Raw genomic sequence first — 111,634 nt, 5'->3', positions numbered from 1 at the left:
GTTGCGACTTTTCCATTGTCGGTCTCGGCCGTGAGGCGGCGGCGCCAGGCCGCGGCCTCCTCGGCCGTCAGCAGGCCCTGCTCGCTCTTGCGCTCGATGATCCAGCCCAGATGCTTGCGCGCGATGCGGTTGCCATGCTCATGGCCGTAAAGCGACAGGATCGCCTGATGATGGCGCGCCATGAGCTCGGCCTCGCTTGCGAGATCGGGTTCGGGAATGCCGGTCGCGGGATCGAGCTGATGCGCCAGCACGCCCGGCCACCAGGGCCTGCCATAGCTGCCGCGCCCGACCATCACACCGTCGGCGCCGGATTTTTCGAGGATAGTGCGGACATCGGCGATCGTCGCCACGTCGCCATTGGCGACGAGCGGAATGGATTTGAGGCTCTTCTTCACCTCCGAGATCGCCGTCCAGTTCGCCTTGCCCTTGTAGAACTGGCAGCGGGTGCGCCCATGCACGGTGATCATCTTGACGCCGGCGGCCTCGGCGCGCCGCGCCAGCTCCGGCGCGTTCATCATGTGCTCGTCCCAGCCGAGCCGCATCTTGAGCGTCACCGGCACGCGCGAGGCCTGAACCGTGGCCTCGATCAAGGTCAGCGCATGGTCGAGATCGCGCATCAGCGCCGAGCCCGAATAACCGCCCGTCACCTGGCGCGCCGGGCAGCCCATATTGATATCGATGATGTCGGCGCCGAGATCCTGGGCGATGCGGGCGCCCTCGGACATCCAATGCGGCTCACGCCCGGCGAGTTGGACGGCAAACAGCGATCCGCTCGACGGGCGGTCGGTGCGCCTCACCATATCGGGGCGCGCTTCTGCAAGTTCGCGGCTCGCCACCATCTCGGTCACCACGAGGCCCGCTTGCCCGAGATCGGCGATCTCGCGGAACGGCCGGTCGCTGACTCCCGACATGGGCGCCAGGAGGACACGGTTGCGCAATTTAATGTCGCCAACAGAGATGCTCATATTTTAGGCACGATCTTTCGATGTATGATTTTTATGCAGTTTAGAGGACCTAGCTTCCCCGTCAAGACAGCTTGCCCAGACCAATTGCCGCTAGCGCGCATCCCGGCGAAGGGGAATCCACTTCGCCGATGAGGATTCGCGCCAAATCAATGTCTTGAGCAAATTCGCTTCGCCAAAGTCTTCAACTTTGGCGGAATTTGCTCTAGAGGGCGTCTTCATGAAGATTGGTGCAGTGGTCGTAGCGGCCGGATCGGGCAGCCGGGCCGGCGGCGAGAAACCAAAACAATATCAAAAAATTGGCGGCAGGCCGGTGCTCTGGTGGACACTCAAGGCCTTGCTCGATCACCCGCGCATCGCCACCATCCAGACGGTGATCGGGCCGGGCCAGTCGGATCTGTTCCGAGAGGCGGCCGGCGATCTGGCCGTCGAATCCCCGGTCGTCGGCGGCGCCACCCGCCAGGATTCGTGCCGCCTGGGTCTCGAGGCCTTGGCCGGCCACGGCCTCACCCATGTGCTCATCCATGACGCCGCGCGGCCCTTCCTGTCGCCCGACCTGATCGACCGGGTGATCACCGGCCTCCTGGTGCATGACAGCGCCATTCCCGGCATCGCCGTCGCCGACACACTGAAGAAGGCCTCCAACGGCACGATCGAGCGCACCATCGACCGCAGCGGCCTGTGGGCGGTGCAGACCCCGCAAGGCTTCGCCTATGCCGCCATCTGCGCGGCACATGAGAAGGCCTTCAAGGACGGCCAGACACAGCTTACCGATGACGCCGCCGTCGCCGAATTCGCCGGGCTGACCGTCGCGGTGGTACCGGGCGAGCCTGAGAATCGCAAGATGACGACGCAAGGCGATCTCGCCGATGCCGACCGCGCCTTGAACCGCAGCCTCACCGATATCCGCACCGGCATGGGTGTCGACATCCATCCTTTCGCGCCGGGCGATCATGTCATGCTGTGCGGCGTGCGCATCGCGCACACGCACAAGCTCGCTGGCCATTCCGACGCCGATGCGGCGCTGCATGCGCTGACCGACGCCATTCTCGGCGCCATCGGTGAAGGCGACATCGGCACGTTTTTTCCGCCGAGCGATCCGCAATGGAAGGACGCCCCCTCCTCGATCTTCCTCGCCAAGGCGGTCGATCTGGTGCGCCAGCGCGGCGGCAGGGTCGGCAATGCCGATATCGCCATCCTGGCCGAGGTGCCGCGCATCTCGCCACATCTCGCCGCCATGAAGGCTTCGCTTTCGGTCCTGCTCGGCATCGGCGAGGACCGCATCGCCATCAAGGCGACCACGACCGAACAATTGGGTTTCGTCGGCCGGCGCGAAGGCATCACCGCCTTCGCCAATGTGATCGTGAGGCTGCCCGGATGAGCCTCTTCGCGCCCGCTCTCCTCTCGCGCACCGAAAAACTGCTCGCCGCTTTGCGCAGCCGGAAACTGAAGCTCGTCACCGCGGAAAGCTGCACCGGCGGCCTGATCGCCGGCCTCCTCACCGAGATCGCCGGCTCCTCCGACGTCGTCGAGCGCGGCTTTGTCGTTTACTCGAACGAAGCCAAGATGAGCCTGCTCGGCGTACCCGCCAATGTCATCGAGCTCCACGGTGCCGTCAGCGAGGCCTCAGCCCGCGCCATGGCGGAAGGCGCGATTCGGAACTCGCTCGCCGATATCGCGGTCTCGGTCACCGGTATCGCCGGCCCCGGCGGCGGCTCGGCCGAAAAGCCGGTCGGTCTCGTACATTTCGGCTGCGCCTTCCGCCATGGCGAGACCGCGCATCGCCGTTTCGTCTTCGCGAAAGCGGACCGCAGCGAGGTGCGCCTGCGCTCGGTCGTAGCCGCTCTCGATCTGATTGAAGCCCAGTTCGACAGCGCCGCCACACGATTGGCGTGACATGCGTTACCGAAGAAGTAAAAGTCATGACCCTCAAAACGAGTTCACGACACCGACTTCGCTTGCCTTTGGCAATGTTATTGATCAGCCTGCTGACGGCCTGCGGTTTCCCCGCCTCTGAGCCGACCACATATAGCCTGACGCGCGAATTGACGGATGACGCCGCCGGATATCGATTGCGTCTCTGGAATTATTCCGAAAGCATGCTGGATCCTCCGGGTTACTTTCTCGAGGTCGTTGAGAGCGGTCGGCCAACTCAGCCAAACGCCGGTCGGACTATTGTGTGGCTTGACGGTACAGATGAGCTGCCCACCCTCACCTGGGAGAAGGGCTGCTATAAGCTCGCCGTCACATGGGTAGGACATGCGACGCGCTTCGAGCAGAGGAATTGGCTCTTGTTCCTATTCTACGGGAGTGGTGTGGAATTGAAGAACGGCGACAGCTGGACCGAGATGATTGCACAAAAGCCGGTCTGCTTCAGGTTCGACAAGTTGACGAAGGACGCTACCGTCCTGTGAGCGCTCGCCACTAGCCTAATGCGGGCGCCTGGCCTCTCAGGCAGCGCCCCACGGATCAATTACCGTAGCGCCGGTATCGGAAAATTCCGTGACGTTTCGTGTGACGACGATCAGATCGTGGACGATCGCTGTCGCCGCGATCAGGCCATCAACATCGCCGCGCGGTCGTATCGCTGCGATCCGCCCCCATTCGACAGCGATCTCGCCGGTAATTGGCAGGATCCGATCGCCATGGTCATGGCGTATCTTCTGCAGCCATTCGGCGAGGTGACCCGCCGCGCGGGGGTCCGCCTTTTGCTTTAACGCGATGCCGCGCATGATCTCGCCGAGCGTGAGGACGCTGAGATGCACCTTGAGCGGATCAACAGACCGCAACCATGACACGACCTGCGACGTGCCGCGGCGGGCTTCCGAAACGACATTGGTGTCGAGCAGGTACATCAGAACGAAACGTCCCGGCTGGGGAGCTTCGCGCGGTCTGTGACGGCTTCGACGAGTTCATCATCCCAATTAGGGCCGGCAAGCAGATCGTCGACCAAGGTCGGCCGATTGGACCGCATCTCTTCATAGTCGCGCGCAGAAATCACGACGACAGCCGGCTCGCCGCGCAACGTCACGACTTGCGGTCCCTCCTGCTGCGCTTTCTGCACCACCTTCGAGAACTGGTTTTTGGCGTCCTGCAACTGCCAAGCCATCAGCCAATTCCTTTTATAGCTAGACTGTCTAGCTATTTAGTCGATGTAATCGAAAATGTCAATTGGATCGACAGCCCGAATAAAGGAATTGATACGTTGCACAGTTCGGAAACATCATGCTTCCGCGACGGTATGCGGAGCAAAATCATGGCTTACGCGATCAAGGTCGAAATCCACGATCCGCAGGAGAAGACCTTCGTCTTCCCCCGGCAAAAGACGATGTATGGCGGCAAAGAGATCGCCGAGGGCGACACGGTATTTCTGTTCGCGAGCGAGAATGAAGGCGGTCAGGGCCTGATTGCGCGGGGCGTCGTCACCTCTGCCAAAGCCGTATCCCGCAAGCCCGGAATGGAACGGCAGACGCCGCGGGTGAGTATCGCGGTCAGACGTACCGCGCTCGCCAGACGGCCTTTGGGCCGGCGTGAGCTCAAAACTTTCAGTGATTGGAAGGACGGGCGGCCCGAGACCGAGCTCAACTTCAAATTCTATCGCCAGGCCACCAACAAGATCGTCGGGCTTTCGGACGAAACCACGGCGTTTCTGAAAGGCTACTTCTAGTTGAGGAATTCCGCTGTTATGGCCGTTTTTCGGAAATTCCCTGCTGATCCCTGCAGATCCGCTGTTATTCCCCTGTAAATTCCGCTGCAGAAATTCCGCTGCTCCCCTGTTCTGGGATCAGGCCGCCCCATGCAGCTCACGGGCGCGCGCCTCGAAGGCGTTGTTGATCTTGCGCACCATGTAATCGAACATGCCCGACATGAAGAACTGCAGCGAGCGGCTCTTGGCCTTGTAGTCGACCTGGAACTCCACCGTCGATCCGCCCGCCTTGCGGTCGCTGAAGCGCCATTCGGCGACGACATGCTCGAAGAGCCCGCCCTCGGAGCGCGACGAGACCTTGAGGGCGCCGCGGTCGGCGACGACGTCGCTGATGAAGGTCTCGTCGATATGGAGCTTCTTGTAGCGCACCCGCAATTCGCCCTTGAAGCGCTCGATGCCGTCCGCGACCTTGGTCCGGTCGTAGGTGCGCGAGCTCTCCACCAGCGGCAGGAAGTCCTTGTAGCTGTCGACATCGGCGGCGACGGCGAACAGTTCCGCGGCCTTGTAAGGCATCTCGCGGGTGACGTTGAACTTGGGCATTTCTAAGCCGGCTTGTGCTTCGCCGCCCGTGCCGCCCGGAGCCTTGCGAAATCATCGCCGGCGTGATGCGAGGAACGCGTCAGCGGAGACGATGACACCATCAGGAAGCCCTTCGAATAGGCGATGGTCTCATAGGACTTGAATTCGTCCGGCGTGACGAAGCGGTCGATCGCGGCATGCTTGCGCGACGGCTGCAGATACTGGCCGATGGTGATGAAATCGATATCGGCCGAGCGCATGTCGTCCATGACCTGTAGCACCTGCTCGCGCGTTTCGCCCAAGCCCACCATGATGCCCGACTTAGTGAACATCTGCGGGTCGAGCTCCTTCACGCGCTGCAGCAGCCGCAGCGAGTGGAAATAGCGAGCACCCGGACGGATGCGCAGATAGAGCGCCGGCACCGTCTCGAGATTGTGGTTGAACACGTCGGGGCGTGCCTCGACGACCTTTTCGAGAGCGCCGTTCTTGCGCAGGAAGTCGGGGGTGAGAACTTCGATCGTCGTGTTGGGCGACAGCCCTCTCACCGAACGGATCACTTGTGCGAAATGCTCGGCGCCGCCATCGACGAGGTCGTCGCGGTCGACCGAGGTGATGACCGCATGCGACAGCTCCATGCGGGCGATGGCGTCGGCCACCTTGGCCGGCTCTTCGCCGTCAAGCGCGTCCGGCAGGCCGGTCTTCACGTTGCAGAAGGCGCAGGCCCTCGTGCAGGTGTCGCCCATGATCATGAAGGTGGCGTGCTTCTTCGACCAGCACTCACCGATATTGGGGCAGCCCGCCTCCTCACACACGGTGACGAGGCGGTTTTCCCTGACGATCGCCTTGGTCTCGTTATAGACCGGCGAGCCCGGGGCCCTCACCCTGATCCAGTCCGGCTTGCGCAGGATGGGGGTATCGGGCCGATGCGCCTTCTCAGGGTGGCGCGGCCGGGCTTTCAGCGTATCGAGAACAGTAACCAATTTGCGTCAGGCGCTCCGTCCACGGAACATCTTCACCACCACGAGCAGGATCACGGCGCCGACGACGGCGACCAGGAGATTGCCCCAGAACCAGCCGCTGAAGATCTCGCCAAGCCTGAGGCCCAGCGCGTTGGCGAGAAAGCCGCCGATATAGGCGCCGATGATGCCGACCACGATGTTCATGATCAGGCCCATGTCGCTCTTGGTGAGCTTCTCGGCGATCCAGCCGGCAATGCCGCCGATCAGCAAGGTGCCGATCCAGCCCACGCCGCCACCCAGATCCAAGAGAGTATTCGGTTCCATAGTCGATTGCCTCCTGTTGTGAATCCTCAGCCGGCGATGAAGCGTGCCAGCAAAACGACAATAATGGCGCCGATCGTGGCCGTCACGATATCGCGCGCGATCTCATTGCCGATGCCCAGATTGATGCCGGCCTTGCTCAAGATGAAGCTGCCGACGAAGGACCCGATGACACCGCTGATGAGGTAGCGGATGAGCCCCGACCCGCCGACAATGAAACTGGCCAGCCACCCGGCGACCAGACCGATCACCAAGGCAATGACGATGTTTCGTGTGTCCATGATTAAATCCCCAATACAACCTGGGCTTTCCCATCATATGGCCCAGGGCCAGTCTAGCATCAAGACCATTTGCGGCAAGCCGCGCCCTAGTCTATGGACCCCATCAACATGACAATTGCCGCACGACATATCCCCAAAGTGGGCCTGGTCAGCCTAGGCTGCCCCAAGGCCCTGGTCGATTCCGAGCGTATCCTGACCCAGCTTAGGGCCGAGGGCTACGTCATATCGCCCGGCTACGACGCCGCCGACGTTGTGATCGTTAATACCTGTGGATTCCTCGATTCCGCCAAGGCCGAATCGCTGGCCGCCATCGGCGAGGCGGTGAGCGAGAACGGCCGCGTCATCGTCACCGGCTGCATGGGGGTCGAGGCCGACAGGATCCGCGCCGCCCATCCGGCCGTGCTGGCGGTCACCGGGCCGCACCAGTACGAGGCTGTCGTGTCCGCCGTGCATGACGCCGTGCCCCCGGCGCATGACGCCAAATTCGACCTCATCCCGCCCCAGGGCCTGAGGCTCACGCCACGTCACTATGCCTATGTGAAGATTTCGGAGGGCTGCAACAACCGGTGCTCCTTCTGCATCATCCCGTCGCTGCGCGGCGACCTGGCCAGCCGCCCGGCCGCCTCAGTCCTCTATGAGACCGAGCGCCTGGTCAAAGCCGGGGTCAAGGAGCTGCTGGTCATCTCGCAGGACACCAGCGCTTATGGGCTCGACCTCAAATACGCCGAGAGCAAATATCGCGGCCGCGAGGTGCGGGCGAAGTTCGCCGACCTCGTCAAGGAGCTCGGCCAGTTCGACGCCTGGGTCAGGCTCCATTACGTCTATCCCTATCCGCATGTCGACGAGATCATCCCGTTGATGGCGGAGGGCAAGATCCTTCCCTATCTCGACATCCCCTTCCAGCATGCCGCCCCCAAGGTGCTGAAGGCGATGCGCCGCCCGGCGAACCAGGAGAAGGTGCTCGACCGCCTCGAGTCCTGGCGCAAGATCGCGCCGGATATCGCCATCCGCTCGAGCTTCATCGTCGGCTTCCCCGGCGAGACGGAAGAGGACTTCACCTACCTGCTCGACTGGATGAAAGAAGCCCGCCTCGAGCGCGTCGGCTGCTTCAAATACGAATCAGTTGCCGGCGCCAAGGCCAATGACCTCGCCGCGCCCGTCCCTGAGGAAGTGAAGGAAGAGCGCTGGCACCGCCTCATGCAGGCGCAGCAGGAGATCAGCGCCGACATCTTCGCCAAGAAAGTCGGCCGCGAGATCGACGTCCTCATCGACGAGATCGACGAGGAAAACGAGGAAGCGGTCGGGCGTTCGCCCTGGGATGCGCCGGAGATCGACGGCAATGTGTTCCTGCCCGGCGAGACGGGCCTCAAGCCCGGCGACATGGTCCGTACGCGGATCGTCGAGGCCGAGGAATATGACCTGATCGGCGAGAAGATCGACTGAGAATGCGCGGCGCGCTCCGCTTCGGCACCCGCCTTCTCGCCGCCCTGTTACTCCTCATCGTCCTTTATCTCATCGCCGCGCTCGGCTTCGCGCTCTTGCCAGTGTCCGGCCGGCCGCAGCAGGCAGGCGACGAACCCGTCGTTTATGTCTGCACGTCGCTCGCCCATGCCGACATCGTGCTGCCGAGCCGCGATCCGCTCATCGACTGGAGCGCCCTCTTCCCGGCCGTCGCCCGTCCCGACCTTCCGGCCGAGGCCTATCTCGCTTTCGGCTGGGGCGATCTGCGCTTCTTCCGCGAGACGCCGGACTGGGCCGATGTGCGGCCCGCCATCGCGTTCAGTGCGCTCGCCGGGCTCAACGACACGGCGCTCAGGGAGATCGCCGTCAATCCGCCGGCCGATGATCCCGAATGCGTGACGCTCAACGTCGACCGCGCCGGCCGGCAGGCCTTGATCGACCATATCCGCGCCACTGTGCGCGATACAACACCGGCAGCGCAGGACCGTCTCGAAGCCTATTACATTGCCAAAGGCCGCTACAGCCCGCTCCGGACCTGCAATCAATGGGTGGCGGACGGCCTCGCCGCGGCGGGCCAGCCTTATGCCCGCTTCGCGCCGTTCAGCTTCAGCATCACCTGGCCGCTAGGGACGCTTCGATCGCCTCCCGGAAAATCCTGACGCCTTCCGCGATCTCACCTTCGGAAATGGTGAGCGGCGGGGCGATGCGGAAGACGCTACCCATGGTCGGCATCTTGACGATGTTGGTGCTCAGGCCACGGCGCATCGCTTCCTCGCCGATCCGGCTGCCAAGCTCGAAGGCCGGTTTCTTGTCCTTCCGGTCGCTGACGATCTCCAATCCCATCAGCAGGCCGCGGCCACGCACATCGCCGATGCAGTCGTAACGCTGCTGAAGCGCCAGGAACTCCTGACGCAGGAGTTCGCCGGAGCGGTGCGCTTTATCGACCAGTTTCTCCTCCTCGACGACATCGAGCACCGCCACTCCGACCGCCGCCGTCAACGGATCGGACACATGCGTCGTGTAGAAGAGATAACCCAGCTCATGCGCCTTTTCCTCGATTGTCGCCGTGGTCATCATCGCCGCCAGCGGCAGGCCGGCGCCCAGCGTCTTGGACAGAGTGAGGATGTCGGGTGTCACGCCGTCGCGCTGGAAGGCGAACATGGTGCCGGTGCGGCCGACGCCGGTCTGCGCCTCATCGAGGATGAGCAGCATGCCGCGCTCCTCGCATTTGCGCTTGAGGGCGGCGAGATAGCCGGGCGGCAGATCGAGCACGCCGCCGACCGACAGGATCGGCTCGGCGATGAAGGCGGCGAGATTGCCGGTCGACTGGGCATCGATGAGCGTGAAGGCGTCATCCAGCTCCGTCTGCCAGTCGAGCGTGCCGTCGGCATGGGCGAAACGTGGGCGATAGGCATTGGGCGGCGGAATTGCCATGGATCCGACCGCGGCCGGCCCGTAGCCCTTGCGGCCGGCGCTGAAGGTCGCCGACACCGCGGCGCCGGTCATGCCATGCCAGCTCTTCGAGAAGGCGACGACCTCGTGCTTGCCGGTGACGAGCTTGGCGAGCCGGATCGCCGCCTCGTTCACTTCGGCGCCGGTCGACAGCAGGATGACCTTGTCGAGGCCGGGCGCCAGCTTCGCCAGCCTTTCCGCCAGAGCGACGACCGGGCGGGACAGCATGCCGCTGAACAGATGATCGAGCTCGGCGATCTGCGCCTGGACGGTGGCGACGATCTTCGGATGCGAGTGGCCGAGGATGGAGCTCATCTGGCCGGAGGTGAAGTCGAGGATGGCACGGCCGTCGGCGTCATAGACGTAGCTGCCCTTGGCGCGCTCGATGATCAGCGGCTCGAAGCTGCCGCCATAACGCAGAAGATGCTTGCGCGCCGAGGTCCAGAAAGCCGGATCATCGTTCTTCGACATCAAAGGCTCCTTGCCATGGGAATGAGAAGATAGCCGGCCGCTGCCGCCGCGAAGCCCAGCGCCGCGCCGAAGGCGGTGAGCGTTCCGATCCGCGCGCCGCCGACATAAGCGGCATAACCGGTCTTGGCGAGCGTGTTCACACCGACGGCGGTGAGGATCGCCAGCGCCGGGCCTGTCGTCGCATCGGACTGCGCAGTCTTGGCCATCGACAGCGTGATCGCATCGACGTCGGCTAGACCTGAAATCGCGGCGAGGCCGATGAGCCCCGCTTCGCCGAAGAAATGCCGCGCCGCCACGGCCAGCAGCATGATGACGGTCAGGATCAGGCCGAAGCGCAGCACTTCCATCAGGTCGAAGGGGTTCTTGAGCTTGAGGTCGGCCTTGCCATCCTTCTTGCCCTCCGGCGACGAGCGGATGAGCAGGAAGGCGAAGACCGCCATTGCCGCCGCTCCGGTGACCAGAGCCGGCGCCAGCGACCAGGCCAGGACCCGGTTGAGAACGGCGACGACGACGAGGACGCGCAGCAGCATGACCGCGCCGGAGAGGACGACGCTGCCGCCCAGGAGGCGAACGCGATGCGGATTGTCGCGCGCCAGCCGGGCGAGGGTCAGCGTCACGGCGGTCGAGGCGACGAGGCCGCCGGCGCCCGCCGCCATCACCGTGCCGCGCTCAGGCCCGGCAATGCGGATCGCCGCGTAGCCGGCGAAGGACACCGCGGCGATCAGAATGGTCATGAGCCAGAGCTCATACGGGTTGACCGCCCCATAGGGATCGATCGCCTCATGCGGCAGAAGCGGCAGCGCGATGAAGGTCATCGCCGCGAGCAGCAGGCCGGCGCGGAGTTCCGGCCAGGTGATGCGGGCGAGCCAGCCATGCAACTGGTCCTTGGTGGCGAGCAGCACGGCGGTCGCCACACCGGCGCCGGCCGCGACCTGGGCATCGCCCAGCACGGCATAGGCGCCCAGCATGAAGGCCAGCATCGCGGCGATGAGGCTGGTGGCGCTGAAATCCTTCTCGGCCACACCCTCGCGCCAGAAGAAGGCGGCGAGGGCCGAGCTCACGGTGACGAAGCCCGCCGCCAGAAGGAGAAAATCATCGCCGCGGGTCAAGGCGCCGAAGATGCCGCCCAGGAGAGCGATGAGCGCGAAGGTTCGGAGACCCGCGGTGCGCTGGCCCTCCTCCTCGTCACGGTCCTTCCAGCCGCGCTCAAGGCCGATCAGGAGACCGATGGCGAGGGCAAGGCTCAGCTTCAGCAGCAGGTCATCGCCGCTCATATCTTACAAGGGGATGTTGTCATGCTTCTTCCACGGGTTCTGCAGCTCCTTGTGGCGCAGCATGTTGAGTGCGCGGGCGACGCGCTTGCGGGTCGAATGCGGCATGATCACCTCGTCGAGGAAACCACGCTCGGCCGAAACAAAGGGATTGGCGAACCGCGTCTCATATTCCTTGACCCGCGCCTTGATCTTCTCCGGCTCGCCAAGCTCTTGACGATAGATGATCTCGGCCGCGCCCTTGGAGCCCATCACCGCGATCTCGGCGGTCGGCCAGGCATAGTTCACGTCACCGCGGATATGCTTCGAGGCCATGACGACATAAGCGCCGCCATAGGCCTTGCGGGTGATGATGGTGATCTTCGGCACCGTCGCCTCGGCATAGGCGAAAAGCAGCTTGGCGCCGTGCTTGATGAGGCCGCCATATTCCTGGGCGGTGCCCGGCAGGAAGCCCGGCACATCGACGAAGGTGACGATCGGGATGTTGAAGCAGTCGCAGAAGCGCACGAAACGCGCCGCCTTGCGCCCGGCATCGGAATCGAGCGTGCCCGCCAGCACCAAGGGCTGGTTGGCGACGACGCCGACGGTGCGGCCTTCCATACGCGCGAAGCCGGTGATGATGTTGCGCGCGAAGGATTCCTGGATCTCGAAAAAATCGCCTTCGTCGACGACCTTGAGGATCAGCTCCTTCATGTCATAGGGCTGGTTCGGGTTGCGCGGGATGAGCGTGTCGAGCGACATGTCGATGCGCTCGCCGTCATCGAAGCTCGGCAGCTCCGGGAGCGGCGCGGTGTTGGAAGACGGCAGGAAGTCGATGAAGCGGCGCATCTGGAGCAGCGCCTCGACATCATTGTCAAAGGCCTTGTCGGCGATCGAGGAGCGCGTGGTGTGGACCGAGGCGCCGCCCAGCTCTTCCGCCGTCACCGTTTCGTTGGTGACCGTCTTCACCACGTCGGGGCCGGTCACGAACATGTAGCTCGTGTCGCGCACCATGAAGATGAAGTCGGTCATCGCCGGTGAATAGACGTCGCCGCCGGCGCAAGGCCCCATGATCACCGAAATCTGCGGGATGACGCCGGAAGACAGCACATTGCGCTGGAACACTTCACCATAGCCGCCGAGCGCCGCGACGCCCTCCTGGATGCGGGCGCCGCCGGCATCGAAGAGGCCGATGATCGGGGCGCGGTTCTGCACCGCCATGTCCTGGATCTTGGTGATCTTGCGGGCATGGGCTTCCGACAGCGAGCCGCCGAAAACGGTAAAATCCTTGGCGAAGACATAGACGACGCGGCCATTGACGGTGCCCCAGCCGGTGACGACGCCGTCGCCCGGGATCTTCGACTTCTCCATGCCGAAATCGGTGCAGCGGTGCTCGACGAACATGTCGAACTCCTCGAAGGAGCCGGGATCGAGAAGCAGATCGATGCGCTCGCGCGCGGTCAGCTTGCCGCGGCCATGCTGCGCCTCGATACGCTTCGTGCCGCCGCCCAGCCGGGCATTCGAGCGGCGCTCTTCCAGCTTCTCAAGAATATGCTGCATCAGGTCCCCTACCCTCTATGATTTCTTCGGTTCGTTCAGTGTGAAAGCTCGCAGAAGCGCAGGCAAGTGTCGAACTCGCGCTTGCGGTAGTCCCGGCGATGACGCGCTTCCTCGTCCCAGCCCCATTGCTCGATCTGGTAGTCCTCATCGACATGGGCGGCGAGCCAGGCCTCGGCGGGTAGAATCCCCTTCTCGCAGGCCATGGCCGAGAGGAGCGCCGACCCGGTGAGCGTCGTCAGATTGTGGAGCGCGGTGAGCGCCCAGGGGCTTTTGGTCGCGAGGAAGTCACGCAAGGCCGCCAGCGAGGCTTCAGGCTGGGCGACGTGGAGGATGCCCTCGGTCGCCTGGAATTCGCCTTGAAAGGTTTCACGCGCCCAGTCGAGCACCGGCTGCCAGATGCGCGCCTGGCGCTCCACCAGATCCGGCGGAGTGGCGGCGCGGTAGCAGACGAGATCGGAGCCACCGAAATCGACGATCTCGCCGATGATGCGGTCTCTGTCGGTCGCCACCCGGTCGAGCGCGGTATTGGCGAGCTTGGTGAAGGGCATCGTGTGGGGTTGGATCTTTTCGGCTTGCGCTTCCCATTCAGCGGCGAGCGCTTCGGCCAGAGCCTTGGTGGGAAGATCGAGCGGGCGCTTCAGCGGTGTGCGCAAGGTTCGCTCATCAAGGGCGATGGCGAAGGGCGCCGCCGTTCCGGTGACCGCGACCTGCTTATAAAAACGGCGGGCCGGGCCTGTCGTCATGCCGCTCTGTCCTGCCAAAATGAGCCAAGAGTTTCTTCCAGCTCATTGAAATCATTGACCATCGCATGCGGCTTGGCGCGCTCCAGCACGGCTTTGGGCTGGAAACCCCAGCTCACCGCGGCAACCTTGACGCCGGCGGCATGGGCCATCTCGATGTCGAAGAGCGCGTCGCCGATCATCACCGTATCCTGAGGCGCTGCACCCGTCTCGGCCATGGCCTGCAGGATCATGCCGGGATGCGGCTTGGACGGCGCGTCGTCAGAGGTCTGAATGGTGCTGAAGACACCTTCGAGCCCGAACTGGTCGATGATGTGGCGGACACCGCGCTGCGACTTGCCGGTGGCGATGCCGATCAACACGTCGTCGCGTGCCTTGAGCCGGCGCAACAAATCGAGGGCGCCGTCGAAGGGCACTTCCGGGAAAGATCCGTCGGTCCGATAGGTCCAGAAGGCCTGCTTGTAGGACTGCGCCAGGCTCTCATGATGTTCCGCGCCGTCGTCAGGCCGGAGCACGGCCATGGCCTTGACCAGCGACAATCCGACGACCCCGAGCAACGCGCTGCGGGGCGGCAACGGCACCCCGGTCACCGTGAAGGCCTTGGTGAACGAGGCCAGGATCATGGCTTGGCTGTCCATCAGCGTGCCGTCGACGTCGAACAATGCGAGCTTCATTTCCGGTTCTTCTCCTGTGGGCCTTCGTCATAGCGCTGCGGGTCGAAGCCGAACAGAGCCCAGGTCTCCAGCATGTGGGGCGGCAGAGGTGCCGTAACGTCCACCGTGCCGCCGCGCGGATGCGGGAAGACGATCCGGCGGGCATGCAGATGCAGGCGGTTGGGAATGGCCGCCGGCAGGTCCTTGTCGCCCTCATATTTGTCGTCGCCGAGGATCGGGTGACCGATATGGGCCATGTGCGCGCGCAGCTGATGCTGGCGGCCGGTCGAGGGCTTGAGCGACATCCAGGCGATGACGGGCGCCGCCTTGTCGATGACGCTGTAATGGGTGACGGCGCGCTGCGCCTCCTCCTCGTCTTCCGCAGCGGCGCGCACCCGGTCGCCATCGGGTCCAGCCGCCTTGATGAGCGCGATGTCGATCTTGCCCTGGGGCGGCTTGGGAACGCCTTTGACGCCTGCCCAATAGATCTTGCGCACGGTACGCGTCGCGAAGAGCTTGCCGAGCGAAGCAGCGACGGCGCGCCGCTTGGCGATGACCAGGACACCCGAAGTCTCGCGGTCGAGGCGATGGATGAGACGCGGGCGCTCGCCCAGCTCGGCGCCGAGCCCGATCAACAGACCGTCGACATGGCGGTGGGTCTTGGTGCCGCCCTGGACCGCGAGGCCGGCCGGCTTGTTGAGGACATAGATATCCTTGTCCTCATGAATGATCATGCTCTGGAAGAGCTTCTTCTCTTCCTTGGAAAGAGGCTTTGCCTCCGCTTCGGGCGCATCGGCGGGACGCGACTCGAAAGCGAGCGGCGGCACGCGGACTTCCTGGCCCTCCGCGAGCCGGGCATTGGGCTTCACCCGCTTGCCGGCGACACGTAGCTGGCCGGTACGGGCGAGCTTGTTCAGATAGGCGAAGGTCACTTGCGGAAAATGGATGCGGAACCAGCGGTCGAGCCGCATGCCGTCCTCATCCTTCACCACGCGGCGATGTACGACCTCGCTCATGCGAAGGCCTTGGCCAGGGCCAGGCCGGCAAAGATCGCGACGAGCGACAGGACGACCGAACCCAACGCATAGGCGCCGGCGAGCAGATAGGCCTTGCGCTCGACCAATAGCGCGAAATCGAGCGAGAAGGCCGAGAAGGTCGTGTAGCCGCCGAGTATGCCGGTGGTCAGAAAGGCGCGCATCTCGTTGGATACGTTCCAGCGCAGCGCCATCAGCGAGACCAGGAGCCCCATCACGAAGGAGCCCGATATGTTGATCAGCATCGTGTGCCACGGGAAACCGTCACCGGCGATCCGGCCGATGAACATGTTCATGAAGTGCCGCAATGTGGCGCCCATGGCGCCTCCCACCGCGATCCACAGCGTCAGCGCCATGGCTCAATCCAACGGCAGCAGGAAGTAAGTCTTGCGCACCGTCTCGATCACATTCCAGGTGCCGCGTGTATGGGCCGGGAAATAAACCGCATCGCCGGCCGCGATCTCGAGCACGGTGCCGTCCTCGTGATGGAACTCGCAGCGGCCTTTCACGAAGTGAGCGAATTCGGCGTTCTTGACGGCGCGTTTCCATTTGCCGGGCGTGCATTCCCACACACCGGCATCGGGGCCTTCGCGCCAGTCCTTGGAGCGGATCATCGCGACCGGCTCGCCCTGCGGCTCATTGGCCTTGAACGGCTCGCCCAATTCCGCCGAAGCGACGCGGTCCGAGCCTTTGATGAGAGTGAGCTTGTTCATAGCCAGCCTTTACGTTTGAAATAGATGTAGGGAAGGATCGCCGACAGCACCATCAGCCCGAGGGCGAAGGGATAACCCAGGATCCATTTGAGCTCCGGCATGACATCGAAGTTCATGCCGTAGATGCTGGCGACCAGAGTGGGCGGCAGGAACACCACGGCAGCGACCGAGAATATCTTGATGATGCCGTTCTGCTCGATAGAGATCATGCCCAGCACCGCATCGAGCAGGAAGGCGATCTTGCCCGAGAGGAAGCTCGCATGATCGGTCAGCGAAATGATGTCGCGCTGCAGGATCTTGATGCGGCCGCGATGGTCCTTCATCTCGCGCGTCTGCTTGTTGGGCTCGATGGCCGCCGTCATGAAGGCGGCGAGCCGGCCGATCGACACGAGGCTTTCGCGCATCTTCGAATTGAAGTCGCCTTCCTCGCCGATCTTCTCCAGAAGCTCCTGCAGATTGGGCGCCTTCTTGCGGACGCGGCGGTTGCGCGAATGGCGGTCGGAATCGAAGATCCGGCGCGACGTCTCATCGACGATGGTGCCGACGCGCTCGAGATGATCGGCGGCGCGGTCGACCACCGCTTCGAGCAGGCTGATCAGAACGCCCCAGCCCGATGTCGAGGTCGTCTGCGGCTTCATCGCGCGGCGCACATAGACCGGAAAGGCCTGCGGGTGATGGTAGCGGATGGTGACGAGCAGGTCGTCCTTGATGATGAAGGTGACGGGCGAGGATTCCGGGCGGTCGTTCTCGCCGCGGCGGATGAGATTGGCGGTCATGAAGAAGGCGCCGTCCTCGGCATAGAGCCGGCTCGACGCCTCGATCTCGGCCAGTTCCTCGCGGGTCGGGATGTCGATGCCGAGCCCCTCCTCCACGGCGGCTTCCTCCGTGTGGGTCGGCTCGACCAGATCGATCCAGACTGTGCCCGGCGGAATGACCGGCTTGTCCGACTGAGGAAACTCGGTCAGGCAGCCATTGGCAGTACCATAAGCAACCAGCATAATCGGTCCCCTGCCATGTTCAGGTGCTCCAGTCCAGAACGACCTTGCCGCAGGAACCCTGCTTCATCAAGGCGAAGCCTTGGGCGAAATCGGTCGCCTTCATGCGATGGGTGATGACCTTGCGGATATCGAGGCCCGATTGCAGCATGGCGATCATCTTGTACCAGGTCTCGAACATCTCGCGGCCATAGATGCCCTTGATGGTAAGCGACTTGAAGATGACCGAATTCCAGTCGACCGGCGTCTTGCCCGACGGAATGCCGAGCATGGCGATCTTGCCGCCCACGATCATATGCTCGACCATCTGGTCGAAGGCCTTGGGGGCGCCCGACATTTCGAGCCCGATATCGAAACCCTCGCGCATGCCGATGCGCTCCATGACGGCGCGCAGGTCCTCGCGCGAGACATTGACGGTCACGACGTCGGCCACGTCCTGGCAGAGATCGAGACGGTAGTCATTGATGTCGGTGACCACCACATGGCGGGCGCCGACGTGACGGCAGACCGCCGCCGCCATGATGCCGATGGGGCCCGCGCCGGTGATCAGCACGTCCTCGCCGACGAGGTCGAAGGACAGCGCCGTATGGACGGCATTGCCGAGGGGGTCGAGGATCGAGGCGATCTCGTCGTCGACCTCGGGCGGCAGATGGATGGCGTTGAAGGCGGGGATCTTGAGATATTCGGCGAAAGCGCCCGGCACATTGACGCCGACGCCCTTGGTCTCGGGGTCGAGGTGGAAATGGCCGGCCCTTGCCATGCGGCTTTTCATGCCGATGAGATGGCCCTCGCCCGATACCCGGTCGCCGACCTTGACGGTGCGGACATGGCTGCCGATCGCCTCGACGACACCGGCGAACTCATGGCCGACCACCATGGGGACCGGAATGGTCTTCTGGGCCCATTCGTCCCATTTCCAGATATGCAGGTCGGTGCCGCAGATGCCGGTCTTGCGGACCTTGATCAGAATGTCGTCCGAGCCGATCTCCGGGACCGGCTCGTCCCGCATGACCAGGCCTTCCGCTTTCTCCGCCTTAACCAAAGCTCGCATCAGATCACCCCGAGTTCCTGGCCCACTTCCGTAAATGCCGCGGCGGCCTTGTCAATATCCTGCGGCGTGTGGGCGGCCGACATCTGGGTGCGGATGCGGGCCGACCCTTGCGGCACCACCGGATAGAAGAAGCCGGTGACATAGATGCCGCGCTCATAGAGCTTCGCCGCCATGTCCTGGGCGAGCTTGGCCTCACCCAGCATCACCGGGATGATCGGGTGCTCGCCCGGCAGCAGGTTGAAGCCGGATTTGCTCATGGCGATGCGGAAACGCCGCGCATTGTCGAAGAGCCCGTTGCGCAGCTCGTCGCCACGCCTGGCCATGGCGATCGCCTGGATGGCGGCGCCGACGATGGGCGGCGGCAGGGAATTGGAAAAGAGATAGGGCCTGGAGCGCTGGCGCAGCAGATCGACGATCGGCTTGGCCGCCGCGACGAAGCCGCCGGCCGAGCCGCCCAGTGCCTTGCCGAGCGTGCCGGTGATGATGTCGACGCTGACGCCGGCGCGCGCCGGCGTGCCGCGCCCCTGCGGGCCGATGAAACCGGTGGCGTGGCAGTCGTCCACCATGATCATGGCGTCATGGGCGTCGGCGAGCTTCCTGATCTGGCCGAGCTTGGCGAGGTAACCGTCCATCGAGAAGACGCCGTCGGTGACGATGATCACCCGGCGCGCGCCTTCCGCACGGGCCGCCTTCAGCTGGGCGTCGAGGTCGTTCATGTCGCCATTGCGGTAGCGGAAGCGCTTGGCCTTGGAGAGGCGGACGCCGTCGATGATGGACGCATGGTTCAGGCTGTCGGAGACGATCGCGTCCTCCGCCCCGAACAAGGGCTCGAACACACCACCATTGGCGTCGAAACACGCGGCATAAAGTATGCAGTCTTCCTGCTGCACATAATCGGCGATCTTGGCTTCGAGCTCGCGATGAAGATCGGTGGTGCCACAGATGAAGCGTACCGAGGCCATGCCGAGACCATGGGTCTCCATGGCGGCCTTGGCCGCCTCGATCAGTGCCGGATGATCGGCAAGGCCCAGATAGTTGTTGGCGCAGAAATTGAGCACCTCATGGCGCACACCGTCGCGTATGACCTTGATATGCCCGTCCTGGGGCGAGACGATCGGCCGCTCGGTCTTCCACAGAGATTGCGCCTTGATGGCTTCAAGTTCGGCGGCGATATCGGCAAGTACGGACATCAGGCACTCCTCAGCAACACAAGCCCCCGGCAGGGATTAATCAGGCTAGCACCCCCGTCCCTTAGGAACAGGTGAACACTTTTGCAAATATGTCAGTGCAGCTATGCTGACTTTGGCAAGGTGGCGCAATCGAAATGACCCGGCATTACAGCTCATTCCCCGACAGTCTCCGGTACAAATGCGCGAGCTGCGAAGAGATCCATTCGGGCCTGCCTGATATTACCTTTGCATCGCCGGCCTATTGGAAAGACGGTCTCGACCCGGAAACCTCGCGTCTCACATCCGATCTTTGCAAAATCGAAGACGAGGATTTCTTCCTGCGCTGCCTTTTGGAGATTCCCATCCGCGAAACCAATGTTTCTCTCGGCTGGGGCGTATGGAGCAGCGTAAGCCGTGCGAATTTCGACCTCTATGTCGCGGAGTATGACTCGGACAATCCATCGGGGCCGTTTTTCGGCTGGTTCTCCAACAGCCTGCCCGGCTATGCCGAAACGCTCAGTCTCAAATGCTCGCTCCAGCCGCAGAATTCGGGCTTGCGCCCGATCCTTGAACTGGAACCTGCTGACCATCAGCTCGCAATCGACCAGCGCGACGGCATCACGGTCGAAAGAGCTCTCGAATTCATCGAGCTTTGCGGACTCCGTGTACTGAGCGTCTAGACTCTACATGTGAATGACGCGGCCATAAGCGTCGAGCACGCTTTCATGCATCATCTCGGAAAGCGTGGGATGCGGGAAGACCGAGTGAATCAGCTCTTCTTCCGTCGTCTCGAGGCTCATGGCGATGACGAAGCCCTGGATCAGCTCGGTCACCTCGGCGCCGACCATATGGGCGCCCAAAAGCTGGCCGGTCTTGGCATCGAAGATCGTCTTGATGAGGCCCTGGTCCTCGCCGAGCGCGATGGCCTTGCCATTGGCAAGGAACGGGAAGCGGCCGATCTTGACCTCGTGGCCGGCGGCTTTCGCCTTCGCTTCGGTGAGGCCGACGGAAGCGACCTGCGGGTGGCAATAGGTGCAGCCCGGAATCTTGTTCTTGTCCATCGGATGGGCATCGAGGCCCTTGATCTTCTCGACGCAGATGACGCCCTCATGCTCGGCCTTGTGGGCCAGCATCGGCGGGCCGGCGACGTCGCCGATCGCATAGAGGCCGGGCACATTGGTGCGGCCATAGCCATCGATGACGATGCAGCCTTTCTCGGTCTTCACGCCCAAGGCCTCGAGGCCGAGATTTTCGATATTGCCGACGACGCCAACGGCGGAGATCACCCGGTCGACGGTGAGGTCGCTCTTGGCCCCACCCTGCTCGATCGTCGCGGTCACGGCATTGTCCGACTTCTTCAGCGCCGTCACCTTGGCGCCGGTCTTGATCTTGAGGCCGCGCTTCTCGAGCTGCTTCTGGGCGATCTTGGCGATTTCGGCATCTTCGACCGGCATGATCTGGTCGACGATCTCGACCACCGTCACATCGACGCCCATCGCCTGATAGAAGGAGGCGAATTCGATGCCGATGGCGCCAGAGCCTACGACCAGGAGCGACTTCGGCATTTCCGGCGGTACCATCGCCTCGAAATAGGTCCACACCAGCTTACCGTCAGGCTCGAGGCCCGGCAGCACGCGCGGCCGGGCGCCGGTCGCGATGATAACATGCTTGGCCTTGTAGGTGCCGGCCCCGATCGTGCCGCGCGGCGGCGTATGCTGCGGCTGCATCGGCGCCTTGGTGGTGTTGGCGACGATCACCTCGCCGGCCTTGCCGAGCTTCGCTTCGCCCCAGATCACTTGCACCTTGTTCTTCTTGAGAAGACCGCCGACACCCATATTGAGACGGCCCGACACGGCACGCGAGCGTTGCACCACCGCCTTGGCGTCGAAGCCGACATTGTCGGCGGAGAGGCCGTAATCCTTGGCATGCTGCATGTAGTGATAGATCTCGGCCGAGCGCAGCAGCGCCTTGGTCGGGATGCAGCCCCAGTTGAGGCAGATGCCGCCCAGATGCTCGCGCTCGACGATCGCCGTCTTGAAGCCGAGCTGCGCCGCGCGGATGGCGGTCACATAGCCGCCGGGGCCTGAGCCGATGATGATGATGTCGAATTCCGTATCGGCCATGGGGCCCTCCTCACAAACTCAGAATGCCTTTCACCACCGGCACGAGGCCCGTGCCAATGGCGCGCGTATTGGCGGCGTCGAGATGGACGCCGTCGGTTGGATCAGCCTTGGCGACGCTCGCGGCGTCGAAGAAATGACAGTCGGTCTCGCCGGCGAGCTTCGCATATTGGACACCGAGCAACTTCGATTCGGCGATGGCGTGCTCGAAATAGCCGGCAAAGTCCTCATTCTCGGTCTTGCCGAGATGCGGCGGCGCCATCAGCAGGATATGCGGCACGACGCAGCCGGGCTTGTAGGCATAGCTACGGACGATCTCGACGAGCCGCGCCATGCCGAGACGCGCCTCGAGCGCGCGCTGGCGGCCTTCCCATTTGAGGTCGTTGGTGCCGAGCATGATGATCACGAGATCGAGCGGCTGATGGGTCGAGAGCGCGATCGGCAGCGCCACCGCGCCGCTGCGGTTCTCGAAGACATAAGGATCGTCATGCACCGTCATGCGGCCGTTCTGGCCTTCCTCGATAACGCGCGCCTTGCCGCCAAGCCCCGCCGCCAGGACATTCGGCCAACGATCCTCGAAGTCATGCCGCGTCCAGACGCCGGCCTTGAAGCCCCAGGTGAGCGAGTCGCCGAAAGCGAGGATGTGCTTCATGTAGCCTCGTCACATTTTTTCATGCCGGCTCGAACAGATACAACCGCATCAAACGCCGTCTGCTCTCTTATGGTTCGCTCCCCAGGAGATTTCTTCTCCGCGACTTTGAACTCCGACGACTGCTCATTCTCCTTCAGCCACTTCGAGAATGCGTTGCAGACTTCTTCCTTGAGCTCCTTTTCCGAGGGGCGATCCCACGAGAACAGCTCGGCCGAACCGAAAGCTGCAGCCGTCAACACTGATACTGACCCGATGACGACAGCCCGCCTCATCTCACGCCATCATCAGCGCCGGTTCTTCGATGAGCACCTTGAAGGCCTGGAGCAACTGGGCACCGAGCGCGCCGTCGACGGCGCGGTGATCGACCGAGAGGGTGCACATCATCTGGGTGCGGATCTCGATCTTGTCGCCGACCACGGCCGGCTTCTTCTCGCCGGCGCCGACCGCGAGGATCGTCGCATGCGGTGGGTTGATCACGGCGGAGAAATTCTCGATGCCATACATGCCGAGATTGGAAACGGCGGTGGTGCCGCCCTGATATTCCTGTGGTGCGAGGCGGCGCTTCCTGGCGCGTGCCGCGAGATCCTTCATCTCGAGCGAGATCGCCGACAGAGTCTTGGTCTCGGCTTTGCGGATGATCGGCGTGAACAACCCGCCCTCGATCGCCACCGCGACGCCGACATCGGAATGCTTGTGCTTCAGCATGCCGCCTTCGGTCCAGGTCGCATTGGCGTCGGGCACACGCTGCAGCGCCAGCGCCAGCGCTTTGATGACGAAGTCGTTGACCGACAGTTTCCAGGCCGGGTTCTTCTCCTTGTCACGCGGCGCGTGGGCGTTGAGGCGCTCGCGCACGCCGAGGAGATTCTCCAGATCGCAGGAAATGGTCAGATAGAAATGCGGAATGGTCTGCTTGGCCTGCATGAGGCGCGAGGCGATGACTTTGCGCATGCCGTCATGCGGCACGACCTCGAAGGAGCCCGGCTCAAAGAGCTTGACGATCGCCTCGTCGGCCATCGGCGCGGCCAGTTGAGTGGGCGCGCCTGCAGCGGCGGCCGCGGTCGGCGCCTTGGTGCCCGGCTTGGCGTTCTCGACGTCCTTGAGCACGACACGGCCATGCGGCCCCGAGCCTTGCAGTGCGGCGAGGTCGATGCCTTTGTCCTTGGCGATGCGGCGCGCCAGGGGCGAGGCAAAAACGCGTCCGCCGGCTTGGCCGTTGGCCTTGGCGGCTGGTGCCGGAGCTTGCGGCTTCGCGGCCGGAGCAGCGGCGGCGGCGTCAGCTTTCGCCGGCGGCGCGGCGGCCGGTGCCGCGGCAGCGGGCTTCGGCGCGGCGGGCGCCGGTGCGGCACCTGCCTTGATGTCGGAGGCTTGCTCGCCCTCGCCCAGAAGTACGGCGATAGGCGTGTTCACTGCAACTTCGTCGGTGCCTTCAGCGATCAGGATCTTGCCGACGATGCCTTCATCGACGGCTTCGACTTCCATCGTCGCCTTGTCGGTCTCGATCTCGGCGAGGATGTCGCCGGACTTCACCGTATCACCTTCCTTCTTGAGCCACTTGGCGAGCTTGCCTTTTTCCATCGTCGGCGACAGAGCGGGCATCAGGATATTGGTGGGCATCAGCGCGCTCCCTTACACATAGAGGACAGACTTCGCGGCCTGGACGACATCGTCCACGCTGGGCAGCGCCAGCTTCTCGAGATTGGCGGCATAGGGCATCGGCACGTCCTTGCCGTTCACGCGCGCCACCGGCGCGTCGAGATAGTCGAAGGCATGCGTCATCAATTGCGCGGCGATCTCGGTACCGACCGAGCATTGCGGCCATGCCTCTTCGACGGTGACGCAGCGGTTGGTCTTCTTCACGCTTTCGACGACGGTCGCGATGTCCATCGGCCGGATGGTCCTGAGATCGATGACCTCGGCTTCGATGCCCTCGGCGGCGAGCTTGTCGGCGGCGGCCAACGCATAGGTCATGCCGATGCCGAAGGAGACGATCGTCACATGTTTGCCGGGGCGCGCGACTTTCGCCTTGCCGATCGGCACGATCCAGTCATCGACCTTCGGCACGTCGAAACTCTTGCCGTAGAGGATCTCGTTTTCGAGGAAGATCACCGGATTGGGATCACGGATGGCGGATTTCATCAGGCCGAGCGCGTCGGCCGCCGAATAAGGCATCACCACCTTGAGACCCGGCACGCTCGAATACCAGGCGGCATAGTCCTGGCTGTGCTGGGCGCCGACGCGGGCGGCGGCGCCATTGGGACCGCGGAACACGATCGAGCAGCCCATCTGGCCGCCCGCCATATAAAGCGTCTTGGCGGCCGAGTTGATGATCTGGTCCATCGCCTGCATGGCGAAGTTGAAGGTCATGAATTCGACGATCGGCTTCAGGCCGGCGAAGCCCGCGCCGACCGCAATGCCGGTGAAGCCGTGCTCGGTGATCGGCGTGTCGATGACGCGCTCGGGGCCGAATTCGTCGAGCATGCCCTGGCTGATCTTATAGGCGCCCTGATACTGGCCGACCTCTTCGCCCATGAGGAAGACGCTCTTGTCGCGGCGCATCTCTTCCGACATTGCGAGCCGCAGCGCCTCGCGCACCGTCATGTGAACCATCTCGGTGCCTTCCGGCACTTCCGTGTCCTTGAGGGTCGAGGTCGCAATCGCAGGAGCGGCCGGCGCCTCGGTCTTGGCTTCCGCCTGCGGTGCAGCGGCAGGTTTTTCCGCGGCCGGCTTCGGCGCCGCGGCGGGCGCAGCTTCGCCGTCCGCCAGGATGATGGCGATCGGCGTGTTGACCTTCACATTCTCGGTGCCCTCGGGCACCAGGATCTCGGTGAGCTTGCCCTCATCGACGGCTTCGACTTCCATCGTCGCCTTGTCGGTCTCGATCTCGGCGATGACATCGCCGGATTTGACGTTGTCGCCTACTTGCTTGAGCCATTTGGCGAGCTTGCCTTCCTCCATGGTGGGAGAAAGCGCGGGCATGAGGATATTCGGCATGGATCAGGTCTCCGAAAAGGCGCAGATCAGGCTGGCTTGAGGAAGAGGATTGAAAGCACCACGATGAAGATGGCGCCGATGGCGGCGAAAAACACCAGAAAGGCACGTTTGTAGCGGACGATATGCGGTGTGACGGCGGGGCCCAAGCGTGTCTCCAGCGCCGCAAAGCGCCAGCGGCCGAGGTCGAAATAGGCCGTGAGCTTGTCGCCCCTGGGTGCCAACTGCACCACCGACAACGCACTCAAGGCGGCCATCGCCCAGGCGATGAATGCGACGAGCGCGCCCACGAACATCACCACATGGATGAGCCCGCCCATCTCAGGCATTCACATAGATATCGGTCCACAATTCGGAAGGATCGGGTTCGGGATCGGACTGCGCGAACTCGGCGGCCTCCATCACGATGGCGCGGATCTCGGCGTCGATCTTCTTGAGTTCGTCTTCGTTCGCGGCCCCGGTCTCGATCAGGCGTTTCTTCACCTGCTCGATCGGATCAGATTCCTCGCGCATCTTCTGCACTTCTTCCTTGGCGCGATACTTGGCCGGATCCGACATCGAATGCCCGCGATAACGGTAGGTCATCATTTCGAGGATATAGGGCCCCTCACCGGCGCGACAGTGAGCCACGGCCTTCTCGCCGGCGGCCCGCACCGCGCGGACATCCATGCCGTCGACCTGCTCACCCGGAATGCCATAGACGGAACCGCGGTTGAACAGCTCTTCCGACTTGGCGGCGGAACGGGTCACCGCCGTGCCCATGGCATAGCGGTTGTTCTCGATGATGAAGATGACCGGCAGCTTCCACAGCGCCGCCATATTGAAGGTTTCGTAGACCTGGCCCTGATTGGACGCGCCCTCACCGAAATAGGTGAGCGCGACATGATCGTTGCCGCGATATTTGTTGGCGAAGGCAAGTCCGGCGCCGAGCGGCACCTGAGCGCCGACGATGCCGTGGCCGCCGAAGAACTGCTTCTCGCGGCTGAACATGTGCATCGAGCCGCCCTTGCCCTTGGAATAGCCGCCGCGGCGGCCGGTGAGCTCGGCCATGACACCCTTGGGGTCCATGCCGGTCGCCAGCATATGGCCATGGTCGCGATAGGAGGTAATGACCTGATCGCCCGGCTTCAGCGCCATCTGCATGCCGACGACGACGGCCTCCTGGCCGATATAGAGGTGGCAGAAGCCGCCAATGAAGCCCATGCCATAAAGCTGGCCCGCCTTCTCTTCGAAGCGGCGGATCAGCAGCATGTCATGATAGGCCTGGAGCTCTTCTTCCCGGTCGAAGAAGTCGCTGGTCTCACCCGACTTCCCTTCCCCTCTTTGATTCTTCTGGGATTTTTTCGCGATATAGGCCGATTTGACCGCCATAGCGCTGCCTCTCCATCGTTTTCTTGACGGGGACTATAGCACTAAATCCTTGGTTCGATGGGGAAAATTCTTAATTAACTGGAATTCGGTTTATCGGCCGGAATTTTCAGGAGATTCAGTTCGGAAACCTGACAATGAGTTCTCCGGGCTTGCCGAAATCGAGGGTCGAGCGGGCCAGTTCCTCGAGCATGTCGGGATCGATCGACTGCGGGCGCATCAGCGCGACCCGGCGCTCCAGCGCCTGGCGCTGCTCCCGAATCTCGGCGACCTTGGCGTCGAGCCCTTCGGCCTTCGCGGCAAGAGCATCACGGTGATCGAAGCTGCGCGGACCATAATAGCCATGCCAGCTGAAATAGCCGAGCAAGCCCATGCAGACGATCATGACGATGAGGTCGAATTTGCGCTTCACCATGACGCCGAAAGTGACGGCTCACGGTTAACATTGCGTTGCTTGTAAAGCGCTGCCGCCGTAAATATGTAATGGACGGAGTTGCATAATGCTGTCGAGCAGTCGATTCATGGTCGCGGTTCACGCGCTGAGCGTTATCGCCCGAAGGGCGGATGGCGGCCCTGTGTGCTCGACCATCGTCGCCGCAAGCGTCAACACCAATCCGGTGGTGATCCGCCGGCTGATGCGCGATCTCGAACGTGCCTCCCTCGTCGCTTCCGTCACCGGTCGCGCCGGCGGCTTCAAGCTCGGCCGCCATGCCGGGCGCATCACCCTCGCCGACATCTACAAGGCGGTGGAGGATGAAAGCATCTTCCGCATGCACAAGACCGACCCCAAGCACAAATGCCCGATCGGGGCGGCGATCATCAAATTGGTCGCCGAGCCTTTGCGCGGCGCCGAACAGGCGCTCGAACGGGCGCTTGCCGGCACCACGCTCGACGACATAGCGAGCCAGATCAACTGACCGGAATATAAATGATGATGCGAAGCTCAGGGAACGCTTCGGACATCAAGGTCGAATGCCGAAAGGCCAGGGTTCCGCGCCGTTCTGTTCGGTAGAGATAGACGCCCTCCCCCAGATCCGTCACCTCATGCTCGGCCCAGATCCGCGCAAAATCCGGACTCGATGCGATCATGTCCGCGACAAGCGACGAGAATTCTTCCGCGCCATTCGCCTGGCCGTAGTTCAGACGGAACGACGCCACCAGCCCGCGGGCATCCTGCTCCCAGTTCGGCATCGTCCGGCGATAATGCGGGCGGGCGAACATGCGCCGGATGATGTTTCGCTCCTTCTCCGGCACACGCGCGAAATCGCCAAACATCCGCGTATTGGCATCATTCCAGGCGAGCACGTCGAAGCGGCTGTTCCGAATATAGGCCGGGCTCGAGATCGCCGCGAGGACGGATTTAAGCCTCTCCAGGGCGTCTACGGGCGTGGCGTTCAGGGCCCTGGGCGGCTGCCGGTTCTGCGCCAGCATGAACAGATGAGCGCGCTCGGAATCGCTCAGACGCAGGGCCCGCGCCAGATTCTGAAGAAAAGGTGTCGAGACCTGAATCCGGCGCCCTTGCTCGAACCATGTGTACCAGGTCAATCCGACGCCCGCGAGAACCGCGACCTCCTCGCGTCGTAAGCCGCGGATACGCCTTCCGCCGCCACTCGGCAAGCCGACATCCGCCGGGGCAAGGCGCGCCCGTCGTGACTTCAGGAACTCGGACAATTCCTGGCGCGAACCCTCATCACTCATCGGCCATGGGCCTCAACCTGTTACTGCAAGTACCCGCACTATTTCTCCACTTCCGGCCAACGACCATCGCGATCAGACAGTGCCTCACTCGAACCGGCCGGGCATGCAGAAATGTTCATTATCATAGTCCTGTGGGTGGCGTTTTTCGTCATCAATTTCAACATCGTCATGATGATCCCGCTGCTGCCTTTCATCGAACGGGACCTCGGTCTTACGGCTTCCGAGGCCGGGTGGGTGCTCGCCGCCTTTCCCGTCGTCGCGCTCGTGAGCAATCTGGCCCTCGGTCCGCTCATCGACCGCTATGGCCGCAAGCGTTTCATTGTGCTGGGAGCGGCCGCCTGCGGCGCTGTCCTGCTTCTGACCGCCGCGACTCACAGCGCGGTCACGATCGCGCTCGGACGCGCGGCAACCGGGATCTTCATGCCCATGATCGGCGCCTCGGTATTTGCCGCCATCCCCGATTATGTCGCGGCGCAGGATCGCGCCCGCATCGCCGGCTATGTCACCTCAGCCGCGCCTATCGCTTTCCTGTGCTCGATATCGATGGGCGTCCTGCTGGGCGGGCTCGCCACATGGCAGCTCTCGCTTGTCGCGCTTGCGGGCGTCTGCCTCGGCCTGGCGATAGCGGCATCAGCCTTGCCGCCTACGGACGCTTCGGCCGTGTCGCATGATCCGATCTCGCTTGGCACCTATCGCCAACGCCTGCTGTCGCTCTCGTTCAACGCCGGCAGCCGTCTCCTGCTCCTGTCCTACTTCTGCTGGTCGATCGGGATGTATGTCTTCCTCGGACTTTATCCGAGCTGGCTGGTGCAGCATGGGCTCGCCGACAAGGGCGCCGGAACAATCGGCGTCATCCTCCTGCTCGGCGAAATCGGCGGCCTCTTCGGCGCGCTGTTCTCCGGAAAGCTGGCCGGCCGTTTCCGGCATCCGCTTACTGCCTGCGCGGCGGCGTCGATCGGCATCACCATCATCACGCTCGTCATTCCGTTCGGAACCGAGCGTCCGATCTTTCAAACAATTGCCTATGGTGGATTCGCCTTCGGGCGCGACCTGATGCTGGCCCTGATCCTCGGCAGTGCGATGCTTCTGGTTCCCGCCGGACAGCGTGGCAGCCTGAACGCCACCCTCAACGCCGTCTATCAGACAGGCGCCACAATGGGCGGCCTGGCAAGTGCCTGGCTCTATGCTTTCCGCGACGACTTCAGCGCCAATGCGGCCACCGCCTCGATCATCTTCGCGGCCTCGGCCCTCATGCTGTGGAATATCACGAGAATAAAGGACTAGGTGTCACGTTCGGCCTACGAGCGCACCTGACCACATCAGGTGATGGATCAGGCGCCGTTCTTGTGCTCGTGCAGGAAGCGGGCAATCTGCTGCTTGAGCTGGAACTGCCGGGCCGGATCACTCATCGATGACGCATCCACGAAGATGTTCCGCTGGATGTCCGTCGGCAGATCGTTCCACTGCATGATCACCGCCGCGCCGAGACATTTCAGGATCCGCTCCTCGTCCCTGGCCAGAGCCGTGTCCGGTACCGACGGCGAGGAGACGGCGCCGCCCTCATTGTCCCAGCGGCCGAGGGCCTTGGTCAGATCATAGAAGTTCTTTCCAGCCATGTGGTCCTCCCATCATTGCCGTTGGGTGATGCCGCGGCACACCGCCGCCAGCTTGTTGCCGTCAGGATCGCGGACATAGGCGGCATAGAAATCGGGACTGTATTTGAGCCTGAGTCCGGGCGGGCCATCGCAGCTGCCGCCATGCGCCAGAGCCGCGGCATGGAAATCATCGACCGCCTGCCACGATCGCGCACGCAGGGCCACCATGCTGCCATTGCCGACGGTCGCCGGCTGCTGGTCGAATGGCAGACCGATCCAAAGAGCGAGTTCCTCAAGACCGCCCTTTTCATAAGTTCCCCAGCCAGCCGAGCTGCGATCCCATTCGGGATCGTTGGTGACACAGCGCTGCATGCCGAGCGGCGCCAGCGCGGCATTGTAGAATCTTATGGCTCTGGCGAGATCGTTGGTGCCGAAATAGACATAACTCAGCATGGGCGTCCTCCGCTGCCAGGAGGACCAGCCTATCATGAGCCGTTCGTACTGCGCAGGGCTTTCAGACGCTCGAACCAGCCGGCGTCGTGGAGAATTCCACGCGTTACCGCTGATTTCGCTTGCCGATCGACCACCGCGCCCCCATGTTGGTGAATAAGTTGGCACTCTCCTCCTTCAACTGCCAGCGCAAAAACTTCTCACAAAACATGTTGCGTACAAGCGCACCGTAACCGCGAAAGCTTCGCTTTCCCGGAAGCCTACTCATTTCAAGGAACCGCTCATGAAATTCCGTCCTCTCCACGACCGCGTCGTCATCCGCCGGATCAAAGAAGATACCAAATCCAAAGGCGGCATCATCATCCCCGAAAATGCCCGGGAGAAGCCGATGCAGGGCGAAGTGATCGCCGTGGGTCCCGGCCGGAGAGACGAAGCGGGCAAGCTCATTCCGATCGACGTGAAACCCGGCGAGACCATCCTGTTCGGCAAATGGTCGGGAACCGAGGTCAAGATCGATGGCGAAGAGCTCGTGATCATGCAGGAAAGCGACATCATGGGCGTCGTCGTCACGCCAGCCGTCGCCAAAGCCGCCTGATCCACAAATTCATTCCAAGAGGAAGATCCCCATGACAGCCAAAGACGTCAGATTCTCCGCCGATGCCCGCGAGCGCATGCTGCGCGGTGTCGACATACTCGCCAATGCGGTCAAGATCACCCTCGGCCCGAAGGGCCGCAATGTGGTGATCGACAAGGCCTATGGTGCGCCCCGCACCACCAAGGACGGCGTTACCGTCGCCAAGGAGATCGAGCTCGAAGACAAGTTCGAGAATATGGGCGCCCAGATGCTGCGCGAAGTCGCCTCCAAGACGAGCGACATGGCCGGCGATGGCACCACGACGGCAACCGTCCTCGCCCAGGCTATCGTTCGCGAAGGCGCCAAGGCGGTCGCCGCCGGCATGAATCCGATGGATCTCAAGCGTGGCGTTGAAATGGCCGTCACGGCCGCCGTCAACGATCTCAAGAAACGATCGAAAAAGATAAAATCCTCCGACGAGATCGCGCAAGTCGGCACCATCTCCGCCAATGGCGAGACCGAGATCGGTCAGATGATCGCCAAGGCGATGGAGAAGGTCGGCAATGACGGGGTCATTACCGTCGAAGAAGCCAAAGGCATGGACACCGAGCTCGATATTGTCGAGGGCATGCAGTTCGATCGCGGCTACCTGTCGCCCTACTTCATCACCAATGTCGACAAGATGTCGGTCGAATTCGAAGACCCCCATATCCTCCTGCACGAAAAGAAGCTTTCCAGCCTGCAGACCCTCCTGCCGATCCTGGAAGCCGTGGTGCAGTCCAGCCGCCCACTCCTCATCATTTCCGAAGACGTCGAAGGCGAGGCTCTGGCCACGCTCGTGGTCAACAAGCTGCGCGGCGGGCTGAAAGTTGCGGCCGTCAAGGCTCCGGGCTTCGGCGATCGCCGCAAGGCGATGCTGGAAGACATCGCGACCATCACCGGCGGCCAGGTGATCTCGGAAGATCTCGGTATCAAGCTCGAGAATGTGACGCTCGATATGCTCGGCCGGGCCAAGCGCGTTCGCATCGATAAGGAAAACACGACCATCATCGACGGCAGCGGCGACAAGGCCGGCATTCAGTCGCGCATCGGCCAGATCAAGGCGCAGATCGAGGACACCACCTCCGATTATGACCGTGAGAAGCTGCAAGAGCGCCTCGCCAAGCTGGCTGGTGGTGTTGCCGTCATCAAGGTCGGCGGCTCGACCGAAATCGAGGTGAAGGAACGCAAGGACCGCGTCGATGACGCGCTCAATGCGACCCGTGCCGCGGTCGAAGAAGGCATCGTGCCGGGTGGTGGTGTCGCCCTGCTGCGCGCCAGAAAAGTCGTCGAAGCGCTGACCTCCACCAATGCCGACATTACCGCCGGCATCAAGATCGTGGCCAAGGCCCTCGAGGCGCCGATCCGCCAGATCGCCGAGAATTCAGGCGTCGAAGGCTCGATCGTTGCCGGAAAGGTGCTGGAGAAATCCGGCAACTTCGGCTTTGATGCGCAGAACGAGGTCTATGTGGACATGGTAGCGGCCGGCATCATCGACCCGACCAAGGTCGTACGCGTCGCCCTCCAGGATGCCGCGTCCGTCGCGGCCCTGCTGATCACCACTGAAGCCATGATCGCCGAACGTCCGAAAAATGGTGCGCCCGCGGCACCTGGCGGTGGCGGCATGGGAGGAATGGGCGGCATGGGCGGAATGGACTACTAAGAACTCAAATGAGGTGACAGTGCTGAGCAAGATTGGCACTGTCACCATTTTCCGCCAGGAGCCTCCGGAAGTGACTATTGACGAAGCGATCTTGACCGAAGTGGTGACTGCGGCACGCCAACGCGGCAGTATTTCGCTGGAAGACCTTCGAAAAGAACTTCCGCTCGATAGCATGACCATCGAAGACATCTCAGTCGTTCTAGCCCGCCTGGACGAGGCCGGCTTCGATCTCGATATCGATCCGGCCCTTCTCTCGTCTATGCATCATGCGTCCTCACCGCATGAGACGACCACCTCGAAACCGGAACAGACGACATTGCCGGAGACCGAAACTGCCCCCCAAAAGCAGCTGCGGGACTATCCGACTACGACGGGCGGCTCGATCAATAGAGCGCCCGCCGCGGGACGCTCGAAAGCGGGCCCCTCTCCATCCATACTGCCTTGGATACTTGCCTTCGCAATCATCCTGCTCGCGGTGTTCGCCGCCTTCGCAACCTGATCACCGGTCCACCGCAGCGACACTGTGAGTCCGTTTGCTGCCGTTCCAGCCATTCATACCCTTACGCCGAAGAACATTGCCTTCGGCAGACTCTGAACCTGTCCGGACCTCAATGATTTCGAGCGGAACCTTGCCGAGATTTGAGAGCTGATACATCGTTGCCCGCGGAACGTGAAACGATCCGCCCTCGCGCACCGTCCGCTCGATACCCGCGACATTCGTATTGGCGGCGCCCTTCAGGACGATGCAATGCGCGGCCTGATGCATTTGCCGGCGCGGCGCGATGGCTCCTGCGGGATCGATCACGATCCGCTTCACCCCTTCCTCAAGGCGTTCGACATATCCCCAAGGCTGGAGATCGCGGCGATGCAAGCTCGCTTCCCTTGCGCCCTCCGCCTGAAGGCCTTCGACAACACCCTTGATCTCCTGAATCCTCTCGCGCGGGCAAACCAGCACGGCGTCAACGGTCGCAACAACCACGAGATCCGTGCCGCCGATGACCGTCGTGAGAATTCCTTCAGAATGAACAAGGCAATTATGGCTTTCCACCGCCATGCCCCGACCCAGCGCGGCATTGCCGTTCTCGTCATGTGGCAGAATTTCCCAGATCGCGTCCCAGCTACCGATGTCGGACCAGCGAAAGCGTCCAGAAACGACAGCGACATTGCGGGATTTTTGCATCACGGCGTAATCGATCGAAATTTTCGGAGACGCCGCGAAGGCCGTTTCATCGAGGTGCATGATGCCTCGATCCGACCGCGCATCCGCTATCGAGTAGCGCGCAGCGGCAAGCACGTCGGGTGCGTATGTGTCGAACTCCCCGATCATCACATCGGAGCGGAATAGGAAATTGCCGGAATTCCACAGATAGCCATCTCTGAGATAGGCCACAGCGTCCTCACGCTTCGGCTTTTCGAAGAACGCCTCGACCAGTCGGACATCGTCATTTACGCCGGCAAGCGCGCCCGGCCGTATATAACCGAAACTCGTCTTCGGCGCCGTCGGCGGCAGGCCAAAGACGACAATCTTTCCATCGCCCGTCGCTTCAAGACCGGAGCGCACCGCATCGAGAAAGAGCGCATCATCGAGAATCACATGATCTGCGGCGAGCACGAGCACGGGTGACCCCGACCGCAGATGCTCGACCAGCAACGCCGCAACGGCAACCGCTGGAGCTGAGTCGCGCCGGCAAGGTTCAAGGATGAGCGAGACAGGTCGATTCACGATGCCGGCTTGCCGGCTGGCGAAGGATTCGAAAGCTTTGCTGGTGATGACTATGGGATCCGCGAACAACTCCGGATCGGATACCCTTTGAAGCGTCTGCTGAAAAGTCGAGAGCGAGCCGATCAGCGGCTGAAACTGCTTCGGGAGTGACTCGCGCGAGACTGGCCAAAGCCGCGAGCCGCCGCCGCCTGCGAGAAGTACGGGAACTATCTTTGCACTTACCATTGGGTTCTCCTAACGTCTTTGTGGTCCGGCGAGACAACAACGCGCCGGACCGGATCGCCAGACCCCAGGATGGCGGCGCCTAAAGCGTCTGATTATAGGCGCCGACGTCAGGGTTCTTGCGCAACACGGCATCAACCGCATGAAACATCGCATGCAGGCGAGCTTCGGAAGTCGGGCTTTCGATTACGACGACCAGTTCCGGCTTGTTGGAAGAGGCCCGTACCAGCCCCCATGTGCCGTCGTCCGTTACCACGCGGATTCCATTCACGGTCGAGAGACTCTTGATATGCGCGCCGGCAATCAGCTCATCCGTCCGCAGCATCGACTTGAAGTGGGTAACGACCCGATCGACAACGCCATATTTCAATTCGTCGGCACAAAGCGCCGACATGGTCGGAGACCCCCATGTCTTGGGCAGCTCGCGATAGAGATCGGCCATGGACTTACCGGGATTGCGATCGAGCATGTCGAGAACGGCGATCGCCGTCACCATGCCGTCGTCATATCCCCTGCCGATCGGCGCGTTGAAAAAGAAGTGTCCTGACTTCTCGAAACCCGCCAATGCGGAGAGATCCTTGACGCGACGCTTGATATAGGAGTGACCGGTCTTGAAATAGTCGGTCTTGGCCCCCTGGGCGATCAATACCGGATCCGTGGCAAAGAGACCGGTCGATTTGACGTCGACCACAAATTGCGCGCCCGGATGGAGCTTGGACAGATCGCGAGCCAGCATGACGCCGATCTTGTCGGCGAAAATCTCCTGACCTTCGTCGTCGACGATCCCACAGCGGTCACCGTCACCGTCGAAACCCAAGCCAATGTCGGCGCCACTCGCCTTCACCTTGGCCGCCATGGCATGAAGCATTTTCATGTCTTCCGGGTTCGGGTTGTAATGGGGGAATGTGTAATCGAGCTCGGTGTCGAGCGGAATGACGTCAATGCCCAGCGCCTGCAGAATATGCGGAGCGAAGGCACCCGCCGTGCCGTTGCCACAGGCCACGACGGCCTTGATCCGGCGTGTGAATGGACGGCGCCCGGTAAGGTCGCCGACATAGGTGCCAGCGAAGTTCTCGACGAAACGATAGCCGCCGCCTTTGCGCGACTTGTAACTGCCTGACAGGACGATGTCGCGCAGCCGTGCCATCTCATCTGGACCGAAAGTGACGGGGCGCTCCGCGCCCATCTTCACACCGGTCCAGCCATTGTCGTTGTGAGAGGCCGTCACCATGGCGACCACCGGAATATCGAGCGCGAATTGCGCGAAATAGGCCATGGGCGACATGACCAGGCCAATATCGTGCACGGTGCAGCCCGCGGCCATCAAGCCTTGCGTAAGTGCGATCTTGATCGCCATGGAATAAGCGCGGAAATCGTGACCGGTCACGACATGCGGCTTCACACCAAACTCATGGATCAGCGTGCCCAGCCCCATGCCCAGCGCCTGAACGCCCATCAGATTGAGCTCAGGCGGAACGTCCGACCCCGGATGGCCAAACCACCAGCGCGCGTCATATTCCCGGAAGCCCGTCGGCTTGACGAGCGGCAGCATCTCGAATGCCAAGGTGTTGGGCGTGAGATCGGCGGATGGCTTGGGCAGCATCGTCGTCATCCGCTCAATGTCTCCAGGAGTGCCGCGATCTTGATCGTCGCGAAGTTGGAGAAGGTATCCGACACCGCATAGGGCAGGATGATCTGGTCGCCGTGGCGAAGCGCGCCGCAGCTATAGACGACATTGGGCACGTAGCCTTCACGTTCTGCCGGCTCAGGGCGAAGAAGCGGTTCGGAGGTTCTGGCCAGAACCTTGGCGGGATCCTTCTTGTCCAGAAGCGCCGCGCCGATCGAATATTTCCTGATCGGGCCGACGCCATGGGTCAAGACGAGCCAACCTTCATCGAGCTCGATCGGTGATCCGCAATTGCCCAATTGAACGAATTCCCACGGGAATCTGGGCTTGAGGATGACCTGGCCCGTTTCCCACGCATAGAGATCGTCGGAATAGAGCAAATAGAGATTTTCATTGTCCTGCCGGCCAATCATTGCGTAATGGCCGTCAATCTTGCGCGGGAACAGGGCCATTCCCTTGTTGCGCGCCGCCAGTCCGCCGAGTGGCGTCAGGCGGAACGTCCTGAAGTCAGTGGTCTCGATCAGTTCGGACCTTATGCTTCTACCGCTATAGGCCGTGTAGGTCGCATAGAAGACCTTCCCTTCGCCCGTATCGAATTCTACGAAACGCGCATCTTCGATGCCATTTGACTGCGACAGGGTGATGGGAAATATCACGCGTTCGCTCAATTGACCGTCGAGCATGAACTCTACCTCGACCTCCTCGCCGTCGAGTCTGGGCGAGCGGCTTTGTACCTTGGGGATGGAGGCCAGCCGCGCCGTCGGATCGATGGTGACATCGCCCCGCGCCGAAATGGATCCCGAACGAAAGGTCAAAGATGAAATATGACCTTCGCCGACCGCGCGCAGACTCAAAATGAAGCGACAGCCACCTTCCGGCGCGCCTGACTGGTCAGGGTTGCGGACAATGCTGGGATTGAACAGAGCCGCCGCCTCAAACGAATATTCGTGGAGAAAATAGGCGCCGACAAGCTGGCGCTGTACTTTGCTGAAGACGCTATGGGGAGCCAAGGCATCCTCCATTTCGGATGCACGCTCCTCGAATGTCTCCAGCAGGTTCCTGTGCCGGCCATTGAAGTTCTCAAGCACGTCTGTCAGCTGCGCCGCCGCCGCTTCGGGATCAAGCCCGATAACCCGGTCGACGATATGGTTCGCGCGTGTCTTGTCTGTGGGGTTCAGGTCGCGTGGTTCGATCGCCGGCTTGAACGGGCGCACGACGACCCGCGCAGGATCCGGGCGCAGATACAGCGCCTGTCGGTTCAAAAACATAGACGTGATAAATGCTCCTTGCTGTCATTCGCGTGGCGACGGTAGTCGCTCAGGCGCTAAGCACCAGCCGCAATGATGCCTGTTCGGCGTGATCCGGTCCGGCATCGGTACGCATGAATCTTCGGATTTCAGTCAGTCCCATAAGATAGGCGAGAACCGACTCCGCTCCCTTGTTCTCACTGGGGCGGTCGGGATGAAGTCCATCTGAACAACTGCCCGTTGCCAGATCGACCAGAGGGCAGGCAAGATCGTTATCGCCCAGGAACCAGCTGAAGGCGCGCATCGCGCCGACCTCCCACTCACCGGTGCTGCTCGCCCGCCATGCCGTAAGGCAGGCTGAGATCGTTGCCGCCGCCTCAACCGGCTGCTGATCGAACCGCTTCGGCGCCTGCCAGGCAACTCCGAAGCTTTCCGTGCCAACTGGCCGGAAATGTCCGGTTGGAGCAGTCTGCTGCGTCATCAGCCAGCGCAACGATCGAAGGCCGGCATCGACATAAGCGGGGGTCTTCGTCGCCAGTCCGGTCAGAAGCAGAGCCTCGGACAGACGTGCATTATCGTAGGCAAGCAGGTTCTCGAACCATGTCCAATCCGGCGTCTCGACCGCGGCCAATAATGACATCAGCCTGTCAGCCAGGGATTGCCGATATTCGGCAATAGCGGGGTCCGGCGAGTTGGATTCGCAATAGGCATCCAGTCCGAGAAGCGTGAACGCCCAGGCCCGCGGTGACTTGAACGTCTCGACCGCCGGCAGCGCCGTACGGAAGAGTGCCGCAGCCCATTGCCGGCGTGACGCCGACGTATCGCTCCGCGCGCATTCACCGAGCGCCCACAGCGTCCGCCCGTGGCTGTCCTCCGAGCCAATATCCTCCAGCCAACGCCGATCATAGCTCATGAAATTCCGGAACCGGCCATTGTCCGGGTTCCACGCATGCTGAATGAAGGCAGCAAAACGCGCGGTTGTCCTCTCCGACAAGTGACGTTCGCCAAGGCTTCCGACCCGAGCTGCGAAAATCAAGGCACGGGCATTGTCATCGACACAATAGCCATGTGATCGGTCAGGCACGGAGTGAACAGCATGCTGCAGCAAGCCGGTACTGTCGCACATGGACAGAAAGTGCTTGAGCGATATCTCGGGCACGGGATATCCCGCGCGCCAAAGAGCCTCCTGCTCGATAGGCGTCGATCTCGCGGGCGGCCCAATCGTGCGCGCCTCATCGAGCACGATGCGATAACGCTTTGCGGTCTGCGCCCAGGTCATCAGCCGGCTGGTCGCATAGGCACGCTTGCGCATGGCATGCCGGCGAACGTCGTTGGAAAGCAATCCCGCCACCGCCGTACCGATGGCTTTGGCATCGGCGAAAGGAACGAGGATGCCCCGTCCCTCCGCCAACAGTTCCTGGGCGTGCCAGTAAGGCGTCGATACGACGGCCTTTCCCGAGCCGTAGCTGTAAGCCAGCGTGCCGGACGTCATTTGAGCTTCGTTGAGATAGGGGGTGACATAGACGTCGCACATCGAGATGTATTCGAGCAGCGTCGCCTGATCGACAAACTGATCGATAAACACGACATGATCGTCGACGCCGAGGTCCCGCGCCCGAGTTGTGAGACCTTCCCGATAGGTTTCGCCCTGCTCGCGCACCAGGTTCGGATGTGTGGCGCCCAGAACCACATAGACGGCGTCGGGGCAAGATTCGACTATCGCCGGCATGGCATCGATCATCACCTCGATGCCTTTGTTGGGCGAAAGCAGGCCGAATGTCAGTATGACAGGCTTGCCGCTAAAACCCAGCTTGGCCTTGGCGAAATGCGGATCGAGAAAGGCGACATCGGGAATTCCGTGCGGGATCACCTCGATCCGTTCCGGCGGCATGCCATAGACACTGCGGAGGAGCTCGCGCCCCTTCTCAGCCATGACAACCACTTTTGCGGATGAATCAATGATACCACGCATCACATCGCGCTGCGCGAGCGTGGGTTCGGGCAGCACCGTATGGAGCGTGGTGACGACAGGCATGCGAAGGCGGGAGAGGAGTTCAATGATATGACAGCCGGCTTCACCGCCGAATATTCCGAATTCGTGCTGGAGTGAAACGGCATCAAACCGGGCCTGGTTGAGGAACTCCGCCGCCCGTATATAGTCATCGACCGATTGGTCCTGGATCTGAAATCGAACGACCGGAGGATAGTCATAGGCGCGGCCGTGATCCGTCATGGCAACGACATAAGCCTCGAGATCGGGCTTCGACATCAGAAGCGCACGATGCAGATCATGGGTAAAGGTTGCGATCCCGCACCGGCGAGGCAGATAGTTTCCGATGACTGCTATTCTGGTATGGGACGCGGGTTGTGTTTCCATCAAACATCTTTCGAACGAAATATGATTTCAGATCAGGAGCGAGCTCGTGTCGTTCCAACAGAGTCACACGCCTCGTCATTCGTTATTTGCCGACGAGCGTGCTCCTGAGGCCGCCGATAGCCTTCTGGATGCGTCCCCAAAACCTGTCGACCTTTCCTGTCGATTTCAGCTTGGCATCGCCACTCGCCTTGCCGCTCAGCTCCTTGACGGTGCCCTTGGCGATTTTCGCCGATCCGGCAATCTGATCTTTGTTCATTTTGGCTTCTCCGAAAATGCCGCAAAGAAACTCGACACCGGAGCGATGCCCAAGTGTTTCCGCCGCTCAACGCGCCGTTGATAAAGTCTACCGCCAGAGATGAGAGCGGTTCTGCCCAATATTGCTCACAAAGATACGAGCCATGGAGACTCGTGTCCTCGAACGCCCCACCGCGAGGCAGGGCTTTTCCGAATATTGTTGCAAAAACGCAATAACTAACTAAATGGGTATTACCGGGTCGATTTACAATCAAAATCCCGGCGCACCAGCTATTTCTGCCGTTTTGTATACTGGATCAAACCCGTCTTTGTCGGCGGGGTGGAGAATTGCGAAGATGCCGGTATCGGATCCGGCTTTTGCTTCTTGGGTTTCTTGGCTTCGCGATTACGTCTCATCTGACCTTTGGCCATCGCTCAGTCCTCTCAATATTGATAACAACGAAGACCCGGCCTCGTAGCAAATTCTACTCCTACGTCCCTTTGGCGATAGCGCCATGCCGGCGGAGAGGCAACGCACTTAAGAAGAATAGGTTCATTCTCCAAGAGCAACAGCTTCTTGACCAGATCTGCGAGTAATAAATGGAAGTCGGAAAATTTGATATTGCTTACCAAAACAGCCTCCAATGCCACGAGGCGGGAGCTGCTATCTCTCTGTCATCGACTTGCCGGATTATCGACGCCGATGATGGATAATCTATGCGCGCATATCCGGAATTTGCCTAATCATTTGTTTTCTTGAAGACTTGTCGTTGCCGCGTCAGTCTGGGTTGCTGGTCCGCAAGGCCCGTAACCGGTCGAACCAGCCGGCAAGTCCGCGCGGCCAGGCAATGACGAAGAGCGTGATCAGAAGCCCCAGGCCGATATTCCGGTAGTCGGAAAACTCCTTCATGCCCTCATCCGCGAGCATCAGGAGAGCCGCGCCGAGCAGCGGCCCCCAGATCGAGCCCATGCCGCCGACGACGATCATGGCGATGAGGAAGAGCAGCAGCGAGAAGGAGAAGACCGTCGGCCCGATCACCCGGAAATGCACGGCATAGAAACCGCCGGCTATGCCCGTGAAGAAGGCCGAGACGGCGAAGATCCATAGCTGGTATTTGAACCGGCTGATGCCGCGCGACAGCGCATAGCCCGGGCTGTCGCGCAGCGCCTTGAAGGCGAGACCCAGAGGACCGCGGATTACGGCGACCGAAAAGACGAAGGCAAGTGCCAGCAATCCCAGCGCCACATAATAATGCGCGATGTACCATTTCGATGGGAAGAGCGAGCGAAAACCCAGATCGCCGAACTGGCCGATACCGCGCACGCCGCCGAAAAGCGGCATGCAGCCCGAGACATTGGTGAAGCAGCCCGTGTCATTGACGATCAGCACATACATCACCTGCGCGATGGCGAGCGTCAGCAGCGCCACATAGGGACCGCGCAATCTAAGACAGGCGAGCCCGATGATCATACCGGCGACGACGGCGATCAGGCCGCCCAGAGGAATAGCGACGAGCATCGGCACCTTCAGATAGAAGCCGAGCATCGCGGTGGCGTAACCACCAATGGCGAACAGCGCCATCTGGGCCAGCGAGAAGATGCCGCCGACGCCCAGTACGAGATTCCATTGAACGACGACGATCGCCCAGACGAAGAAGACCGTCGCCTGGGTCACCACATAACGCCCGCCGAAAACGAAGGGCACGATGAGTGCCACGGCGATACAAATGAGGCCGATGAGGATATCGCGACGGATCGGCGTCATAGGCGCACCACTTGCTGGCGCCCGAACAGGCCATAAGGCCGCCAGATCAATACCAGGATGACGAGAAGAAGCAGGGTGGCGAAGCTCCAGCGCACGCCCAGGACATATTGCGTCGCCGCTTCGAGGAGCCCCAGCACGATCGCCGCCAGCACCGCGCCATAGACATTGCCGAGGCCGGCGACGATGCAGATGATGAAGGCCTTGAGCATCGGATCGCCGCCCATCACCGGCGTCAGCGTGGCGATCGAGCTGATCATGACGCCCGATATGGCCGCGAGGCCGCCCGAGAGCGCCAGGACCTGCGCATAGATCTGGCCGACGCGCACCCCCATCAGCTGGGCGGCGTCACGGCTCATCGAGGTGGCGCGGATGGCACGCCCTGCCCTGGTCTTCTGGAGCAGAAGGGCGACAGCCGTCATGGCCACCAGCGCGGTCAGGAGGATCATGATGTTCTGCAGCGGGATGTGGACGTTGCCGATCACCACCGAGCCCGAGACCGCGAGCGGTTGCGGAATCGGATAAGGCCCGAAGCTCTTCAGCATCAGGCTCTCGATGACGGCGCCGATACCGATGGTGGCGATGAAGATATTGGTCTCGAAATTCTCGGCCCGGAGCAGCGGCAAGGTGGCGAAGACATAGATCGCGAGCCCGGCCAAAGCGCAGACGAGTGCGGCCGCCGCCAGCCCGAGGACCGGATGGAAACCCAGATGGGTGATCGCCGCGTAGCACATATAGCCGCCCAGCGTCAGCAACGCGCCATGCGCCATATTGAGCATGTTGAGCGAGCCATAAACGAGCGACAGGCCGACGGTCGCCACCGCATACATGGCGCCGAGCGTCAGGCCGGAAGCAATGATCTGGATCACCACATCCATGTCAGGCTCCGAGATAGGCTTCGACGATTTCGGGGCGCGCCATCAGTTCGGCGCCCTTGCCCGTCCAGGCGAAGCGGCCATTGTCGAGAAGATGGATGCTGTCGGCCTGGTCCATGATGCGCTCGGCATTCTCCTCGACGAGGAGGATGCTCAGGCCGGCATGACGCAGGTCGAAGATCACCTCATAGATCTGGTCGATGACGATCGGCGCAAGCCCGAGCGACGGCTCGTCCAGCATCAGGAGCTCGCCGCCCGCCATCAGGCCGCGGCCGATGCCGCACATGCGCCGCTCGCCGCCCGACAATGTGCCGGCGACCTGGTTGCGGCGGTCCTTGAGCTTGGGCAGCAGCGTGAAGACACGTTCCAGCCGCTCGGCGACGGATCCGGCTTCGCGCGTCAGATAGGCGCCCATCATCAGGTTTTCATAGATAGTCATGCCAGGGAACAGCAGATCGCCTTGTGGCACATGGATGACGCCCTCGGCCACGACCTGGTCGGGACGCAACGTGTCGAGACGCTTGCCCTTCAGGCTGATCTCGCCCTCACTCACCCGCACGATGCCGGAGATGGTCTTGAGCAAGGTCGATTTGCCATGGCCGTTGGGACCGATCACCGCGGTCAGCTCGCCTTTGCCGGCAACGAAATCAGCGCCTTGCAGCACGAGGCGGCCGGCATAACCGGATTTGACCCCTTTCAGCTGGAGGATCGGCTCAGCCATGGGACACGGCTCCAGCCGCTTGCATGAAGCTCTTCAGGCGCTCCGATGCGCCCTTGCCCAGATAGACCTCGACCACGGCGCGGTCATTGACGAGATTGCCCGGCGCCCCTTCGAACAGCTTCTCGCCATGGTGCATGATCATCACCCGGTCGGACAATTGCACCAGGAAACGCATGACATGCTCGATGAGGATGATGGTGACGCCGGCCGCCTTGATTGTGCGCACCGCCTGCATCACCCGGTCGATCTCCTTGGCGGTGAGGCCGCCGACCGGCTCGTCCATCAGGAGCAGCTTCGGCCGCGTCGCCATGGCGGAAGCCATCATCAGAAGCTTGCGCTCGAGCACCGGCAGTTTGCCGGTGATCCTGTCGGCGCTCGCTTCGAGCCCGACCAGCGCCAAGGCTTCATCCGCCAGCTTCTTCGTCGCCGCGCCGATGCGGAAAGTCGGCATTGCGCGGTTCTCGCGGCCAAAATAGGCGCCGACCTGCACATTCTCGCGCGCCGTCAGGCTGTCGAAGCCGGCATTGAGCTGAAAGGTGCGGGCAATGCCGGCATGGCAGATGGCTTCCGGCGCCAGACGCGTGATGTCCTCGCCGGCAAGCCGGATCTCGCCCGCCGTCGCCGGATTGAGGCCGGAGATCACCTCGAAGAGCGTGGTCTTTCCGGCCCCGTTCGGTCCGCCGATGCCGAGGATTTCACCGGCCCCGACATCGAAGGAAAGATTGTTGACCGCCGTCAGCGCGCCGAAGGACTTGCCGACATTGCGGCAGGACAGGAGCGGCACTGCGGCGGCCATTATCTTAGTCAGGCCTTGATCCAGGGCGGCAGCGTGAATTTGGCCGTGCCATAAGGCGCCGGCGCGATCAGCGCCGGTCCCTTGGTAAAATCCTGGATCTGCAGGAACTGGTGCGGCATGCCGAGCGAGGAGTCGTTGACCTGGGTCGGATAGGAATAGGCTGCGTTCTCCAACGGCACGAAACGCGTGGTGCCGACGACGCCGCGCCAGATGAGCGAGCTCATGCGCGCCGCGACTTTCTTGTTCTGGTCGGCGTTACCGGGTTCGCCGCTGCCGCCGGCGAGTCCCGCCGCGGTCGCCCAGACATAGGCGCCGTCATAAGGCTGGGCGCCGGAATTATGCCCGGCATTCTCGCCGAACTTTGCCTTGTAGCGCTTCTCGAAGGCGGTACCGATCTCGTCCTGAAGCGCCCCGACCAGCGTCGCATAGAGGATGCCGTTGGCGTTCTCCTTGGCGATGTCGCGGAAGGCCGGCAGCGAGGGGCCATATTGCATATAGACGAGGCTCGGCGTCGGATTGGGCCCGAACTGCAGGCAGAACTGCGCCAAGTCGGCGGGCAGGAAGTGGGTGATGCAGATCACCGCCGGCGGGTCCTGGCGGATCTTGGCGAGCGTCGGGCCCCATTCCGAAGCGGGCACGCTCACCGTCTCGAAGAGATTGATCTCCCAGCCGAACTGGGCGGCCTGCTCCTTCACCGCATTGGCGATGTTGGAAGCGTAGACGCCGGCCGAGAGGATGACCGCCATCTTGTTGTTGTGGCGCTTCCATTCGCCATTGGTTTCGAGGTTCTGCAGGAACTTGAGGAAGCCGGTGCCGTAGAAGGTCTCCGGCGGATCACCCATGAAGGAGCCCCAGTAACGATTGGGATCCGACTTCACCAGATTGGTGTGGCCGATGGTGGTGTCGTAGTGGACATAGATGATGCCGGCATCGGCGGCGACTTCCTGGATCGCCGCGCCCGAGCCGATATTGTAGCCGTTGAGAATGGCATGGACGCCATAACGGTCGACGAGGCGCTGCGCGGCCTGGACATTGGTGGCGTCGCCCATCTGCGCCGTGTCCTCGAAGGAAGGCTCGAGCGGGCGGCCGAGAATGCCGCCCAGCGCGTTGATCTCCTCGCAAGCAAGCGTCAGGCCGTTCTTGAATTCGATGCCGTCCGGCGCGGCGAAATCGGTGGTCGGGCCGCACTGCCCGACCGGGATCGCCTCGCCTTCGGCGCGCGCTTCCTTGTTCATGGCGAAGAGCATGGCCGGCAGGCCGGTCAGGGTGGCGGCGGTCGCCGCACTGCCCTTGATCAGGAAATTGCGCCGGGAACCGGCGATGACATTCGGCTTGGAGAGTTTGTCGCGTTTCATGGTGTTTCCCCTTTTGGCTTCTATCTTAGCTTATTCTCTGGACAAGGCGGGAGGCTTCTTCGATCACAGCCAGCTGATGAGGCTGGGCATCCATGCCGCCCCATTGCGCCATCAGCGGCCCCCACGGATCTTCGATTTCGGTCTTGTGGCCCGAAAGCTCCTCGATGACCGCGAGGCCGCAATAAGGTGCATACATCTCGGAATAACCGCCCTCATGCGTCATCACGATGCGGCCGCCGCAAAGTTCCTTCGCCGCCGCCATCAGCATACGCGTCAAGTCGCGATAACCCGAAGCGGTCATCATCATACGGCCAAGAGGATCGACGCCGCCCGCATCGAAGCCCGACGGCACCACGATCAGATCCGGCTTGAAGCGCTTGAGCGCCGGCAGCACCACGCGCTCGAACGCGGCGACATAGGCGCCCGGCCCCGAGCCCGGCGGCAGCGGCACGTTGACGTTGAAGCCCTCGCCCTTGCCCTCGCCATTCTCGGCGATGCCGCCCGAAGCGGCGGGAAAGAGATTGTCCTGATGCAGCGAAATGGTGAGCACGCTCGGATCGTCATAAAAGATCGCCTGCGTGCCGTTACCGTGATGGACGTCCCAGTCGACGGTGGCGATGCGGCCGAGGCCCAGCACCTTCTGGGCATGGCGCACCGCGACCGCCGCATTGGCGAACAGGCAGAAGCCCATGCCGACATCCTTGGTCGCGTGATGGCCGGGCGGGCGGATCAGCGCATAGGCATTGGCAACCTTGCCCGCGACGACCGCGTCGACGGCCGCGATGGCGCCACCTGCGGCGAGGAGCGCTATTTCGTAGCTGCCGGAGCCCAACGGCGTCAGCTGGCTCGCATCGCCATAGCCGCGCGCACTGATCTCGCGAATATGGTCGACATGCGCCGGCGTGTGGACACGGACGACCTCTTCGACAGTCGCTGGTCGCGGCTTGATGATCGTCAGCCGGTCGAGGAGACCGCTGACGTCGAGGAGGTTGCGCAATCGGCGCTTGGTCTCGGGGTTTTCGGCATGGGTGCCCGGCTGGACATGGAGGCCCGGCGGAAAAACCTGGTTCCAATTCCAGGTATTGTGCCAGAGATAAAGTTCATGAAAGACGAAACCCGTCGCCATCGCGACTCCCCACCCGATGAGATGAGAGGATGATGACGCTCCTTACCCATGGGAGTCCCGACACTTTCGGGTAACGGGTGGTGCTTTTTACCCCACCCTTTCGGGTGGTTCGACGAGACCGATCTCCTTCAGCTTGAGGACGGCCTCGGTGCGGTTGGACACGCCGAGCTTGCCGAAGATGTTCTTCAGATGCCATTTGACCGTGTCGGGCGCCATGGCGAGCGATTGCGCCAATTGCCGGTTGCTGTAAGCGCGCATGAGGAAAGATGCGACTTCCATTTCCTTGCCGCTCAGGGGCTTCTTGGACGGAAGCCCCACCACCGGCGCCTGCGCACGCCCAGCCCCGGCGCGGTTGAGCGCCGCCCCGATGCGTTCGACGAAATCCGCCGTCTCCGAGGGACGCGACCAGGCGGGAATGCGCCCGCGCGCGAAATCGAGCGCCGCCTTGAGCGGCGGCCCCTCGTCGACGAGCGAGCGCACGGCGCGCTGCGGCTGCGCCAGCGCGATCAGGTCGACGGTGGCGGCGAGCGCCTGCAAGGTCTCGCCTGCCGCATGCGCCGCGATCGCCACCAAGGCGCGCACCTGGATGAGGCCGCGCAGCCGCCCGTCGCGACGCTGACGCTCGGCAATACGTTCGAGCACCGCAATGGCGCGCTTGGGCTGGCCCTCGGCGATGAGCACGCGGGCGACACCGATATGGGCATATTCATCGAGGGGATGGATCGTCTTCGCCTTCTCGCTGTCGGCGAGACTGATGCCGCGCAACTGCAAGGCCATGCGCGCGGCGGCGACGTCGCCCCGTGACAGGAGCAGACGCACGCGGTCATTGAGGGCGCTGGCGGTGAGCCGCCGGTAGCGCTTCTCGATGCCGAGCTGCTCGGCGCGCTCCAGATGGCGGATCGCCTCGTCATGGCGGCCATGGGCCTGGGCGAGCCGCGCCAGATGCAGCTTGCAGGCCATCTCATGCACGACGAGACCGCATTCCTCGATCACCCGGCGGTGCTGATGCAGCAGGCGCTCGGCGCTGTTGAGGTCGTCCCACTCATAGAGGAGCTCGACCTTGATGATCGCCGACATGGCCTCCGAATAGGAATTGGCGCCGAGCCCCTGACGTGCCTGCTGCATGGCGCGGGCGAGCAGATCATGCGCCTGGCGCAGGTTTCCGGCCGACAATTCGACAAGGCCCAAGATCAGATCGGCATAGATGATGCCGAAGATCGAATGAGCGATGGTGTGATAGTCGCGCCCCTTGAGCGCGGCAAGGCGCGCCGCGTCGAGCTCGCCCAGCGAGAAATGCGCGAATGCGCTGATATTGCTCAAAGTGCCATGGGCGAAAGGCTCGCCTTCGGGATAATCGGCCAGCCAGCGGTCGGCGAGCTTTGTCGCCATGCGCGGCCAGTCGGCGCCGCTGACGACGCCTGCGGTGAGCGTCCGCAATTCGGCCTGAAGCGCGCGGACGGTCTTCTCATCGAGAGCGCCGTCGCGGCGGAGCCTGGCGACCAACTGCTTCGCCTGCTTGAGGACGCGCACGCCGTCCCGCGAGCGGCCGGTCTGGAAATGCGCCCAGACCCGCGTCAGCAGGAGGCGCGGCCGGGCCGCGACGAGCTCGGGCGGCAGGCGGTTCAGCCATTCCATCACCAGCGGCAGATGGCCCAGCATGATGATGGGCGTCGCGCATTTCTCGACCAGATCGGCGGCCATGTCCTTGTCGCCGGCGGCGAGCGCGTGGCCCACCGCATCCGACACATAGCCATTGGCGGACAGCCAGGCCGAGGCCTTGCGGTGCAGATCGGCGCGGCGGGCTTCGGGCCAGGCTTCGAGCTTGCCGCGCAGAAAGTCGCTGAAGAGATGATGATAACGAAACCAATGGCCGGTCGAGTCGAGCGCGATGAGGAAGAGATTGGAACGCTCGATCAGCGCCAGCGTCGTCTCGGCATCGAGATCCGGCGACACCGCCTGAACAAGGCCCAGATTGAAGCGCTCGAGGATCGCGGTGCGCAGCAGGAAGTCCTGCACCTGAGCGGGCTGGCGTGCCAGCACCTCATGGGCGAGGAAGCCCGCGACATCGCGCTGGCTGCCGGAGAAATCGGCGATGAAGCTTTCCCGGGACGGCTCATGCGCCAAAGTGAGCGAGACGAGCTGGAGACCGGCCGGCCAGCCTTCGGTCTTGTGATGCAGCGCCACGATGCCGGCGGTCGACAGATCGAGCCCGCAGATCTGACGCAGATAGTGATCGGTCTCATCGAGCGAGAAACGCAATTCATTGTCGCCGAGATTGACCACCTGCCCTTTCATCCGCATGGCGGCGAGCTCGGCCGGCAATTCGCCGCGCGTGGCGAGCACGATATGGAGAGCCGGCGGCGCATAGGTGACGAGCGCATTGAGGAAGACGGCGATCTCGGAGGAGACGATCAGATGCGCATCGTCGAGCACCAGATAGACGGGCTCGCTCATCCGCGACAGGTCGTTGACGAGCCCGGCGAGGATGGATTCGACCGGCGTGACCGGGCTCGACTCGATGAGAGACAGAGCATGGGCGGCGATCGCCGCATCGGTGCGGTTCAATGTGCCGGTGATGTATTTGAGGAAGCGGGCGAGGTCATTGTCCTGCGCATCGAGCGACAGCCAGGCGACGCGGCCGCCGCCCTCTCCGGCCTTGGCCGCCCATTGTGCGAGCAGCGTCGATTTGCCGAAACCCGCCGGCGACGAGACGATGGCGAGCTTGCCCTCCGTCGCCTGTTCCAGCATGGCGATAAGCCGCGGCCGCTCGACCGTGGCCCCGCGCAAATGCGGGGGATGCATCTTGGTTTCGATGAACATCCGAGGCTCAGTCTCCAGCGTGGCAAGTCGATCCTTCCTAGGCCGTTCAAGACGGGAAACGCAAGTCAGCCTTGACCGGGCACCGCGCATCGGTCATTCTCCGTCCATGGCCGCTTGCCGCACCATCGCGCTCAAATCGAAAAAATCTCCCATTCGGGGGACGATGATCACTTGCGTGTAATCTAGACAGCCGCCAGTAGATCGAAGTTAACCCCGCCGGTTTGGACGGGGTTTTTTGTTGCCCGTCTCCGGCATATGAGGAGACGAAACATGACAATCGAGGGACTGTGGATCCCGCTGATTACTCCCTTCCGCGACGGCGATCTCGATGAGGCGTCGATCCAGCGACTGGTCCATCATTATGCCGCCCAGCCGGTCGACGGCCTCATTCTAGGCGCCACCACCGGCGAGGGCCTGAGCCTCAGCGACGAAGAGATCGACCGTCTGGTCCTGGCGGCGCGCGCGGCGCTCGCCGAGGCGAAGCGCCAGATGCCGGTCTATCTCGGCCTCTCGGGTGGTGCCGCGAACAAGGTCATCAAGGCGCTGCATCGGACGCAGATGCTGCCCGTCGACGGCTATCTGATCGCCTGCCCCTATTATGTCCGGCCATCGCAAGCCGGCCTCTACCAGCATTTCGCGGCGCTCGCCGAAAACACCGCGCGGCCGATCGTCATCTACAACATTCCCTACCGGACCGGCGTCAATCTCGGCAATGAGACGATGCTGCGCCTGGCCCAGATTGCGAATATCGTCGGAGTCAAGGATTGCTGCGCCGATGCCGGCCAGTCCTTCGATCTCCTGCGCCTGAAGCCACAGGAGTTCTCCGTGCTGACCGGAGAAGACGCCCTCTTCTACACCGCGCTCACGCAAGGCGCGGAAGGCGGCATTCTGGCTTCCGCCCATGTCGAGACGGAAGCCTTCGCGCATGTCCGCAAGCTCATCCGCCATGGCGATCAGAGGGGCGCGCTCGCCGCCTGGCAGGCGCTCGTCGACACGCCGCGCCTGTTGTTCCAGGAACCCAATCCGGCGCCGATCAAGCATTGGCTGTGGCGCACCGGGCTCATTGACAGTCCCGAGCTCCGGTTGCCGATGCTGCCCGTATCGGACGCGCTGGCGCAGCGCATCGACCAGCATATCGAAAGGCTAAAGCCCCGCGTCGCCGCTTAACTCTCCGGCAAAGTGGCCGCCATGCGTTTGGCGGCCTCTTGCAGCAAGGGCAAATGGACGATCGCCTTTTCGAGACTGAAACGCGCGCTTGGCGCGTGGCAGGCGATGGCGGCGAGCGTCGTCCCTTGCGTATCGACGACCGGCACCGCGATGGCGACGAGACCCAGCAGGAATTCTTCGCGGTCGAGGCTGTAGCCCTGGGCGCGGATCGCGGCGAATTCCTGCTCGAGCGCCGCGCGGCTCGTCAACGTCGTGGGCGTATAGGCCGAAAGATCGAGCGCATCGAGCAGCTTGTCGCGCCGCTCAGGCGGCAGCGCCGACAGGAACAGCTTGCCGCTCGCGGTGCAGTGAAGCGGCACGCGTGAGCCGGGCTCGAGATGGAGGCGAAGCGGCCAGCGCGCCTCGACACGGTCGAGATAAAGGACTTCATGCCCGGCGAGAGCCGTGAAGTTGCAGGTCTCGCCGATCTCATTGACGAGCTTTTCCAGAATGGCGCGCCGGTCGAAGGTGGCGCCGGACCGCATGACGTCGAGCCCCAGACGCAGCAAGCGGCGGCCGACCGTGTAGCGCCGCCCGCCCGGCTCGCGCGTGAGATAGCCCTCGCCTTCGAGCTTCTGGCAGAGCCGGTGCACCGTGGGTTTGGGAAGGTCCAGAAGTGCCGCCATCTCCGGCAGCGCCAGAGCCCGGCCCGAACGGGCGATCGTCTCCAGCAATTCAAGAGCGCGGGACGTCGCCGAGCCCCCCTCACGTTCCTCGACCTGTGTCACTGGTGTCTCCAGACTGGGCATTGGGATTTTATATCATTTCACTGAATGAGATGAAATGTCTCGAATTAAGGTTGACTCGTTGTGTAAAACCACTCCAACATAACACTAAGGAACCGGGGGGATCAGTCGCATGCAAGCTGCGACGGAAGTCGACTTCGTGGTGGTGGGCGCGGGCTCGGCGGGGAGCGCCATCGCCGCGCGTCTCTCCGAGACGGGCCGCCACAGCGTCGCGCTTCTGGAAGCGGGCCCCTCCGACCGCAGCTTCTGGATCCATCTGCCCATCGGTTACGGCAAGACCATGTGGGATCCGAGGGTCAATTGGCGCTTCTACACCGAGCCCGATCCCCATATGGACAACCGCCGCCTCTATTGGCCGCGCGGCCGCGTGCTCGGCGGCTCCTCCTCGATCAACGGGCTCATCGCCATTCGCGGCCAGGCCGAGGATTATGATGGCTGGCGGGCGCTCGGCAATCCGGGCTGGGGCTCTAACGACCTGCTCCCCTATTTCATCAAGCTCGAGACCAATCATGGCCTGGAGAACGACCAGCAATTGCATGGGACGTCCGGTCCCCTTCATGTCACCAGCATCACCGGCCGGCATGAGTTGATCGAGGCGGTGATCGGCGCCGCCAATGCGCTGGGTGTTCCGTATACGGAGGATTTCAACGGCCGGAGCCAGGAAGGTGTGGGCTATTACCAGCTCACCACAAACCGGGGCTGGCGGGTGAGCGCCGCCAAGGCCTATCTCAAGCCGGCCAAGCGGCGCGCGAATCTCACCATCCTCACCGAGGCGCAAGCCACCCGCCTTCTCTTCACCGACCGGCGTGCCGGCGGGGTCGAATACCGCCATGACGGCATCAGCAAAACCATCCGCGCACGCCGTGGCGTCGTCCTTTCCGCCGGCGCGGTGCAGTCGCCACAGCTTCTCATGCTGTCGGGGATCGGTCGAGCCGACCATCTGCGCACGCACGGGATCGACGTCCGTGCCGACAGCCCGGGCGTCGGCGGCAATCTGCAGGATCACCTGCAGCTCCGCCTCATCTATCGCGCCAACCGGCCGATCACCACCAATGATCAGCTGCGCTCGCTGGCGGGCCGCGTCCGCATGGCGCTCGACTGGCTGCTCTTCACGCAAGGCCCGCTCGCCATCGGCATCAACCAGGCGGGACTCTTCACCCGCGTGCTGCCGGAGTCCCGCACGCCCGACATCCAGTTTCACATCGCGACACTTTCGGCCGACATGGCGGGCGGCAAGGTGCACGACTTTCCGGGCTTCACGCTGTCGGTCTGCCAGCTGCGCCCGGAGAGCACCGGCACGATCACGCTTGCCTCAAGCGATCCCCTCGCCGCGCCGTTGATCCAGGCCAATTATCTTTCCAGCCACACCGATCGGCGCTGCGCCGTGGCGGCTATCACCTTCGCCCGCCGGCTCGCCCGGACCCAGCCGCTCGCCGGCTATGTCGCGCAAGAGGAGTTGCCCGGCCCCGCGGCCGAAAGCGACGACGATCTCCTCGGTTTCGCCAGAGCGCATGGCGCGACGATCTTCCACCCCGTCGGCACTTGCAAGATGGGCCCCGACAGCGACCCGCAAGCTGTCGTCGATGCGCGCCTCAGAGTGCGCGGCGTCGAGCGGCTGTGGGTCGCCGACTGCTCGATCATGCCGAAGCTCGTCTCCGGCAATACCAATCTGCCAGCGATCATGATCGGCGAGAAAGCCGCCGACCTGATCCAGGAGGATGCATAACAACCATCAAAATGGGAGGATAAAATGACAAATGCCTATAGCCGGAGCGACGTGAGACGCGTCGTGACGGCCAGCCTGATCGGCGCAACAATCGAATGGTACGATTTCTTTCTCTACGGAGCGGTCGCGGGAATCGTCTTCAACAAGCTCTTCTTCCCCACCACCGACCCTTTCGTCTCCATCCTTCTCGCCTACACCACCTTCGCCATCGGCTTTGTGGCGAGGCCCCTGGGCGGTCTCATCTTCGGTCATTTCGGCGACCGCATCGGCCGCAAGAGCGTGCTCGTCGCCACCTTGATGATCATGGGCGTCGCCACCGTGCTCATCGGCTGCCTGCCCACTTATGAGCAGATCGGCATATGGGCGCCGATTTTCCTCGTCATTCTACGCCTGGCGCAAGGTCTCGGTCTCGGCGGCGAATGGGGCGGCGCTGTGCTCATGGCCTATGAATATGCGCCGAAGGAAAAACGTGGCCTCTATGCTTCGATCCCGCAGATCGGCCTCGCTATCGGCCTTTGTCTCTCGGCCGGCATCGTGGCGCTGCTCTCGCGCCTGCCGGATGAGGACTTCCTCAGCTGGGGCTGGCGCACGGCCTTCATCGGCTCGATCGTGCTCGTGCTGGTCGGCCTCTATATCCGCCTGCGCATCGTCGAGACGCCGGAATTCCAACGCGTCAAGGACCGCAAGGCGGAAGCCAAGGTGCCGGCTGTCGAGATGCTGCAGCAATATCCGGGCAACATCCTCCTCGGCATGGGCGCGCGTTATATCGACGGCGTGTTCTTCAATGTCTTCGCGGTCTTCTCGATCGCCTATCTGACTCAGATGGCGCCCGTAAAAATGCCGCGCGAGACGGCGCTGTGGGCGGTGTCGGCCTCGGCACTCCTGATGGTGGCGACGATCCCCTTGTTCGGCTGGCTCTCCGACCGCATCGGCCGACCGAAGACCTATGCGATCGGCTCGTTCCTGCTGGCACTCTCGGCCTATCCGGCCTTCGTGCTGCTCGGCACCGGCGATGTGGTGATGATCTTCCTGGCGCTGCTCGTGCCCTTCGGCATCATCTATGCGATGTGCTACGGGCCGGAGGCCGGCCTCTTCGCCGATCTGTTCGATCCGCGCGTGCGCTATAGCGGCATATCCTTCGTCTATCAGTTCTCGGGAATATTCGCGTCTGGACTGACGCCGATCATCGCCACCTATCTGATCAGGGCCAATGACAACCAGCCCTGGTACCTGGTGGGCTATGTCGTCTTCGCGGCCCTCGTCAGCATGGTGAGCGCGCTCGCGATCCAGCGTCGCGCCCAGGCCACGGAGGCACGGATAGCCGCTACTGCAAGATCCTGAACTCGCCTACGGCGACCTTCTGAGCTCCTTCCGGCCCGGCGATGCGCAGCCACATATATTTGCCGCGCGTCTGGGCCGGGAGCGAGAAGGTCTGGCGGCCGGCCGAGGTCTGGAGCGGATAGCTCATGACCGGTCGGCCCGAGGCCTCGAGCTGGCCTTCAGGCAACACCATCACATCGAGGATGGTGGCCTTGGCCGTGCCTTCGGCGAGAATTGGAGGTGCATATTCGAGGGCCGTCACCTGGCGCTCACCGCCGAGGTCGAGCAGCACATTGACCTCCTGGTCGGGCGCCTGGATCACGAGCTCGGTCTCGGGCTTGCCGTCGAAAAGATCGTGAAACCGGTAGCGCGCTTCGCTGCCGTCCTTCAGCGCCGCGGTAGCGGTGTTGCGGCTCAGGTCCAGGGCGGCCGTCTGGATGGCCGGCTGCGGCAGCGTTGCCGCGGTGATGTCGCTCTTGCCGCCGGAATTGACGGCATCGATCACGCCGCCCGTCTTGGCGACGTCGAGGCCGGACGCCATGCCGGCTTCGCCCTGCTGTTTCGCCGGGTCGAGCGCCACCGTGACATTGATGGGTGCCGGGCCCGACGTCGGGCCGAAGGCCTGGATGCCGGCAAAGACCACCCCGGCCAGCGCCGCGAAGGCGCTGATGCCGAGATTAAGGTTCGAAAGCCTGGAGGTCTTCGCCGTCCCTCCGCCCTTCCTATCGAAGGATTGAGCGTCCCGCATAGTGTGCCTGTGCCCCTAATTCTTCCTCGATCCGCAGCAGCTGGTTGTATTTCGCCAGCCGGTCGGAGCGCGCCAGCGAACCGGTTTTGATCTGGCCGCAATTTGTGGCGACAGCAAGATCGGCAATCGTCGCATCCTCGGTCTCGCCGGACCGGTGCGACATCACTGCCGTATAGGCTGCCTTATGGGCCATTTCGACGGCTTCCAGCGTCTCGGTCAAAGAGCCGATCTGGTTGACCTTGACCAGGATCGAATTGGCGACGCCCTGAGTGATTCCCTGCTTGAGGCGCTTGGTGTTGGTGACGAACAGGTCGTCGCCCACGAGCTGGCAGGACTTGCCGATGAGATCGGTGAGGGCCTTCCAGCCGTCCCAGTCGTCCTCGGCCATGCCGTCCTCGATCGAGATGATCGGATAGTCCTTGGCGAGCTTGGCCAGATATTTCACCTGCTCGTCGATCGGGCGCACCTTGCCCTCGCCCTCGTAATCATATTTGCCGTTCTTGAAAAACTCGGTCGCGGCGCAATCGAGCGCCAGATAGACGTCCTTGCCCGGCTTGTAGCCCGCCTGCTCGACCGCCTTCATGACGAAATCGAGGCCGGCCTCGGCGGACGGCAGATTGGGGGCGAAGCCACCTTCGTCGCCGACATTGGTATTGTGGCCGGCCTTCTTGAGGGCGCCCTTCAGCGTGTGGAAGATCTCCGCTCCCATGCGCAAGGCTTCGCGGAAGCTATCGGCGCCGACCGGCATGACCATGAATTCCTGGAAGTCGATCGGATTGTCGGCATGGGCGCCGCCATTGATGATGTTCATCATCGGGACCGGCAGGGTCCGCGCGGCGGTGCCGCCGACATAACGGTAAAGCGGCAGCCCGGAAGCGTCGGCCGCCGCCTTGGCGTTGGCGAGCGACACGCCGAGGATCGCATTGGCGCCGAGCCGGGCTTTGTTGGGGGTGCCGTCGAGGTCGATCATGGCGCGGTCGAGGGCGAGCTGGTCCTCGGCATCCATGCCGGCCAGCGTGTCGAAAATCTCGCCATTGACGGCCGCCACCGCCTTGGTCACGCCCTTGCCGAGATAGCGCCCCTTGTCGCCGTCCCGGAGCTCCACCGCCTCATGGGCGCCGGTCGACGCACCTGACGGCACCGCTGCCCGGCCCGAGGAACCATCTTCCAGCACCACGTCCACTTCGATGGTCGGGTTGCCGCGGCTGTCGAGGATTTCGCGCGCGGTGATGTCGAGAATGGCGGTCATGGGAAACTCCGGTTGGCTGGTCGGAGGGTCTCTATGCTGGCCTTGGATGACGATTGCAAGTCCGGCCTGTCCCCTGACCACCGGCCCGGGTCAGGGCTGCCGTTGGCGCAATTCGACGGTGACGGCAAGCTGATAGCCGCCATTGCGCACGGTCTTGAAGATCTGTGCCCCGCGTTCGGCGCCCAGCTTGCGGCGCAGCCGGCTCACCAGCACGTCGATCGAGCGATCGCGCTCGCCGATATCACGGCCGTGAGTCAGATCGAGCAGCTGCTCGCGGGTAAGGACGCGCCCCGGCCGGTCGAGGAATACGCGCAGCAATCCGAATTCGGAGCTCGTCAGGTTGACTACCGTTCCGTCGGAATCGGCGAGGATGCGCGAAACCGGATCGGCAATGAGGCCGGCGAAGTGATAATTGGCCGTGGCGACCGGCGCATCGGCGAGCCCGCTGGCGCTGCGCCGCAGGACTGCCCGGATCCGGGCCACCAGCTCGCGCGGATTGAAAGGTTTGCTCAGATAATCATCGGCGCCGATTTCCAGCCCGATGATGCGGTCGATTTCCTCGTTCAATGCGGTCAGCAGGATGACGGGCACGCGCTTGCGGATATCACGGCAGATGTCGAGACCGGAGGCGTCCGGCAACATGATGTCGAGCACCACGAGATCGATCCGGTTGTCGGCGAGGATGGCGTCGCATTCGCGCCGGGTCGCTGCCAGGCTGACCCGGAAACTCTGCGTGGCGAGATAGCTTTCAAGCATACGGCGGATCGCTGCGTCGTCATCGACGACGAGGATGTGAGGCGAGGTCCGCATCAGCAACGCTCGATGCGCAGCGCCGCCACGCCTGGACGACGCAGTTTCGACACCCCCTGCGCGCACCGCACGCTTACGCACCTCCTTGCCACTCCGGTCGCCGGGCAGGATATCGAGTTTCCGAAGGACTGGCGAGAATATCCCCAGGCCAGCCACTAGCATTCACAGGAGTATCTTTGCCGAATGTTGCCGACGGGCGCCCGGAAACATATGGAAACATCCGGCCCGTCGCCCGGACACTACTCGCACAACCGGATCAGGGCGAGAGGCTCGTTGTCAGACTGCTTCCGCCTTGGCGATTCGGTCATGCGCCAGGAGTGCGCTCAGCAGCGCCTCGAGCTTGTCGAGTGGCACCATGTTGGGGCCGTCGGACGGCGCATTGTCGGGATCCTCGTGAGTCTCGATGAAGACCCCGGCCACACCGACGGCGACGGCGGCCTTGGCGAGCACCGGCACGAAGCGGCGGTCGCCGCCCGAAGACGTGCCCTGACCACCCGGCTGCTGCACCGAATGGGTGGCGTCGAACACGACCGGACAGCCGGTCTCGGCCATGATCGGCAAGGAGCGCATGTCGCTCACCAGCGTGTTGTAGCCGAAGGAGGCGCCGCGCTCGGTCAGGATGACATTGGGATTGCCGCTGTCGAGCACCTTGGCCGCGACATTCTTCATGTCCCAGGGCGCCAGGAACTGGCCCTTCTTCACATTCACCACCCGGCCGGTCTTGGCGGCGGCGATGAGGAGATCGGTCTGGCGCGACAGGAAGGCCGGAATCTGGAGGACGTCGACCACCGGCGCAAGCTCCGCACACTGATGATTTTCATGGACGTCGGTAAGGACCGGCAGATCGAATTCCTTGCGGATGTCGGCGAAGACGGCAAGCGCCTTTTCGAGGCCGAGGCCACGCCGGCCCGAGAGGCTGGTGCGGTTCGCCTTGTCGAAGGACGACTTGTAGACGAGGCCGAGGCCGAGCCGGCCGGCAATTTCCTTGAGCTTGCCCGCCATCATGAAAGCATGCTCGCGGCTTTCGAGCTGGCAGGGCCCGGCGATCACGGTGAGCGGCAGCTGGTTGCCGATCTTGAGCTTGCCGATCTGGACGGTGGTGTTCGGTTTCATTCGCTATAGACCATAAAAGTGCCGGACCCGTGCGCATAGAGCTTGCCGGCCGCATCGGTGATGCGGGCTTCGGCGGTCTGAACGCGCCGACCGAAATGAATGACTTTACCGGTGCAGGTCAAGCGCCCTGTTTCGGCGAAGATGCCGCGCACATAATTGACCTTCAGTTCGATGGTGCCGAAATTGGCTTCCTTGCCGAGCTTCGAAAAGATGGCGCAGCCCATGGCGCTGTCGAGCATGGTGGCGGCGTAGCCGCCGTGGCAGCGCTTCTGCGGATTATAGAAACGTTCCGATGGCATCGCTTCGAAGGTCGCCTCGCCATTGCCCAGGCTCACCAGGCGCATGTCGAGAAGTTCGTTCAAGGGTGAACCGGCGCCGCGCCACCAGCGTTCGATTTCTTCCCGTTGCGTCAATATTTTACCATCATCGCTCATCTTCATCGTCTTGCCGGTTCAAAGCGAAAAAGGCAAGGGCACTGCCGTTTACGTCAAGAGACAGCACGGCACGATGCGCCCCTTCCTTCCGCAAGGCGTAGTGCGGCGCATTGATGGCCTCTTCGAGCCGCGCGATCCGGCGCACCCCGACGGTGAAGCCGGCGAAATGCGGCCCCTTGCTCCTGTCGGGCTCACGCCCAAAATTCTCGGCGAAACGTTCGGCCGAGATGCAGCTGATATTGCCGCGCGCCGTTCTGAACGTGATGCCGCCCGGAATGGTCTCAGGCGCGAAGCCGGTGAAGGCGGACAGGAAGGCCGCGTGATCCTGTGGCTGATCAGCCACGAGGCTGACATCGAGAATGGTCAAGGCGCGGTTGGCGTGGCGCTGATAGTGCGGCTTCCAGAAATGCTCCGGCGCGTGTTGCTGGCAGGTGAAGAAGGCGAGGCCCGGCAGAGCGGGGTCGGTCGCGAAAGCGAGCGAGAAGCCGACCGTGACTTCCCGTCCGTCGGGCAGCTTCGCCTTGCGCTGGAAATCGAAAGGCTCATATGTCGTAAGCCCTCGCGCCCGGAACGCCGCCACATCGGCGCGTGCATCGGTGGAATCGAGCACCAGCATCGACATGCCCTCGCCGCGCGCGAGAAAATCGCGGTTGAATGCGCCAAAGGAAAACTGCCCTGCCCCGGCCGGGATGATCTTCTCCGGCTCGAAGACGCTCAGCAATTCGAGGAAACAGCCTTCGAGCTGGATCAGGCTGTTGCCGGTGCCGAAGGGATGGCGCGCCTCAGGCGTCAGCGTGAACCCCAGAGACGCGTAGTTGTCGCGCATCGCAGCTTGATCGCGCCCGCAGAGCACCAGATGGTCGATGCCCTTCATGCCTTGGCCGGTTTCGCGCCGGGCAGCCGCGCATCGCCTTCGCCCACCTTCACATCCGGGAAGGCGCGCGGCAGCTGGATGCCGTTTTCCTGGAAGGCCGCCAGGATGGAGAAACGGATGTCGCTCGCGACCGCGGCGCCGCTCATGATGTCGCCGACATAGGCCTTGAGGTCGAAGACATAGCCGTTCTGGCCGAAGTCCCTGAGCGTGATGTTGGGTTCGGGATGATAGAGCACCAGCGCGTGATCCTTGGCGGCTTTGAGGATGATGTCGCGCACGAGGACCGGATCGGCGCTGAGCGAGGCGGATACGGTCACGACGAAGCGGCCGATCGTATCGCGATGCGTCCAGTTCTTCACCGGCTCGGTGATCAGGAGCGAATTCGGCACGATGATCGTGCAATTGTCGAAGGTCTGGATCTCGGTCGAGCGCACATTGATCTGCTTGATGATGCCTTCCGAGCCCTTGACGTCGACCCAGTCGCCCGCCCGCACCGGGCGCTCGGCCAAGAGGATGAGGCCCGACAGGAAGTTGTTGACGATCGACTGGAGACCGAAACCGATACCGACGCCGAGCGCGCCGGCGATGATGGCGAGATTGGAGAAGTCGAGGCCGGCGGCGGAGAGCGCGAAGCCAGCGGCGGCGACATAACCCGCGTAATTGGCGCCCTTCACGACCGAGTCGCGGACACCGCTGTCGATCTGGGTTTGCGACAGAACGCGCGAATTGAGCCAGCGGGTGATGAGCTTCGTGAGAATGAAGCCGCAGGCCAGGATGGCGATGATCAGCGCCACGCTCGAAAGCGAGAAGCTGAGGTCGCCGACCTTGAACGTATCGAAGGCACGATCGATCAGGCTCGAGAAGCTGACCCAGGTCACCGCCCAGCTCACGAAGAGCAGCGGCAGGCCGACCAGGACCAGCGCCAGGTCAATGAAAGTGCGGAACAGCGTGCTCAGCCGCGCGACGCCGCGATCGCCGAGCCCGGTGAGATTGCGCAGGAAACGGCCGAATCCCGAGCCGCTATCGAGGCCCGACACCACCAGCGCGTCGGTCAGATGATGGACGAGCAGCAAGGTGATGACGATAATGGCCGTGTCGACGATCTGCTCTGTGATGAAGCCGGCAAGCGCGATATAGCCGAGACACAGCGCAATGGTCGCGATCACCAGCAGCAGCCAGATCAGCGGACCGAATTTGCTCGCCCATTGGAAATAGACATCACCGCCATGGGCCGTCTTGGGCAGCCCTTCCTGGCTGCGCGCCACGATGAGGATCATCGCGATGACGACGATCAGCGCGATCGAGACCGTGGCTCCCTGCGCCACCGTGAAGGTGACCGGCAGATAGAACACACCCGACAGCTCGGTGAAGAAGTTCTTGCCTTGCGACAGCAGCGCGGCAAGGCTCGCCAGCAGCGCGAACTGGCCAGCCGACCTGTCGTCCAGATTGATCACCCGGTAGGCCGGATTGGTAGGCGCCGCGAGCCGATAGGCCAATGCGCTCAGCACGGCCGGGAAATAGAGCAGATCGACGAGGGCTGAAAAGAGCTGCTCGAAACGGGCGGTGAAAATACCGGCCAGCTGGAAAGCGAGGAAGGTCGCGACGATGAGCGCGGTGCCGATCACCGCCGTAAACAGCACGCCGCGCACGATGCGCCAAAGGCGGTCGGTATCGTCAGGCGGACGGCGTGCCCCATGCGCTCCGGCGCCGAAGCGGCGGGTGAACCAGCCACGAATGGCGCGATAGAGATAAAACAACGCCACCAGGAACATCGGCATGATGACGAGGACGATCAAATCGCCGGTGCGCGAGGCCTCGTTCCACCAGTTGACCAGGAGTTGGTTCAAGCGGGTGAAGAAAAGACCGGTGGCCAGGAGTCCATCGAGCCAGAGCGCCGGATTGAGGATCGACTTCGATTTTTCGAGCAGCCGGCTCAAGAACTGGTCGCGCTGCAATTGCGTGGTGCGATCGATCAGCTGATCTGTCTCGACCGCGATGAGATCGAGCTGCGCCTGCGCCGCCTTGATGCGATTGAGGCTGGTCTCGAGATCGGTGCGGCGGTCGGCGATCGTCGGCTGCTCGGTGCTGCCGTCGGTGGGCGCCGGGCCGAGGCTCTTCAATTGCTGATCGACCTCGGCGAAGGGCCCTTTCAGGCTCTCGGACATCCGCACCGCATTGGCGCGGATATCGTCGAGCTGACGCCGGTATCCGGTCAGTTGGTCGGCCGTCAGCGTCGGCAGTACCAGCTCGCTCTGGATGCGCGTCAGATCCTGGCGCAGCGAAACAGCGGCGCGCTCCGCCTGGCCGAGGATCGCCTGATCGAAGGCGAAGGCCTGGAGCGCCAGGACGAGGAAGCCGCAGAAAACGGTAAGGGCATAGCGGAAACGGTGATCGATCAGACTCATGGCGCGGTTTTACCGCCGCCCGGCACGGCGCGCCAGACGCCTCCTGGTATCGTTTGGCTTCAAGCAAAAACCCTTATTGAAAACGTTTTTATTATGTTGTACCAGATTGCGGCAGGACGGCCCGGGTGGAAAGCCGGAGATGAATCCCAAGAAGCCGCAATCGCAGATGGCCACTCAGCGCCCCACGGTGAAGACCCTGGCGCAGACGACCGGCTATTCCATTGCCACCATCTCCAAGGCGCTCCGGGATTCCCCCGTCGTCACGGCTGAAACCAAGGAACGCATCCGCGAGGCGGCCCTCAAGGCGGGCTACCAGGCCAATATGCGCGGCGTATCACTGCGCGCCGGCAAAACATTCCAGGCCGCCGTGCTGATGCCGGTTACCGTTGCCGAAGGCTTCGAATGGGACGGCGTCGAATATACCCAGATCCTGAGCGGCATCAGCCAGGCGCTCGAGGGATCGGACTATCGCATTTCCATCCATGTCATCCGCGATGCCGAGGATGGGCGTCTCGCAGCCCAGCGCATCGTCGATGCCGGCCTCGCCGACGGCCTCATTTTCTCCGGCATCCTCGCCGAGGATCCGCGCATCGACTTCCTGGTCGAGCGCAACTTCCCGTTCGTCGCTCTCGGCCGCTGCCGCAAGCCCCTCGCCTATGCGCATGTCGATGTCGACAATGACTGGGCCGCTTATGCCGCGACAGAGCGGCTGATCGCCGGCGGCCATCGGCGCATCGCCCTCATCAATCCCGACGGCCGGCTGTCCTACGCGATGGACCGTATCGATGGCTTTCACCGCGCCTTCGTTCAAGCGGGCATTACGCCCTGCGATGACCTCATCGCGGCCGGCGGCCTCTCCACGCGTTTCGGCAAGGAGAGCGTGCTCCACTTGCGCCATATACCGGATCCGCCGACCGGCTTCATCTGCGTCAACGAGGCGACGACGCTCGGCGTGCTGGCGGGACTTGCCGAATTGGGCCTCGCGGCCGGGCGCGACGTCGATGTCATCGCTTACGACGACATCAATGTCAGCGCCTATTTCGCGCCGCCCTTGACCACCTTCTATCTCCCGATCGAGCGGCTCGGCCGCAAGCTCGGGGAATTCTTCCTGCGCCGCATCGCCGGCGAAGAACCGGCGGCGTTGCAGGAACTCTACCGGCCGGATCTCGTGGTCCGGCAGGCAAACCAACAACAGAGAGGAACGCCATGAAGAAATATCTGTTCGCCGTGCTCGCCGCTTTAGTGCTCGCGGGCCCGGTCCAGGCCGCCGATCTCGGCGGCAAGACACTCAAAGTCGGCTCCGACACGACATCGCCGCCGATGGAATATGTCGACCAGGCGAGCGGCCAGATCGTCGGCTTCGACGTCGATGTGGTGAACGCCATCTGCGCCAAGCTCAACTGCAAGGCTGAATTCGTCACCACCGGCTGGGACGGCATCTTCGCCGCGCTCGACCAGGGCAATTTCGATCTCGTGGCCTCCGGCGTGTCGATCACCGATGAGCGCAAGAAGGCGATGGACTTCACCGATCCCTATATCGTCAACAGCCAGGCCATTCTGATGCGCGTCGCCGATCAGGGCCTGACGGTCGACGACTTCAAGAACAACGGCAAGAAACTCTCCGCCCAGGCCAACACCACCGACGCCCAGCTCGCCGAAACACTGGTCGGCAAGGACAAGGTCGCCGCCTATGACACATTCAGCGCCGCCATTCTCGCCCTGAAGAACAAGGATGTCGACGGTGTCGTCATCAACGGCGCCAATGGCGCGGCCTATGAAAAGGAATTCGCCGGCGAGCTGGTGGTCGGCATAAAAGATCTGCAGTCCGATCCCCTGGGCCTCGTGTTCCGCAAGGGCGACGAACATGTCGCCGCTTTCAATGAAGGCCTGAAGGCGATCAAGGATGACGGCACGCTCGCGGCGCTCATCGACAAATATTGGGGCGTCAAGAAATAGTGACCTGAACGGCTTTCGGCCGGCGGGTGATACGGACCGCCGGCCCACCATCACGCGAGGACATCATCATGCGGTTCCTGCGGAAACTGCGGCCGAGCAATCTCATCATCCTCTCGGCGCTGCCCTTCATCATCTATATCTTCGCCGCGTCGCCCGATTACCGCCGCTCGCTCGCCGCCATTCTCGGCATCGAGCATGGCGCGTCGCTCCTGCTGCCGGGCTTCGTCCTGCTGCTGCTGGCCTTCGCCTCCGGACTCGCCGCGCTTTACTGGCATCGCTCCCGGCCACAAGCCAGCCTCGTGCTTGCGGGTCTCAATCTCGTCCTTTCCGCCTGGCTCGCCGTGACGGCGACGGCCCTGCCGTTCCTTGCCTCCATCGTCGCCAACAGCGTCGATCCCTTCATCTCCGATATCGTGGTCAGGGGCGAGACGCCGCGCCGCTTGACCGAGACGGCCCTCGCCGCCGTCGCTCAGATCGCCCAACATGGTTTTCTCACCTATGCGCTCCTGTCGCTCGCCGGTTTCGCGCTCACTTTCAGCCGCGCCTCCGAAAGTTTGCGCCGCGCTGCCTTCTGGGGGCTGACTGCCCTCAATGGCGCGGGCCTGCTCTATCTCCTCCTCTTCGCCTATCTGGGTTTCGCGGCGGGACTCGCGACCTCGATCCGTGCCGCCGTCCTGGCTTACATCCTGGCGATCCTGCTCGGCCTCGGCTGGGTCATGATGCTGCAGTTGCAGCTCGTACGGCGCAGCTTCTATGTGTTTCCGGCCATCGCGGCGTTCTTCGTTTTGGGCGCGGCCTGGCAGTTCCTGCAGCCGGCCATTGCCTACAGCCTCACCGGCACGCTCGCCGGCAAGGTGGCGGTCATCCAGAACACCCCGCGCGGCCTCATCGAGCAGGTGCGCTTCGCCCAGTTTCCCGGCGCGCCGCAGGTCGACGAGCTGCCGCTGAAAACCTTTGCCACCGCCGAAGCGGCGCTGAAGGCGGTCGCGCAAGGCCAGGATGTGAGCGCCGCTCTCGTCCCGGCGACCGCTCTCGAAGCGGGCGCCGCCACGCTCTGGCAGACGGCCTCGCTCCCCGATCGCAATAAAACCGCCGGCACCGCCTTCGCCATCGCGGCGGTCGTCACCGCCCTTCTCACTTTCGGCGGCTTCCTGCATCACCGCCATCCGCTCGCCATCGGCGCCGAGTTCATCATCGACACCTTGCGCGGCATTCCCATGCTGGTGATCGTCCTCTATGTCGGCCTGCCGCTCAGCGGCGCCATCAAGGACGGGACCGGCGGCTTCGTCGATCCGCCCAATCTCCTGCGCGGCATCGCCGCCATGGCGCTCGCTTATTCGGCCTATCTGGCTGAGATCTTCCGCGCCGGCCTCAAGGCGGTGCCCGCCGGGCAGATCGAGGCGGCGCGCAGTCTGGGCTTGAGCCGCTGGACCACCGCACGGCTGGTGATCATCCCGCAGGCCTTCCGCGTCATCATTCCGCCGCTCGGCAACGAATTCATCGCCATTCTCAAGGACACGTCGCTATTGTCGATCCTGTCGATCCGCGACATCACGCAACGCATGCGCGAGTTCCAGTCGGCGAGCTTCCTGCCTTTCGCTCCTTACAATTCCGCCGCGGTCTTCTATGTACTGCTCACTCTTGCCGCGGCCAGCCTGATCACATCCATCGAGAGGAAATATGATGTCAAACACCGCTGAGGACATGGAACGGCTCATGGCGCGCGCCGAGGAATTGCGCGTGCCGGGGCCTTTCCTGTTCGGCGCCGCCACCGCCGCCTATCAGATCGAGGGTGCGCCCAAAGCGGACGGCAAGGGCGAAAGCATCTGGGACCGCTTCTCCCACACGCCCGGCGTCATCAGCGACGCCAGCACCGGCGATGTCGCCTGCGACCACTATCACCGCTGGCCGGAGGATATCCGGCTCATGCGGGAGCTGGGGCTCGGCGCGTATCGCTTCTCGCTGGCCTGGTCGCGCATCCAGCCCGGTGGCACCGGCAAGGCGAATGCGACCGGTCTCGATTTCTACAAGCGGCTGATCGATGGCCTCGCCGAGGCGGGCATCCGCCCCTTCCTCACCCTCTATCACTGGGACCTGCCGCAGGCGCTTCAGGACAAAGGCGGCTGGTACAACCGCGATACGGCCTATCGCTTCGCCGACTATGCCGATCTGGTGAGCAATGCCCTCTCCGATCGCGTCCAGAATTGGACGACGCTGAACGAGCCGTGGACCTTCTGCTGGAGCGGGTATGCGACGGGCGAGGATGCGCCCGGGCTGAAGGACGGCGCCAAAGGCGGCCTCGCCGCCAGCCATCACGCCCTCCTCGCCCATGGCCTTGCGGTGCCGGCGATCCGCGGGAATGTCGGCAATGCCGATGTCGGCATCGTGCTCGACCTCAACACGGTGACGGCGGCCTCCGACAAGGCCGCCGACCAGGCGGCGGCCAAACATTTCGAGGACGCGCAGAACCGCTGGTTCCTCGATGCGGTATTCAAAGGCCACTACCCACAATCCATGCTCGATCTATGCCGCGATCTGCTGCCGGATATCCGTTCCGACGACAACACCATCATCGCGGCTCCGCTCGATTATCTGGGCGTCAACATCTATCGCCGCTCGATCATGGCCGGCGGCACCGAATTGCCGCCCTTGAACTTCGCGCGCGTCAATCCGCCCGGGCGCTATTCTGCCGTGAATTACGAGGTCTGGCCGCCATCGATCGAAGACGTGCTGCTTTATGTGCATGAACACTACGCGCCCAAGGCGATCTACATTTCGGAGAACGGCTTCGCGACGCGGCCCGAGCCGGTGACTCCCGACGGCGCCATCCATGATGTGGAGCGCGCCGAATATCATATCGATCACCTCGATCATATGGCGCGCGCCATGCGGCGCGGCGTGCCGGTGAAGGGCTATTTCGCCTGGACGCTGATGGACAATTTCGAATGGGCCTATGGCTATTCGACGCCCTTCGGCCTGGCGCATGTCGATTTCGTCACCCAGGAGCGGCGGATCAAATTCAGCGGCGAGATCTATGCCACGATCGCACGCGGCAATGCCGACGGCTGATGATGAGGAAGGAAACAGTCCTGATCACCGGCGCCAATCGCGGCCTGGGCCTCGAGCTCGCCCGGCAATATGCGGCGGCGGGCTGCCGCGTGCTCGCCTGCTCGCGCGGCCCCGGCGAGCCTCCTCCGGTCGCCGGCGACGTCACCTGGCTGGCACTCGATACAGGCAATGAAGACAGCATCGCCACGCTCGCGCGCGATCTCCAGACCGAGGCGGTCGACATCCTGATCAACAATGCCGCCCGGCGCGGCGATACGGGTGGCCTCGACACTCTGTCCACGGAGGATTTTCTCGCGACGATCAGGGTCAACACGCTGGGCCCGCTCCTCATGGTGAAGGCCTTCCGCGCGCATCTCGAGCGCGGCCAGCGGCGCATCGTCGCCAATATCAGCAGCCGCGCCGGCTCGGTGGCGGAAGGCCTCGACGCCGACGGCGATTACGCCTATCGCTGCTCCAAGGCGGCGCTCAATATCGCGACCGCCAAGCTCGCTTTCGACTTCGGGCTCATCTTCCTGGCGCTGCATCCGGGCTGGGTGAAGACCGATATGGGCGGACCCGAGGCGGAGGTGCCGTTGGCGCAAAGCGCGCAGGGCCTGCGCTCCCGCATCCATGCCGCCCGCCCCAGAGACAGTGGATGTTTCTTCAGTTTTGAAGGAACCCGCATCAGCTGGTAAAAGCATATTAAATCAAATAGTTAAGTTCCAGGAATTGACTCCACACGACAGGCGTCGCAAAAAGCGCGACACATGTCCGCGGAGAGATAAATGGCCGACCATGCCACCGGGTTTGCGGAATCCGCCGGCCCCGTCAGCGAGTTCGATCAGCTTACGGAGCTGTTCGGTGGACCAAAGGTGCTCAAGCGCCGCGTGTCCAGTCCAATCGAGGCCCATGACATGATCCTCAAGGGCCTCCCGAGCGCGGCGCTGGAAGTGTTCGTCACCCATCTCACCATCATCGACACCAGCGATGCTTTCGAGAAGGGCCTCGGCATGAGCGAGCGCACCTTTCAGCGGCATAAGGCTGACCGTTCTGGCGCACTCAGCCCGGAGCAAAGCTCGCGAGCCTGGAGTTTCGCGCGCATCCTCGCCAGGGCTGCAGTCGTTTTCGGCTCCCAGGAAGAAGCGGAAAAGTGGATGGTCCAGCCGGCCATGGGCCTGGACAGACAGAGGCCGATTGATCTGCTCGCCACTGCCGCCGGTCGCGAGCTGGTGCAGGAGTTTCTGGGACGCATCCACTACGGCGTCTATACGTGACGTCTCCTCCCGGTCCGCTGAGCAGAGGCGAGATCATCGGCTGGAGACTCGACGATAAGCAATTTGCGTCGACCTGGGATAGCGGCGAAGGATCCTCCAGGTATGGCGGGCGATGGAGCAGCAAGGGCGTGCGGGCGGTCTATGCCTCGATCGATCCGGCGCCGGCCATTCTCGAAGTTGCCGTCCATAAGGGGTTCGGCATACTCGACACCGTTCCCCATATGCTCACCTCCTTTACCATCATCGCCCCTTCGCCAATCCATCTCGTGAACACCGCCGATATTCCCAACGCCAATTGGCTGGCGCCCGGTATTCCTAGCGCGGGGCAACAACAGTTCGGGGACGCCCTGCTCGCGCGCCATGGATGTTTTCTGATCCCCAGCGTCGTGTCACGCCACAGTTGGAATCTGGTGTTCGATCCCAACCAAATGAGCGGTCATTTGGAGAAACGCTTCCAGGAGAACTTCGCCCTCGATACGCGACTGTATCCGGCAAGAGCCTGAGGCTCGGCCTCTCAGACCAGACGGCTCTGCTCGACGGCGGCGGCGATGAAGGATGCGAACAGCGGATGCGGCTCGAAGGGTCGTGACTTCAGCTCCGGGTGATACTGGACGCCGATGAACCACGGGTGATCCGGATATTCGATGGTTTCCGGCAGCAGCCCGTCGGGCGACATGCCGGAGAACAGCATGCCGGCCTTTTCGAGCATCTCGCGATAGGCGGTGTTCACCTCATAACGGTGGCGGTGACGCTCCGAGATGCGTGTATCGCCATAAATCCCGGCGATCTTGCTGCCCGCTTTGAGCGACGCCTCAAAGGCGCCGAGCCGCATCGTGCCACCGAGATCGCCCCCTGCCCGGCGGATTTCGAGCTCATTGCCCTTCATCCATTCGGTCATGGTGCCGACCACCGGTTCTTTGGTCTCGCCGAACTCTGTCGAGCTCGCATTGGTGACGCCGCACAGGCTGCGCGCCGCTTCGATGCAGGCCATCTGCATGCCGAAGCAGATACCGAAATACGGCACATTGCGGGTACGCGCGAAAGTGGCGGCCTTGATCTTGCCCTCAGAGCCCCGCTCGCCGAAGCCGCCCGGCACCAATATGCCATGCACGCCTTCGAGATAGGGTGCGGGGTCTTCCTTCTCGAAGATCTCGGATTCGATCCATTCGAGCTTGACCTTGACCTTGTTGGCGACGCCGCCATGGACCAGGGCTTCGTTGAGCGACTTATAGGCATCGAGAAGGCCGGTATATTTGCCGACCACCGCGATCTTCACCTCGCCCTCCGGATTGGTGATGCGGTCCATCACCGTCTTCCAGCGCGTGAGGTCGGGCTCGGGCGCGGTGGTGATGCCGAAAGCGTCGAGCACTTCCTTGTCGAGGCCTTCGGCATGATACGCGCGCGGCACGTCGTAAATGCTCTTCACGTCGAGCGCCTGGATCACCGCCGAGGGGCGCACATTACAGAACAGCGCGATCTTGCGGCGCTCATTGACCGGAATCTCGCGGTCGGCGCGGCACAGGAGAATGTCGGGCTGGATGCCGATCGAGCGCAGTTCCTTTACGGAATGCTGGGTCGGCTTGGTCTTGAGCTCGCCCGCCGTCGGAATGAAGGGCAGCAAGGTCAGGTGGATGAAGATGGTCTGGCCGCGCGGCAATTCGTTGCTGAGCTGGCGGATGGCTTCGAAGAACGGCAGGCCTTCGATGTCGCCGACGGTGCCGCCGATCTCGACGAGGACGAAGTCATAGCCCTCATTGCCGGTGGTGACGAACTCCTTGATGGCGTCCGTCACATGCGGGATGACCTGGACGGTGGCGCCCAGATAATCACCGCGCCGTTCCTTGGCGATGATGTCCTGATAGATGCGTCCGGTGGTGATGTTGTCCTGCCGGTTCGCCGAGCGCCCGGTGAAGCGCTCATAGTGGCCGAGATCGAGGTCGGTCTCGGCACCGTCATCGGTGACGAAGACTTCGCCGTGCTGATAGGGGCTCATGGTCCCCGGATCGACATTGAGATAGGGATCGAGCTTGCGCAGGCGCACGGAAAATCCACGCGCCTGAAGGAGTGCGCCGAGCGCTGCCGAAGCCAGACCCTTGCCGAGGGAGGAGACCACGCCGCCGGTGATGAAGATGTACCGCGCCATGGGCCCCTAATCTAACCTCTCATTCAAACGATTCGAAGCCCGGATTTTTGGGGTCCGGGCTTCTGTGGAAACTTGTGAAACATTACTACTGTGAAACAGGAACCTGCGGCTGACCAGTGCCACCGCCGCCGGTGCCACCGCCCTGCTGGTTCTGATTCTGACCGGCGGGCGGCAGTTGCGGCAGGCCGCTGTCGCCGGGCGCCGTCTGGTTCTGCTGCGTCGTCGGGTTATTGAAGAGCGATCCGCCGCCGGTATGGCGCGAGAGCAAGGTCAGACCGATCGAGGTGATGAAGAAGGCCACCGCCAGAATGGCTGTCGTGCGGGTCAGCGTGTTGCCCACGCCGCGCGCCGAGAACAGCGATCCGCCGCCACCACCGCCGATGCCCAGGGCGCCGCCTTCCGAGCGCTGCAAGAGCACCACGGCGATCAGCGCCAAGGCAATGATGAGATGAGCGACAAGCAGGACGGTTTGCATCTTCGGGTCCGATCTGGAAATTCCGGGCAGCGTCTAGCGCGGATATGGGGTCGAGGCAACCCTCAGGCAAGCCGCCGGGGGCTAGGGCCAATCCAGCTTCTCCACGGCGCTTTTCCACGCACTCGAAATATCAGAAAAACCGCATAAGATGCATGTAGTTAGATCAGAATGCTCATTTCGCGTCTTCATTCACCTTCATCCGGGGCGTGACAGCCTAAGCGTGTCGAGCACAGCGGCCCACATCAAGACGGGTTAAGCACCTAGCGCGTGATCAGGAAAAGTGAGCACCGGTTTTCCGTCCGCTCACGCGCCAACTATAAGATTCCGATCACGATTATCACTTTAGGTCGATCCGACCTAAAGTGATCGTGATCTAGGAACAAACATAAAAGTGAATAAGTCCCCCGGCATATGCCGCTGCCGGCGTACAGTGTCTATGTGTATGACAAAATCTGGAATCGCTTCGGGACGTGTTTTGGAATGGCCGGCTTCTTCAATTCGCTTAAACGTGCTTTCAGTGGCGAGATCCTGCAACGCAAAGATGTCCCGGCCGATGACGGCAGCACACGCGTCACCATGCGCCTCAAGCGCGATAAGATAACCCGGGAAAGATATGTCGTCCTCGGTCTGGTCGCCAAGACGAATTACAAACACGCCGAGCTCAGTCCGCGGGAGTTCCAGGATCTCTATGACGCGATGACGACCCTGCAGAAGGCCTTGCAGGTTCCCGAGCCCCTGCCGCCGCTCAAGAGCTGAGCGTCGGAGCGCGCTAAACACGGGCATTATCGGTATTGGAGAATGCCTATGCACAAGAATACTGCGATCGTGAGCGCGCTGGACTATTTGCGTCGCCAGCTTGGAAACGGCTATTTCCAGCTCGCCGACCACTGGGAGGGTGATCTTCGGGCGGTAGGCATAGTGCATCCCACGGATCCGACCCATCTCGTCTATATCGCCTGTGGCGATGGGGCCTCTCCAAGCTACACAGCCATCCTGGAGCGCCGGGCAGCAACCGACATCGGCCCTCCTTACGAGGAATGCGGCCGGTTCAATGATCTGGGCCTTGCGGATCTCGCCTCAGTCGTTGCCGCACATCTTCAAAGCCGGCCGGCTTAGGAAGCACTAGGCGACCGCGGCGGCCATTTCGCCCGCGAGGCGCACGAGGTCGCTCTGGCGCGATACCCCGGTCTTGCCGAAAATATTGCCGAGATGAGTGCGCGCCGTCGTTTCGGCGATGCCGAGCTTTTCGGCGGCAGCCGCGAGCTTCTGCCCCTGCAAGAGTCCGTCGAGCAGGCGCGTCTCCATGGGCGAAAGATCAAAAGCCACCGCCGTGGCCTCTGCCCCTTGCGCGGCGCCCGACACCGGGCCGATGAAAATCGCCACCTTGGCACCTGGATGGAGGTTCGCACGCATGTCGCCGCGTTCGAGCGGCAGGACATGTGCCAGCACCGGCGGATCACCGGGACGGGTCAACCGCACCGCTTTCGCATTGTTCCCCGGATCGGCGTCCGTCTCGCCCGCCCGCGCAATGGTGGCGGTGAGTTTCAGTGTCGCCGCCGGATCGTCGGCATACAACGTACCGTCCACGTCATGGATGGGCCGTCCCGTCTTGAGCATCGCCAGCGCCGTCTTGTTGGCATCGAGGATCCGCCCGCGCCCGTCGGTCATCACGACCCCGGCCTTCAAAGCATTGAGTGTCTGCTGTGCCCGCTCACGTTCGATCGTCTTGAGGTCGATCACATCGCCGATCATCGCGGCACGCCTGATATGCGGCAAAAGCAAGCGGCCAAGCGCCATTTCCCGTTCGGTGATGATGCCCGTTTCCTGGCGCCGGCTCATGGCGAGTTGGGCATGCCGCGTGGGCGAGCGCATCAGCACCAGCTGCAGCGTGTCGACGAGGCCCTGCGGGGCGTTCCATTCGTTGTTGACGGGCGAGCCGGCCAGAACGGCGGCTGGAATGTTGCGCGAATTGGCCTGCGGCTCGTCCAGCGGCCAATCGGGCGTGTAATAGAGCCGCTTCCATTGAGCGAGCTCGGCGGCATGGCGGTCGAGCTCGCTCAACCAATAGGACGAGATGTTGCGTGACTTGGAGAAGACGGCGCGGCCCTGCGCAAGATCGAAGATCACCAGCAGCGCGCCATGACAGTCGAACATCTCCGTCAAGGCCGCCAGCGCCTCATCCCAGCGGGTGGGATCGAGCGCGCAGTCATAGATGAGGCCGATGATCGCCGAGAGCTCCTCGTGCGATGGCATCGCGTCGCGAGGTTTTATGATCTCGTATGGTTGAGACGGAAATGGCATGCGGCACTATCGGCTGGCATAGCACGACCCCATAGTACCAGAGCTTAACGATTCAGTTATCCTGACGCTGAAAAAGCGACGCGTGCATCGATACCCTCCTCTGTTTGAAGGAGGCGCCCCTCTCCGGCTCCTGGCAAATCCTGCGCATTCTGGAGAGGTCACATGCCACCCATCGATCAACTGGCGCCGTTTCTCTTCGCCACCTTGCTGTTCGCCGTCATGCCGGGTCCCGCCATTCTTTATATGACGGCACAGACCGTGGCGCATGGCGGCCGAGTTGGAGTCATGGCCGCTCTCGGCATCCATATCGGCTGTTATGCTCATATTCTCGGCGCAGCCATCGGCCTTGCTGCGATTCTGACACATCTGCCTGGACTTTACGTCGCCGTAAATTTTCCGGCGCCGCTTACCTGATCTGGCTTGGCATCCGCATGCTCACCGGCTCCGCTGCCCACGGACCACAGATCGAGGCTGGGCCGGACGGCAAGGCGGCATTCCGGGAGAGCGTCATCGTCGAGATGCTCAATCCGAAGACGGCAATGTTCTTCGTGGCCTTCCTGCCGCAATTCGTCGACCCGGCCGCGGCCTGGCCGGTGGGCGCGCAGTTTCTCGCCCTCGGCATGATCGTCAATCTGGCGCTGTCGCTGGCTGATCTGGGCGCGGTCGGACTCGCCGCCCTGGCGCGCGGCCACCTCTTCGCCCAAACGGGCGGCAACCGCGTGCTGTTCACGGCGTCCGGCTCGATCCTGATCGGCCTCGGCGTGCTGCTCGCCGCTCAATCCTTGTGATCAAGTATAGGCCTTGATGATGCCGATGAAGTCGGCGGCCTTGAGGCTGGCGCCGCCGACCAGCGCGCCATTCACATTGGCGACCGACATCAGCTCGACCGCATTGGCGGGCTTGACCGAGCCGCCATAGAGAATGCGCAAGGCGGGGTCGGTCTTGGCGCGGATCGAGGCATGGACCTCCGCCACCTGCTCGACCGTCGGGGTGAGGCCGGTGCCGATTGCCCAGACCGGCTCATAGGCGACGACGGTGTTGGTCGGCACCGCATTCATCGGGAGCGAGCCTTTCAGCTGGCGTGCGATCACCTCGAGGGTGCGGCCGGCCTTGCGCTCCTCCAGCGTCTCACCAATGCAGATGATGGCGGTGAGGTCGGCCCGATAGGCCGCTTCCGCCTTGAGCCTGACCGTCTCGTCGGTCTCGCCATGGTCGGCGCGGCGCTCGGAATGGCCGACGATGACCGCGCTGCAGCCCGCATCTTTGAGCATTTCCGAGGAAATATCCCCAGTATGGGCGCCATGGGCGTACCAATGGCAGTCCTGGCCACCGAGCTTGATCTTGGCACCCTTGACCACCGACTTGATGCTGGTGATGAGCGTCGCCGGCGGACAGATCATGACCTCGCATCTGAGGCGGACGTCCTCCAGCATGCCGGCCAGAAGCCGGGCTTCCTTGAGGGCGGCGGTCGTGCCGTTCATCTTCCAGTTACCGGCGACCAGCGGTTTTGGTGATTTCTGAGCCATTTCAGTCCCCTACCCGAGAATCTGAATTCCTACTAGCAGAGCGAGGCGGCGCTTGCGAGGGTTGATCCTCATCCCTATTATGCGCGCGCTCCAAGAGGGCGCTCTTATAGAAGGTGAATTGATGCTCGACAAAATGCGAGAAGGTGCCAAGGGCTGGATGGCCAAGGTTCTCCTGGGTCTCCTGGTCCTGAGCTTCGGCGCATGGGGCGTCCCGGACATCATGTCCTTCCGGTTCAATTCACCGCTCGCCACCGTCGGCGACCAGGACATATCCGGCCCTGAATTCGCTCAGGCCTATGATCGCTGGTTGCGGAGCTACCAGCAGCAGACAGGCCAGACCATCACACCGGAGCAGGCCCGTGTCCTCGGCCTCGACCGCGCCTATCTGAACGAGATGATTCGCTCCGCCGCCCTCGACGGCGAGGCGAAGAAGCTGAAGCTCGCCATCTCCGACGCCCAGATCGTCGACATGGTCAAGGCCAATCCTGCTTTCCACAATTCGCAAGGGGTATTCGATCCCGCCCGTTTCGCCGACGTTCTCCGTCAGAACGGCCTAACGGAAGCGGGCTTCGTCGCCAGCGAGCGCGACCGCTTTCTCAGAAGCTCGGTCACCGATACGGCGACCTGGAACTTCTCGCCGCCCGGCACGCTCAAGGAAGTCGTCTACCGCCACCGCAATGAGCAGCGCGACGCGCGCTATTTCGTGCTGCGCCCGGCGGAACAGGACGTACCGGCCCCCACCGAGACGGACCTCAAGACCTACTGGGAGAAGAACAGCACCCAATTCACCGCCCCCGAATATCGCGTGATCGCGGTCATCAAGGCCGAGCCGCAAGATTTGGCGCCGACGATCCAGATCAGCGATGCCGAGCTCACGGCGGGTTATGAGAAGTACAAGCTCGACTATTACAAGCCGGAGCTGCGCACCATCCTGCAGATTCCCTTCCCCTCCATAGACGAGGCGAAGAAGGCCAAGGACCGGATCGCGTCCGGCACCGACTTCATGGCCATCGCCAAGGAGCGCGGCCTCACCGATGCCGATGCCTCGCTGGGTGAGGTCAGCAAGGACAAGATATTCGACACGATCATCGCCGATGCCGCTTTCGGCCTGACGCAGGACCAGGTGAGCGATCCGGTCCAGGGCAAGCTGTCGGTCGTCCTGCTCAAGGTGACCAAGATCAGCCCCGAGAAACAGTCGACACAGGACGAGGTCAAGACCGAGCTCACCCAGCGTCTACAGCTCGAAAGGGCCCGGAACGAAGTCCAGACGACTTATGATGCGATCGAGGATGCGCGCGCCCAGCAGAAATCGTTCGAGGACATCGCCAAAGAGGTCAAGCTGCCGCTCAACGTAACGCCGCAGGTCGACATCCGCGGCCAGGGCAAGGACGGCAAGGATGTGGACGTGCCGTTCAAGGAGGGCGTGCTCAAGCAGGCCTTCGAGAGCGATACCGGCATCGAGAACGACGCGCTGACGACGCCGTCGGGCGGCTTTGTCTGGTACGAGGTGCGCGAAGTGACGCCCTCCGCCGTCAAGCCCCTCGACACGGTCAAGACCGAGGTCGAGACCGCCTGGAGGGCACAGAAGCTGCGCGAAATCGCGCTCGAAAAAGCCAAGCAGCTGGTCGAGCGCGCCCGCAACGGCGTGACGCTGGACGTGCTCGCCGGCGAAGCCAAGGCTGAAATCAAAACGGTCCAGGGCCTCAAGCGCAACGAGACGACGAATGAATTCGGCTCCGATGCGGTGTCGGCCCTCTTCGCGGTTCCCGAGAACGGCTTCGCCTATGCACCGGAAGGCGACGGCAAAGGCGCCAAGATCATGCAGTCGCAGGCCGTCCTCATCCCGACTTACGACCCCAATTCCGAAGAAGCCAAAACCATCGGCAAGGCACTCGCCGATGGCGCCAGCAATAATCTGGCGACGGCCTATATCGGCGATATCCAGAACGAGCTCGGTGTGAAAGTAGACGAGACGATGTGGCGACAGGTCACGGGCGCGAACGCTAACTGATCCCAACCTGAAGGCACACTCATCTTGGTCTACTCACATGCAAGTCTCACCCGATTTCGACGTATTCCGTCGCGTCTATGATTCTGGCGAAGCCCAGATTCTCTCTACCCGCCTCGTCGCGGATCTCGAAACCCCTGTCTCGGCGATGCTCAAGCTCGCCCGCAATGCGCGCTACTCGTTCCTGCTCGAGTCGGTCGAAGGCGGCGCCGTCCGCGGGCGCTATTCCATCATCGGCATGCGGCCCGACGTCATCTGGAAGGTCGAGGGCCGCAAGACCCTGATCAACCGCCGGGCGCTCTACAATCCGGACGGTCCCTTCGAGGCGGTCGACCTCGACCCGCTCCCCGCTCTGCGCGCCCTCCTCAAGGAAAGCCGCATCAAGCTGCCGCAGGACGCGCCGCCCATGGCGGCCGGCGTCTTCGGTTACATGGGCTATGACATGGTGCGGCTGATGGAAGATCTTCCCGCTCCCAATCCGGACGTGCTCGGTCTTCCCGACAGCATGCTGATCCGCCCCACCATCATGGCGATCTTCGATTCGGTGCGGGACGATGTGACCGTGGTGACACCGGTTTATCCGGAAAGCGATATCAGCGCCAAGGCCGCCTTTGCGCGCGCCGAGGAGCGTCTAGCTTATGTCGTCGAAGCTCTCGACCGGCCGCTCGATCATGGCATGATGGGCCGCGCCGATGTACCGGCGATCGGGGAGGCGCGCTCCAACACCAGCCCTCAGAATTACATGGGCATGGTGGACAAGGCGAAGGAGTTCATCGCCGCCGGCGACATCTTCCAGGTGGTGCTGTCGCAGCGCTTCGAATCCGACTTCACCTTGCCGCCCTTCTCGCTCTACCGCTCGCTCCGACGCGTCAATCCCTCGCCCTTCCTCTATTATCTCGATTTCGATCGCTTCGCGATCATCGGCTCGTCGCCTGAGATCCTGGTTCGGGTGCGTGATGGCAAGGTCACGATTCGACCGATCGCCGGAACCAGGCGGCGCGGCGAAACGCCGAGCGAGGATCGTGCCCTGGCGGACGAACTGCTCGCCGATCCGAAGGAGCGCGCCGAGCATCTGATGCTGCTCGATCTCGGGCGCAACGACGTCGGCCGCGTCGCCGAGATCGGCTCGATCAAGGTGACCGACCAGTTCATTCTCGAATATTACAGTCACGTGATGCATATCGTGTCGAATGTCGAAGGCACCCTTGCCAAGAAGCACGATGCGATCGACGCGCTGGTGGCAGGCTTCCCGGCCGGCACCGTGTCGGGGGCGCCCAAGGTGCGCGCCATGCAGATCATCGACGAGCTCGAGCATGAAAAACGCGGCGCCTATGCCGGCTGTGCCGGGTATTTCTCCGCCGATGGCGACATGGATACCTGCATCATGCTGCGCACGGCGATCGTCAAGGACGGCAAGATGTATGTGCAGGCGGGCGCCGGTGTCGTCGCCGACAGTGTTCCCGCCTCCGAGCATGCCGAATGCGTGAACAAGGCCAAGGCGCTGTTCCGCGCCGCCGATGACGCGGTCCGCTTCGCCGGCCGCGCCGGGAGGGGACAATGATGAACATCATCGCCTCTGATCATCGGCCGCCGTCACACCTCGCCCCGCGCAGCGGGGAGAGGGAGGGGCCCGGCGCGCAGCGCCGGGAGGGTGAGGGGCATCCCTGTTACCTCTCCGGTCGCAGCGTTAGAGAGAATATTCATCAGCATACCGATAATGGTGTGGAGCTTTTGCAGGGTTCAGAGTTTATAATTGCAGAACGGCCCCTCACCTTCCCATTGCTTCGCAATGGGCCCCTCCCTCTCCCCGCTTCGCGGGGCGAGGTATTCTCCGCGCATGCGGGTAGATCGAACCAGAGGAGGCATCACTCATGATCATCCTCATCGACAATTACGACAGCTTCACCTGGAACCTCTATCACTTCCTCGGCGATCTCGGCGCCGAGACGGTGGTGCACCGCAACGACAAGATCAGTGTCGGCCAGGTGCTGTCGGCAAGGCCCAAGGCGATCGTGCTGTCGCCCGGCCCGTGCACGCCCAATGAGGCCGGCATCTGCCTCGACCTCATCGCCCAGGCCCAGGACCAGGTGCCGATCCTCGGCGTCTGCCTCGGCCACCAGGCGATCGGCCAGGCTTTCGGCGGCAAGGTGATCCGGGCGCCGCAGCTGATGCATGGCAAGATGTCGGGGATCCGTCATCAGGCCAAGGGCATCTTCGCCACGGTACCTGACGATTTCGCGGCGACGCGCTACCATTCGCTCATCGTCGAGCGCGACAGCCTGCCCGCCAGTCTGGAAATCACCGCCGAAACCGAGGACGGGATCATCATGGGCCTGCAGCACAAGACCAAGCCCATCCATGGGGTGCAATTCCATCCGGAGAGCATTGCCTCCGAGCATGGTCACACTCTATTGAAGAACTTCCTCGAACAAGCGGGGGCACTTTAATGACCATGGACCTCAAATCCCTCATCGGTAAAGCGGCCAACGGCCAGGCTTTGACGCGCGAGGAGGCCCGGGCCGCCTTCGACGTGCTGATGTCGGGTGAAGCGACACCCTCGCAGATCGGCGGCTTCCTGATGGCGCTCAGGGTGCGCGGCGAGACGGTGGACGAGATCACCGGCGCCGTCGAGATCATGCGCGAGAAGATGACACCGGTCGTGGCACCCGCCGACGCCATCGATATCGTGGGCACCGGCGGCGATGCGTCGGGCTCCTACAATATCTCGACCTGTGCAGCCTTTGTCACCGCCGGCACCGGACTCAAGATCGCCAAGCACGGTAACCGGGCGCTCTCGTCGAAATCGGGATCGGCCGATGTGCTGATGGCGCTCGGCATCAAGATCGACCTGACGCCCGATCAGATCAGCCGCTGCATCGGCGAAGCCGGCTGCGGCTTCATGTTCGCGCCGGCGCATCATTCCTCGATGAAACATGTCGGTCCTTCGCGTGTCGAGCTCGGCACGCGGACGATCTTCAATCTGCTCGGCCCCCTCTCCAATCCGGCGGGCGTCAAGCGCCAGGTCACCGGCGTTTTCGCCAAGGCCTGGGTCGAGCCCCTCGCTCATGTGCTCAACAATCTGGGCTCTGAACGCGCCTGGATCTGTCATGGCGAAGGCGGCTTCGACGAGATCGTGCCCTCGGGCACGACCTGGATCGCCGAATTGAAGAACGGCAAGGTCACCTCGATCGAGATCAAGCCGGAAGATGTCGGCATCGCCCGCTCGTCGGCCGCCGATCTCAAGGGCGGCGATGCGGCGCAGAACGCCGAAGCGCTCCGCGGTGTGCTGGAAGGCAAGAAAAACGCCTTCCGCGACGCCGCGGTGATGACGGCCGCCGCCGCTCTCCTCGTCGCCGACAAGGCCAAGGACTTGAAGGAAGGCGTGGCGCAGGCGCAGAAGTCGATCGATGGCGGCGGCGCCCGCGGCGTGCTGGAGAAGCTCGTGAAGGTGTCGAACGGATAGAAGATGGCCACCATTCTCGACAAGATTGCTGCCTATAAACGCGAGGAAGTCGCCAAGGCGAAAGCCGAGATCGCCGAGCGCGAGCTCGACGTGATGGCGCTCGACGCGCCGCCGGTGCGCGGCTTCGTGGCGGCGCTCGACGCCAGGATCGCGCACGGCCAATGGGCGCTCATCGCCGAGATCAAGAAGGCGAGCCCGTCCAAAGGCCTGATCCGGCCCGACTTCAACCCGCCGCAGCTGGCGATGGCCTATGAGGATGGCGGGGCGGCGTGCCTTTCCGTCCTCACCGACACGCCCTCGTTCCAGGGCGCGCCTGAATATCTGGGCGCGGCGCGGGCGGTCACGCAGCTTCCGGCCTTGCGCAAGGACTTCATGCTCGATCCCTATCAGGTGGCGGAAGCGCGCGCCTGGGGCGCCGACTGCATCCTCATCATCATGGCGATGATCGACGATGCGCTTGCCTGCGAGCTCGAGGCGGCCGCCTTCGACTGGGGCATGGATGTGCTGGCGGAAGTCCATGACGAAAAGGAGCTCGAGCGCGCGCTCAAGCTTTCGACCCGGCTGATCGGCATCAACAACCGCAATCTCCACACCTTCGAGACGACGCTCGAAACGACCGAGCGCCTGGCGCCGATGGTGCCCAAGGAGCGGCTCATCGTCGGTGAAAGCGGCCTCTTCACGCCGGCCGATCTGGCGCGGCTGTCCAAGGTGGGGGTCAATACTTTCCTCATCGGCGAGAGCCTGATGCGGCAGGACGATGTCGCGGCAGCAACCCGTGCTATCCTGAAGCGGCCATGACAAAGCTCACTCATCTCGACGACAAGGGCCAGGCCCGCATGGTCGATGTCTCGGCCAAGGACGTCACGACCAGGCTCGCCACCGCGAAGGGCCGCATCACGATGAACGCCGAAACGCTTGCCATGATCAGCGAGGGCCGCGCCAAGAAAGGCGATGTGCTGGCTGCGGCGCGCATCGCCGGCATCATGGCGGCGAAGAAGGCGCATGAGCTGATCCCGCTCTGCCATCCGCTGCTGATCGCCGGAGTCAGCGTCGATTTTACGCCCGACACCAAGGCGTCGGCGATCGACGTCGAAGCCACGGTCAAGGTCGAAGGCAAGACCGGTGTCGAGATGGAGGCGCTCACCGCGGTATCGGTCGCCTGTCTCACCATCTATGACATGTGCAAATCGGCCGACCGGGCGATGCGCATCGGCGATATCCGCCTCGTTGAAAAGTCGGGCGGCAAGTCCGGCCATTACACCGGAGACTGACCATGGCGCTGATGCCGGTGGCCGAGGCCAAGGACCGCATCCTCAAAGACGCCAAGGCGCTGCCGCGCGAAAACGTCCCGCTCCATCACTGCGCCGGCCGGGTGCTTGCTGCCGGCATCAAAGCGAAGCGCGACCAGCCTCCCTTCCCGGCTTCCGCCATGGACGGCTATGCGGTGCGCTTCGCCGATGTCCAGGCCGTTCCCGCAAGGCTGAAGGTCATCGGCACGGCTCCCGCTGGTCACGGCTTCGGCGGGACGGTCAAGGCCGGCCAGGCCGTGCGCATCTTCACCGGCGCGCCGGTCCCCGAGGGTGCCGACACGGTGGTCATCCAGGAGAATACCGAGGCCGCGGATGGTCAGGTCGCCGTTACCGTGGCCGCCCAGCGCGCGGGCCAGCATATCAGGCGCAAGGGCCTCGACTTTGCCAAAGGCGAGGAGCTGCTTCCCCGTGGGACCCTCCTCGGAGCCCGCGAGATCGGACTGGCCGCAGCGATGAACTGGCCGGATCTGCCGGTCACGAAGCGGCCAAAGGTGGCAATTTTCACCACCGGCGATGAGCTGGTCTCACCCGGCACGACACCGCGGCCCGACCAGATCGTTTCCTCCAACAGTTTCGCCCTTTCGGCCTTTGTGCGCCGTTATGGCGGCGAGGCGGTCGATCTCGGCATCATCCCGGACAATCTCAAAGCCATTTCCAGGGCCGTCCGAAAGGCTTCGGGCGCAGAAATCCTTCTGACGACCGGTGGCGCCTCGGTCGGCGATCATGACCTTGTCCAGGCTGCCCTGAAGGCAGAGGGTATTGCGCTCGATTTCTGGAAAATTGCGCTTCGGCCCGGGAAACCGCTGATGTTCGCCCGCAACGGGACGCAGCGGATTCTGGGGCTTCCCGGCAATCCCGTCTCGGCGCTCGTCTGCTCGCGGATTTTTCTCAAACCGCTGCTTTCGGCCCTGCTCGGGCTTCCGCCTGCGGAAGATGTCGTCAAGGCCAGGCTTGGTTCCGATTTGCCGGCCAATGACCAAAGACAGGATTATCTTCGCGCTACGGTAGCGCGGGGCGGCGACGGGAGCTTCGAGGCCACCCCCTTCAAGCTCCAGGACTCGTCGATGCAGCGTGCTCTGACCCAAGCGCACGGGCTCATCGTCCGGCCGCCCTTCGCGCCAGCCGTCCGCGCCGGCGACCTCGTCGACCTCCTGCTGCTCGATTTTTGAACGCCCGGCCAATTTAAGCTTGCTGAACCAAACGGGAACGCATATCCTCGTTTTGTATTTGTTCCGATTCTAGCTGAGCGACTTCCCCGGAACGTTCTTTGAACAGGTCACGCCATGCTGACACGCAAACAACTCGAACTGCTCCTTTTCATCAATGAACGCCTCAAAGAGGACGGCGTGTCGCCCTCTTTCGAGGAGATGAAGGACGCGCTGAACCTCCAATCCAAGTCCGGCATCCACCGGCTGATCCTGGCGCTCGAGGAGCGCGGCTTCCTCCGCCGCATGCCGAACCGGGCGCGGGCGCTCGAAGTCATGAAGCTGCCGGATGCCCATAGCCCCAGCCTCTCGACCGTCAAGCGCCCGGGCTTCAGCCCCAATGTGATCGAAGGCAATCTCGGCAAGGTGAAGCCCATCCCGCATGCGGGTTCGGGCACGCCGCGCGCCGCCGTCGTACCGGTCATGGGCCGGATCGCGGCCGGTGTGCCGATCTCGGCCATCCAGGACCATTCGCACAACATCACCGTTCCCCCCGAAATGCTGGGCTCGGGCGAGCATTTCGCCCTCGAGGTCAAAGGCGACTCGATGATCAATGCCGGTATTTTCGACGGTGACACGGTGCTGATCCGCAAGGGCGACAGCGCCACCAATGGCGACATCGTCGTGGCGCTGGTCGACAATGAGGAAGCCACGCTGAAGCGCATCCGCAAGAAGGGCGACTCGATCGCGCTGGAAGCCGCCAATCCGGCTTACGAGACGCGCATTTTCGGCCCCGACCGGGTCAATGTGCAGGGCCGCCTCGTCGGGCTCATCCGCAAATACTGAAGCCCCCTTTCGGGATCAGGCAAAAGGATTGGAAGCCGGGGATTGCCCCGGCTTCAGTTTTTTAGCGACCCGGGAAGTTTGCGCCTACACGCACTGCGTGAAATTACCTAACGTCATTCCCTTGGGTTGCGACGCACGCTCTGCCTCCCTAAACTGGCGCCGGGCCATCACAGGCCCGCAATGTCAGTGTCAGCGCTTAAAGGAGAGAGACATGGGAATTTTCGACAGCATCAGTGAGGCAATCTTCGGCAAGGCCGCCAATGCGGCCCCCGTCCCTCCGTCTGCTCCCCCATCGACAACCACGACGGCTCAGGCGCCACAGACCCCACAAACACCGCAGACGCCCCAGGCGCCTGCTCCCACTCAGCCCAAGGCCGCACCGAGCGTGCAGGCTGTCGACATCGCCGCCGTTCTCGAAAAGGCGGTGGCTGCCAAGAAGCAGAAGCTTCATTGGCGCACCTCGATCGTCGACCTGATGAAAGCGCTCGACCTGGACAGCGGCCTCGAGGCCCGCAAGAAGCTCGCCAAGGAGTTCAACTATACGGGCGACACCAGTGACAGCGCCAAGATGAATGTCTGGCTGCACAAGGCCCTGATGAAGAAGCTTGCCGACAATGGCGGCAAGGTGCCGGCCGACCTGCTCGACTGATCCTGAGCGGCAACAACTTGCCAGGAGGAGGCCGTGAGCTCACCCGCTCGCGGCCTTATCTATTCGGAGAACTGCGTATTGCGGGCGGGAATGACACCCTCGAACGACATCTGAATCCCCATGCCTGATGCCGCATCGACGGCATGGATATGCAGATGCGGCTCGGTGCTGGTACCCGAATTGCCGACCTGGCCGATCGGATCACGAGTGCGGATCTGCCTGCCGGCCTCCACCACGACGCTCCCCATCCGCAAATGCGCCAGCTCGACCTCAAGGTCGCCGCAGGAGAGCACGACATGGTTGCCCGCCGGATTCGCCTTGTCGCGCGCCGGTGGCGACAGATCCGGCAAGCCGTCGACGGCTGCCTTGACCATTCCATCGCACGGGCTGATCACGCTCTTGCCGAAAACGGCATAGAGGCTGGGATCGTCCGGCAAGAGGCCTGAGGCGCGGAATCCGAGAGGCCCGACGGCAGTGATGTCAAGCGCGTGGCGTTGGGCGCGATGGCTGTGGTGATGATTGAGAATGCCGGCGCTACCGCCCTGCGCGACAACAAATTGTCCGCCCGTCAGCGGAAATGTAAGATCGCGGGGATCGTGCCGCGCCAGGAGTCCGACCACGACATAAATGAGGGCCGGACCGAACAGCGCCAACGCGGCAAGCCGTGATCCGTAGCTCGGCCAGAGAGACAGGCCGTCCAGGCGCCAGGGCCGGCTAGCGTGCCGCCAGGCGGAAGCAATACCCGCGATCCCGACGAGCCCGCTCAGCGCCAGGCGGCTCCAGAGACCGGCAATGTCCCAGCGCGCGAGGATCATGATCAGGGCAACGAACACCGCGGTTTCGGCGAGGACGAGCAGCCAGCCGAGACGGGTCGGCTCATCGAGCCGCCACAAGCGCCAAGCGAAAGCCAGCGGCAGGGCGATGCTGACGAAAGCCAGAAGAGCGACGACCGCGATCATCGCTTCCGCGCTATCGGCAGCTCACCACCATTTCGGCGCTTCGAACTTGCCGGCGGCTTCCTCGATGGCGTGGCCGACCTGGAAGAGCGTCGCCTCGTCGAAAGGCTTGCCGATCAGCTGCAGGCCCATCGGAAGTCCCTGCTCCGACAATCCGCCCGGCACTGAAATGCCCGGCAGGCCCGCCATGTTCACCGTCACGGTGAAGATGTCGTTCAGATACATCTGCACCGGATCGGTGATTTCGCCGGGAGCGAAGGCCGGGCTCGGCGTCGCGGGGGTCAGGACCACATCGACCTTGTCCCACGCCTTGTCGAAATCCTGCTTGATCAGGGTACGGACTTTCTGGGCGCGGACATAATAGGCGTCATAATAACCGGCCGAGAGCACATAGGTGCCGATCATCACGCGGCGCTGCACTTCGCGGCCGAAACCCGCCGCGCGGGTGTTCTCATACATCGAGACGATGTCGTCGCCCGGCACGCGCAAGCCATAACGTACGCCGTCATAGCGCGCCAGATTGGACGAGGCCTCGGCCGGGGCCACAATGTAATAGGCCGGCAGCGCATATTTGGTGTGTGGCAGCGAGATCTCGACGATCTCGGCGCCCTGCTCCTTCAGCCATTTGGCGGACTTGTCCCACAGCGCATCGATTTCGGCCGGCGTGCCGTCGACGCGGTACTCCCGCGGGATGCCGACGCGCAGGCCCTTGATCGGCTTGCCGATGACAGCTTCGTAGTCGGGCACCGGATGATCGACCGACGTCGTGTCCTTGGCATCGACGCTCGCCATGGATTTGAGCAGGATCGCCGCGTCGCGCACGTCGCGCGCGATCGGGCCCGCCTGGTCGAGCGAGGACGCGAAGGCGACGACGCCCCAGCGCGAGCAGCGGCCATAGGTCGGCTTGATGCCGACGGTACCGGTGAAGGCGGCGGGCTGGCGGATCGAGCCACCGGTATCGGTGGCGGTGGCGCCGGCGCAGATATGCGCGGCGACCGCCGAGGCCGAGCCGCCGGACGAGCCGCCCGGCACCAGCGCCGCATTGGAATTCCGCCGGCGCCAGGGATTGATCACATTGCCGTAGTAGCTCGTCTCGTTGGACGAGCCCATGGCGAACTCGTCCATGTTGAGCTTGCCCAGCATGACGGCGCCGTCGCGCCAGAGATTGCTGGTGACGGTCGATTCATAAGGCGGCTTGAAGCCGTCGAGCACATGGCTCGCCGCCTGCGTATGCACGCCCTTGGTGGCGAACAGATCCTTGATGCCGAGCGGAATGCCTTCGAGGGCCCCCGCCTCGCTTTTGGCGATGCGGGCATCGGAGGCCGCCGCCATGGCGCGCGCCTGTTCCGGCGTCTCGACGACATAGGCATTGAGGACACGCGCCTTGGCCATGGCCTCCAGATAGGCATCGGTCAGCTCGCGCGCCGAGAAGGCCTTCTTCTTCAGGCCGTCGCGCGCGGCGGCAATGGTGAGTGAGGTCAGGCTGGTCATCTAATCTTATTCCACCACTTTCGGGACCATGAAGAACTCGTCTTCGGAGGCCGGCGCGTTCTTCGTCACATCTGTGGGATAGTGGCCGTCGGTTACCACGTCCTGGCGCTTCTTCATCTCCATGGCGACGACCGAGGTCAGCGGCTCGACGCCTTGAACGTCGACCTCGTTCAGTTGCTCGATCCAATGCAGGATCGAATTGAGCTCACCCTCGAGGCGCGGCACATCCTCTTCGCTCACCTTGATGCGCGCCAGATGCGCGATACGCCGTACGGTTTTCTGGTCGACCGACATGTTTCAACTCATTTCGCGGAAAACAGGGCGCTCAATAACACCGGCTCAACCGCCCTGCAACCCGGGGGCCGGTGGGGGCAAGTCTACCCGCCAAGAGGGGTCTTTTGCCGGCCTTGCGCGTCGAAATTCTCGTCCCGGAGCCAGGCCTGGAACTTGGCCGCCATGGCGGGCCATTCCGTATCGAGCATGGCATACCAGGCGGTGTCGCGGTTGCGGCCCTTGACGATCAGGTGCTGGCGGAAAATGCCCTCATAGGTGAAGCCGAAACGTTCGGCTGCCTTACGTGACGGCGCATTCATGGAATGGCACTTCCATTCGAGCCGGCGGACGCCCAGATCGTCGAAGCAATGGCGCATCATCAGGTAGATGGCTTCCGTCGCCTCACGGGTGCGCTGCAAGGCCGGCGAGAACCAGATATGGCCGATCTCGATGACGCCATTCGCCTTGTCGAGACGCATGAAGGCGCCCATGCCCACGGCCTTGCCGGTATCCCGGCGGATGAAGGCGTAGAACCACGGGTCGCGGCTCGGCTCCTGCTTGGCGAGCCAGCCCTCGAAGGTCGCGAAGTCGGCAAAGGGGCCATAACCCATATAGGTCCACACCGCCCCGTCCGGATCGCTGTCGGCAAAAGACTCGTAGAGATCGCGGCCATGCTGCGCCGCCGCCACGGGCTCGAGCCTGGTCCAGCGCCCGAAAAGCGGGCGCAGATCGGGGACCAGTCCCGGTGGCAAGGGATCGACAATGGGGCCCACGGGGCGCTTGCGGTCTGACATGGCCAAAGCTTATGTCCGGGTTTGCGCGCGAGTGCAATTCCCGCTTATTCTCACTGCTAATGACAAGAAAACGCCAGGATCCCGTCGACGTCGTAATCATTGGTGCCGGTTGCGGCGGGGCGGCTTTCGCCTGGCAGTTGAAGCGCCGGGCCCCTCATCTGAAGATCGTCTGCCTCGAGCGCGGCGGCTGGCCGGACCCTTTGCGCATGCCGGCCAAGACGATGCGCTGGCAGCGCGCCATCATGGAGGACTGGGCCTCCAATCCCAATCTGCGCATCAAGGCGGGCGGCTATCGCGGCTCCAACGACTACCCGATCGATGAGGACGGCTCGGTCTTCAAATCGCTGATGTGGAATGGCGTCGGCGGGTCGACGGTCGCCTGGGCGGCGCATTTCCCGCGCCTGCATCCCTCCGACTTCCGGGTGCGCAGCCTCGACGGCGTCGCCGATGACTGGCCCTTCGACTATTTCGACCTCGAGCCCTGGTATGATCTCAATGACGAGATCATGGGCGTGGCCGGCCTCGATGGCGATCCGGCCTATCCGCCCAAGCGCCGGCGCGCCATGCCGCCCTTGGCCTTCGGCGCCGTCGCCAATCGGGCGGCGCGGGCCTTCAGCGATCTGGGCTGGCACTGGTGGCCGGTCGACGCGGCGATCAACTCGGTCCGGCATGATGGCCGCGACGCCTGCAATCACTGCGGCCCCTGCCTCACCGGCTGCATCTCCAAGGCCAAGTCCTCCGTCGATCTCACCTACTGGCCGAAATCGATCGCCCTCGGTGTCGAGCTCAGGACCATTGCCATCGCCCGCAATATCGAGATCGAGGCGGGCCGCGCCACCGGCGTCACCTATGCCGACCGCAATGACGAGGAACATTTCCTGCCCGCCCAGGCGGTCGTCGTCGCCGGCAACGGCATCGGAACGGCGCGGCTGCTTCTCGCCTCGGGTGTCGAAAGCCCGATGCTCGGCCGCAATCTCATGTTTCATCCGGCCGCCTATATACGCGGCATCTTCAAGGAGCGCCTCGACGGGCCGGTCGGACCGGTCGGCGCCTCCATCTATTCGCATCAGTTCTACGAGACCGATCGTGCCCGCGGCTTCGAGCGCGGCGTGCATCTGCAATTGTCGCGTGAGAACGCCCTTCTCGTGCAGGCGTCGCGGCTGTCGCCGCTGTGGGGAGAGGCACCGCAGGCGCAATTGCGCGAGGAGTTTCTCCATACGATGCCGATCCTGGTGCTCGCCGAAGACCTCCCCGAAGCGCATAACCGCGTCAGCCTCACAAATGCGGAAGAACGCGACGGCCTGCCCGGCGTGAAGATCGATTATCGGATTTCCGAGCGCGCGCAGAAGAGTCTCGATTTCGGGCTTGCCCGTGCCGAGGAGATTCTGAAAGCCGCCGGCGCCAGTCGCACGGTGCGCGTCTCGCCGGCCCCCCTCACCGGCTGGCACTTGCTCGGCACCGCGCGGATGGGGCGCGATCCGCAAACCTCCGTCACCGATCGGTACGGCCGCTGCCACGCCGTGCCCAATATCCTCATCGCCGATGGCAGCCTGTTTCCAACCGTCGGCGCCGCCAATCCCGCCTCCACCATCGGCGCCGTGGCGCTCAAGCTCGCCGATCAGTTCGCCGGGGAAATCGCATGACGCCTGTGCAGTTGCGACAGCTCGCCGATCTGCTGCTGCCGGGCGATGAAGCAGGCCTTCCACCCGGCTCGCGCGTTCCGGATGTCATGCTGGCGCTCACTGAATCCACCGCGCCGATCATCGCGCAGATCGGACGTCATCCCGATTTTGCTTACCCTGAGAAACGCCAAGCGGTCCTCGACGACATGGAACGCAGCCACGGACAAGAATTCCGCGATCTCGTTCTGTCGCTCATCAAGCCTTATTATGAAGCAGGTCCGGTGCTGGAAGCGATGGGCTGGCGCACCGCGCCACCCCAGCCCACCGGTCACGAGCTTGCGCCGATGGCGGCCGATCTCACCCAGGCCCTGGCCGAGATCGCCGCGCGGAAGCGTATCTGGCGTTAGAGCAAATCCCGCCAAAGTTGAAGACTTTGGCGACGAGGATTTGCTCCAACACATAGATCTGGCGCGAATCCTTTTCGGCGAAATGATTCCACTTCGGCGGGATGCGCGCTAGAGCGTCGCCGTATCGCCGGACTTCATCACCTTGACGGACTTGGCCTTGGGTCCCATCGCCTTGAGGAACGGCTTCGCGTCGGGGATGAGGAAACCCTCGAAGGTCGCGAAGTGGCACGGAATCACCGTCTTGAACTTGAAGAACTTGCGGCAGGCATAGGCCGCCTGGTCGGGTCCCATGGTGAAACGGTCACCGATGCAGACGATGCCGATCTCGGGTTTGTAGAGCTCATGGACGAGCTGCATGTCGTAAGAGATCCCGGTGTCACCCGAGACGTAGAGACGGCGCCCCTTCTCCTTCTTGGGCAGGATGACGAAGCCGGAGGGATTGCCGAGATAGATCGGATTGCCGTTCTCGACATGTGACGAGGAATGCCAGGCATTGGTGAAGACGACGTCGAAATCCTCGAAGCCGATGCGCCCGCCATGATTGCCAGGAGAGTAATTGGCGACACCCTTGGCGGCGAAATACATGGCGACCTCGAAATTGGCGACCAATGTCGCGCCGGTCGCCTTGCAGATGTCGGCCGCATCGCTCGCATGGTCGTCATGGCCATGGGTCAGGAGCACATGGGTGGCCACCTTCGCGGCCGCCTTGGCGTCGCCCTTGAACAAGGGATTTCCGGTGAGGAACGGGTCGAGCATGATGACCGACTTGCCGGTTTCGATGCGAAAAGCCGAATGGCCATAATAGGTGATCTTCATCCACAATGTCTCCTTTGGACCTTTAAGCCTTTATCCTCCTTTTGCGCCTGACCGCCAAGTCGCGTAAGACGTGACCATGATCTGCGACTCCTTTGCCGACGCAATCGCCGCGCTTCCTCCCCAAGTGCCGGTGCTCGGCCTCGATCTCGGCACCAAGACCATCGGTGTCGCGGTCAGCGACATCACCCGCCAGATCGCAACTCCCATCGCCACCATCGCGCGCAAGAAATTCACCGAGGATGCGCGTCTGCTCCTCGCCCTCGCGCAAGAGCGAAAAGTCGGGCTCATCGTGCTCGGCCTGCCGCTCAACATGGATGGCAGCGAGGGACCGAGGGTGCAATCGACCCGCGCCTTCGCCCGCAACCTCGAAAAGCTGACCCCCATTCCCATCACCTACTGGGACGAAAGGCTTTCAACCGCCGCGGTCGAGCGCATGCTCATCGGCGCCGACGCCAGCCGGGCCCGGCGCGCCGAGGTGGTCGACAAGCTCGCCGCCGCCTATATCCTGCAAGCCGCCCTCGATACGATCAAGCGGGCCGGATGAGCGCTGCGTTTGAAAGCCTCTTGCCGGTCTTTCTCCTGCTCGCCCTCGGTTTCCTGTTGCGCTGGCGCGAGGTCGTGCCGCTCGACATGTGGCGGGGCATCGAGCTGCTCGGCTATTGGGTGTTCTTTCCAGCCCTTCTCGCCGAGACGCTGATTTCCTCCGACATCCAGACCCTGCCGCTCGCCGGCATCACCTTCACCATGCTGGCGAGCTTCACCACCATGGCGGGCGGCCTGCTCCTGCTGCGCCGGCCCATTCTCGCGGGCTTGAGCATCACGGCTCCCTCCTTCAGCTCGCTTTTCCAGAGCACGACACGCTGGAACGGCTTCATCGCGCTTCCCATCCTCGCCAAGCTCCACGGTGAGCTGGGCGTGGCCCTGGTGGCGGTGGTGCTCGCGGTGCTGGTGCCGGTCGCGAACCTGGCCGCCGTCTATGTCGTCGCCCAGAATGCCGGAACCCAACCGCTGCCTACCCGCCAGCTCCTCTATGTCATCTTCCGCAATCCCTTCATCTGGGCCACGACGCTCGGCCTTCTCATCAATCTCTCCGGCATTCCCGTCTATGCGCCGGCGTTGAGCACGCTCAAAATGCTGGGCGGTGCGGCGATCGCCTGCGGCCTCCTGATGGTCGGCGCCGGACTCAGGGTCGAGGAGATCCGGCGCCCCTCGCCTGCGGTCTGGCTCGGCACCGCGCTCAAGCTCCTCGGCATGCCGCTCCTCGTCACTCTGTGGAGCCTGGCCTTCGGCATAGAGGGTGTCGCCTTCCTCGCCTGCATCGTCTGCGCCGGCGTGCCGACCGCCATGAGCGCCTATGTACTCGCCCGCCAGATGGGCGGCGACGCCCCGCTTGTGGCGACGACGGTGACGCTGCAAACTGCGCTTTCCTTCATCACCATCCCGCTCCTCATCTGGCTGGCCCAGAGCTTCAAATGACCCATGCTTTCGTAGCGCTCCTGCCCGTCTTCATCGTCATCGTGCTCGGCGCGGTGCTGAGGCGCACCAATCTCATGGGCGAGGCGCATTGGGCCGGCGTCGATCATGTCTGCTATTTCGTTCTCTTCCCGGCGATCATCTTCAAGGAGATCGCGGCGGCGGATTTCTCCCAGATCCCCGTCTGGCAGATGGCGGCGTCGATGGTGCTGGCGCTGATGACCATGTTCGCCCTGCTGCTTCTTCTGAGAGTGCCGCTCTCGAACATGCTCGGCATCAATGGCGCGCAATTCTCCAGCCTGTTCCAGGGCGCCACCCGCTGGCATACCTTCATCGCCTTCGCCATCGTGCCGCTGTTCTTCGGCGACGATGCGCTGGCGCTCGCCGCGGTGAGTGCGGCCACCATGACGCCGCTCCTCAATGTCGTCTGCGTGATCGTACTGTCGCTCTACGCCAATAATGGCGGCGAACGGCCCTCGGCGGGCAAGCTGGCGCTGGTGGTGCTGCGCAATCCCTTCTTTTTCTCGTCCATGGGCGGCGTGCTGTTCCAGCTCTCGGGCCTGACACTGCCGACGATCGGCATCCAGGTGCTCGACATGATCGGGCGCGGCGCGCTGGGGCTCGCGCTGCTCACCGTCGGCGCCGGGCTGCATTTCGGCGAGGCAGCGGCGGCCAAGACGACGGTCGCGCTCGCCACCGCGCTCAAGCTGCTCCTCATGCCGGTGCTGATGGTTCTGGCGCTGAAACTCTTCGGCGTCAGCGGAACACCGGCGGCCGTCGCCATGCTGTGCTCGGCCGTGCCGACCGGATCGGGCGCCTATGTGCTGGCCCGCCAGATGGGCGGCGACGCACCGCTCGTCGCCAATATACTGACCTTCCAGGTCATCTGCGCGGCGGTGACGATCCCGCTCGTGCTGACTTTCCTTGTGTAGGGAAATCCAGATGAAGCAGACTGTCGCCGCACCGGACTTCGCGCATTACCCGCAAGAATGGCATTTCTCGCCGGTTCTCGTCAGCGGCGGCTTCGCTTTCCTTTCCGGCCAGACCGGCACGCATCCCGATGGCTCCGTCGCGTCCGACCCGGAGCAGCAGTTCCGCGATGCCTTCCGCTTCCTCGGCGCCAATCTCGCCGCCGCGGGCCTCGGCTTCGATGATGTGGTCGAGATGACGACCTATCATGTCGATCTGCGCCGGCACCTTGCGGCTTTCATCACGGCAAAGGACGAGGTCATCACGGCGCCCTATCCGGCCTGGTCGGCGATCGGTGTCAGCGAGCTCATCACCGAGGGAACGCTCGTCGAAATCCGCGTCATCGCCCGAAGGCAGGAGCTTTCCGAAAAGCGTCCCGTGTGATTAGCTGACGGGCCTCAGGCGGAGGACCTCATGATGAGCGGACCCGGTTGGCTGATCCAGGACATCGTGGACGAAGGCGTTTCCGGCGCCGGAAGCCATGTCCATTTCAGGCTCACCTGCACGGATGGTCGCAAGGCCTACGATCTCTGCTTCCACTGTACCGAGCACTTCGCGTCCGATCTGGCCGCACATCTCGCCAGGGCTGCTGAGGCGGCCCGACAAGCCCGTGGAATCTCAGTTCACCGGCCCTGAACCGCCGGTCGTCTCCATCGTCGGCTCGGCCGGCTTCTGGCCGATGGCGCGATTGACCAGGAAATTCACGACCCAAAGGGCAATACCGATGCCGATGAGGATGCCGGCGATCTTGTATTGCACCGGATCACGGCCGGTCCACGGACCCGCCAGGAAAGCGCAGCAGATGGCGCCCAGCACCGGCAGAATTGTCGGGCTGCGGAAATGGCTGTGCTCGACGGGATCGCGGCGCAGCACCAGCACCGCGATATTGACGATGGTGAAGACGCAGAGCAGCAGAAGCGCCGTGGTGCCGCCGAGCGCCGGCACTTCACCCACGAAGGTGATAAGCGCGAAGGCCAGCAGCGTGGTGAAGACGATCGCGATATAGGGCGTGCGGCGAGAGGCATGCACCTTGCCCAGGACCGGCGGCAGCACATGCTCGCGGCTCATCCCATAGACGAGCCGGCTCGCCATCAGCATGTTGATGAGGGCGCTGTTGGCGACCGCGAACATGGTGATGAAGCCGAAGATCCAGAGCGGGAAATTGGGTGCACCGGCCTGGACGACCTGGAGCAGCGGCGTCTCGCCCTCGCCCAATTGCTCGGGCGCCACCAGGGTCACGGCTGAGATCGACACCAGCACATAGATGATGCCGGTGATCAATAGACCGGCAAGCAGCACCTTGGGGAAGATGCGGGTCGGGTTCTTGCATTCCTCGGCCATGTTGACCGAGTCCTCGAAGCCCACCATGGCGAAGAAGGCGAGCGTGGTGGCCGCGATGACCGACCAGAAGGCGCCGCGGTCGGCGGCGGTGGCGAACTGAGTGATGCGGGAGACATCGCCATTGCCGAGGCCGATGGCCCACAGGCCGATCAGGATGATGATCAGAAGCCCGGTGAGCTCGACGCAGGTCAGGACGACATTGGCCTTCACGCTTTCGCCGACGCCGCGGAAATTGACGATCGCCACGAGCGCCATGAAGCAGAGGCCGATCAAGGTAATGCCGATCGTGCCGGTGAGGCCCAGATCGAAGGCATTCGACATGTTGGCGGCGAAAGCCCGGGACGCCGTCGAGGCCGAGGTGATGCCGGAACACATCACCGCGAAGGCCACGATGAAGGTGATGAAATGGATGCCGAAAGCCTTATGCGTGTAGAGCGCCGCGCCGGCGGCGCGCGGATATTTGGTGACCAGCTCCAGATAGCTGAAGGCGGTGATGACGGCGACAATGAAGGCCACCAGGAAGGGCAACCAGACGACACCGCCTACCTGCTTGGCGACCTGCCCGGTCAGCGCATAGATGCCGGTTCCCAGGATGTCCCCGACAATGAACAGCAGGAGCAGCCAAGGCCCCATCACGCGATGGAGACTCGGTTCGACCTGTGTCTCTTTCGGGGTGCTGACGCTAGCGGCAAGATCGGTCATGACCATCTCCATCCAGGCGTGAAGCTTTGTCACAGACTATGGCTGTCAGGCAGCGAGTCAATCAGTCGATAGGATTATATCAACCGGAGATCGTGTCCCAATATGAGATTGCCAGCACAGTCTCGCCGCAAAGCTGTGACCTGATCGGGCGACCAACGCCTCCTTCAGTGCAAGGAACACCCCAAGATGCGCATGTCTTCCACGCTTCTATCCTTCGTCCTGGGCTTCGGCATGTATTTCGTCGGGCCCATCGTCACCAAGCTGGAACCCTTCCGGGCCGCACCCGCCCAGGCGCAGACGAGCAACGACGATGGCGGATACAGCGACGACAGCGGATCAGATCAGGATTATGGCGATGATCCGGATCATCATGAAAACAGCGATCCAGGCGAGGAAGGCGATGGCGGCTCAGGCGATGACCATGACGATGGCCCCGACGACAGCGCCCCGGATGACGGGGACGACAGCTCCGACGATATCGAGGTTTGAGGCGGGCCGGACCCTGCACGCGTCCGGCCCGTCAGTCATGCCGGCTCAATAATAGTCGCCGTAATTGCCGATCACCCTGGCGCTGACGATCCTGCCCGACCGGGCGCTGACCTTGACGCTCCACAGGCGGTAACGCTTGACCGCCTCATAGCGATAGACCTCGCCGCCGCAGCGGACCGCGCGGACCCGCCGGAAGCCCTCGTCGCGCACGACCTGGCGGCCTTCGCCGCAGGAGATGTAGTCCTCGTCAGCGTCGTAATCGTCATCCGGATCGTCCGGATAATATTGCGTCGGCACCCAACCCTCATTGATCGTCACGCCGATCCGCGTATCGGCCTTGGCCGACTGCGGCACGCCTGCGAAAGCTGCCAGCACAAGAACGCCGCCGACAACGAAAGTCCTCAACATGAAATCACTCCAGCAAAGGCCCCCGGCCCTCTGATTTACCGAGCGATTGTCCCGAACCGCCCGCCGGTGATCCTGCCGCACTATTCGGGGCGAATTTGTGGTGGGCTTTTCGTGACTTACCCACAGGCCGCTTTTGCCGCTTGCAGGGGAACGGAATCGTCCCTAGACAGTGGCCTTCGATGACCCAAGCGCGCAATTCCAAACGCCTCATCGAAGGCCAGCACCTGCTCGGTATCGAATCCCTTTCAGCTCAGGAAATCGTGACGCTGCTCGATCTCGGCGAGCGTTACGTCGAAGTGAGCCGCCAGATCGACAAGCGCCAGGCGGTGCTGTCGGGGCGCACTCAGATCAACCTGTTCTTCGAGGCTTCGACCCGCACCCAGAGCTCCTTCGAACTCGCCGGCAAAAGGCTCGGCGCCGATGTGCTCAACATGGCGGTGTCGACCTCCGCCATCTCCAAGGGCGAGACGGTGCTCGACACCGCCATGACGCTCAACGCCATGCATCCCGATATTCTGGTGATACGCCATCCCTCCTCGGGGGCGGCCGAACTCCTCGCCCAGAAAGTCTCCTGCGCCGTCATCAATGCCGGCGACGGCCAGCATGAGCACCCGACCCAGGCGCTGCTCGACGCCCTCACCATCCGGCGGCGCAAAAACCGCATCGAGGGCCTCGTGGTGGCGATCTGCGGCGACGTGCTCCATTCGCGCGTGGCGCGCTCCAATATCCACCTCCTCAACAAGCTCGGCGCCCGCGTCCGGCTGGTGGCGCCCTCGACGCTGCTGCCGACGGGGGCTCAGAACTTCGGTGTCGAGGTCCATCGCAATATGCGCGAAGGCCTCGACGGGGCCGATGTGGTGATGATGCTGAGATTGCAGCTCGAGCGCATGAGCGGCGCCTTCGTGCCGTCGGTGCGCGAATATTACCGCTTCTACGGCCTCGACGAGGAGAAGCTGAAGCTCGCCAAGCCGGACGCACTGGTGATGCATCCAGGCCCGATGAATCGCGGCGTCGAGATCGACTCCAATGTCGCCGATGGTGTGCAGTCGGTGATCCGCGAGCAAGTCGAAATGGGGGTCGCGGTGCGCATGGCCGTGCTCGACGCGCTCGCCCGCAATCTGCCGGGAGGCGGCAACGCATGATGGCGCCATCGGCAAAACATTCGTCCGGACGCAAAGCCTATCTCAACGCACGTCTTATCGATCCGGCGCAAGGCCTTGACGGAAAAGGCGGTTTGCTGATCGAGGACGGCTGGATCCTGGCCGCGGGCCCGAAGGTCACGGCGCAGTCCGCCGGTGCCGGCACGACGATTTTCGACTGCAAGGGCCAGCTTCTGGTGCCCGGCCTGATCGACATGCGGGTCTTTACCGGCGAGCCCGGCAATGAATATCGCGAGACGCTGGCGACCGCCTCGGAAGCGGCTGCCGCCGGCGGCATCACCACCATGATCGTGATGCCCAACACCAATCCCGTCATCGATGACGCGGCGATCGTCGACTTCATCCTGAGGCGTGCGCGCGATACGGCGATCGTCCGGGTGGCCCCGATGGCGGCCCTCACCAAGGGCCTCGGCGGCGAGTTCATGACCGAGATCGGCACGCTGCAGGAAGCTGGTGCCGTCGCCGTGACCGACGGCAATAAAGCGGTCGCCAATGCGCGGATCTTCCGCCGGGCGCTCGCCTACGCCAAGGACTTCGACATGCTCGTGGTGCAGCATGCCGAGGAGCCGACGCTCGCCACCGGCGTCATGAATGCCAGCGAGACGGCCGGCCGCCTCGGCCTTGCGGGCACACTCGCCGTCTCGGAAGTGATCATGGTCGAGCGCGATCTGCGCCTCGTCGAATCCACGGGCGCGCGTTATCACGTGGCGCAGATTTCCTGCCGCCAGTCGGTCGAGGTCATCCGCGCCGCCAAAGCGCGCGGGCTTCCCGTCACTTGCGGCGTCTCGGTCAATCACCTCGTCCTCAACGAGAATGATATCGGCGCCTATCGCACCTTCTTCAAACTGTCGCCGCCCTTGCGCTCCGAAGACGACCGACGCGCCTTGGTCGAAGGCGTTCAGGACGGCACGATCGACGTCATCGTATCGAGCCATGATCCGCAAAGCGCCGACACCAAGCGCCTGCCCTTCGCCGAAGCCGAATTCGGCGCCATCGGGCTCGAGACCCTGTTCTCGGCCAGCCTCAGCCTGCATCACAATGACGGCGTGCCGCTCCCCCGGCTGATCGACGCGCTGTCGGCCAAGCCGGCGCAGATACTGGGTCTCGAAGCCGGACGCCTGGCGCCCGGCGCACCGGCCGATTTCACCCTGGCCGACATCCAGCACAGCTGGACGGTCGAGGACCACATCCTGCGCTCGCGGTCGAAGAACTCACCCTTCGAGCACCGCACGCTGGAAGGCCGCGTGCTCGAAACGGTCGTTGCCGGACGCACCGTCTATGCGTACGATCTCCCTCGTTAACGGGAGGGTCTGATGCTCGATTTCGCGGCAGTTACGCCGGCCATGGCGATCATGGCCGCCCTCCTCGGCTATCTGTCGGGCTCCATTCCCTTCGGCCTTCTGTTCACGCGCTGGGCGGGTCTTGGTGATGTGCGCTCCATCGGCTCCGGCAATATCGGCGCCACCAATGTGCTGCGGACCGGCAACAAGAAGATCGCGGCGGCTACGCTCATCGCCGATGCGGTGAAGGGCACCATCCCGATCCTGCTCATGAAGATGGTGGGCGGCGAGAGTGCCGGGCTCATCGCCGGCCTTGCCGCCTTCGCCGGACATCTCTTCCCCATCTGGCTCGGCTTCAAGGGCGGCAAGGGTGTCGCCACCAATATCGGCATCCTGTTCGGCCTCTACTGGCCGCTCGGCCTCATCTTCCTCGCCGTCTGGCTCGCCATGGCCGTCATCTTCCGCATCTCGTCGCTCTCGGCGCTCACCGCCGCGGCCTTGAGCCCGCTCTGGGCGTGGCTCCTTGGCCGGCCGACCTATGTGCTTCCCTTGATCCTGCTCGCGGCGCTGATCTGGATCATGCATCACGAGAATATCGCGCGCCTCCTCAAAGGCCAGGAATCGAGGATCAAACTCGGCTCCAAATCATGATCCTCGCGGATCAGGAGCGGCTCGACTGGCTGCGCCTGATCCGCAGCGAAAATATCGGCGCGATCAACTTCGATCAGCTGCTGGCCAAATTCGGCAGCGCCGGTGCTGCGCTCGAGGCCCTTCCCGATCTCACCCGCAAGCGTCCGATCAAGATCTACGGCGCCGCTGCCGCGCAGGCCGAAATCGACCGGTCGCGCGACGCGGGAGCACGTTTCGTCGCCAAGCCAGAGCCCGATTACCCACCGCTGCTGCGCCATAGCGAGGGCGCGCCGCCGATCATCTGCATCAAGGGCAAGACTTCGCTCGTCGAGCGGGACGCGGTGGCGATCGTGGGCTCGCGTAATGCCTCGGCCAACGGCAAGCGGCTCGCCCGCACTTTCGCCAACGATCTCGCGGCGGCCGGGCTCACGGTCGTCTCCGGGCTGGCGCGCGGCATCGACACGGCGGCACATGAGGCATCGCTCAAGCATGGCACCGCGGCGGTGCTCGGCACCGGCATCGATATCATCTATCCGCCGGAAAATGCCGGCCTGCAGAAAGCCATCGGTGAAGACGGGCTTCTCATCTCGGAAATGCCTCCGGGCGCCCCGCCGCGCGAGACATCTTTCCCACGCCGCAACCGCATCATTTCCGGCATGAGCCGCGCGGTGATCATCGTCGAGGCTGCCTTGCGCTCGGGCTCCCTCATCACGGCGCGTTTCGCCAATGAGCAAGGCCGCGAGGTCTTCGCGGTGCCGGGCTCGCCGCTCGATCCCCGGGCGGAAGGCACCAACCGGCTGATCAGCGAGGGCGCGCATCTCCTGAGCAAGAGCCAGGAGGTTCTGGACGCCCTTCTCGCCATGCGCCCGCGGCCATTTGCCGAAGCCCCCTCGGCCGCCCCCGTCCCCGATACCGAGGTCGACGGCTCGGCGCGCGCAGCCATCCTGGAGCATCTCAGTCCCACGCCGACCGAGATCGACGACCTCATCCGGGAAAGCGGCGTACCGGCGCAGCTGGTGCTCGGGCTGTTGCTGGAGCTCGAGCTCGCCGGCAAGCTGACGCGGCATGGACGGCAACTGGTTTCCTTAATCTCTTAGGGGCCATGACACTTTATATATTCAGAGTGCCCAGCAGCTGGTCAACCTGCTGACCTAAGGGCATTTGCTTTCCAGGCAGATCTGCCTATATACCCAGCGCATAGGCCTGCAATTACTTTAGGTTGCAATCATCAACCTTAAGGCTTCACTTTGGCGTGGAATGCCCCTCCGCAAGGCTTGCGGGCCGGAAACGATCCCTATATGAGCCCCGTCCTAGCTTTCAGAACGCAAGATAAATGACAGTCGTCGTCGTCGAATCGCCTTCCAAGGCCAAAACGATCAACAAGTACCTGGGCAAGGACTACACCGTCCTCGCCTCCTACGGCCATGTGCGCGATCTGCCGCCCAAGGACGGGTCGGTGCGCCCCGACGAAGACTTCGCCATGTCCTGGGAGGTCGACGGCAAGTCGGCCAAACGCGTCTCCGATATCGCCGCGGCGCTGAAGGACACCGACCGGCTGATCCTCGCCACCGACCCTGATCGCGAGGGCGAGGCCATTTCCTGGCATGTGCTGGAGATCCTCAAGAAGAAGGGCGCCCTCAAGGGCAAGGAGATCGACCGGGTGGTGTTCAACGCCATCACCAAGCAGTCGGTCCTCGAGGCGATGAAACATCCGCGCCAGGTCGATGTGGCGCTCGTCGATGCCTATCTTGCCCGCCGGGCGCTTGACTATCTCGTCGGCTTTACCCTGTCGCCGGTGCTGTGGCGCAAACTGCCGGGCTCGCGCTCGGCGGGACGCGTCCAGTCGGTTGCGCTTCGCCTCATCTGCGACCGCGAGCTCGAGATCGAGGCCTTCCGGGCGCAGGAATACTGGACCATCGACGGCGCCTTCACGTCGCCCCGCGGTGATGCCTTCGCTGCCCGCCTCGCCGCCATCGACGGCAAGCGTCTCGGCAAGCTCGACATCGGTAACGAAGCGTCGGCCACGGCGATCGTCTCGGCGCTGAAAGGCGCCCACTTCGCCATCGACTCGGTCGAATCGAAGCCGGTCAAGCGCCATCCCTATCCGCCCTTCCGCACCGCGACCCTCCAGCAGGAGGCCTCGCGCAAGCTCGGCTTCTCCTCCGCCAAGACCATGCAAGTCGCCCAGCGCCTCTATGAAGGCGTCAATATCGGCGGCGAGGTCACGGGCCTCATCACCTATATGCGTACCGATGGTGTCGATCTCGCCGGCGAGGCGATCGCGGCCACCCGCAACGCCATTCTGAAGCGTTTCGGCGAGCCCTATCTGCCCTCGGTGCCGCGCAAATACACGACCAAGGCGAAGAATGCGCAGGAAGCGCATGAAGCCATCCGGCCGACCGACCTGTTCCGCTTCCCGGAAAATGTCCGGCGCATTCTCGATCCCGACCAGATGGCGCTTTATGAGCTGATCTGGAAACGCACCATCGCCAGCCAGATGGAGAGCGCCGAGATCGAACGCACCACCGCCGATATCGGCGCCAAGGGCAATGACGGCAAAGCCTATTCCTTCCGCGCCACCGGCTCGGTGGTGAAGTTCGACGGCTTCCTGAAGCTTTATCAGGAAGGCCTCGACGACGAGGAGGACGAAGACTCCAGGCGCCTGCCCGCTTTGGCGCGCGGCGATGGCGTCGGCGTCAAGTCGATCACGCCCGAGCAGCATTTCACCGAGCCGCCGCCGCGTTATTCGGAAGCCTCTCTCATCAAGAAGATGGAAGAGCTCGGCATCGGCCGGCCCTCGACCTATACCGCCATCTTCTCGGTGCTGCGCGACCGCGGTTATGTGCGGGTCGACAAGAAACGCCTCGTCCCGGAAGACAAGGGCCGCCTCGTCACGGCGTTCCTGGAAGCCTTCTTCAAGCGTTATGTCGAATATGACTTCACCGCCAATCTCGAAGAGCAGCTCGACCGCATCTCCAATGGCGAGATCGACTGGAAGGCGGTGCTGCGCGACTTCTGGCTGGATTTCACCGGCGCCGTCGGCGAGATCCAGGAACTGCGCATCACCAATGTGCTCGATGCGCTGAACGAGATTCTGGGCCCGCATGTCTTCCCCGAGCGTGCCGATGGTCAGCCGGCGCGCACTTGCCCGTCCTGCTCGAACGGCCAATTGTCGCTCAAGCTCGGCAAGTTTGGCGCCTTTGTCGGCTGCTCGAACTATCCCGACTGCCGCTTTACGCGCCAGATCACGCCCGGCAATGGCGAGGGTGAAGCGGTGCCGGCGGAAGGCCTCCTGATCGGCCATGATCCGGAGACCGGCCAGCCGGTGACCCGGCGCGACGGCCGGTTCGGTCCCTATCTGCAATTGGGCGAAGCCGCGGAAGGCGAGAAACCGCGCCGCGCCTCGATCCCCAAAAAGACCGATCCCGCGAGCATCGATCTCGAAACGGCGCTCAGGCTCCTGTCGCTGCCGCGCGATGTCGGCGTCCATCCCGAAACCGGCAAGCCGATCGTCGCCAATTTCGGGCGCTTCGGGCCCTTCATCCTGCATGACGGCACCTACGCCACGCTGAGCGACCCGGAAGAGGTCTATACGGTCGGCCTCAACCGCGCCGTCACTCTTCTCGCCGAGAAGAAAGAGAAGAGCGCCAACCGCAAGCGGCCGGGCGCCCTCAAGGATCTGGGCCAGCATCCGGATGGCGGCCCCGTCCATGTGATGAGCGGACGTTATGGCGCCTATGTGAAGTGGGGCAAGATCAACGCCACGATCCCGGCCGGCAAGGAGCCGGAAGAGACGACGCTCGAGGAAGCGGTCATCCTTCTCGCGGCGCGCGCCGGCAAGGGCAAGGCGAAGAAGGCCGCCAAGCCCAGAGCGGCGAAAGCACCGGCGAAAAAAGCTCCCGCGAAAAAAGCAGCTGCCAAACGTGCCAAGAAGGCCACCTCACCTGATGAAGTGAGTGCGTAAAGCCGTGGCGCGGAAGGCGAAGCAGACATCCAGCGACCTGCCGACAGCCGAACAGCTCATCGACTTCATCAAGACCAGCCCCGGCAAGGTCGGGAAACGCGAAATCGCGCGCGCCTTCAATATCAAGGGCAACGACCGGATCGCGCTGAAGCGTCAGCTCAAGGAGCTGGAGCAGGACGGCAAGCTCAAACGCGCCGGCCGCGTCATGGCCAAGGCCGGCGAATTGCCGCCGATCACCGTGGTCGAGATCACCGGCCGCGATGCCAATGGCGAATTGCTCGCCGTCCCCGCCGAATGGGAGATGGCCTCGGGCGAGCCGCCCCAGATCCTCATCATCGCGCAGGCAAGCAAAGGCACGCGCGAAGAGTCCCAGCCGCCCGCGATGGGCGATCGCGTCCTCGCCCGGCTCGAGCCGACGAAGGATCCCAAGGTCGCCTATCATGGCCGAGTCATCCGCAAGATCGCCGGCCGCAGCACCCGCGTCCTCGGCATATTCCGTCATGCAAAGGGACACGGCGCCCGCGTCGTGCCGGTCGACAAGAAAGCGCGCCACGAACTCCAGGTGCAGCCTGGCCACGAAAACGGCGCCGAACCCGGAGAGCTGGTCTCCGTCGAGGTGATGCGCGGACGCGGCCATGGGCTGCCGACCGCACGGGTGAAGGAACGGCTGGGCGATATCTCCAGCCAGCGCAATATCTCGCTGATCGCCATCGAGCATCACGGCATTCCGTCGGAATTCCCGGCGCGCGTGCTCGCCGAGGCTGACGCTCTCAAGCCTTTCTCGCATGCGCATCGCACCGACCTGCGCGACATCCCCCTCGTCACCATCGACCCGCCCGATGCGCGCGATCATGACGATGCGGTCTGGGCCGAGCCCGATGACGATCCCAAGAATGAAGGCGGCGTGAAGGTGATCGTCGCCATCGCCGATGTTTCGACCTATGTGCAGTCGGGCTCGGCGCTCGACCGCGAGGCGCGCATCCGCGGCAACTCGGTCTATTTCCCCGACCGCGTCGTGCCGATGTTGCCTGAGCGCATCTCCAACGATCTCTGTTCGCTGCGTGAGCGTGAGGAGCGGCCCTGTCTCGCCGTCTTCATGACCTTCGATCGCAGCGGCACCAAGCGCAAGCATCATTTCGTGCGCGGCGTCATGCGCTCGGTGGCGAAGCTCTCCTATCAGCAGGCGCAGGCGGCTATCGACGGGCGCCCTGACGACAAGACCGAAACCCTGCTCGCTCCCGTTCTACGCCCGCTCTGGGCCGCCTATAAGGTGCTGCTCAAAGGCCGCAACCGGCGCGAGCCCCTCGAGCTCGATCTGCCCGAGCGCAAGCTGATCCTCGATGCCCATGGCCTCATCGAACGGGTGGTGACGCCCGAACGTCTCGATGCGCATAAGCTCATCGAAGAATTCATGATCCAGGCGAATGTCGCCGCGGCCGAAACGCTGGGCGAGCGCAAGATCCCGCTCCTTTACCGCGTCCATGCCAACCCCGCCGAGGAAAAGATCCGCAGCCTGGGTGAGTTCCTCAAGACCGTCGGCATCAACCTCGCCAAGGGCCAGCATATGACGCCCCGGCATTTCAATCAGATCCTGAAGGAAGTCGAAGGCAAGGACTATCAGCATGTGGTGAACGAGGTGGTGCTGCGGACCCAGGCGCAGGCCGTCTATGACACCGAAAATGCCGGGCATTTCGGCCTGCACTTGCGGCACTATGCGCATTTCACCTCACCGATCCGGCGTTATGCTGACCTCATCGTGCATCGCGCCCTCATCACCGCTTTCGGTTTTGGCTCGGACGGTCTGTCGTCCGAGGACACGGCGCAGCTCAGCGACACGGCGACACTTGTGTCAGGCGCCGAGCGGCGCGCCATGGCGGCCGAGCGCGAGACCGTCGACCGTCTCATCGCCAGCCATCTCTCTTCGCAGATCGGCGCGCGCTTCCCAGGCCGTATCGGCGGCGTGGTTTCGGCCGGCCTCTTCATCACGCTCAATGATACCGGCGCCGACGGCTTCATTCCCGCCGGCACGCTGGGTTCCGACTATTTCGTCTATGACGAGACACGGCGCGCGTTGATCGGCGAGCGGTCGGGCGAGACCTTCCAGCTTGGCGACAAGGTCGACGTGCGCCTCGTCGAGGCGGCGCCCGTTTCCGGCGGCCTGCGCTTCGAGATGATGAGCGATGGGCGCAAGGGCAAGCCGGTATCGCGCCGCTCGCTGCGCGTGCGGGGGCCTGCCCGCGGCAAGAGGCGCTGATGCCGGTCATCATTGAAAATGTGCAAAGCCCGGCAGAGGCACCGGCGCGGTCCTGGTCCAAGGCGATGCTGCGCGGCTTCTTGCGTCGCTGCCCCGCTTGCGGCGCAGGCTCCGTGTTCTCCGGCTTCATCAAGGTCAGGGACAAGTGCTCCCGCTGCGGCGAGGAGCTTCACCATCAGCGCGCCGACGATGCGCCGCCCTATTTCACCATTACGATCGTCGCGCATATCATCATTCCGCTGCTCCTCATCGTCGAGCGGCTGTGGCAGCCCGACTATCTCGTCCACGCGGCGATCTGGATTCCGGCGACGCTCATCCTGACCCTGGTGCTCATGCCCGCCGTCAAAGGCGCCGTCATCGGCCTGCAATGGGCGCTGCGCATGCATGGCTTCGGCGGCAGGGAGGAGGAATGACGTTGAACGATCCCGAACTGGCCGGTTCCCGACAGTTTGCGCTGGCGCAGAAGCCGCGCGATTCCGCTACATTGATCGTCGTGCGCCATGATGACAACGCTCCGCGCGTGCTTCTCGGCAAGCGCCATGGCAGCCATGCGTTCATGCCCAACATGTTCGTCTTTCCGGGCGGCCGGCTCGATCCCGCCGATATGCGCCTCAAGGTCGGCGCCGATCTGCATCCCCTCGTCCACGAGAAGCTGCAATTGCGCATGCGCGGTCACAGGAGCCCGTCCAAAGCGCGCGGCCTCGCCATCGCCGCGGTGCGCGAAACCTATGAAGAGACCGGGCTGTTCCTCGGAAACATTCCCGACGGCGCCACCCTCGCCAATGAGGAATGGGACGGCCTTCTCGCCGCGACGCAGCTCGACCTGTCACATTTGCGCTTCTTCGCGCGCGCCATCACGCCGCCCGGGCGCACCCGCCGCTTCGATTCACGCTTCTTCGTCACCGATGCACGCCATATCGGCAATCTCGACAATCCCCGGCATCCGGGATCGGGCGAGCTTCTGACGCCGCACTGGTTCAGCTTCGCCGAAGCGCAAGAGCTCGAGCTGCCGATGATCACGCGTGATATCCTGAAGCGCCTACAGCCTCTTATGGAAACGCAAAGCGATCTGCCGGCCGATCTGCCGGTGTGCTTCCAGTACTATCGGGGTAAGAGCTGGCGCGAAGACGCGCTCTGATCGCGCGTCAGCTTATCCGAAAAGTCTGCAACTCTTCGGGCTGATGCGGTGACTACTCGACCACAACCGTGGCGCCGACATCGACGCGGTTGAAGAGATCGATAACCTCCTCATTGAGAAGCCTGATGCAGCCAGAGGACACCGCCATGCCGATGCTCCAGGGCTGGGTGGTGCCGTGAATGCGATACATGGTCGTCCCGATATAGAGCGCCCTGGCGCCCAAAGGGTTGTCCGGTCCGCCGAGCATATGCACCGGAATGTAATTGCCGCGCCGCGCTTCGCGGGCGATCATTTCCTTGGGTGGGCGCCAATCGGGCCATTCGGCCTTGCGGGTGATCTTGTCGGTGCCCGACCAGGTGAAACCCTCGCGGCCGACGCCGATGCCATATTGGATGGCGCGGCCCTCGGGCAGAACATAATAGAGCTTACGTTCCCTGGTGCGCACAAGGATCGTGCCGGGGGCGAGCTCGGTCTTGAAGTCGACGGTCTCCATGCCGCGATAGTTGCCGCGCCGCGTCGGCGTCGCCTCGCTGCTCATGCCGCCGATGATCTGAAATGTATCGCTGGAAAAAGTGATCGGCTCGGACCGGGCCGGAACGGCCAGGACCATCAGCGCGGTCAACCCCGCCGCCGCCTTGATACTACGCATCGCCATCACTCACACTCACCAGCACATAAGCGGGCGCCAAGCATGGCGGGGACTGGTTAAGAGTCCCTTTCGGCAGGCTTATCCAGCACCACGCCGCCCCGCGTGAAGCCGGAGAGAATACTCCGCATCTTCTGGGCTGTCTGCTGCTTCACCGGATGGCGCCAGCGCGGAACCAGCTCCATCAAGGGGGTCAGCCAGAAATCCCGCTCGGGAATGCCCGGATGCGGCAGCTTGAGCCGGCCGCGGCGAACGAGGCCATGATAATCGAGCAGGTCGAGGTCGAGGGTGCGCGGTCCCCAGCGCAGCCGCCGGCGCCGCCCGGCCTGTCTTTCGATGTCATGCAGATGCTGCATCAGCGCCTCGGGCGGCATCGCGGTTCTGATCTGCGCGACGGCGTTCACGAAAGTCGGCTGGTTGATCATGCCGAAAGGCGACGTCTCGAAAAGCCGGGACGCCGCGACAAGTTCGGTGCCGTTGCCGTCGAGCTCACGCAGAGCGCGCAGCATCGTTTCCCGCGGGTGCCCCCAGGGACCGTCGACATTGCTCCCAAGACCGATCAGGATCATAATTAACCTTGAGCCTCAGCGCTTAAGCCATTATCAAAGCACTGTTTCAAATAGGAGATTTCAATCATGAATTTTTACCAGGACGAACGCGTAGCGCTTTTTATCGACGGCGCCAATCTTTACGCAACCGCAAAATCGCTCGGCTTCGATATCGACTATCGCCGCCTGCTGGGCTTCTTCCGCAAACGCTCGCGGCTGATCCGCGCCATCTACTACACCGCCCTGATGGAGGACGCCGAATACTCGCCGATCCGCCCGCTGATCGACTGGCTGGACTATAATGGCTACCGGGTGGTCACCAAGCCGGCCAAGGAATTCACGGATTCGCTCGGCCGCCGCAAGGTCAAAGGCAATATGGACATCGAGCTCGCCATCGACGTCATGCAGCTCGCCGACAATCTCGACCATATCGTCCTGTTCTCTGGCGACGGCGATTTCCGCTCGCTGATCCAGGCGGTGCAGGCCAAGGGCCGGCGCACCAGCGTGGTCTCCACCCTCGTCACCAGGCCGCCGATGGTGGCGGACGAGCTGCGCCGTCAGGCCGATCAATTCATCGACCTCGCCGATCTGCGCGAGGAGATCGGCCGTGAGCCGAGCGAGCGTACGGAACGGGTGCGCGAACGCCCCGCCCCGGCGCAGCAGGCGCCCTCTTCCTTCGAGGATTTCGCTGACATTTGAGAGAGCGCCTGGTGACGCCGTCTCCCAATTGCCCGCTCTGCCCGAGGCTCGTCTCGTTCCGCGAGACGCAGCGCCGTGACCACGCGGACTGGTTCAATTCACCGGTGCCGTCCTTCGGCGGCAGCGACGCCAGGCTCCTGATCGTCGGCCTGGCGCCGGGCCTGCGCGGCGCCAACCGAACCGGCCGACCCTTCACCGGCGATTATGCCGGCGATCTACTCTATGCGACGCTGAAGCGCTTCGGCTTTGCCAAGGGTGATTACCGCGCCGACCCACAGGACGGGCTGACGCTGATCGACTGCATGATCGTCAATGCGGTGCGCTGCGTGCCGCCGGAGAACAAGCCGCTGCCGGCTGAGATCAAGACCTGCAATGGTTTTCTGAAGGATCAGATCGCCGCTTTGCCGAAGCTCGCCGCCATCGTGGCGCTGGGCCGCATCGCCCATGATGCGACCTTGACCGCGCTCGCTCAGAAGAAGTCGCGCTACCCCTTCGGCCATGCGGCGCGGCACGAGATCGGCGACATCGCCTTCTTCGACAGCTATCACTGCTCGCGCTACAACACCAATACCGGCGTGCTGACGACGGAAATGTTCGAGAAAGTCTTCGCCGGCGTGCGCGCCGTTTTGCCCTCGCCCTGAGGTCCGAGCGAAGCGAGCCTCGCAGGGCTGTTGCAGCAACTCGCTCTATCCTGATGAGGATATCTCTTATCCGCGCTCGCGCAGCAGCCGCGATTTTTCACGGTTCCACGACCGATCCTTGATCGCGTCGCGCTTGTCGTGCAGTTTCTTGCCGCGCGCCAGCGCGATGCCGACCTTGGCGCGGCCGCGGGCGTTCATATAGACGCGCAGCGGCACGATGGTGAGACCTTCGCGCAGGACGCCGCCCGACAATTTGTCGATCTCGCGTGCATGGAGCAGCAATTTGCGCGGCCGCTTGGTCTCATGATTGAAACGGTTGGCCTCGCGATATTCCGGAATATAGGCATTGACGAGGAACAGCTCGCCGTCATTCACCGCGGCATAGGACTCGGCGATATTCGCCTTGCCCTCGCGCAACGACTTCACCTCCGAGCCTCTCAGCTCAATGCCGGCCTCGTAAGTATCAAGGATCTCATAGTCAAAGCGGGCGCGGCGGTTGTCGGCGACAACCTTTATGCCTTCCTCTTTGCGTGAGGCTTTCGTTCCACCGCTTTTCGACGACATGGCACTCTCAGTTCAGGAGGCCGGCATGGACCATCGCCGCCTTCACCTGCTTCTTGCAGGCTTCCGACGGCTCGACCAGCGGCAGGCGGATATCAGGCTGGCAATGGCCGAGCAGGCTCACCGCATATTTGATGGGCGCCGGCGAGGTTTCGACGAACAGCGCGGTGTGGAGCGGCATCAGCCGGTCCTGCAATTTGAGCGCGGTCCGATAGTCGCCGGCGAGTGTCGCATTCTGGAATTCGGCGCACAGCCTCGGCGCCACGTTGGCGGTCACCGAGATGCACCCTACCCCGCCATGGGCGTTGAAGCCGAGCGCGGTGCCGTCCTCGCCCGAAAGCTGGATGAAATCCTCGCCCGACACTTCACGCTGGCGTGACGGGCGGGTGAGATCGGCGGTCGCGTCCTTGGTGCCGATGATATTGGGATGGTCCTTGGCGAGGCGGGCAAGCGTCTCGACCGAGATACTGGCCACCGTGCGGCCGGGCACATTGTAGACCAGGATGGGAATATCCACCGCTTTGGCGATGGCGCTGAAATGGGCGTAAATCCCGTCCTGGGTCGGCTTGTTGTAATAGGGGACGACGATCAGCGCCGCGTCCGCCTTGGCCTTCTTGGCATGGAGCGTATATTCGATCGCCTCATCGGTGTTGTTCGATCCCGTGCCGGCGATGACCGGGAGCCGGCCGCCCACGACCTCGACGGTGATCTCGATCACGCGCTTGTGTTCCTCGGGGCTGACGGTCGGGGATTCACCCGTGGTGCCGACGGGGACCAGCCCGTGACTGCCCTCCTTGATCTGCCAATTCACGAATTTTCGGAACGCATCCTCATCGACGCGGCCGTTCTTCATGGGCGTAATCAGGGCAGGAAAAGATCCCTTGAGCTTCACGTGTCTGTCTCCGGTAATAACTTGGCAACCATGCGCTGGCTAGAGTTGGGAGGTTCCGCGCAGCGTGGGAATGCGGGGCACATTAGACGCTCGCCCGAAGACCGGCAAGCGCAGGAAATAGCCGATTTGCAGGCCACAGGACGGTCGCATTTGGCTCATAGGGAATTCGCCCGACAGGGCCGACAGGCAGGGACGTATTTGATGATTCGGGGTTTTTCCGCAAGTTTGCTTATTCTTGCTTTGCTGGGCACGACGGCGATCACCGTCGCCCCGCCGCTCAGCACGTCCGTCCTCGCCGCGCCGCAGGTGAGCCGCGCGGCGGTCAATGCCGCCGATGCCGCCTTCAACGGCAAATATAGCGATGCCGGCTCCTTCGCCCAGCAATCGGGCGACCCGGCCGCCGCCAAGCTGGTCGAGCTCATCTATCTCCGCAACAACTGGAAGGAAGCGGGCTACAGCCGGATCATGGCGTTCCTCAACGCCGCGCCGCAATGGCCGCTCTCCGAAACCCTGCTGAAACGGGCCGAGCAGAGCCTCTATGTCAACCGGGCTTCGGCCGAAACGGTCCTGGCGCATTTCGAGAAGCGCAAGCCGCTGACCGCCGAGGGCCAGCTCGCTCTGACGCGCGCCCAGCTCGCCACCGGCAATACGGAGGCCGCGCGGCGCACGCTGCGGCGCGTCTGGCTGAATGAGACGCTCGATGCGGCCACCGAAAAGCAGATCACCAGCGAGTTCGGTTCGCTGATCACCAGCGACGATCGCAGGGCGCGCATGTGGCGCCTCGTCTACAAGCAGGAAACCAATTCGGCGATCCGCGTCTCGAAGTCGCTCTCCAGCGACCATCAGGCGGCCGCCAAAGTGGCCCAGGCGCTCATCCGCGGCGTCGCCGGCGCCGAGAAGCAGTATCAGTCGCTGTCGAGCGCGATGAAGCGCGAGCTCGGCATCCGCTATGCCCTCGCCCGCTACTATCGCAAGGCCAACAAGGAATCGAAGGCTGCCGAGATTCTGCTCGATATCCCCGCCGATCATGCGACGATCGGCGATGGCGAGGCCTGGTGGGTGGAGCGCCGCCTGGTGGCGCGCATGCTGCTCGATCCGCGCCGCCCCGGCACTGCCAAGACCGCCTATCAGCTCGCCCGCGCCCACGGCTTCTCCAGTGGCGAATTCTTCGGCGAAGGCGAATTCCTCGCCGGCTGGATCGCCTTGCGCTTCCTCAAGGACGAGAACACCGCCCTCAAGCATTTCGCCAAGCTGCAGGCCGGCGTCAAATCACGCACCGACCAGGCGCGCGCCGCCTATTGGCTGGGCCGCTCCTATGCCGCCGCAGGCGCCAAGGACAAGGCCAAAGCCGCCTATCGGGACGCGGCCACGGTGCC

General features: G+C 63.1%; 117 protein-coding genes (2 of these 117 running past the window's edge). 53 read left to right on the top strand and 64 right to left on the bottom strand.

What is annotated here, in order from left to right; genetic code table 11:
• Positions 1-965 carry the 5' portion of a tRNA dihydrouridine synthase DusB gene (gene dusB / locus JHL16_RS09355; RefSeq protein WP_200184568.1) on the bottom strand. Its footprint begins 55 nt before the window's first position, so 965 of the gene's 1,020 nt are visible here — the first part of the coding sequence; it begins with the start codon at positions 963-965; the stop codon falls past the left edge of the window.
• Positions 966-1,182: 217 nt separating this feature from the next.
• Here dusB and JHL16_RS09350 point away from each other — a divergent pair, with 217 nt between their 5' ends.
• Genes JHL16_RS09350 through JHL16_RS09340 form a run of 3 tightly spaced genes read left to right on the top strand, consistent with a single transcriptional unit; the run spans position 1,183 to position 3,376 of the window.
• Positions 1,183-2,343, top strand: coding sequence for a bifunctional 2-C-methyl-D-erythritol 4-phosphate cytidylyltransferase/2-C-methyl-D-erythritol 2,4-cyclodiphosphate synthase (locus tag JHL16_RS09350; protein WP_200184567.1), 1,161 nt, complete (start codon positions 1,183-1,185; stop codon positions 2,341-2,343).
• On the top strand, positions 2,340-2,858 hold the full coding sequence (locus JHL16_RS09345; protein ID WP_200184566.1) for a CinA family protein: 519 nt from the start codon (positions 2,340-2,342) through the stop codon (positions 2,856-2,858). The genes JHL16_RS09350 and JHL16_RS09345 overlap by 4 nt, the downstream gene beginning before the upstream one ends.
• Before the next feature lie 26 nt (positions 2,859-2,884).
• On the top strand, positions 2,885-3,376 hold the full coding sequence (locus tag JHL16_RS09340; protein ID WP_200184565.1) for a hypothetical protein: 492 nt from the start codon (positions 2,885-2,887) through the stop codon (positions 3,374-3,376).
• Positions 3,377-3,412: 36 nt separating this feature from the next.
• Here JHL16_RS09340 and JHL16_RS09335 read toward each other — a convergent pair whose 3' ends face one another.
• Positions 3,413-3,817, bottom strand: a complete 405-nt coding sequence (locus JHL16_RS09335) for a type II toxin-antitoxin system VapC family toxin (RefSeq protein WP_200184564.1) — start codon at positions 3,815-3,817, stop codon at positions 3,413-3,415.
• A complete protein-coding gene (locus JHL16_RS09330) occupies positions 3,817-4,071 on the bottom strand; it encodes a type II toxin-antitoxin system Phd/YefM family antitoxin (protein ID WP_200184563.1) in 255 nt (84 codons plus the stop codon). Before JHL16_RS09330 ends, JHL16_RS09335 begins: the two co-directional genes overlap by 1 nt.
• Before the next feature lie 147 nt (positions 4,072-4,218).
• Here JHL16_RS09330 and JHL16_RS09325 point away from each other — a divergent pair, with 147 nt between their 5' ends.
• The gene (locus JHL16_RS09325) at positions 4,219-4,629 is read left to right on the top strand and encodes a hypothetical protein (RefSeq protein WP_200184562.1); all 411 of its coding nucleotides are present in this window, start codon (positions 4,219-4,221) and stop codon (positions 4,627-4,629) included.
• 117 nt (positions 4,630-4,746) lie between these two features.
• Here JHL16_RS09325 and JHL16_RS09320 read toward each other — a convergent pair whose 3' ends face one another.
• The 4 genes from JHL16_RS09320 to JHL16_RS09305 are packed head-to-tail and all read right to left on the bottom strand — an operon-like array spanning position 4,747 to position 6,748.
• Complete coding sequence (locus JHL16_RS09320) at positions 4,747-5,208, bottom strand: type II toxin-antitoxin system RatA family toxin (RefSeq protein ID WP_200184561.1); 462 nt, start codon at positions 5,206-5,208, stop codon at positions 4,747-4,749.
• Between the two features lie 2 nt (positions 5,209-5,210).
• Positions 5,211-6,167, bottom strand: a complete 957-nt coding sequence (gene lipA, locus JHL16_RS09315) for a lipoyl synthase (RefSeq protein WP_200184560.1) — start codon at positions 6,165-6,167, stop codon at positions 5,211-5,213.
• 6 nt (positions 6,168-6,173) lie between these two features.
• The gene (locus tag JHL16_RS09310) at positions 6,174-6,470 is read right to left on the bottom strand and encodes a GlsB/YeaQ/YmgE family stress response membrane protein (RefSeq protein ID WP_200184559.1); all 297 of its coding nucleotides are present in this window, start codon (positions 6,468-6,470) and stop codon (positions 6,174-6,176) included.
• Between the two features lie 26 nt (positions 6,471-6,496).
• A complete protein-coding gene (locus tag JHL16_RS09305; protein ID WP_137854998.1) occupies positions 6,497-6,748 on the bottom strand; it encodes a GlsB/YeaQ/YmgE family stress response membrane protein in 252 nt (83 codons plus the stop codon).
• Between the two features lie 108 nt (positions 6,749-6,856).
• Here JHL16_RS09305 and rimO point away from each other — a divergent pair, with 108 nt between their 5' ends.
• Entirely contained in the window at positions 6,857-8,191 is a 1,335-nt protein-coding gene (gene rimO / locus JHL16_RS09300; RefSeq protein ID WP_246770846.1) for a 30S ribosomal protein S12 methylthiotransferase RimO, read from the top strand.
• Positions 8,192-8,193: 2 nt separating this feature from the next.
• Entirely contained in the window at positions 8,194-8,868 is a 675-nt protein-coding gene (locus tag JHL16_RS09295; RefSeq protein ID WP_200184557.1) for a DUF2459 domain-containing protein, read from the top strand.
• On the opposite strand, the gene JHL16_RS09290 is transcribed toward JHL16_RS09295, so the two are convergent.
• From JHL16_RS09290 to kbl, 11 genes are read right to left on the bottom strand one after another with little or no spacing between them, the layout of a single operon-like run.
• Positions 8,822-10,132 carry an aspartate aminotransferase family protein gene (locus JHL16_RS09290; protein WP_200184556.1) on the bottom strand — a complete coding sequence of 437 codons (1,311 nt, stop codon included), beginning with the start codon at positions 10,130-10,132 and terminating at the stop codon, positions 8,822-8,824. The genes JHL16_RS09295 and JHL16_RS09290 overlap by 47 nt on opposite strands.
• A complete protein-coding gene (locus JHL16_RS09285; protein WP_200184555.1) occupies positions 10,132-11,406 on the bottom strand; it encodes an MgtC/SapB family protein in 1,275 nt (424 codons plus the stop codon). Before JHL16_RS09285 ends, JHL16_RS09290 begins: the two co-directional genes overlap by 1 nt.
• Positions 11,407-11,409: 3 nt before the next feature.
• Positions 11,410-12,942, bottom strand: coding sequence for an acyl-CoA carboxylase subunit beta (locus JHL16_RS09280; RefSeq protein ID WP_200184554.1), 1,533 nt, complete (start codon positions 12,940-12,942; stop codon positions 11,410-11,412).
• Positions 12,943-12,977: 35 nt separating this feature from the next.
• Entirely contained in the window at positions 12,978-13,685 is a 708-nt protein-coding gene (locus tag JHL16_RS09275) for an ATP12 family chaperone protein (RefSeq protein WP_200184553.1), read from the bottom strand.
• A complete protein-coding gene (locus JHL16_RS09270) occupies positions 13,682-14,356 on the bottom strand; it encodes an HAD-IA family hydrolase (protein ID WP_200184552.1) in 675 nt (224 codons plus the stop codon). Before JHL16_RS09270 ends, JHL16_RS09275 begins: the two co-directional genes overlap by 4 nt.
• Positions 14,353-15,351: an RluA family pseudouridine synthase gene (locus tag JHL16_RS09265; protein ID WP_200184551.1), complete on the bottom strand. Its 999-nt coding sequence runs from the start codon at positions 15,349-15,351 to the stop codon at positions 14,353-14,355. The genes JHL16_RS09270 and JHL16_RS09265 overlap by 4 nt, the downstream gene beginning before the upstream one ends.
• Positions 15,348-15,725 carry a fluoride efflux transporter CrcB gene (crcB, locus tag JHL16_RS09260; protein ID WP_200184550.1) on the bottom strand — a complete coding sequence of 126 codons (378 nt, stop codon included), beginning with the start codon at positions 15,723-15,725 and terminating at the stop codon, positions 15,348-15,350. Before crcB ends, JHL16_RS09265 begins: the two co-directional genes overlap by 4 nt.
• A 3-nt stretch (positions 15,726-15,728) precedes the next feature.
• Entirely contained in the window at positions 15,729-16,082 is a 354-nt protein-coding gene (locus tag JHL16_RS09255; RefSeq protein ID WP_200184549.1) for a cupin domain-containing protein, read from the bottom strand.
• Positions 16,079-17,080, bottom strand: a complete 1,002-nt coding sequence (corA, locus tag JHL16_RS09250) for a magnesium/cobalt transporter CorA (RefSeq protein ID WP_137855009.1) — start codon at positions 17,078-17,080, stop codon at positions 16,079-16,081. The genes JHL16_RS09255 and corA overlap by 4 nt, the downstream gene beginning before the upstream one ends.
• 19 nt (positions 17,081-17,099) lie before the next feature.
• Positions 17,100-18,128: an L-threonine 3-dehydrogenase gene (tdh, locus tag JHL16_RS09245; protein ID WP_200184548.1), complete on the bottom strand. Its 1,029-nt coding sequence runs from the start codon at positions 18,126-18,128 to the stop codon at positions 17,100-17,102.
• Positions 18,128-19,318: a glycine C-acetyltransferase gene (kbl, locus tag JHL16_RS09240; RefSeq protein WP_200184547.1), complete on the bottom strand. Its 1,191-nt coding sequence runs from the start codon at positions 19,316-19,318 to the stop codon at positions 18,128-18,130. The genes tdh and kbl overlap by 1 nt, the downstream gene beginning before the upstream one ends.
• A gap of 134 nt (positions 19,319-19,452) precedes the next feature.
• Between kbl and JHL16_RS09235 the strand changes: the two genes are divergently transcribed.
• A complete protein-coding gene (locus tag JHL16_RS09235; RefSeq protein WP_200184546.1) occupies positions 19,453-19,977 on the top strand; it encodes a DUF2199 domain-containing protein in 525 nt (174 codons plus the stop codon).
• A gap of 3 nt (positions 19,978-19,980) precedes the next feature.
• Here JHL16_RS09235 and lpdA read toward each other — a convergent pair whose 3' ends face one another.
• The 8 genes from lpdA to JHL16_RS09195 all read right to left on the bottom strand — a co-directional run bounded on the left by lpdA (position 19,981) and on the right by JHL16_RS09195 (position 26,840).
• Complete coding sequence (gene lpdA, locus JHL16_RS09230; protein ID WP_200184545.1) at positions 19,981-21,420, bottom strand: dihydrolipoyl dehydrogenase; 1,440 nt, start codon at positions 21,418-21,420, stop codon at positions 19,981-19,983.
• Between the two features lie 10 nt (positions 21,421-21,430).
• Positions 21,431-22,069 carry an SGNH/GDSL hydrolase family protein gene (locus JHL16_RS09225; protein ID WP_200184544.1) on the bottom strand — a complete coding sequence of 213 codons (639 nt, stop codon included), beginning with the start codon at positions 22,067-22,069 and terminating at the stop codon, positions 21,431-21,433.
• Positions 22,066-22,341 (bottom strand): hypothetical protein, encoded by a 276-nt coding sequence (locus tag JHL16_RS09220; protein WP_200184543.1) that lies wholly within the window; start codon positions 22,339-22,341, stop codon positions 22,066-22,068. Before JHL16_RS09220 ends, JHL16_RS09225 begins: the two co-directional genes overlap by 4 nt.
• 1 nt (position 22,342) lies before the next feature.
• Positions 22,343-23,683 (bottom strand): pyruvate dehydrogenase complex dihydrolipoamide acetyltransferase, encoded by a 1,341-nt coding sequence (locus JHL16_RS09215; protein WP_200184542.1) that lies wholly within the window; start codon positions 23,681-23,683, stop codon positions 22,343-22,345.
• Positions 23,684-23,695: 12 nt separating this feature from the next.
• Positions 23,696-25,060 carry a pyruvate dehydrogenase complex E1 component subunit beta gene (locus JHL16_RS09210; RefSeq protein WP_200184541.1) on the bottom strand — a complete coding sequence of 455 codons (1,365 nt, stop codon included), beginning with the start codon at positions 25,058-25,060 and terminating at the stop codon, positions 23,696-23,698.
• Between the two features lie 26 nt (positions 25,061-25,086).
• Positions 25,087-25,386 (bottom strand): hypothetical protein, encoded by a 300-nt coding sequence (locus JHL16_RS09205; RefSeq protein WP_200184540.1) that lies wholly within the window; start codon positions 25,384-25,386, stop codon positions 25,087-25,089.
• Complete coding sequence (gene pdhA, locus JHL16_RS09200; protein ID WP_420884532.1) at positions 25,379-26,407, bottom strand: pyruvate dehydrogenase (acetyl-transferring) E1 component subunit alpha; 1,029 nt, start codon at positions 26,405-26,407, stop codon at positions 25,379-25,381. The genes JHL16_RS09205 and pdhA overlap by 8 nt, the downstream gene beginning before the upstream one ends.
• Positions 26,408-26,543: 136 nt before the next feature.
• Positions 26,544-26,840 carry an FtsB family cell division protein gene (locus JHL16_RS09195; RefSeq protein ID WP_200184538.1) on the bottom strand — a complete coding sequence of 99 codons (297 nt, stop codon included), beginning with the start codon at positions 26,838-26,840 and terminating at the stop codon, positions 26,544-26,546.
• A 106-nt stretch (positions 26,841-26,946) separates the two neighbouring features.
• Between JHL16_RS09195 and JHL16_RS09190 the strand changes: the two genes are divergently transcribed.
• A complete protein-coding gene (locus tag JHL16_RS09190; RefSeq protein WP_200184537.1) occupies positions 26,947-27,342 on the top strand; it encodes an Rrf2 family transcriptional regulator in 396 nt (131 codons plus the stop codon).
• Here the strand turns inward: JHL16_RS09190 and JHL16_RS09185 are convergent.
• Entirely contained in the window at positions 27,335-28,096 is a 762-nt protein-coding gene (locus tag JHL16_RS09185) for a helix-turn-helix transcriptional regulator (RefSeq protein ID WP_200184536.1), read from the bottom strand. The two genes, JHL16_RS09190 and JHL16_RS09185, sit on opposite strands and share 8 nt — an antisense overlap.
• 138 nt (positions 28,097-28,234) lie before the next feature.
• On the opposite strand from JHL16_RS09185, the gene JHL16_RS09180 reads away from it, so the two are divergent.
• Positions 28,235-29,407, top strand: coding sequence for an MFS transporter (locus JHL16_RS09180; protein WP_200184535.1), 1,173 nt, complete (start codon positions 28,235-28,237; stop codon positions 29,405-29,407).
• 47 nt (positions 29,408-29,454) lie between these two features.
• Here the strand turns inward: JHL16_RS09180 and JHL16_RS09175 are convergent, their stop codons facing one another.
• Positions 29,455-29,739 (bottom strand): hypothetical protein, encoded by a 285-nt coding sequence (locus JHL16_RS09175; RefSeq protein ID WP_200184534.1) that lies wholly within the window; start codon positions 29,737-29,739, stop codon positions 29,455-29,457.
• Positions 29,740-29,751: 12 nt separating this feature from the next.
• Positions 29,752-30,171, bottom strand: coding sequence for a VOC family protein (locus JHL16_RS09170; protein WP_200184533.1), 420 nt, complete (start codon positions 30,169-30,171; stop codon positions 29,752-29,754).
• Between the two features lie 280 nt (positions 30,172-30,451).
• Between JHL16_RS09170 and JHL16_RS09165 the strand changes: the two genes are divergently transcribed.
• Genes JHL16_RS09165 through JHL16_RS09155 form a run of 3 tightly spaced genes read left to right on the top strand, consistent with a single transcriptional unit; the run spans position 30,452 to position 32,943 of the window.
• The gene (locus JHL16_RS09165; protein WP_137855025.1) at positions 30,452-30,763 is read left to right on the top strand and encodes a co-chaperone GroES; all 312 of its coding nucleotides are present in this window, start codon (positions 30,452-30,454) and stop codon (positions 30,761-30,763) included.
• Positions 30,764-30,794: 31 nt separating this feature from the next.
• Entirely contained in the window at positions 30,795-32,444 is a 1,650-nt protein-coding gene (gene groL, locus JHL16_RS09160) for a chaperonin GroEL (protein WP_200184532.1), read from the top strand.
• 19 nt (positions 32,445-32,463) lie between these two features.
• Positions 32,464-32,943, top strand: a complete 480-nt coding sequence (locus JHL16_RS09155; protein ID WP_200184531.1) for a hypothetical protein — start codon at positions 32,464-32,466, stop codon at positions 32,941-32,943.
• On the opposite strand, the gene JHL16_RS09150 is transcribed toward JHL16_RS09155, so the two are convergent.
• From JHL16_RS09150 to JHL16_RS09095, 12 genes are all read right to left on the bottom strand, one after another.
• Positions 32,944-34,392: a mannose-1-phosphate guanylyltransferase/mannose-6-phosphate isomerase gene (locus JHL16_RS09150; RefSeq protein ID WP_200184530.1), complete on the bottom strand. Its 1,449-nt coding sequence runs from the start codon at positions 34,390-34,392 to the stop codon at positions 32,944-32,946.
• 79 nt (positions 34,393-34,471) lie between these two features.
• Positions 34,472-35,992 (bottom strand): phosphomannomutase/phosphoglucomutase, encoded by a 1,521-nt coding sequence (locus JHL16_RS09145; protein WP_200184993.1) that lies wholly within the window; start codon positions 35,990-35,992, stop codon positions 34,472-34,474.
• Positions 35,993-35,997: 5 nt separating this feature from the next.
• Entirely contained in the window at positions 35,998-37,284 is a 1,287-nt protein-coding gene (locus JHL16_RS09140) for a glycoside hydrolase family 130 protein (RefSeq protein WP_200184529.1), read from the bottom strand.
• A 49-nt stretch (positions 37,285-37,333) separates the two neighbouring features.
• Entirely contained in the window at positions 37,334-39,640 is a 2,307-nt protein-coding gene (locus tag JHL16_RS09135; RefSeq protein WP_200184528.1) for a glycosyltransferase family 4 protein, read from the bottom strand.
• An 82-nt stretch (positions 39,641-39,722) separates the two neighbouring features.
• Positions 39,723-39,896, bottom strand: coding sequence for a CsbD family protein (locus tag JHL16_RS09130; RefSeq protein WP_200184527.1), 174 nt, complete (start codon positions 39,894-39,896; stop codon positions 39,723-39,725).
• A gap of 756 nt (positions 39,897-40,652) precedes the next feature.
• A complete protein-coding gene (locus JHL16_RS09125) occupies positions 40,653-41,639 on the bottom strand; it encodes a branched-chain amino acid ABC transporter permease (RefSeq protein WP_200184526.1) in 987 nt (328 codons plus the stop codon).
• Positions 41,636-42,514: a branched-chain amino acid ABC transporter permease gene (locus JHL16_RS09120; protein WP_200184525.1), complete on the bottom strand. Its 879-nt coding sequence runs from the start codon at positions 42,512-42,514 to the stop codon at positions 41,636-41,638. Before JHL16_RS09120 ends, JHL16_RS09125 begins: the two co-directional genes overlap by 4 nt.
• A 1-nt stretch (position 42,515) precedes the next feature.
• Positions 42,516-43,232, bottom strand: a complete 717-nt coding sequence (locus JHL16_RS09115) for an ABC transporter ATP-binding protein (RefSeq protein WP_200184524.1) — start codon at positions 43,230-43,232, stop codon at positions 42,516-42,518.
• Positions 43,225-44,028, bottom strand: a complete 804-nt coding sequence (locus JHL16_RS09110) for an ABC transporter ATP-binding protein (protein WP_210345967.1) — start codon at positions 44,026-44,028, stop codon at positions 43,225-43,227. The genes JHL16_RS09115 and JHL16_RS09110 overlap by 8 nt, the downstream gene beginning before the upstream one ends.
• Positions 44,029-44,036: 8 nt before the next feature.
• A complete protein-coding gene (locus JHL16_RS09105) occupies positions 44,037-45,383 on the bottom strand; it encodes an ABC transporter substrate-binding protein (protein WP_200184523.1) in 1,347 nt (448 codons plus the stop codon).
• Between the two features lie 25 nt (positions 45,384-45,408).
• The gene (locus JHL16_RS09100) at positions 45,409-46,509 is read right to left on the bottom strand and encodes a class II histone deacetylase (RefSeq protein WP_200184522.1); all 1,101 of its coding nucleotides are present in this window, start codon (positions 46,507-46,509) and stop codon (positions 45,409-45,411) included.
• A gap of 87 nt (positions 46,510-46,596) precedes the next feature.
• Entirely contained in the window at positions 46,597-49,329 is a 2,733-nt protein-coding gene (locus JHL16_RS09095) for a winged helix-turn-helix domain-containing protein (protein ID WP_200184521.1), read from the bottom strand.
• Between the two features lie 270 nt (positions 49,330-49,599).
• Here JHL16_RS09095 and dapA (JHL16_RS09090) point away from each other — a divergent pair, with 270 nt between their 5' ends.
• The gene (dapA, locus tag JHL16_RS09090; protein ID WP_246770845.1) at positions 49,600-50,496 is read left to right on the top strand and encodes a 4-hydroxy-tetrahydrodipicolinate synthase; all 897 of its coding nucleotides are present in this window, start codon (positions 49,600-49,602) and stop codon (positions 50,494-50,496) included.
• On the opposite strand, the gene JHL16_RS09085 is transcribed toward dapA (JHL16_RS09090), so the two are convergent.
• Positions 50,493-51,263: an IclR family transcriptional regulator gene (locus tag JHL16_RS09085; RefSeq protein ID WP_348647186.1), complete on the bottom strand. Its 771-nt coding sequence runs from the start codon at positions 51,261-51,263 to the stop codon at positions 50,493-50,495. The two genes, dapA (JHL16_RS09090) and JHL16_RS09085, sit on opposite strands and share 4 nt — an antisense overlap.
• A gap of 130 nt (positions 51,264-51,393) precedes the next feature.
• Between JHL16_RS09085 and JHL16_RS09080 the strand changes: the two genes are divergently transcribed.
• Positions 51,394-53,007, top strand: coding sequence for a GMC family oxidoreductase (locus JHL16_RS09080; protein ID WP_200184518.1), 1,614 nt, complete (start codon positions 51,394-51,396; stop codon positions 53,005-53,007).
• Positions 53,008-53,031: 24 nt separating this feature from the next.
• A complete protein-coding gene (locus tag JHL16_RS09075; protein WP_200184517.1) occupies positions 53,032-54,348 on the top strand; it encodes an MFS transporter in 1,317 nt (438 codons plus the stop codon).
• Here JHL16_RS09075 and JHL16_RS09070 read toward each other — a convergent pair.
• The 7 genes from JHL16_RS09070 to JHL16_RS09040 all read right to left on the bottom strand — a co-directional run bounded on the left by JHL16_RS09070 (position 54,332) and on the right by JHL16_RS09040 (position 61,960).
• The gene (locus JHL16_RS09070; RefSeq protein ID WP_200184516.1) at positions 54,332-55,075 is read right to left on the bottom strand and encodes a hypothetical protein; all 744 of its coding nucleotides are present in this window, start codon (positions 55,073-55,075) and stop codon (positions 54,332-54,334) included. The genes JHL16_RS09075 and JHL16_RS09070 overlap by 17 nt on opposite strands.
• A complete protein-coding gene (eno, locus tag JHL16_RS09065) occupies positions 55,050-56,324 on the bottom strand; it encodes a phosphopyruvate hydratase (RefSeq protein WP_200184515.1) in 1,275 nt (424 codons plus the stop codon). Before eno ends, JHL16_RS09070 begins: the two co-directional genes overlap by 26 nt.
• Positions 56,325-56,414: 90 nt before the next feature.
• Positions 56,415-57,134 (bottom strand): response regulator, encoded by a 720-nt coding sequence (locus JHL16_RS09060; protein WP_200184514.1) that lies wholly within the window; start codon positions 57,132-57,134, stop codon positions 56,415-56,417.
• Between the two features lie 276 nt (positions 57,135-57,410).
• A complete protein-coding gene (kdsA, locus tag JHL16_RS09055; protein WP_200184513.1) occupies positions 57,411-58,247 on the bottom strand; it encodes a 3-deoxy-8-phosphooctulonate synthase in 837 nt (278 codons plus the stop codon).
• On the bottom strand, positions 58,244-58,681 hold the full coding sequence (locus tag JHL16_RS09050) for a PaaI family thioesterase (protein ID WP_200184512.1): 438 nt from the start codon (positions 58,679-58,681) through the stop codon (positions 58,244-58,246). Before JHL16_RS09050 ends, kdsA begins: the two co-directional genes overlap by 4 nt.
• Positions 58,671-59,555: a VOC family protein gene (locus JHL16_RS09045; protein WP_200184511.1), complete on the bottom strand. Its 885-nt coding sequence runs from the start codon at positions 59,553-59,555 to the stop codon at positions 58,671-58,673. The genes JHL16_RS09050 and JHL16_RS09045 overlap by 11 nt, the downstream gene beginning before the upstream one ends.
• Positions 59,552-61,960, bottom strand: a complete 2,409-nt coding sequence (locus JHL16_RS09040) for a DUF3772 domain-containing protein (RefSeq protein WP_200184510.1) — start codon at positions 61,958-61,960, stop codon at positions 59,552-59,554. The genes JHL16_RS09045 and JHL16_RS09040 overlap by 4 nt, the downstream gene beginning before the upstream one ends.
• A 139-nt stretch (positions 61,961-62,099) precedes the next feature.
• Here JHL16_RS09040 and JHL16_RS09035 point away from each other — a divergent pair, with 139 nt between their 5' ends.
• The 7 genes from JHL16_RS09035 (at position 62,100) to JHL16_RS09005 (ending at position 68,741) form a co-directional block, all read left to right on the top strand.
• Entirely contained in the window at positions 62,100-63,170 is a 1,071-nt protein-coding gene (locus tag JHL16_RS09035) for a LacI family DNA-binding transcriptional regulator (RefSeq protein WP_246770844.1), read from the top strand.
• Complete coding sequence (locus JHL16_RS09030; RefSeq protein ID WP_200184509.1) at positions 63,167-63,916, top strand: transporter substrate-binding domain-containing protein; 750 nt, start codon at positions 63,167-63,169, stop codon at positions 63,914-63,916. Before JHL16_RS09035 ends, JHL16_RS09030 begins: the two co-directional genes overlap by 4 nt.
• A 68-nt stretch (positions 63,917-63,984) precedes the next feature.
• A complete protein-coding gene (locus JHL16_RS09025) occupies positions 63,985-65,616 on the top strand; it encodes an amino acid ABC transporter permease (RefSeq protein WP_200184508.1) in 1,632 nt (543 codons plus the stop codon).
• A complete protein-coding gene (locus tag JHL16_RS09020; protein WP_200184507.1) occupies positions 65,597-66,985 on the top strand; it encodes a GH1 family beta-glucosidase in 1,389 nt (462 codons plus the stop codon). Before JHL16_RS09025 ends, JHL16_RS09020 begins: the two co-directional genes overlap by 20 nt.
• On the top strand, positions 66,985-67,659 hold the full coding sequence (locus JHL16_RS09015) for an SDR family oxidoreductase (protein WP_246770843.1): 675 nt from the start codon (positions 66,985-66,987) through the stop codon (positions 67,657-67,659). The genes JHL16_RS09020 and JHL16_RS09015 overlap by 1 nt, the downstream gene beginning before the upstream one ends.
• A gap of 90 nt (positions 67,660-67,749) precedes the next feature.
• Positions 67,750-68,238: a type II RES/Xre toxin-antitoxin system antitoxin gene (gene parS / locus JHL16_RS09010; protein ID WP_200184506.1), complete on the top strand. Its 489-nt coding sequence runs from the start codon at positions 67,750-67,752 to the stop codon at positions 68,236-68,238.
• On the top strand, positions 68,235-68,741 hold the full coding sequence (locus JHL16_RS09005) for a type II RES/Xre toxin-antitoxin system toxin (protein ID WP_200184505.1): 507 nt from the start codon (positions 68,235-68,237) through the stop codon (positions 68,739-68,741). The genes parS and JHL16_RS09005 overlap by 4 nt, the downstream gene beginning before the upstream one ends.
• 11 nt (positions 68,742-68,752) lie before the next feature.
• Here the strand turns inward: JHL16_RS09005 and JHL16_RS09000 are convergent, their stop codons facing one another.
• Together JHL16_RS09000 and secG are read right to left on the bottom strand one after the other, a co-directional pair.
• Positions 68,753-70,381 (bottom strand): CTP synthase, encoded by a 1,629-nt coding sequence (locus JHL16_RS09000; RefSeq protein ID WP_200184504.1) that lies wholly within the window; start codon positions 70,379-70,381, stop codon positions 68,753-68,755.
• 85 nt (positions 70,382-70,466) lie between these two features.
• Positions 70,467-70,856 carry a preprotein translocase subunit SecG gene (secG, locus tag JHL16_RS08995; protein ID WP_200184503.1) on the bottom strand — a complete coding sequence of 130 codons (390 nt, stop codon included), beginning with the start codon at positions 70,854-70,856 and terminating at the stop codon, positions 70,467-70,469.
• A 480-nt stretch (positions 70,857-71,336) separates the two neighbouring features.
• On the opposite strand from secG, the gene JHL16_RS08990 reads away from it, so the two are divergent.
• Together JHL16_RS08990 and JHL16_RS08985 are read left to right on the top strand one after the other, a co-directional pair.
• Positions 71,337-71,612, top strand: coding sequence for a hypothetical protein (locus JHL16_RS08990; RefSeq protein WP_200184502.1), 276 nt, complete (start codon positions 71,337-71,339; stop codon positions 71,610-71,612).
• Between the two features lie 48 nt (positions 71,613-71,660).
• The gene (locus tag JHL16_RS08985; protein WP_200184501.1) at positions 71,661-71,972 is read left to right on the top strand and encodes a hypothetical protein; all 312 of its coding nucleotides are present in this window, start codon (positions 71,661-71,663) and stop codon (positions 71,970-71,972) included.
• A gap of 6 nt (positions 71,973-71,978) precedes the next feature.
• On the opposite strand, the gene JHL16_RS08980 is transcribed toward JHL16_RS08985, so the two are convergent.
• Positions 71,979-73,109 (bottom strand): helix-turn-helix transcriptional regulator, encoded by a 1,131-nt coding sequence (locus JHL16_RS08980; protein ID WP_200184500.1) that lies wholly within the window; start codon positions 73,107-73,109, stop codon positions 71,979-71,981.
• Positions 73,110-73,319: 210 nt separating this feature from the next.
• Here JHL16_RS08980 and JHL16_RS35410 point away from each other — a divergent pair, with 210 nt between their 5' ends.
• Positions 73,320-73,571, top strand: coding sequence for a LysE family translocator (locus tag JHL16_RS35410; RefSeq protein WP_348647185.1), 252 nt, complete (start codon positions 73,320-73,322; stop codon positions 73,569-73,571).
• Between the two features lie 17 nt (positions 73,572-73,588).
• A complete protein-coding gene (locus tag JHL16_RS35405; protein WP_348647184.1) occupies positions 73,589-73,945 on the top strand; it encodes a LysE family translocator in 357 nt (118 codons plus the stop codon).
• On the opposite strand, the gene tpiA is transcribed toward JHL16_RS35405, so the two are convergent.
• On the bottom strand, positions 73,946-74,683 hold the full coding sequence (tpiA, locus tag JHL16_RS08970) for a triose-phosphate isomerase (RefSeq protein WP_200184499.1): 738 nt from the start codon (positions 74,681-74,683) through the stop codon (positions 73,946-73,948). It lies immediately after the preceding gene.
• Between the two features lie 121 nt (positions 74,684-74,804).
• On the opposite strand from tpiA, the gene JHL16_RS08965 reads away from it, so the two are divergent.
• From JHL16_RS08965 to JHL16_RS08925, 9 genes are all read left to right on the top strand, one after another.
• Positions 74,805-76,694 (top strand): peptidylprolyl isomerase, encoded by a 1,890-nt coding sequence (locus JHL16_RS08965; RefSeq protein ID WP_200184498.1) that lies wholly within the window; start codon positions 74,805-74,807, stop codon positions 76,692-76,694.
• Between the two features lie 37 nt (positions 76,695-76,731).
• Positions 76,732-78,252: an anthranilate synthase component I gene (gene trpE / locus JHL16_RS08960; RefSeq protein ID WP_200184497.1), complete on the top strand. Its 1,521-nt coding sequence runs from the start codon at positions 76,732-76,734 to the stop codon at positions 78,250-78,252.
• A 310-nt stretch (positions 78,253-78,562) separates the two neighbouring features.
• A complete protein-coding gene (locus JHL16_RS08955; protein WP_200184496.1) occupies positions 78,563-79,138 on the top strand; it encodes an anthranilate synthase component II in 576 nt (191 codons plus the stop codon).
• Between the two features lie 5 nt (positions 79,139-79,143).
• Positions 79,144-80,154 carry an anthranilate phosphoribosyltransferase gene (gene trpD, locus JHL16_RS08950; protein WP_200184989.1) on the top strand — a complete coding sequence of 337 codons (1,011 nt, stop codon included), beginning with the start codon at positions 79,144-79,146 and terminating at the stop codon, positions 80,152-80,154.
• A 3-nt stretch (positions 80,155-80,157) separates the two neighbouring features.
• Entirely contained in the window at positions 80,158-80,952 is a 795-nt protein-coding gene (trpC, locus tag JHL16_RS08945; protein ID WP_200184495.1) for an indole-3-glycerol phosphate synthase TrpC, read from the top strand.
• The gene (moaC, locus tag JHL16_RS08940) at positions 80,949-81,425 is read left to right on the top strand and encodes a cyclic pyranopterin monophosphate synthase MoaC (protein ID WP_200184494.1); all 477 of its coding nucleotides are present in this window, start codon (positions 80,949-80,951) and stop codon (positions 81,423-81,425) included. The genes trpC and moaC overlap by 4 nt, the downstream gene beginning before the upstream one ends.
• Before the next feature lie 2 nt (positions 81,426-81,427).
• Complete coding sequence (locus JHL16_RS08935; RefSeq protein ID WP_200184493.1) at positions 81,428-82,633, top strand: molybdopterin molybdotransferase MoeA; 1,206 nt, start codon at positions 81,428-81,430, stop codon at positions 82,631-82,633.
• A 114-nt stretch (positions 82,634-82,747) separates the two neighbouring features.
• Positions 82,748-83,455 carry a transcriptional repressor LexA gene (lexA, locus tag JHL16_RS08930; protein WP_137855063.1) on the top strand — a complete coding sequence of 236 codons (708 nt, stop codon included), beginning with the start codon at positions 82,748-82,750 and terminating at the stop codon, positions 83,453-83,455.
• 211 nt (positions 83,456-83,666) lie between these two features.
• Positions 83,667-84,104 (top strand): DUF3597 domain-containing protein, encoded by a 438-nt coding sequence (locus tag JHL16_RS08925; protein ID WP_200184492.1) that lies wholly within the window; start codon positions 83,667-83,669, stop codon positions 84,102-84,104.
• A gap of 59 nt (positions 84,105-84,163) precedes the next feature.
• Here the strand turns inward: JHL16_RS08925 and JHL16_RS08920 are convergent, their stop codons facing one another.
• The 4 genes from JHL16_RS08920 to JHL16_RS08905 form a co-directional block, all read right to left on the bottom strand.
• Complete coding sequence (locus tag JHL16_RS08920) at positions 84,164-85,063, bottom strand: M23 family metallopeptidase (protein WP_200184491.1); 900 nt, start codon at positions 85,061-85,063, stop codon at positions 84,164-84,166.
• 21 nt (positions 85,064-85,084) lie between these two features.
• Positions 85,085-86,551 carry an Asp-tRNA(Asn)/Glu-tRNA(Gln) amidotransferase subunit GatA gene (gene gatA / locus JHL16_RS08915; RefSeq protein WP_200184490.1) on the bottom strand — a complete coding sequence of 489 codons (1,467 nt, stop codon included), beginning with the start codon at positions 86,549-86,551 and terminating at the stop codon, positions 85,085-85,087.
• Between the two features lie 6 nt (positions 86,552-86,557).
• Positions 86,558-86,845 (bottom strand): Asp-tRNA(Asn)/Glu-tRNA(Gln) amidotransferase subunit GatC, encoded by a 288-nt coding sequence (gatC, locus tag JHL16_RS08910; protein WP_137855066.1) that lies wholly within the window; start codon positions 86,843-86,845, stop codon positions 86,558-86,560.
• 83 nt (positions 86,846-86,928) lie between these two features.
• Complete coding sequence (locus JHL16_RS08905) at positions 86,929-87,618, bottom strand: GNAT family N-acetyltransferase (protein ID WP_200184489.1); 690 nt, start codon at positions 87,616-87,618, stop codon at positions 86,929-86,931.
• Positions 87,619-87,677: 59 nt separating this feature from the next.
• Between JHL16_RS08905 and JHL16_RS08900 the strand changes: the two genes are divergently transcribed.
• Together JHL16_RS08900 and JHL16_RS08895 are read left to right on the top strand one after the other, a co-directional pair.
• A complete protein-coding gene (locus JHL16_RS08900) occupies positions 87,678-89,261 on the top strand; it encodes a GMC family oxidoreductase (protein ID WP_200184488.1) in 1,584 nt (527 codons plus the stop codon).
• Positions 89,258-89,647: a hypothetical protein gene (locus tag JHL16_RS08895; protein WP_200184487.1), complete on the top strand. Its 390-nt coding sequence runs from the start codon at positions 89,258-89,260 to the stop codon at positions 89,645-89,647. The genes JHL16_RS08900 and JHL16_RS08895 overlap by 4 nt, the downstream gene beginning before the upstream one ends.
• Positions 89,648-89,755: 108 nt before the next feature.
• Here JHL16_RS08895 and JHL16_RS08890 read toward each other — a convergent pair whose 3' ends face one another.
• Entirely contained in the window at positions 89,756-90,463 is a 708-nt protein-coding gene (locus JHL16_RS08890; protein ID WP_200184486.1) for a metal-dependent hydrolase, read from the bottom strand.
• Positions 90,464-90,539: 76 nt separating this feature from the next.
• Here JHL16_RS08890 and ruvX point away from each other — a divergent pair, with 76 nt between their 5' ends.
• From ruvX to JHL16_RS08870, 4 genes are read left to right on the top strand one after another with little or no spacing between them, the layout of a single operon-like run.
• Positions 90,540-91,007 carry a Holliday junction resolvase RuvX gene (ruvX, locus tag JHL16_RS08885; protein WP_200184485.1) on the top strand — a complete coding sequence of 156 codons (468 nt, stop codon included), beginning with the start codon at positions 90,540-90,542 and terminating at the stop codon, positions 91,005-91,007.
• Entirely contained in the window at positions 91,004-91,939 is a 936-nt protein-coding gene (locus JHL16_RS08880) for an AEC family transporter (RefSeq protein WP_200184484.1), read from the top strand. The genes ruvX and JHL16_RS08880 overlap by 4 nt, the downstream gene beginning before the upstream one ends.
• On the top strand, positions 91,936-92,868 hold the full coding sequence (locus JHL16_RS08875) for an AEC family transporter (RefSeq protein WP_200184483.1): 933 nt from the start codon (positions 91,936-91,938) through the stop codon (positions 92,866-92,868). The genes JHL16_RS08880 and JHL16_RS08875 overlap by 4 nt, the downstream gene beginning before the upstream one ends.
• Before the next feature lie 10 nt (positions 92,869-92,878).
• Positions 92,879-93,289, top strand: a complete 411-nt coding sequence (locus JHL16_RS08870; protein ID WP_200184482.1) for a RidA family protein — start codon at positions 92,879-92,881, stop codon at positions 93,287-93,289.
• 234 nt (positions 93,290-93,523) lie between these two features.
• Here the strand turns inward: JHL16_RS08870 and JHL16_RS08865 are convergent, their stop codons facing one another.
• Positions 93,524-94,948 (bottom strand): APC family permease, encoded by a 1,425-nt coding sequence (locus JHL16_RS08865; protein WP_246770842.1) that lies wholly within the window; start codon positions 94,946-94,948, stop codon positions 93,524-93,526.
• Positions 94,949-95,134: 186 nt separating this feature from the next.
• On the opposite strand from JHL16_RS08865, the gene JHL16_RS08860 reads away from it, so the two are divergent.
• Complete coding sequence (locus tag JHL16_RS08860; RefSeq protein WP_200184481.1) at positions 95,135-95,437, top strand: hypothetical protein; 303 nt, start codon at positions 95,135-95,137, stop codon at positions 95,435-95,437.
• Between the two features lie 45 nt (positions 95,438-95,482).
• On the opposite strand, the gene JHL16_RS08855 is transcribed toward JHL16_RS08860, so the two are convergent.
• Entirely contained in the window at positions 95,483-95,845 is a 363-nt protein-coding gene (locus JHL16_RS08855) for a hypothetical protein (RefSeq protein WP_200184480.1), read from the bottom strand.
• Between the two features lie 179 nt (positions 95,846-96,024).
• On the opposite strand from JHL16_RS08855, the gene JHL16_RS08850 reads away from it, so the two are divergent.
• From JHL16_RS08850 to JHL16_RS08815, 8 genes are all read left to right on the top strand, one after another.
• Positions 96,025-96,987 carry an aspartate carbamoyltransferase catalytic subunit gene (locus JHL16_RS08850; protein WP_137855077.1) on the top strand — a complete coding sequence of 321 codons (963 nt, stop codon included), beginning with the start codon at positions 96,025-96,027 and terminating at the stop codon, positions 96,985-96,987.
• Complete coding sequence (pyrC, locus tag JHL16_RS08845; protein ID WP_246770841.1) at positions 96,984-98,306, top strand: dihydroorotase; 1,323 nt, start codon at positions 96,984-96,986, stop codon at positions 98,304-98,306. The genes JHL16_RS08850 and pyrC overlap by 4 nt, the downstream gene beginning before the upstream one ends.
• Before the next feature lie 12 nt (positions 98,307-98,318).
• Complete coding sequence (gene plsY / locus JHL16_RS08840) at positions 98,319-98,936, top strand: glycerol-3-phosphate 1-O-acyltransferase PlsY (protein WP_200184479.1); 618 nt, start codon at positions 98,319-98,321, stop codon at positions 98,934-98,936.
• Positions 98,933-100,012: a DNA-processing protein DprA gene (gene dprA, locus JHL16_RS08835; protein ID WP_200184478.1), complete on the top strand. Its 1,080-nt coding sequence runs from the start codon at positions 98,933-98,935 to the stop codon at positions 100,010-100,012. The genes plsY and dprA overlap by 4 nt, the downstream gene beginning before the upstream one ends.
• A gap of 236 nt (positions 100,013-100,248) precedes the next feature.
• A complete protein-coding gene (gene topA, locus JHL16_RS08830) occupies positions 100,249-102,879 on the top strand; it encodes a type I DNA topoisomerase (protein ID WP_200184477.1) in 2,631 nt (876 codons plus the stop codon).
• Positions 102,872-105,133 carry a ribonuclease R gene (gene rnr / locus JHL16_RS08825; protein ID WP_200184476.1) on the top strand — a complete coding sequence of 754 codons (2,262 nt, stop codon included), beginning with the start codon at positions 102,872-102,874 and terminating at the stop codon, positions 105,131-105,133. Before topA ends, rnr begins: the two co-directional genes overlap by 8 nt.
• Complete coding sequence (locus JHL16_RS08820) at positions 105,133-105,546, top strand: DUF983 domain-containing protein (RefSeq protein ID WP_200184475.1); 414 nt, start codon at positions 105,133-105,135, stop codon at positions 105,544-105,546. The genes rnr and JHL16_RS08820 overlap by 1 nt, the downstream gene beginning before the upstream one ends.
• The gene (locus JHL16_RS08815) at positions 105,543-106,271 is read left to right on the top strand and encodes an NUDIX hydrolase (RefSeq protein ID WP_200184474.1); all 729 of its coding nucleotides are present in this window, start codon (positions 105,543-105,545) and stop codon (positions 106,269-106,271) included. Before JHL16_RS08820 ends, JHL16_RS08815 begins: the two co-directional genes overlap by 4 nt.
• Before the next feature lie 52 nt (positions 106,272-106,323).
• Here the strand turns inward: JHL16_RS08815 and JHL16_RS08810 are convergent, their stop codons facing one another.
• Both JHL16_RS08810 and folK read right to left on the bottom strand, forming a co-directional pair.
• On the bottom strand, positions 106,324-106,926 hold the full coding sequence (locus JHL16_RS08810) for a L,D-transpeptidase (RefSeq protein WP_200184473.1): 603 nt from the start codon (positions 106,924-106,926) through the stop codon (positions 106,324-106,326).
• 50 nt (positions 106,927-106,976) lie between these two features.
• Entirely contained in the window at positions 106,977-107,486 is a 510-nt protein-coding gene (folK, locus tag JHL16_RS08805) for a 2-amino-4-hydroxy-6-hydroxymethyldihydropteridine diphosphokinase (protein ID WP_200184472.1), read from the bottom strand.
• Between the two features lie 66 nt (positions 107,487-107,552).
• Between folK and JHL16_RS08800 the strand changes: the two genes are divergently transcribed.
• Positions 107,553-108,164 (top strand): LabA-like NYN domain-containing protein, encoded by a 612-nt coding sequence (locus tag JHL16_RS08800; RefSeq protein ID WP_200184471.1) that lies wholly within the window; start codon positions 107,553-107,555, stop codon positions 108,162-108,164.
• A gap of 8 nt (positions 108,165-108,172) precedes the next feature.
• Positions 108,173-108,805: a uracil-DNA glycosylase gene (locus JHL16_RS08795; RefSeq protein ID WP_420884531.1), complete on the top strand. Its 633-nt coding sequence runs from the start codon at positions 108,173-108,175 to the stop codon at positions 108,803-108,805.
• A 66-nt stretch (positions 108,806-108,871) separates the two neighbouring features.
• Here JHL16_RS08795 and smpB read toward each other — a convergent pair whose 3' ends face one another.
• Both smpB and dapA (JHL16_RS08785) read right to left on the bottom strand, forming a co-directional pair.
• A complete protein-coding gene (gene smpB / locus JHL16_RS08790) occupies positions 108,872-109,369 on the bottom strand; it encodes an SsrA-binding protein SmpB (protein WP_137855087.1) in 498 nt (165 codons plus the stop codon).
• 7 nt (positions 109,370-109,376) lie between these two features.
• The gene (gene dapA / locus JHL16_RS08785; protein WP_348647199.1) at positions 109,377-110,276 is read right to left on the bottom strand and encodes a 4-hydroxy-tetrahydrodipicolinate synthase; all 900 of its coding nucleotides are present in this window, start codon (positions 110,274-110,276) and stop codon (positions 109,377-109,379) included.
• Between the two features lie 207 nt (positions 110,277-110,483).
• Here dapA (JHL16_RS08785) and JHL16_RS08780 point away from each other — a divergent pair, with 207 nt between their 5' ends.
• Positions 110,484-111,634, top strand: partial view of a transglycosylase SLT domain-containing protein gene (locus JHL16_RS08780; RefSeq protein ID WP_200184469.1) — the 5' portion only. It continues 925 nt past the right edge of the window; the window shows 1,151 of its 2,076 coding nt (coding positions 1-1,151); its start codon is at positions 110,484-110,486; the stop codon falls past the right edge of the window.

Origin of the sequence: Taklimakanibacter albus, assembly GCF_016595235.1 — a bacterium.
In the GTDB taxonomy this organism is placed as follows: domain Bacteria; phylum Pseudomonadota; class Alphaproteobacteria; order Rhizobiales; family Aestuariivirgaceae; genus Taklimakanibacter; species Taklimakanibacter albus.
Note: the sequence above shows the minus strand (reverse complement) of the source record. Positions and strands in the feature narration are given on the sequence as shown.

Coding starts and splice junctions, on each gene's coding strand:
- JHL16_RS09350 (WP_200184567.1), top strand. CDS start 1,183: ATGAAGATTGGTGCAGTGGTCGTAGCGGCCGGATCGGGCAGCCGGGCC.
- JHL16_RS09345 (WP_200184566.1), top strand. CDS start 2,340: ATGAGCCTCTTCGCGCCCGCTCTCCTCTCGCGCACCGAAAAACTGCTC.
- JHL16_RS09340 (WP_200184565.1), top strand. CDS start 2,885: ATGACCCTCAAAACGAGTTCACGACACCGACTTCGCTTGCCTTTGGCA.
- JHL16_RS09335 (WP_200184564.1), bottom strand. CDS start 3,817: ATGTACCTGCTCGACACCAATGTCGTTTCGGAAGCCCGCCGCGGCACG.
- JHL16_RS09330 (WP_200184563.1), bottom strand. CDS start 4,071: ATGGCTTGGCAGTTGCAGGACGCCAAAAACCAGTTCTCGAAGGTGGTG.
- JHL16_RS09325 (WP_200184562.1), top strand. CDS start 4,219: ATGGCTTACGCGATCAAGGTCGAAATCCACGATCCGCAGGAGAAGACC.
- JHL16_RS09320 (WP_200184561.1), bottom strand. CDS start 5,208: ATGCCCAAGTTCAACGTCACCCGCGAGATGCCTTACAAGGCCGCGGAA.
- JHL16_RS09310 (WP_200184559.1), bottom strand. CDS start 6,470: ATGGAACCGAATACTCTCTTGGATCTGGGTGGCGGCGTGGGCTGGATC.
- JHL16_RS09305 (WP_137854998.1), bottom strand. CDS start 6,748: ATGGACACACGAAACATCGTCATTGCCTTGGTGATCGGTCTGGTCGCC.
- rimO (WP_246770846.1), top strand. CDS start 6,857: ATGACAATTGCCGCACGACATATCCCCAAAGTGGGCCTGGTCAGCCTA.
- JHL16_RS09295 (WP_200184557.1), top strand. CDS start 8,194: ATGCGCGGCGCGCTCCGCTTCGGCACCCGCCTTCTCGCCGCCCTGTTA.
- JHL16_RS09290 (WP_200184556.1), bottom strand. CDS start 10,132: ATGTCGAAGAACGATGATCCGGCTTTCTGGACCTCGGCGCGCAAGCAT.
- JHL16_RS09285 (WP_200184555.1), bottom strand. CDS start 11,406: ATGAGCGGCGATGACCTGCTGCTGAAGCTGAGCCTTGCCCTCGCCATC.
- JHL16_RS09280 (WP_200184554.1), bottom strand. CDS start 12,942: ATGCAGCATATTCTTGAGAAGCTGGAAGAGCGCCGCTCGAATGCCCGG.
- JHL16_RS09275 (WP_200184553.1), bottom strand. CDS start 13,685: ATGACGACAGGCCCGGCCCGCCGTTTTTATAAGCAGGTCGCGGTCACC.
- JHL16_RS09270 (WP_200184552.1), bottom strand. CDS start 14,356: ATGAAGCTCGCATTGTTCGACGTCGACGGCACGCTGATGGACAGCCAA.
- JHL16_RS09265 (WP_200184551.1), bottom strand. CDS start 15,351: ATGAGCGAGGTCGTACATCGCCGCGTGGTGAAGGATGAGGACGGCATG.
- crcB (WP_200184550.1), bottom strand. CDS start 15,725: ATGGCGCTGACGCTGTGGATCGCGGTGGGAGGCGCCATGGGCGCCACA.
- JHL16_RS09255 (WP_200184549.1), bottom strand. CDS start 16,082: ATGAACAAGCTCACTCTCATCAAAGGCTCGGACCGCGTCGCTTCGGCG.
- corA (WP_137855009.1), bottom strand. CDS start 17,080: ATGCTGGTTGCTTATGGTACTGCCAATGGCTGCCTGACCGAGTTTCCT.
- tdh (WP_200184548.1), bottom strand. CDS start 18,128: ATGCGAGCTTTGGTTAAGGCGGAGAAAGCGGAAGGCCTGGTCATGCGG.
- kbl (WP_200184547.1), bottom strand. CDS start 19,318: ATGTCCGTACTTGCCGATATCGCCGCCGAACTTGAAGCCATCAAGGCG.
- JHL16_RS09235 (WP_200184546.1), top strand. CDS start 19,453: ATGACCCGGCATTACAGCTCATTCCCCGACAGTCTCCGGTACAAATGC.
- lpdA (WP_200184545.1), bottom strand. CDS start 21,420: ATGGCCGATACGGAATTCGACATCATCATCATCGGCTCAGGCCCCGGC.
- JHL16_RS09225 (WP_200184544.1), bottom strand. CDS start 22,069: ATGAAGCACATCCTCGCTTTCGGCGACTCGCTCACCTGGGGCTTCAAG.
- JHL16_RS09220 (WP_200184543.1), bottom strand. CDS start 22,341: ATGAGGCGGGCTGTCGTCATCGGGTCAGTATCAGTGTTGACGGCTGCA.
- JHL16_RS09215 (WP_200184542.1), bottom strand. CDS start 23,683: ATGCCCACCAATATCCTGATGCCCGCTCTGTCGCCGACGATGGAAAAA.
- JHL16_RS09210 (WP_200184541.1), bottom strand. CDS start 25,060: ATGCCGAATATCCTCATGCCCGCGCTTTCTCCCACCATGGAGGAAGGC.
- JHL16_RS09205 (WP_200184540.1), bottom strand. CDS start 25,386: ATGCCTGAGATGGGCGGGCTCATCCATGTGGTGATGTTCGTGGGCGCG.
- JHL16_RS09195 (WP_200184538.1), bottom strand. CDS start 26,840: ATGGTGAAGCGCAAATTCGACCTCATCGTCATGATCGTCTGCATGGGC.
- JHL16_RS09190 (WP_200184537.1), top strand. CDS start 26,947: ATGGTCGCGGTTCACGCGCTGAGCGTTATCGCCCGAAGGGCGGATGGC.
- JHL16_RS09180 (WP_200184535.1), top strand. CDS start 28,235: ATGTTCATTATCATAGTCCTGTGGGTGGCGTTTTTCGTCATCAATTTC.
- JHL16_RS09175 (WP_200184534.1), bottom strand. CDS start 29,739: ATGGCTGGAAAGAACTTCTATGATCTGACCAAGGCCCTCGGCCGCTGG.
- JHL16_RS09170 (WP_200184533.1), bottom strand. CDS start 30,171: ATGCTGAGTTATGTCTATTTCGGCACCAACGATCTCGCCAGAGCCATA.
- JHL16_RS09165 (WP_137855025.1), top strand. CDS start 30,452: ATGAAATTCCGTCCTCTCCACGACCGCGTCGTCATCCGCCGGATCAAA.
- groL (WP_200184532.1), top strand. CDS start 30,795: ATGACAGCCAAAGACGTCAGATTCTCCGCCGATGCCCGCGAGCGCATG.
- JHL16_RS09150 (WP_200184530.1), bottom strand. CDS start 34,392: ATGGTAAGTGCAAAGATAGTTCCCGTACTTCTCGCAGGCGGCGGCGGC.
- JHL16_RS09145 (WP_200184993.1), bottom strand. CDS start 35,992: ATGCTGCCCAAGCCATCCGCCGATCTCACGCCCAACACCTTGGCATTC.
- JHL16_RS09140 (WP_200184529.1), bottom strand. CDS start 37,284: ATGTTTTTGAACCGACAGGCGCTGTATCTGCGCCCGGATCCTGCGCGG.
- JHL16_RS09135 (WP_200184528.1), bottom strand. CDS start 39,640: ATGGAAACACAACCCGCGTCCCATACCAGAATAGCAGTCATCGGAAAC.
- JHL16_RS09130 (WP_200184527.1), bottom strand. CDS start 39,896: ATGAACAAAGATCAGATTGCCGGATCGGCGAAAATCGCCAAGGGCACC.
- JHL16_RS09125 (WP_200184526.1), bottom strand. CDS start 41,639: ATGACGCCGATCCGTCGCGATATCCTCATCGGCCTCATTTGTATCGCC.
- JHL16_RS09120 (WP_200184525.1), bottom strand. CDS start 42,514: ATGGATGTGGTGATCCAGATCATTGCTTCCGGCCTGACGCTCGGCGCC.
- JHL16_RS09115 (WP_200184524.1), bottom strand. CDS start 43,232: ATGGCTGAGCCGATCCTCCAGCTGAAAGGGGTCAAATCCGGTTATGCC.
- JHL16_RS09110 (WP_210345967.1), bottom strand. CDS start 44,028: ATGGCCGCCGCAGTGCCGCTCCTGTCCTGCCGCAATGTCGGCAAGTCC.
- JHL16_RS09105 (WP_200184523.1), bottom strand. CDS start 45,383: ATGAAACGCGACAAACTCTCCAAGCCGAATGTCATCGCCGGTTCCCGG.
- JHL16_RS09100 (WP_200184522.1), bottom strand. CDS start 46,509: ATGGCGACGGGTTTCGTCTTTCATGAACTTTATCTCTGGCACAATACC.
- JHL16_RS09095 (WP_200184521.1), bottom strand. CDS start 49,329: ATGTTCATCGAAACCAAGATGCATCCCCCGCATTTGCGCGGGGCCACG.
- dapA (WP_246770845.1), top strand. CDS start 49,600: ATGACAATCGAGGGACTGTGGATCCCGCTGATTACTCCCTTCCGCGAC.
- JHL16_RS09080 (WP_200184518.1), top strand. CDS start 51,394: ATGCAAGCTGCGACGGAAGTCGACTTCGTGGTGGTGGGCGCGGGCTCG.
- JHL16_RS09075 (WP_200184517.1), top strand. CDS start 53,032: ATGACAAATGCCTATAGCCGGAGCGACGTGAGACGCGTCGTGACGGCC.
- JHL16_RS09070 (WP_200184516.1), bottom strand. CDS start 55,075: ATGCGGGACGCTCAATCCTTCGATAGGAAGGGCGGAGGGACGGCGAAG.
- eno (WP_200184515.1), bottom strand. CDS start 56,324: ATGACCGCCATTCTCGACATCACCGCGCGCGAAATCCTCGACAGCCGC.
- JHL16_RS09060 (WP_200184514.1), bottom strand. CDS start 57,134: ATGCGGACCTCGCCTCACATCCTCGTCGTCGATGACGACGCAGCGATC.
- kdsA (WP_200184513.1), bottom strand. CDS start 58,247: ATGAAACCGAACACCACCGTCCAGATCGGCAAGCTCAAGATCGGCAAC.
- JHL16_RS09050 (WP_200184512.1), bottom strand. CDS start 58,681: ATGAGCGATGATGGTAAAATATTGACGCAACGGGAAGAAATCGAACGC.
- JHL16_RS09045 (WP_200184511.1), bottom strand. CDS start 59,555: ATGAAGGGCATCGACCATCTGGTGCTCTGCGGGCGCGATCAAGCTGCG.
- JHL16_RS09040 (WP_200184510.1), bottom strand. CDS start 61,960: ATGAGTCTGATCGATCACCGTTTCCGCTATGCCCTTACCGTTTTCTGC.
- JHL16_RS09035 (WP_246770844.1), top strand. CDS start 62,100: ATGAATCCCAAGAAGCCGCAATCGCAGATGGCCACTCAGCGCCCCACG.
- JHL16_RS09030 (WP_200184509.1), top strand. CDS start 63,167: ATGAAGAAATATCTGTTCGCCGTGCTCGCCGCTTTAGTGCTCGCGGGC.
- JHL16_RS09025 (WP_200184508.1), top strand. CDS start 63,985: ATGCGGTTCCTGCGGAAACTGCGGCCGAGCAATCTCATCATCCTCTCG.
- JHL16_RS09020 (WP_200184507.1), top strand. CDS start 65,597: ATGATGTCAAACACCGCTGAGGACATGGAACGGCTCATGGCGCGCGCC.
- JHL16_RS09015 (WP_246770843.1), top strand. CDS start 66,985: ATGATGAGGAAGGAAACAGTCCTGATCACCGGCGCCAATCGCGGCCTG.
- parS (WP_200184506.1), top strand. CDS start 67,750: ATGGCCGACCATGCCACCGGGTTTGCGGAATCCGCCGGCCCCGTCAGC.
- JHL16_RS09000 (WP_200184504.1), bottom strand. CDS start 70,381: ATGGCGCGGTACATCTTCATCACCGGCGGCGTGGTCTCCTCCCTCGGC.
- secG (WP_200184503.1), bottom strand. CDS start 70,856: ATGCAAACCGTCCTGCTTGTCGCTCATCTCATCATTGCCTTGGCGCTG.
- JHL16_RS08990 (WP_200184502.1), top strand. CDS start 71,337: ATGGCCGGCTTCTTCAATTCGCTTAAACGTGCTTTCAGTGGCGAGATC.
- JHL16_RS08985 (WP_200184501.1), top strand. CDS start 71,661: ATGCACAAGAATACTGCGATCGTGAGCGCGCTGGACTATTTGCGTCGC.
- JHL16_RS08980 (WP_200184500.1), bottom strand. CDS start 73,109: ATGCCATCGCACGAGGAGCTCTCGGCGATCATCGGCCTCATCTATGAC.
- JHL16_RS35410 (WP_348647185.1), top strand. CDS start 73,320: ATGCCACCCATCGATCAACTGGCGCCGTTTCTCTTCGCCACCTTGCTG.
- JHL16_RS35405 (WP_348647184.1), top strand. CDS start 73,589: ATGCTCACCGGCTCCGCTGCCCACGGACCACAGATCGAGGCTGGGCCG.
- tpiA (WP_200184499.1), bottom strand. CDS start 74,683: ATGGCTCAGAAATCACCAAAACCGCTGGTCGCCGGTAACTGGAAGATG.
- JHL16_RS08965 (WP_200184498.1), top strand. CDS start 74,805: ATGCTCGACAAAATGCGAGAAGGTGCCAAGGGCTGGATGGCCAAGGTT.
- trpE (WP_200184497.1), top strand. CDS start 76,732: ATGCAAGTCTCACCCGATTTCGACGTATTCCGTCGCGTCTATGATTCT.
- JHL16_RS08955 (WP_200184496.1), top strand. CDS start 78,563: ATGATCATCCTCATCGACAATTACGACAGCTTCACCTGGAACCTCTAT.
- trpD (WP_200184989.1), top strand. CDS start 79,144: ATGGACCTCAAATCCCTCATCGGTAAAGCGGCCAACGGCCAGGCTTTG.
- trpC (WP_200184495.1), top strand. CDS start 80,158: ATGGCCACCATTCTCGACAAGATTGCTGCCTATAAACGCGAGGAAGTC.
- moaC (WP_200184494.1), top strand. CDS start 80,949: ATGACAAAGCTCACTCATCTCGACGACAAGGGCCAGGCCCGCATGGTC.
- JHL16_RS08935 (WP_200184493.1), top strand. CDS start 81,428: ATGGCGCTGATGCCGGTGGCCGAGGCCAAGGACCGCATCCTCAAAGAC.
- lexA (WP_137855063.1), top strand. CDS start 82,748: ATGCTGACACGCAAACAACTCGAACTGCTCCTTTTCATCAATGAACGC.
- JHL16_RS08925 (WP_200184492.1), top strand. CDS start 83,667: ATGGGAATTTTCGACAGCATCAGTGAGGCAATCTTCGGCAAGGCCGCC.
- JHL16_RS08920 (WP_200184491.1), bottom strand. CDS start 85,063: ATGATCGCGGTCGTCGCTCTTCTGGCTTTCGTCAGCATCGCCCTGCCG.
- gatA (WP_200184490.1), bottom strand. CDS start 86,551: ATGACCAGCCTGACCTCACTCACCATTGCCGCCGCGCGCGACGGCCTG.
- gatC (WP_137855066.1), bottom strand. CDS start 86,845: ATGTCGGTCGACCAGAAAACCGTACGGCGTATCGCGCATCTGGCGCGC.
- JHL16_RS08905 (WP_200184489.1), bottom strand. CDS start 87,618: ATGTCAGACCGCAAGCGCCCCGTGGGCCCCATTGTCGATCCCTTGCCA.
- JHL16_RS08900 (WP_200184488.1), top strand. CDS start 87,678: ATGACAAGAAAACGCCAGGATCCCGTCGACGTCGTAATCATTGGTGCC.
- JHL16_RS08895 (WP_200184487.1), top strand. CDS start 89,258: ATGACGCCTGTGCAGTTGCGACAGCTCGCCGATCTGCTGCTGCCGGGC.
- JHL16_RS08890 (WP_200184486.1), bottom strand. CDS start 90,463: ATGAAGATCACCTATTATGGCCATTCGGCTTTTCGCATCGAAACCGGC.
- ruvX (WP_200184485.1), top strand. CDS start 90,540: ATGATCTGCGACTCCTTTGCCGACGCAATCGCCGCGCTTCCTCCCCAA.
- JHL16_RS08880 (WP_200184484.1), top strand. CDS start 91,004: ATGAGCGCTGCGTTTGAAAGCCTCTTGCCGGTCTTTCTCCTGCTCGCC.
- JHL16_RS08875 (WP_200184483.1), top strand. CDS start 91,936: ATGACCCATGCTTTCGTAGCGCTCCTGCCCGTCTTCATCGTCATCGTG.
- JHL16_RS08870 (WP_200184482.1), top strand. CDS start 92,879: ATGAAGCAGACTGTCGCCGCACCGGACTTCGCGCATTACCCGCAAGAA.
- JHL16_RS08865 (WP_246770842.1), bottom strand. CDS start 94,948: ATGACCGATCTTGCCGCTAGCGTCAGCACCCCGAAAGAGACACAGGTC.
- JHL16_RS08860 (WP_200184481.1), top strand. CDS start 95,135: ATGCGCATGTCTTCCACGCTTCTATCCTTCGTCCTGGGCTTCGGCATG.
- JHL16_RS08855 (WP_200184480.1), bottom strand. CDS start 95,845: ATGTTGAGGACTTTCGTTGTCGGCGGCGTTCTTGTGCTGGCAGCTTTC.
- JHL16_RS08850 (WP_137855077.1), top strand. CDS start 96,025: ATGACCCAAGCGCGCAATTCCAAACGCCTCATCGAAGGCCAGCACCTG.
- pyrC (WP_246770841.1), top strand. CDS start 96,984: ATGATGGCGCCATCGGCAAAACATTCGTCCGGACGCAAAGCCTATCTC.
- plsY (WP_200184479.1), top strand. CDS start 98,319: ATGCTCGATTTCGCGGCAGTTACGCCGGCCATGGCGATCATGGCCGCC.
- dprA (WP_200184478.1), top strand. CDS start 98,933: ATGATCCTCGCGGATCAGGAGCGGCTCGACTGGCTGCGCCTGATCCGC.
- topA (WP_200184477.1), top strand. CDS start 100,249: ATGACAGTCGTCGTCGTCGAATCGCCTTCCAAGGCCAAAACGATCAAC.
- JHL16_RS08820 (WP_200184475.1), top strand. CDS start 105,133: ATGCCGGTCATCATTGAAAATGTGCAAAGCCCGGCAGAGGCACCGGCG.
- JHL16_RS08815 (WP_200184474.1), top strand. CDS start 105,543: ATGACGTTGAACGATCCCGAACTGGCCGGTTCCCGACAGTTTGCGCTG.
- JHL16_RS08810 (WP_200184473.1), bottom strand. CDS start 106,926: ATGGCGATGCGTAGTATCAAGGCGGCGGCGGGGTTGACCGCGCTGATG.
- folK (WP_200184472.1), bottom strand. CDS start 107,486: ATGATCCTGATCGGTCTTGGGAGCAATGTCGACGGTCCCTGGGGGCAC.
- JHL16_RS08800 (WP_200184471.1), top strand. CDS start 107,553: ATGAATTTTTACCAGGACGAACGCGTAGCGCTTTTTATCGACGGCGCC.
- smpB (WP_137855087.1), bottom strand. CDS start 109,369: ATGTCGTCGAAAAGCGGTGGAACGAAAGCCTCACGCAAAGAGGAAGGC.